Here is a 115,343-nt window from a genome sequence, read left to right on the forward strand (position 1 = left end):
CCTGATTAAATATCAACATTTACCTATTTTATGTTTATATCCTAGCATTTTTTTCTTTAATGATTTATTACCATTGTTTAGCGAATACATAGATTTAAAGAAACGATAAGCCTTTCTATCAAACCAGTTTTTCACAAATGCACCGCAGTAGAGACAAAGATTATTAAAGTTTAGTTTACGCGTATATGCAGGGGGCGAAACAATCTCATAGGGGCCTGTTTTAATTAGACTTAAATGTGAGAAATCACAAGTAAACTTTATTTTTTTTATATTTCGCCCTTGAAAAGAAATAAAAGGATATTGTAAAGGGATCATGTGTTTTCTTTTTCTAATCCAATTAGAAATTATAACACTTAATATAGCTTGTTCTGATGTAGAGTGGCTAAATTGCTCGTCTAATTCTCCATATTGCTCCCCGTTAATCCACTCTTCATTTTCACACGCAGTAAGCCACTCTTGTAAAAGCGCTATTGAAATATCGGATTTCCTCACAATAATAAAGTTTGCATGCAACGTAGGAAATTCAAAAGAAAACTCGTGCCCCTCGCCAAGCTCCCTTAAAACATTTGTTTTTGTTATTTCTCTATTTTTTACTGGGTGATCATGGTTTGCAATAAAAAAATCAAATGAGCAAATTTCTAAGCACGTGTTAGCGATCTCTCTAATTTGTTCGTAATCGGCTAACTGCTCATACTTTTTGATATTAGCATCACGGTAAATAAGAACATCCCCATCATTCATTTTTTCTAGTTCAAGGAGCATAATTAAAGGATTCCAGGCACTAAAACCAATTTTAGACATTCCTGCATTTAAAGTAACTAAACCAGTACTATCATACTCTTTTACATATTTTTCATATCCTAATTCTTTTAATCTTCTGGGGTTATAAGCTGAAATTTCATCTACATGCCCCTGTGCATATTTAAGTACCAGATCTTTATTTTCTTTTAGATCTAAGGCATTATCAAACGGTGCCCCCTCTGAATAGAAAAAAACTAAATTGGTTTTTTTTGTATCGTCTTTAATATTAATCACTGATGTAATTACCTTTTTCACTCACTATTTAATTGTTTATCGGCATGTTTTTATGCCAATTATTATTTACTCTTTATTGGTACATTAATTAAATTAATAGTAGTCACATTTCCTTAGAGTCAAAATACCACTGGGTATGCTTTTTAAGAATTCGAAGCTTGGCTTCAATAAAAAGAGGAAAAATATACCTTAACCGATACAGATTTAATTCCACTTTATCTTTTAAAGAACATTCTACTTTAAACTTAGGATCACAATATTTTTTATATAGCGCTTGCCATTCATAAAAATAGATATGCGAACACTTGCCTTTGGGTTTAGAAACTCTCGACTTTTGAAGAAATCGAGTACATAGACCTAAACCAATCTCTTCAGGAGAAGCTATAACGACATTATTAGCATAACAAATATTAGACTGTATCAGTTTATCTTTTGAGTTATCTAAAAGGTGTTTGAGTTTTATATTCGCATCAAACTTATTAAGCGCCATTAACCAGAACAGTTGCGCACAGTCAATCGCATAATTTGGATGCGAATCATGGTAGGGTTTATTATCACTTGGTATATAATCCTTAACTAAAGGTAGATCCCAAAGTGTTAATAAATCTTGTCTGAGCCCAAAGTAAAAAAAGTCATTTAAATGAAAAGCAACCCTATGACCTTTTGAGTATTGGCGAGCAAATACATTCGACATGACTACCCTTTCTTGTAAAAAACGGTAAGTTTCACAGCGCTTCTGGAAGGTTTTTTGCAATTCAACAAAGTTATTAGACGTTAAATAATTATCACTTCTCAACTTCATTGCATATTTAGTTTCTACTTTTTTTAAACCTTCATAACTAGAGACAATTTGTCGATTATTATTGTAATATTTAGGTGTCCCATCTAGTTTATATTGGCGAATATTTGAACCAGGATCATCACATAAAACTAATTGATCATAATCCAGCCCATCTAATATTTGATCTCGCCATGTAGACAATATTATTTTCGCACCAGGAAGGTGCTGCCTGATGGATTTTAAGCATTTATAGGTGATGCCTTCTTCTTGATTTCTATCACTTAAAGCTTGTACCGGACCTTGAACCACCACGGTAATGTCATTAAAGGTATTACCCTTACTCATATTTAACCCTACTGCACTGATAAATCTAAATTTATGAATGTTTTTTATATTTACTACTTATTCTTTAGTTTAATTTTTTCTTCTTGTTCTAAATACCAAAGCCCTGCATATTTATTAAATGAAGATTGTGTAAACATCACCGCAATCATCAACCCTCTACTACCATCCAAAAATCCTAAACGAATAACATAGATAAGAAAGAAGGTCCAAATAGCTCTTAATACGGCAAAATGAATGCCTAAACTTGGCTTTTTCTTTTTGAAATATTTTAACGTTGTCTGCCATGAGTAGAGTCTATTTTTTTCTAGGAGGTGTTCGAAGCTTCTTAATGAATTATGCATTAAATACCCCTCCTTTAGCGTTGATACTTTACCTTGTGTCAATACATTAGCATGTACAAAAACTTTGGTTATTTCAGCCCCTTCTCTTTTAAATAACCTTTTGGGAGCACGAGAAGATCGGCCAAACTTCATTAATTTATTTAGGATTAAATTTCCCCAAGGTAATTTAAATGCAACTTCTTGTAAAGTTGGATCAGATAGTTGCTTGGTTATCTCCACTTTCATTGCATCATCTAGATATTCATCAGCATCTATAATTAAAACCCAATCACACGTGCATTTCTCGAATGCTCTTGCCTTTTGAAAACCATCCCCAGGCCAATCCTCAGTGATCCATATTTTATCTGTATATTGTTTTGCTATTTCGACCGTTTTGTCTGTACTACCGGAATCAAATAAAATAATTTCATCTGCAAAACCTTTTAAAGACTCAAAACACGGTATAATTCTATCTTCTTCATTTTTACTGATAATTAACGCGGATATAGTTCGCATAAAAGCACTCATTTTTTAATGGTTAATTAATTCATTGAAGTACGCTAAGTGTTGCTTTACCGTTTCTTTAGAATTAAATTTTTCTTTTAATCTTTGTTTAGCCGCAAGTCCCATTGACTTACATTTATCTTTATCATCGATTAACTTCTTCATTGCATCAGCAAAAGCATCAACATCATTGGTTGGAACAATATATCCTGTAACCCCATCGGAAACCAATTCAGGACTACCACCAGTCGTTGTTACAATCGATGTTGTTGCATTTGCCATTGCTTCAATGATCGTCCTCGGCAAGCCTTCTCCGCTTATTGAGGGCTGCACTTGAAAATCAGCCATTGCCATTAATGAAGGGACATCACTCCGGTGACCAATATAATGAATATTTTCGGATATAGGGCTTTGTTTCATTTCATCAAAATGAGGTTCATAACCGTGACCGGCCAAAATGAGATGAAAATTAATGTTTTTAATCGTAGATACAGCTTTTAATAATAGCGAAATGCCTTTACTCGGGCGCACATGTGTTGCACATACCGCAATAATATCATTATCGCTTAAACCAAACTCTTCTCTCAATGTAGGCTGAATAAGATACCAGTCTAATTCATGGCCTTTATAAATGGTAACAACATTATTCTTGTTTTTCCAAACACGTTTTACAACGTCTTGTTGAACTGCCTTTGATACACACACAACACCGTCAACTCTAGGATGTAGCTGAGTTAAATACGCACTTGGATCATGTCGGTATAAACCTCCAGTTGTACCTCGGTAAACAACAAATTTAACTTTATTACCTATGCAAGCAAACGCTGCATTAGGGATAGTTTTTGAGTTAAATGCATAGCAGATATCATATTTATGTTGTTTTAATTCAAGCTTAATCGCTCGAATAGTTTTTAAACAGATTTTCTTCGTCGGATAGCAGTCAATAACATTAATACCATGCTCCCTTAACTTAGTGACATACTCAGCTTTACCTTGCGTCAGAATAGTAATTGAGTGTCCTTGCTTAGCCATCTCGATAAATATTTCAGCCTCAGGACGAATACTATTCCAAGCATGTAGATATGAAGCACAAACTAATATTTTCATTTAAATTCCATCGCAACTACGTTATATAAAAAATTAAATTAAGAAACACACACTAAAAAATATTTGACCATTTATCGAATGCAAATCAATTCTAACAAAAATAAGGCTCTGTTAATTATATTTATCTCTTCTAAATTATTACTTAGACTCATGACAGAAGAAAATTTTCATTAAATACATTCAGTATAATAATATCTAACAACTTAATATTAATCCTTTCCATATTATGAATGCGATATTTAACTTAATGCCATCTGTTTATCCACAATAGAATAAATGACAGCCACTCAACGCTTTCTATTGTTGGATTGATAGGATTGTCGATATATTTTACAATATTTTTAGCTAAAAGTTGAGCATCTCCTTTCGGGGATATTCCTTTAGATAAATCGCCAAGCAATATTTCACTAGCAGGTCCACAATCAGTACTTACAACCCGTGTTCCACATGCTAAAGCTTCTGTAATAACATTAACAAAACCCTCTTTATCAGAACTAAGTACGAATAAGTCTGCATTTTTATACCATGGGTATGGATTACTAACAAAACCGAGGAAAATAACTCACTCCTGTAAGTTCAATTCAGTAACCAATTTCATTAATACGTCTTTTTTGATTTCCCTCGCCCAAAATGACTAATTTATAATATTGAATTTTAGATAAATGAAAAGCCTTTATTAATAAATCAAATCGTTTTTGATTACTCAACCGCCCAACACCAAGTGTGTAGTTTTAAAATTTTATGATATTTTCCAATACTTTAATTTTTTTCGTAACTTGAGCTGACGTATCAAGTTTAGTGGTTTTTTCTTTAATACAAGCAATTCATTTTTGTATAACTCCTCACATGCTTTAATGACTCGCAAGCTAGACATACCATCATTATAAGGATGAGTTTCTTGACAATATTTATTAATATTTTCAGCCCGATGAGAGGATATATTAAGTGCACTTTCAATTGACATTTTAATATCTTCAATCGCATTTATATGGATAAAACTGTCGTTTGTTGTTTTGTTTTTGTAGGCAATTACCGGCTTTTTTTGTAATAAGAACATAGTCATAATCGACGAAGTATCACATATCATCACATCAGCAGCTTGCAATAGAGGAATAACATCATCTGTTTCAACAAATTGCAAATTTTCGTTCTGTATTGCTTTGTATTTTTCTACAATATCAGCTGGCATTTTAGGATGGAACTGTACTAACCAACGATATTCAGGTGACTGGCTTAATTGTTTAATAGTAGGAAATAACTCATCAGCATAAGAAGTTTCTGCCGAAAAAGTAGAACAAAGTAAAATTGTTGGGCGGTTATCCCCTTGAATGCGATAAGGATTTACTTCAACAGCTGTAAATAAAGGATCGAGCATTGCCCAGCCGGTTTCTTTAACGGTAAAGGTTTGGTATTGCTCTGATAATTTTAAAAATCGTTGTGTCGTATTTGGCCCTTGGGTACAGTACATATCAAAACACTGACGAATTTTAAAATGAGCATCGTTACCTCGTTTGCCAGAGTTAAAGCCATGAAATAAACCCACCTTGATCCCTTTAATGAAACTAGGCACAACATTACCAGGGACTAAAACAAAATCAGCTCCCCACTGATTCACTTTTTCAACCGTATTCAATTGAATTTCATCGCTTAATAAATACTTATCAGAAACTTCCTTGCCTTCTAAAAACCATTTAACACTCCCCCCTCTAGCGAGGATTACAGACTGTATAGGACGTAGCATTGCGTAGGAATAATTTTGAGAAATGTACATTAGATATTTTTGAGGAAGCATACTCAGCATATTCCGTATTAATAAAACAAATCGTTAAGTATCAATGATTATATCGTGGAATTTATATATGATATATATTTTTACTTGAACAGTTAGGGGTAACAATGATTCTTCGATGGTTTTATAGTATTGTGCTTATGATCGTTTCCCCATTTTTCCTTTATTCACTCTATAAATCAAAGCCTAACACGCCTAAGTTTGGTGTACGTTGGAAGGAGCACTTCGGGTTTACACCTAAGTTACAGGATGCGATAAATGCGCCGATCTGGATCCATGCGGTTTCTGTTGGAGAGGTATTAGCCGTTACACCTTTAATCAAAACATTCAAAAAACAAAATCCTACCGTATCAATTATCATTACTACCACCACCAGCACAGGTGCGGCAGAAGCAGAAAAACTTGGAGATTTAGTTGAACACCGTTATATGCCTGTCGACTTTTCATTTGCAGTTAATGGATTTATTAGCGCTATTCAACCGCAAGCGCTGTTTATTATGGAAACAGAACTGTGGCCTAATACCTTACACTGCTGCCAAGTACATAACATTCCCGTCACTATTATTAATGCTCGTCTTTCTGCACGATCTGAAGCTCGCTATAAAAAATTCCCCTTTGTTTTCAGTTTATTGCTTAAAAATATTAATTATATTTTAGCGCAGACAAAACAAGATGCACAGCGTTTTATGAACTTGGGATTAAAAACAGAACAAGTCAGTGTTACAGGTTCAATTAAGTTTGATATTAAAGTGAATGACGAACAGCTAACACAAGCTTCATTATTGCGTCATTCGCTAGGACAAGACAGACCTATATGGATTGCTGCCAGCACGCATAAAGGTGAGGACGAACAACTTATAAAAGCTCACCAACAGCTATTGTCGAAGAAACCTAACACATTATTAATCCTAGTCCCTCGTCATCCGGAGCGCTTTTTATCGGTGCAAATATTGGCAGAGCAAACTGGTTTATCAGTGACCACTCGCAGTAGTCAACAAGTAATTACTGATGAAACTCAAGTCTACTTAGGTGACTCGATGGGTGAAATGATGGTTTTATTAGGAGCCGCTGATATTTGTTTTATCGCCGGCAGTTTAGTTGGGGATAAAGTGGGGGGACATAATTTATTAGAACCTGCTGCGCTTAAAAAGCCAATTTTAAATGGTCCAAGTTATTTTAACTTTAAACAAATAACCGAGCAATTAGTCGAGCTTGGTGCTTGTACGATCTGCAAAGATAGTAGTGAAATAACTGATTCTTTGATGCAATTATTTGATAATAAAAAAATGTGTACTGAGCAAGGTGAAATAGCCTTTAGTTTTGTACAAAAAAATCAAGGCGCATTGCAGAAAACTATCGATGCGATGCAAACTAAAGGCGCGATGTAAACTAAAAGCGCAATGAAAACTAAAGACGCGATGCAAAAAAAATAAACTAGGCTTGTTGATAAGCGTGGAATAAGCACTGCCAATCATTCTGAGTCCATTTTATCTGGCGTTTATTAAGCTCTTTATTAAAAGATCTTAATAAGCGTTGAAGGTTTGCTTCTTTCCAAGCTTCCCCCTGCTGCTGGTAACATTTATCAAAATCAATGATCCAAGCTTTTCCATCATTATCTAAAAGAATATTATGAATGTTTAAGTCCGTATGATTTACCTGAGCTTGATGCATTTTTTTTATTTGTATCGCAATCGCGCTATATTCCGTTTCAGTTAATGGGCGTTGCTGTAGCACCGCCACTAAATCCTGTGCATTTGGTATTTTTTCTGACAGCAGATCCGCCTGATAACAAAAATTTCTTTTAATCACGCGCGCCGCAATGGGTTTAGGCACATTCACATCATGTTGCTTTAACGTTTGTAACAAATGAAATTCAGCCACTGAGCGTGTTTTTTGCCAGCCATTAAATAAATAATGGTCCGATATTATCTTGCCAAATAGCCCACCTCGTCGATAATGACGCAGCGCGGCTTGCATTTTTGCCAGTTGCACAAACCATGTTGTACCTCGCCCCGTCGCAGAGCCGACTACTTTATCTTGTTCAAGCCAAAATTGAGCATCAAAACAACGTTCAATATCATCGCTAATTAAGCTATCATCGAATATTATATAGTGTTTATTTTGCTCAAGCGTTTTCAACATGACTCTAATCCATTTATTTCAAAGATAAGATATTAACATGCCTCTATTTACAACTGCACCAAAATCTATCTGTCTACTGCGCCTCTCAGCTATTGGTGATGTATGCCATGCAGTCGCGATGGTGCAAGCAATTCAAAAACAATGGCCGACCACTAAGATAACGTGGATCATGGGTAAAATTGAAGCGCAATTGTTGCATGACTTACCCGATGTAGAGGTGATCGTTTTCGATAAAAAAACTGGCTTCTCGGGAATGAAGGCAATTTGGAAGCAACTGTCTGGCAGAAAATTTGATGCCTTATTGCATATGCAATTAGCACTGCGAGCGAGTGCACTAACACTGGGTATTAAAGCTAAATACAAAGTAGGATTTAACCGTAAACGCGCTAAAGAAGGGCAATGGTTATTTACCAATAAAAAGATCCCCGATACGGCCTCACAACATGTATTAGATAGCTTTTTTGAGTTTGCTTACTTTCTAGGTATTGATAAAACAACACCGACTTGGAATATTCCACTTAGTGATGCAGATATTGAATTTGCAAATCAAGTTAGTCATTTAAACCGACCTTTGTTTGTGATCAGCCCTGCTGCCAGTAAAGACGAACGCAACTGGTTAATTCCTCGCTATGCTATGGTCGCGGACTATGCAGCTAAAACAGGTTTTGCAGTGGTGTTATGCGGTTCACCGACCCCAAGAGAACAAAAACTCGGTGAAGCTATAGAGAGAAAAATGCACCAGCCGGTCATTAATCTAATTGGTAAAACATCGTTAAAACAATTAACCGCCGTATTAAAAGAAGCTTCACTGGTATTAGCCCCAGACTCTGGTCCTGCCCATATAGCAACAACACAAGGAACACGAGTGATAGGTTTATATGGTCATAGTAATCCTAAACGAACAGGCCCTTACCTAAGTAAAGATAGTGTTGTTAGCGTTTATGAAAAACATGTACAAGAACAACATAAAAAACCTTTGCAAGACCTACCTTGGAGTGCGCGCGCTAAGGGTGATCATATTATGCAGGATATAAGTACAGGCCAAGTGATAGAGCAGTTTAATAAATCAACCGACTCGCTAATTTAACGCAGTCAAACTACTCTTCTACACCTATATCAATTTAGCACTATATCAATTTAGCACTGATGTCAATTTAGCACTTATGCTTAAGCAATGAAAAAGGGCTAATACAATTAGCCCTAACATTTCACCATTTTAGCCAAGCTTATGGGAGGATTGTAAAGTTACTTTTGGTAAAATTCTTTATACCATTTAACAAATTCAGCAACACCTTCTTTAACAGTAACCGCTGGCGTGTAACCGATAGCCTTAAATAAGTCACTAGTATCTGCATAGGTTTGATAGACATCACCGGCTTGCATTTCTCGAAAATTTTTCTTCGCTTCAATGCCTAATTCACTTTCAATCGCTTGAACAAAGTCCATCAAACTAATCGGAGAACCGTGGCCAATATTGTAAACCGCATAAGGTGCAGAGCTCGTTGCAGGGCTTCCGGCCTCAACGGTCCAATCTGGGTTTTTAACAGGTTCAACGTCTGCAATACGAATAACACCTTCTACAATGTCATCAATATAGGTAAAATCACGCCACATATCGCCATTGTTATTGATATCGATTGTTTCACCTTCTAGAATTTTTTTAGTGAAGATGAACGGTGCCATATCAGGACGCCCCCAAGGACCATAAACAGTAAAGAAACGTAAGCCTGTCGTAGGAATATCGTAAAGATGAGAGTATGTATGCGCCATTAACTCATTAGATTTTTTAGTGGCTGCATAAAGAGAAATGGGATGGTCAACCGAATCGTTAGTGGAGAAAGGAACTTTAGCATTGAGACCATAAACAGAACTTGAAGAAGCATAAATTAAATGCCCAACTTTATTCTGACGACATCCTTCAAGAATATTTACATGGCCTATTAGATTACTATCAGCGTAAGCAAGTGGATTTTCAATAGAATAGCGAACGCCTGCTTGCGCACCTAGATGTATGACTCGGTCAAATTGCTGCTGTGCAAATAAAGCTTTAATTCCGTCACGGTCAGCGAGGTCTAATTTAATAAACTCAAACTGTTCATGCTCAATACGTTGCAATCTCGCTTCTTTTAATGCGATATCGTAATAATCATTAATATTATCAATACCAATGACTTGATGCCCCGCTGCTGTTAAACGTTCCACTACTACACTACCAATGAAGCCAGCGGCACCCGTTACAAGATATTTCATATTAACTCCTAAATGTAGGTCATTTTATTTTTCTTTTGCTATTTATTTTTTAGAATGACTAATTCAACTAGCTCAGACATTGCAGCTATAATTGCAGCTATAGTAGTGATTTATCAATGCGGAGTAAAATGCTTCTCATACAAAAACAAAAAAGCGCCTGAATGTAACCAATAACTTCGATTACATTAAGACGCCTATAGCAGCTCAAAATTGACAATAAAAATTAGCTATTCACGTTTATTTCCAAGCTTTTTTATTTCCAAGCTTTCCAGGCATTAATTAAACCGTTGGTTGAACAGTCGTGGCTATTCACACTATCGTCATTACTCAACTCAGGTAAAATTTGCCCTGCTAGTTGCTTACCTAACTCAACACCCCATTGATCAAATGTGAAGATATTCCAGATAACCCCTTGAGTGAAAATCTTTTGCTCATACATTGCAATTAATTGACCAAGTGTACTTGGTGTGATTTTTTTCACTAGAATTGAGTTAGTTGGTTTATTACCTTCAAACACTTTATAAGGGACTAAATCAGCCACTTCTTCAGCAGATTTACCCGCAGCAGTAAACTCAGACTCCACTTGCATTTTGCTTTTACCAAAAGCTAATGCTTCAGTTTGAGCAAAGAAGTTAGATAATAATTTAGCATGGTGATCACCAGCCGGATTATGGCTCACAGCAGGAGCAATAAAGTCACAAGGAATTAATTTGGTTCCTTGGTGAATCAATTGATAGAAAGCATGTTGACCATTAGTACCAGGTTCACCCCAAATAATTGGACCTGTTTGGTAATCAACCGGGTCACCATTACGATCTGTACATTTACCGTTAGACTCCATATTTCCCTGTTGGAAGTAAGCAGGGAAACGATGCATATATTGGTCATAAGGAAGAATAGCTTCTGACTCAGCGCCATAGAAGTTGTTATACCAAATCCCAATTACCGCTAATAACACAGGAATATTATTTTCAAATTCTGTAGTGGCAAAATGCTTATCCATATCGTGAGCACCAGCCAGTAACTCTTCGTAATTTTCAAAGCCAATGGTTAATGCAATCGATAAACCAATCGCTGACCAAATTGAGTAACGACCGCCAACCCAATCCCAGAACTCAAACATATTTGCAGTATCAATACCAAACTCTGTTACGGCATCCGCATTCGTTGATAACGCAGCAAAGTGCTTAGCAACAAATGCTTCATCTTGCGCAAAGTTTAAGAACCAATCACGCGCACTATGTGCATTGGTCATAGTTTCCTGTGTAGTAAATGTTTTAGACGCGATTAAAAACAACGTCGTTTCTGGATCTACTTTTGTTAGCGTTTCAACAATATGCGTACCATCAACATTAGATACAAAATGAGTTTCAATACCTTCTACTTTATAAGGACGTAATGCTTCAGTAACCATAAATGGACCTAAATCAGAGCCACCGATTCCGATATTCACCACATCTGTAATACGTTTACCGGTATAACCCAACCACTCACCAGAATGCACTTTTTCACAGAATGTTTTCATCTGAGCTAACACTTGGTTGATTTTAGGCATCACATCTTCACCATCAACCATCACCGGCGTATTACTGCGGTTACGTAATGCCGTATGTAAAACCGCACGCCCTTCTGTAATATTTATTTTTTCACCAGAAAACTGCGCTTTGATAGCCGACGCTAAATCTACTTCTTTAGCGAGATCAATCAAACTCGCTAGTATTTCTTCAGTTATTAAATTTTTAGAGAAATCGAGTAAAAAATCTTCATTAAATTGACGAGAGAATGTTTCAAAACGTTCAGGGTTTTCAGCAAATAATTGAGATATTTGCATATCAGCATGATCATCAAATAAGTTTTGTAAGGTTGACCAAGCAGCGGTTTGTGTAGGTTGGATATTTTTCAACATATGGAGTTCCCAAGTTTATGATATTAAATTGTATCTACTCATGTGTGCTCGCCAGTCAATCAAAGCGACACAGAGTCATGTAATATTTATAACTAGCATGTAAAAGCAGTAAAGATGGCATACAGCCATGGTAATTAGTTATTCTTTTAATTTGATAATATCGGCAAATTCACAGTATTTCTGTGATAAAGCGTAACATTAAAAACAAAAGAAAATAAGCTACTTAAATCAATAAAAGAGCAAACAATAAAGATCCAATTACAAAGGAAAATTGTTATCATAGTGTCATATTTATACTTGAATGACAGAAGATGTAGATTTAGCTTTTTATAAAACGGCAATATGAAAGTACAGGCATTATAATTTTGAAAGCATTGATTTTAAATACAGAAATCAAACTGCTTTAATTAAAACTGTATTAATGTGTGCCTTGCTGAACTTAATATCTTCAGGTAGTTTGAGCATAATACCCAATAATTTTATCCTTAAGGTAAAGAGATAACCATGCAAGAAAAGCCAGACAATACGACTCATTTTGGTTTTAAAACCGTTGAAGAAGATAAAAAAGTGGAACTAGTTGCAGACGTTTTCCACTCTGTTGCTGCTAAATATGACATTATGAACGATGTCTTATCAATGGGTATCCATCGAATTTGGAAGCGTTTTACTATTGATTGTTCAGGTGTACGCCAAGGTCAAAAAGTATTAGACCTTGCAGGTGGAACTGGCGATTTAACAGCAAAATTTTCTCGTATTGTAGGCCCTAAAGGTAATGTAGTTTTAGCTGACATTAATGATTCTATGTTAAAAGTTGGCCGTACAAAGTTACGCGACATGGGTATTGAAGGCAATGTGAGTTATGTGCAAGCGAATGCAGAAGAACTGCCCTTCCCTGATAATCACTTTGATTTAATTACCATTGCTTTTGGATTACGTAATGTAACGGATAAAGATAAAGCACTGGCGTCTATCTACCGAGTTTTAAAACCAGGTGGGCGTTTATTAGTGTTAGAGTTTTCAAAGCCTATTTACACGCCGGTTAAAAAATTCTATGACTTCTATTCTTTTAATATACTGCCAAAATTAGGTAAATTAATTGCTAATGATAGCGAAAGTTACCAATATCTTGCGGAAAGTATTCGTATGCACCCAGGTCAAGAGGCGCTAAAAGAGATGATGGAAAATGTTGGGTTTGAAGGAACTGAATACTTTAATTTAAGCGCTGGTATTGTGGCTTTACACCGTGGTTATAAATATTAAGCGTGTTATTCAAAAAACCTAATAACAGATAAAATCCATTACAACGAGACTCAATATGCCATTAAACAACTTGCTTTGCGGTTTATTAGAAACAGGTGTAAATCAATTACATCAATTAGATAGCAGCGCTGTCATAAAACGGAAACAACTTAATGGCACTATTATTGGGGTTAGTTTAAAAGAGCTTAATTTCCCTTTGTATTTTGTTATCTCATCGCAACAGGTTGATATACTCAATAAGTTCTCCGGCGATCCTGATTGCTTTATTCGCGTCAGTGTTAGTGCGTTACCTAAATTACAAGATAATCATCAATTAACTCACTTGATTAAAACCGGACAATTAGAAGTTGAAGGTGATATTCAATTAGTGCAACAGTTTGCACAACTATTAACGGATATGGAAATAGATTGGGAAGAGCACTTATCGCATAAGGTCGGTGATGTGATTGCTCATAAGTTTTGTTACCACGCGAAAAAAATCCAGCAAATTGTTCACCAGCAGTTAATGAATGTAGAAAAACAAACGGCGCTCTATATTACCGAAGAGGTTAAACTTGCGCCTAGTGGCTTAGAAGTTGCCTATTTTTGTGAACAAGTAAAAACGCTAGATAAGCAAACAGATAAACTGTTGGTGAAGTTAAACCAGTACACAAATAAATAAAGTAAATTAACCATATGCTAACAAGTTAGCTGGAAGATAGATGATTAAAATAAAAGAATTATCGCGTTTGTACCAAATCAATAAGACTTTTATTGAGTACGGTTTAATTGAATTAGTTCCCAAAGCGCAAATCCCTAAAAGTTACTGGTTATTACGTCTGTGTTTATTTTGGTTACGAAACCAACATCAAGATATGGATTTACCTGAACGCCTGCGTTTGAGTTTGCAATCACTCGGACCTATCTACATAAAATTAGGACAAATGCTGTCAACCCGTCGTGATTTGTTAGCGCCAATTTATGCCGATCAACTGGCGCATTTACAAGACAATGTTCCAGCTTTTTGTGGTGATTTAGCAATCAAACAAATAGAAAAATCATTTCAATGTCCAATCGATGAGATTTTTGATGATTTTGATAAAGTCGCATTAGCATCAGCTTCCATTGCCCAAGTTCATACGGCTATTTTAAAAGAAGATGGCAGAGAAGTAGTTATTAAAGTGACACGCCCTGGCATTAAAAAAACTATTGCCGCTGATATTCAATTAATGAAATGGCTAGCAGCATTAGTTCAGCGTTTTGTTAAAGATGCAAGACGCCTGCGCCCTGTTGAAGTGATCAAAGAATACGAAAAAACTATTATTGATGAATTGGATTTAATGCGTGAAGGCGCCAATGCAATCCAATTAAGACGAAACTTTCTAAACTCTAAAGTATTATACGTACCTGAAATATATTCCGACTACTGTACAAAAGACGCATTAGTAATGGAACGAATCTATGGTATTCCCGTTTCAGATATTGATGCATTAAAAGCACAAAATACTGACCTTAAATTACTCGCAGAGCGCGGGGTTGAAGCTTTCTTTACCCAGGTATTTAGAGATAGTTTTTTTCATGCGGATATGCACCCAGGTAATGTATTTGTTTCCTACGAACATCCAGAAGACCCATTATGGATAGGCATAGATTGCGGCATTGTTGGGACATTAACCAATGAAGATAAACGCTATTTAGCAGAGAATTTTTTAGCCTTCTTTAATCGTGATTACAGACAAGTTGCACAACTGCATATTGATTCTGGTTGGGTACCGGCAGACACACCGGTAGAAGAGTTTGAATTTGCTATTCGCGCCGTCTGCGAACCTATTTTTGAGAAACCACTTTCAGAAATTTCATTTGCTCAAGTATTGATAAACCTTTTCAATACAGCTCGACGCTTTAACATGCAGGTCCAACCGCAATTAGTGTTATTGCAAAAAACCTTGCTTTATATCGAAGGATTAGGCCGTCAGTTATATCCACAACTAGATTTATGGGATACAGCAAAGCCCTTCTTAGAAAACTGGATGCGTGAACAGGTAAGTCCTAAAACACTGCTCAATAAAATTAAATTAAAAGCGCCGTTCTGGTTAGAAAAATTGCCTGACATTCCAGAGTTGGTTTATCACAATTTAGCGCAAAGCAAACAGATCCAACAACAACAGCAATTATTAATGCAACGCTTTAATGATCAGCAACAAAAAAATAACAAAAACCAAGTGGTAACATCACTGGCGATCACGTTGAGTATCATCACTGCACTTTTCTATTTACAATCAGAGGGTAGGTTTAACTTGTATTTTGCCTTACCCGCAGTAATATCATGGGTAATTGCGTGGCGTTTTAGCAACAAATCTTAATATTTTTAATAGCAGATAAAAAGCTATTGATTAATTTATATTATTTTTAACGATTTTTTAATCACTTTATTTTTAACAACATCATTACATATAGGAAATAGATTATGGGCGGTATCGGAATTTGGCAGTTAATTATTATTGCTGTGATTGTTATTGTTTTATTCGGCACAAAAAAATTACGCGGTATTGGCGGTGATCTTGGTGGTGCAATCAAAGGTTTTAAAAAAGCGATTAAAGACGAAGATACAACACCGACTGAGTTAGAAAAAAAACCAGACGCAAATTTAAAATCTGAGCAGAAAAAAACTGAAACAGAAAAAAGTGACTAAAAGATTAATCGGTTGATAGGTTGATAGGTTGATAAATTAATAGGTTAATAGGTTAATAGGTTAACTTTCAATATTTTTCTGCCGCTGTTTAATGGGCTTATTATCTAATAGTTGATGATGTATGTTAAATATCGTCGCTCATACTTTTTAGTGATAGAAAAAATGTTTGACGATAGATTAGATATTTAATGATAGATGATATGTTTGGCCACAAGTAATGTGTTCGGCTATTAATCCAAATGATTCATTAAACAATGGCTATTAAACAATGGTTCAGTCATGCAAGTAAGTCTGTAGAAGTTTATTACAGCCGCTAAATTGCTCAGTAAAAGGTACTTTAATTAATGTTTGATATTGGCTTTTGGGAGATCATGTTGATCTCTATAATTGGATTAGTAGTATTAGGCCCACAACGTTTACCTATTGCCATTCGTACGGTAATGAAATGGGTAAATACGGCCAAAAGTATGGCTAATTCAGTGAAAAATGAGATTTCACAAGAGCTTGAATTACATGAAATGAATGAAAATATGATCAAAGCAAGCAAACAAGGATTGGATAAACTAGATCCTGATTTAAAAGCTTCCATTGATGAAATGAAAAATAGTGTCAGCGAATTAACCCATCCCTATAAAAATAATGTGGATGACTTAATTAATGCACAAGCCACGACTAAAAAAGACAGCACCGATGCTAAAAATCCGGCTATAGGGCAAGCGAATGCATCCGCACAAGATAAAACTACGGAAGAGAACCTACAATCACAACACACTCCATCAGATAATAATAGGTTCGATAATGGTTTCGATAAGAGCTCAGCTACTAAAGTGCCAGTAACTGAAGCAGAGCAATCAGACCACGCATCTTCAAGCCACGTTTCTCAGCAGGATAAATAACTCATGAGCGAGCAATCGTCAGATCAAACGCAACATAGCTTGCCTTTAATTACTCATCTTTTAGAGTTAAGAGATCGCATTCTTAAAGTGGTGATCGTTGTGTTGGTGATATTTTTTAGCTTAGTTTATTTTGCTAACGATATTTATCACTATATTGCCATCCCACTAACTAGCCAATTACCTATTGGCTCAAGCATGATTGCAACAGGGGTTGCTACGCCCTTTTTCACACCAATTAAACTAACTATCGTATTATCTATTTTTGTCGCAATACCGGCTATTTTGCACCAAGTATGGGCTTTTATTGCACCCGGCTTATACAAGCATGAGCGACGACTTATTGCGCCCTTGGTGATCAGTAGCGCGCTTTTATTTTATCTAGGCATGATGTTTGCGTATTATGTAGTATTTCCTTTGGCCTTCTCCTTCTTTACTAGCACCGCTCCAGAAGGTGTGACAATTGCCACCGATATAAGTAGCTACTTAGACTTTGTATTAAAACTCTTTTTTGCCTTTGGCTTAGCCTTTGAAATACCCGTTGCCACTTTAGTTTTATGTTGGACAGGCGCAACTACACCTGAAGCATTAAGAGCAAAACGCCCTTATATTGTGGTCGCCGCGTTTGTCTTTGGCATGTTATTAACTCCGCCCGATGTTATTTCACAAACACTCTTAGCTGTACCCATGTTGATTTTATTTGAACTAGGGTTATTGTTTGCTCGTTTTTATGTGAAAAAGCCAGAAGACGATGAAGAGGTAGAAAATACAATCCACAAACAATCAAAACAGAGTGATTAACCGTTATGATTGATATCGGCATTAATCTAACTAATAAGCGCTTTGACAAAGATCTAGAGTCGGTAATTAGCAACGCAAAGCAAGTAGGTGTGAAGCAACTTATTGTAACCGGCACAAATATCACAGAAAGTGAGCAAGCACTTACCTTAGCAAAGGCCTACCCTGACTTTATCTATAGTACTGCAGGAATCCATCCGCACGATGCTAGCCACTTTACTGAACAGAGCTTAACACAGCTGAAAAAGTTAGCTGCGCAACCTCAAGTGAAAGCTATTGGAGAATGTGGATTAGACTTTAACCGCAACTTTTCAACACCAGCAGAGCAAGAAAAAGCATTTGTGCAGCAACTAGAGCTAGCCGTTGAATGCCAGTTACCTGTATTCATGCATGAGCGAGACGCAAACCAGCGTTTTTTAGCGTTACTCAAGCCTTATATTAATCAATTACCTAATGCAGTATTACACTGTTTTACTGGTGATCAAAAAGAGCTAGAACGTTGTTTAGCACTTGATTTACATATTGGTATAACCGGTTGGATATGTGATGAGCGCAGAGGCCAACACTTGCTTGAGTTAGTGAAAATAATACCAGATAATCGGTTAATGATTGAAACAGATAGCCCCTATTTATTGCCTCGTTCAATGCGCCCTAAGCCAAAATCTAGCCGAAATGAGCCAAAATACTTACCCTATATTGCTAAGGTCATTGCGCATGCTCGTCAGCAAGAGTTACAATATTTTCTCGATAACACAGAAAAAACAACCCGCTCTTTTTTTAACTTAACTTAACTTTTCGCTTTTATTAAGCCTCTATTTTTACGCATTATTAAGTCCTTAAAATAGACCGCTTAAAAAGGCTACAGGAATTATTATGACCGTTTCTCAAAGCTTTCCTGCTCGTCGTTTACGCAGATTACGTAAACACGATTTTTCGCGTCGTTTAGTACAAGAAAACCGTCTTACTGTAGACGATTTAATTTACCCAATGTTTGTAGTTGAAGGCACAAATCGCCGTGAAACAATTCCTTCAATGCCGGGTATCGAACGCTTATCAATCGATTTATTAGAAATTGAAGTCAAAGAATTGGCCGCATTAGGTATTCCTGCTGTTGCACTATTTCCAGTCACTCCGAGTGAAATTAAAACAGAGATGGCTGAAGAGGCCTATAACGAGAATGGACTCGCGCAACGTGCAGTAATGCGTATTAAAGAAGCTTGCCCAGAGCTAGGAGTGATCACCGACGTTGCTTTAGATCCCTTCACCACACATGGGCAAGATGGCATTATCGATAGTGAAGGTTATGTATTAAATGACATCACCACTGAAATTTTAGTAAAACAAGCCCTTTCACATGCCCAAGCGGGTGCTGACATTGTTGCACCATCAGATATGATGGATGGCCGAATCGGCGCAATCCGTGAAGCGCTTGAAAATGCAGGCTTTATTAACACCCAAATCATGGCCTACAGCGCAAAATATGCATCTACTTATTATGGCCCTTTTCGAGATGCAGTCGGCAGTGCTGGTAACTTAAAAGGCGCGAACAAATTTACTTATCAAATGGATCCTGCGAACAGCGACGAAGCTATCCATGAAGTTGCATTAGATATTCAAGAAGGTGCAGATATGGTGATGGTTAAACCAGGTATGCCATATTTAGATATTGTACGCCGCGTTAAAACTGAGTTAAAAGTACCAACATTTGCCTATCAAGTAAGTGGAGAATATGCGATGCATAAAGCAGCCATTGATAATGGTTGGTTAAAAGAAAGAGAATGTGTTTTAGAATCTTTATTATGCTTTAAACGCGCTGGAGCAAATGGTATTTTGACCTACTTTGCGAAGCAAGTAGCGCAATGGCTAAAAGAAGAAAAAAATAATTAACCTTTAAAAGCAAAAGCCATTTAACCACGAAGGCTCGAAGTGAAAAGAAGATTAGGTCAAAACAAACTTTAAATTTTTACCTTTTACCTTCATGTTATTCGTGAGCCGCAGCGCTTCGTGGTTAATACTGTTTTTTAAAACCAAAAGCTGATTAACCACGAAGACACGAAGCAAAAAGAAGGTTAGGTCAAAACACGTTTTAAATATTGTGTTGATTTTCTCTCTATTTTTCATGAAGCGTGCTTAATGGTTATTATCATTTTTAAAACCAAAAGCTAATTAACCACAAAGACCTAAATAACAAAGAAAATAAGATAAAAACATGCTTTAAATTTTGTCCTCTTTTACCTTCGTGTTCTTCGTGAAGCGCAGCGCTTCGTGGTTAATACTGTTTTTTAAAACAAAAAGCTGATTAACCACGAAGACACGAAGCAAAAAGAAGGTTAGGTCAAATCACGTTTTAAATATTGCGTTGATTTTCTCTCTATTTTCATGAAGCGTGCTCTGTGGTTAAAACTAGTTTTTTAAAACCAAAAGCTAATTAACCACAAAGACCTAAATAACAAAGAAAATAAGATAAAAACATGCTTTAAATTTTGTCCTCTTTTACCTTCGTGTTCTTCGTGAAGCGCAGCGCTTCGTGGTTAATACTGTTTTTTAAAGCCAAAAGCTGATTAACCACGAAGAAAAAAGAAGGTTAGGTCAAAAGAAGTTTTAAATATTGTATTGATTTTCTTTCTGTTTTTCATGAAGAGCGCTCTGTGGTTAAAACTGTTTTTTTAAAACCAAAAATTGATTAAGGTAATAACAGGTCTTTTTCGATAGGATGAAATACGGTACACGCATCTATTAATGCTTTAGCTGTTAACTTTGGCACTCCGTAAGCTTCTGTCGTAACTTGATAGACATCTCTTACTTTATCCAACAAAATAGCAAAATCACCATCACCCGTTAATAAAATGATCGTATCAACGGAAGCAGCAACTTCCATCACATCAATAGTAATACCTACATCCCAATCACCTTTAGCAGAGCCGTCGCTGCGTTGTATATAAGGTTTAAGCTTAACTTGAAAACCTATATGCTTTAACACCTCTTGAAACTTTTGCTGTTGATTATCTCCGCGGTCAATGGCATAAGCTAATGCACACACAATCTCACCTTGCTGTGAAATCTGCTGCCATAATTTACGGTAATTAAATTGTTTGCCATAAGCTTGGCGAGTGGTGTAGTAAATGTTCTGAACATCAGCAAAAACAGCAATTTTTTTCATAGTAAGTAACCTTGTGCAACCTTGGTAGGTGATCTTTGGTTGCAGTGTAGCACTTTGAATAAGTGACGTATTTAGACTTTTGAGGTTGAAAATGAGAGTGCTGGAAAGCCGATGGCTGAAATCAACGATATCAATTGGCTACGCTAAAATTTTGTTAAATATGGCGACATCCATCCCCACCGTTGAGCTTTCCAAAAAGATGGTCGCCGACAGGGCGAAAACACTTCATGCAATAATCAAGATAATGCAACGAGCGCAGACGAGTTAACTCCCCTGTATAACCAGACAAATAGTAGATACAAAAAAGCCCCTATTATCATTCCAGTAATCACGTACTGAACAAATAATAAGGGCTTAAATCACGCTAAATTTTTGCGTAATTAAAAATCTAACCTTCTAACCGCCTACAAAATTATTTCTTGGACCGTTTTGTTTCTTAGCACTACCCGTTCTTGCGCCTGAACGAACACCATCTTTATGCGGAACTTTTGGCGCTTTAGGCTTCTTGATTTGCTTCTCGTGTGTACCCAATACAGAAGGCTGTAATGGTTCACCAGGTTCAAAACCTGCAAATACTTTGCGAGGAATAACCTTTTTAATAAGACGTTCAATATCTTTTAATAACTTGAACTCTTCTTGGCAAACTAGTGAAACAGCTAAACCTTCATTACCAGCACGACCAGTACGACCGATACGATGCACATAATCTTCACTTACATTAGGTAAGTCGAAGTTAACTACATTGGGTAGTTGGTCTATATCGATACCACGAGCGGCAATATCTGTCGCCACTAACACTTGAATTTGGCTATCTTTAAATTGCGCTAATGCTTTAGTACGTGCACCTTGGCTTTTATTACCATGGATAGCTGCACTACGAATGCCACGAGCATCCAAGTTTTTAACCAATCGGTTTGCTCCATGTTTAGTTTTTACAAACACTAGAACTTGTCGCCATTTATTATCAAGAATTAACTGACTTAATAAGGCCGTTTTTTTAGTCTTATCAACTTCGTATAACGTCTGTTCGATTTTCTCAACCGTTGTATTACGCGGGCTAACTGAAATTTCAACAGGATTATTAACCAGACCTTTAGCTAATGAGCGAATTTCATCGGAGAAAGTAGCAGAAAATAGTAAGTTTTGACGTTTAGGCGGTAACGCTTTTAGGATCTTTTTAATATCGTGAATAAAGCCCATATCTAACATACGGTCAGCTTCATCTAATATTAAGACTTCTAACTGTTGAAAGCGTACTGCATTTTGTTGGTAAAGGTCTAATAACCGACCAGGCGTAGCAACTAAAATATCAATGCCACCACGTAACATTTGCATTTGCGGGTTAATTTTCACACCACCGTATACAACCATGCTACGTAATGGCATGTTTTGGCCATATTTTTGTACACTTGCTTGTACTTGAGCCGCTAGCTCACGTGTTGGTGTTAATATTAATGCACGAACTTGATTCGGTTTTGCACGCTCACCTTTTTCTAGCATTGCTAATAATGGCAATGTAAACCCAGCCGTTTTCCCTGTACCAGTTTGCGCTGCGGCCATGACATCTTTACCTGCTAATACGGCAGGAATAGCCTGTTCTTGGATAGGGGAAGGCGTTTCATAGCCAGCATTTTTCACTGCTTCTACTAACGACGCGGGTAAACCTAGGGAATCAAAACTCATATAAAATCTCATTAAAATACGGCATATGCCTTAAGACGCGTAGCTTACCTTAAGGAACCTTTTCACGCTATCAGTTAGTTTCAACGGCAATGCATAAAATTCATACAATTCTAACGTGATTAACCTCGCATAATATGTATAATACCCCCCTTAAAAATGCCCATAAAAGCAAGACTCCAACAATTTAGGAATAAGCCGTGTTAAGTACAAATAACATCACCATGCAATTTGGTGCAAAACCACTTTTTGAAAACATTTCTGTAAAATTTGGTACTGGAAACCGTTACGGTTTAATCGGTGCAAATGGTTGTGGTAAATCAACTTTCATGAAAATATTAACCGGTGACCTTGAGCCTAGCGCAGGTAATGTGACCAGAGATCCTAACGAACGTATTGCTAAACTACATCAAGACCAGTTTGCTTTTGAAGAGCATACAGTACTCGATACGGTATTGATGGGCCACAAAGAGATGTGGGAAGTAATGAACGAGCGTAATCGCATTTACTCATTACCTGAAATGACTGAAGCTGAAGGAATGCATGTTGGCGATTTGGAAAATCAATTCGCAGAAATGGACGGTTACACTGCCGATTCGCGTGCAGGGGAAATATTGTTAAGCGTTGGAATTCCACTTGATCAACATTACGGCCCAATGTCAGACATTGCACCAGGTTGGAAACTACGTGTATTACTAGCACAGGTGCTTTTCTCTAATCCAGATATCATGTTACTCGATGAGCCAACCAATAACTTGGACATTGATACTATTCGTTGGCTAGAAACGGAATTAAAAGCACGTCAATGTACGATGGTAATTATCTCGCATGACCGTCATTTCTTAAACTCAGTCTGTTCGCACATGGCAGATATCGATTATGGTGAACTACGTCTTTTCCCTGGTAACTACGACGAGTACATGACGGCGGCAACGCAAACTCGTGAACGTCTACTGTCTGAAAATGCGAAGAAAAAAGCACAACTATCTGAGCTACAAGACTTTGTAAGTCGTTTCTCTGCAAACGCATCAAAAGCTAAGCAAGCGACATCACGTGCGAAGCAGATGGATAAGATTGAACTAGCAGAAGTTAAAGCTTCTAGCCGTGTAAATCCTTACATCGTATTCAAACAAGAGAAAAAACTGTTCCGTAATGCATTAGAAACAGTATCGATGACAAAAAGCTTCGATGAGAATACCTTATTCAAAGACTTAAACCTGATGATTGAAGTAGGCGAACGTGTTGCGATCATTGGTCAGAATGGTGTTGGTAAAACAACGTTATTACGCACTTTAATGGGCGAAGTTGAATTATCTTCTGGTGAATACAAATGGTCTGAAAATGCACAGTTAGGTTATTACGCACAGGATCACTCATCTGACTTTGAAAAAGACCAAAATCTAATGGACTGGATGGGTCAATGGATGCAAGAAGGTGATGACGAGCAAGCTGTTCGTGGAACTTTAGGGCGTTTATTATTTGGTGCAAATGATATCACTAAATCTGTCAAAATAATTTCAGGTGGTGAGCAAGGTCGTATGTTATTTGGTAAGTTGATGATGAACAAACCAAATATTCTATTAATGGATGAACCAACCAATCACTTGGATATGGAATCTATTGAGTCATTAAACTTAGCCTTAGAAAACTACGAAGGTACATTACTGTTTGTCAGCCATGACCGTGAATTTGTATCTTCACTAGCAACTCGTATTATTGAAATCAAACAAGATAAAGTTATTGATTTCCATGGTACTTATGATGAATATCTAAAAAGCCAAGGTGTTTAATTAAAAAGTTAGTGAACACTTACTTTCTTTAAGTGTTTAGCGATCTAGTCCCTTAAGACTAACTACTTTAGAATCCGATGCCCACAAAGCATCGGATTTTTTTATGCCTTTTATTTGCCGTCGAACAATACCCCTTTAACCACAAAGGCCAAAGAGTGCATAAGATTAGGTCAAAAGCTAATTAACCACGAAGCCTTTCGAAGAGGAAAGAAGGCTAGATAAAAACATGCTTTAAATTTTTTATCTTTTACCTTCGTGTTCTTCGTGAAGCGAAGCGCTTCGTGGTTAATATCGGTTTTTAAAAATAAAAGCCAATTAACCACAAGGCACGAAGTAAAAAGAAGTTAGGTCAAAACAAGCTTTAAATTTTTCATTTTTTACCTTCGTGTTCTTCGTGAAGCGAAGCACTTCGTGGTTAATATCGGTTTTTAAAAATAAAAGCCAATTAACCACGAAGGCCCGAAGTAAAAGAAGGTTAGGTCAAAACAAAAAGCTAAATATTGTATTGCCCCCTTCCCGTTTTTCATAACGCCTAGCAATTCTTGGTTAATTTGACTTTTTTAAAACCAAAAGCTAATTAACCACTAAGGAACAAAGTAAAGAGAAGGCTAGATTAAAATATGCTTTAGATTTTTCATCTTTTATCTTCGTGTTCTTCGTGAAGCGAAGCGCTTCGTGGTTAATATCAGTTTTTAAAATAAAACGTTGGTTATTCATGGAAGAATTAAATAAACCCTAACATTGCCCCTGCGACCGCAAATAACAACACTAAAAACATAATTGGGCACTTTAGGCACTTCAATAAATAAAGCCCTATCAATACCAACGCCATATCTAACCCATTAAAAACAGCACTTATAAATACAGGCTGATAAAGTGCACTCACCAACAACCCGACTACAGCAGCATTAACACCATTAATAGCAGCGGCTAGATTGGGTGTTTTTGATAAGCGCTGCCAATGGTTCAAACAACTTAATAGCAATAAAAACCCCGGCAAAAACACAGCAATAGTCGCAACCAAAGCACCTAAAATAGGCGAGTTAGGTAAAATAAAATAGCCAATGTAAGTAGCAAGAGTAAACATGGGACCGGGTACAGCTTGTGCAATCGCATACCCCGTTAAAAACTGATCAGGGCTAACTTGTCCCTCGACAATATTCTGCAGTAAAGGTAATACCACATGCCCTCCACCAAACACTAAACTACCCGCTTGAAAGAAGTCAGAAAATACAGAAAAGGCTTGTGGCATAGACGGGAGTAATGTAGTCACAGTAGGTAGAAAAAATAAAAACAGCAAAAATAAGATCAAAGGAATATGGTTGATTGAAGAGCTCAGTACTTTTATTACGCTTTGAGGATCCTTTTCAAGCGCTTCCGTTGTATTATCTTTTAATAAAAATATCCCCACCAGCGCGGCAATAACTAAAACTAAAATTTGACTTAATAACCCCGGTATTACTAATAAAGTGCTTGCTGTTAATAGGCATAAGAAAATGCGTGTATTATCTTTACAGAAATTTTTATACATCATTAAAACTGCATCAAAAACCACCACCACGGCTAATAACTTAAGACCATGTATTACGGACTGGAAAAGATGATGACCAGCTAATTGCCCCGCACTTATCACCAGTAATAACATGATAATAATGGAAGGTAAGGTAAAGCCTAGAAAAGCACAACAAGCTCCGGTTAATCCCGCACGATGGTAGCCGATAGCAAAACCGACTTGACTTGAACCGGGGCCGGGTAAAAACTGACTTAACGCTACAAAGTCTGCATATTGCTTTTCGCTTAACCAAGCTAAGCGTTGTACAAAGGTTTCTCTAAAGTAGCCAATATGCGCCGCTGGGCCGCCAAAACTGATACAGCCTAAGACAAAAAAGGTTTTGAATATTTCCCACATACTTCCATATCCTGATACAAAGGGGCAGCAATTACTGATAATTTAAAATAGTCGAAAATACAGAGCTAATATTACAAGAGGATGACACCAAGGTAACTAGGTAAATAGTTTTTATTACAGTCTCTACACAGGTTTCCTTTCTAATCTTTTTTTAATGACAGGTGTAAATACTGTAAGTCATTACTCCATAACTGTAAGAATTTACGTGATTTATCTTTATTAGTCAGACATTTTGCAAATAGAATAATATTGGCGCCAATCAAATCACTACTTTTCTGTATTGCATATTGTTTTAGCAACGTCTGCCGAAAAGGCTTAATTGGAATGGCAAGATCCTTAGCCTCTGCAGCATTCAGCCATAAAAGTTCTTTATCAGCGTGACTTATTGTTCCCCAGTACATTCGAGGTGCAAAATTTTCTAATACTTCAGCTTTAGTTAAGGACACAAACAAATTCTTTGCCCTCCACTTATGCTTATCACTGGTATAGACCCAAACATCAGAGGTAGCTAAAGAGCTGTTATTTAATAAGCTCTTTAATAACTTAGGTAATGTTTGTTTAATACTTTTTTTAGCGACTATATTCGACGATAAATTCAAGTCAGTCGCACCTTCTAAATCATTTTCTAACTCACATTCAGCTTCAATTATTGTGGTTGATTTTAAGCTATCGTTTTTACTTGTTTGATTGTGAAGAGGCGCTGTATTGGCGGAAATCCGAGTGCTAAACCTAGTCGAGAAATCAATTTTAAATCCATCCTCAAACTCAACACTTTGTTGTGCCTTTTGTTGCGGTTCATGTTTATTGACAGATTGAGCCTTGTCTTTATCATTTTCTGGTAAGTTTTTTTTAGGTCGGCGATTTAAAGCAGAGCAAGTTGACAAATGATAACGGGAGCCAAAACAAGCTTGTTTACCATCTTTAGAAGCGCGTCTAAAATAGGCACTCTGTAAACATTCAGGGCAAAATAATGAATGTCGGTATAATGCTATTTTTTCAGCTGGGAGTAATTTAAACTCAAAAATAGAGAAAGTAGTTTGCGTTTGAGCTTCGCCTTCTATCCGCTGAGTATCAGCTTCAGCGCTGTCTTTTTTCGGCAAAATACAGATGGCATCTAACATCAACTTCTCTCTATAAACGTTATAAAATAAAGCACTAACAAAAGCACAACTGTAAAACGACAATAATCACTATCTTAGCAAGATACCTTATCGATAAACTTTGCTAACGTGCATCAAATAAAGATTACCTTTAAGTCTTTGCTTTTTAAGTCATAGCTTTAAGCCAAACTATAACGACTAACAACAAGAGTAAATAAATACGTTTATGTATTGCATCCAAATGATTAAACACGATAATGTGACACTAATTCTAATCTAATGATAACGTTGGTTTTTTATGTCTTTTATTAATGAAAATAAATATACGTTTTATGGCGTTATTGCGATCCTACTTTGGAGCTCTGTCACCGCTTTGATTAGAGACTTATCAGAGTTGTTCAGCCCTATCGCAGGCGCAGCCATGATGTATAGTGTCAGCGCTATCTTTTTAATGTCTGTCATGGGCGTACCAAAAATAAAAGACTATCCGATACGTTATGTGTTAATTGGCGGCAGTTTATTTGTTACCTATGAAATCTGCTTAGCATTGTCTTTGGGTATGGCAAATAGTCGACACCAAGCAATGGAAATGTCTATTATCAATTACCTATGGCCTGCGTTGACCATATTATTGAGTGTGCTAATCAGCCCTAAAAAAGTAAACATATTAGTATACCCAAGTATTCTTATTGCATTTACTGGTGTCGGATGGTGTATTGCCGGTGACCAAGGCATCTCAATCAACACTTTAATGAATAATATTTCAGATAACCCAATAACCTACTTAATGGCTTTTTCAGCAGCCTTCATTTGGGCATTCTATTGTGTAATTACCAAAAAAATTAGCAACGGTAAAAATGCTATTGTGCTATTTTTTGCTGCTACGGCGATAACGTTATGGGTAAAATATTTTTTCAGTAATGAACCTAGCTTGCACTTTACACTACCATCAACGCTAACATTAATCATTTCAGGCATAGTAATAGGCACTGGTTATGCTTTATGGAATCAAGCTGTAATAGGTGGCAATATCATTTTATTAGGCACCATCTCCTACTTCACCCCCGTATTTTCTACACTTTTTGCTTCTGTTTATTTATCAATTTCTCTAACCAATTCCTTCTGGAAAGGTGTCGCTTTGGTAACGTTAGGATCATTGATCTGTTTTTTCGTGACAAGAACAAAATCTAAGCCTAACAAAGTACCGGTGAAAAGTTAAACCCGTCCATTAAGTAATAACTTAGTGATAGCTTAGTAACAGGAAACTCTCTTTTATCGATAACTCGGGACGTATAAATAGTGATGTTTTGACTATTTATACGTGTCCATATTTAAGATGCAAAAATTAGCAAGTTTTCAGATTGTAGAATTACAGGTACAGGTACAGGTGAACAGATCCTAGGCGTAAAGTGAGGCTCTAATGGGTTATAGCTGTAAAAGCCTTAAAAACACAAAATAAAAAACTAATACTTAATATTCTTCACACCTAAAAAAAGAATATTCAATACGTAATAAGAAATACTTACTCACGTTTAGCGTGTCATAAAAGCCACTTACTCAAAACGTAATAATAATTTAAAAATCTGCAGAGCAATCAAAAAAGCGAACTAATTTCAGTTCGCTTTGTGTTGCTTAGAGTTTCCAACTTAATTTGTCGGTTTCCAACTTAATTGTTCCTGTTTCCAACTTAATTGTCACTGATCAGCTATTAACCAATAACACTACCTAATTGGAATATAGGTAAATACATGGCGACTATCAGTCCCCCTACTACCACACCTAATACGACCATGATCATCGGTTCTAATAAACTGGTGAGGCCATCAACGGCATCATCAACTTGTTGCTCATAAATATCGGCCACCTTACTTAACATACCATCTAGATCACCGGACTCTTCACCAATCATCACCATTTGCGACACCATATCTGGAAAAGCGGCGGTGGTTTTCATAGCAACGTTAATTTGCATACCACCCATCACTTCAGAGCGCATGGTATTTACAGCGGTCCGGTAAACATAATTACCCGAGGCACCAGCAGCAGAGACCAATGCATCGACTAAAGGAATACCCGCAGCTGAAGTCGTGGATAACGTACGCGCAAAACGTGCTACTGCGGCTTTATTGAGAATCGTTTTAATAACAGGAATTTTAAGTACAAATTTATCAGTATTATTACGTACTTTTTCATTACTACGATGTGCCCTTTTAAACAAAAATACTGCTAACATACAAGTGCCAATGATCATGTACCAATAGCTTTGTACAAAATCAGAAATACCTAATACAAATAAAGTAAATGCAGGTAACTCGGCACCAAACCCAGCAAAAATATCTTGGAATTGTGGAATAACAAATAGTAGTAAAAGTAGTGTAACCAACCCAGCAACCACTAAAACGGCTATTGGATAGAACATGGCTTTTTTAATTTTTGATTTTAACGCTTCTGACTTTTCTTTATAGGTAGAGATTCGGTCGTAGATAGTATCTAAGGAACCAGACTGTTCACCGGCATCAACTAAGTCACAATATAAATCATCGAAATTTCTCGGGAAGGCACGCAAAGCTTGAGAAAGTGGTGTGCCCGTGGAAACATCGTTAGCGATCGAGGTCATTAATGTTCTCAAGGAAGCCTTTTCATTACTTTTTGCTATCAGCTCTAAGCTTTGAACTAGAGGTACGCCAGCACTCAGCATAGTAGCTATTTGCCGAGAAACAACCGCGATGTCCATAGGTTGGATTTTATCACCAAAAGAAAACAGCGACTTCGCTTTCTTTTGTGTTTTCGTTACACTCACACCCTGTTTGCGTAACTCAGACTTTATTTCAATCGCGCTTTCAGCTTGTAACTCACCTGATACTTTTGCCCCTTTACGGTTGATTCCCTGCCAGGTAAAGGTATGTATATCGGCCACTGTTTTTTTCTTCGCCATTAAAAATCCTTTAATAATTACTTAACTGCTGCCAACGATTTTGAGTGAAAACAACATAAAGCTATCAGCGCCATAAGCGACTGTTGTTATTGAATTAATCTAAAAAATACAGCTCTTTTAAAAATAGGTATGTGAATTAATGCTATCAATCAACTTTAATGTTAAGTGACGCGGGTGACTTCATTTAAACTGGTGACACCATTTAATGCTTGCTTAATCGCAGATTGACGTAGGGTATGCATACCTTCATCAACGGCGGCATCGGCTATTTGCATAGCATTACCGTCATTTAAAATTATACGTCCCAATTCATCTGACATCTCCATCACTTCATAAATACCTACACGGCCTTTATAACCATCGGTACATTTATTACAGCCTACGGGTTTGCACAAATATTGTTTTTCAGCCAAATGCTCAGGTTTAAAACCTAATTCAGTCAACTCGGGATCAGACATTTCTAACGGTGCTTTACAGTGTTCGCATAAACGGCGTGCTAAACGTTGAGCAATAATCAATGATACTGAAGAAGCAATATTAAAAGCGGGTACGCCCATATTTAATAAACGCGTAAGGGTTTCTGCTGCTGAATTGGTATGTAAAGTAGATAAAACTAAATGCCCAGTTTGAGCCGCTTTAATGCCTATTTCGGCAGTTTCTAAATCTCGAATCTCACCGACCATTACAATATCGGGATCTTGACGTAAAAATGAACGTAACGCAGAAGCAAAAGTCAGCCCAGCTTTATTATTAATTTGTACTTGGTTGATACCGGTTAAATTAATTTCTACCGGATCCTCCGCCGTCGAAATATTTCGTTCTACGGTGTTTAGAATATTTAACCCGGTATACAGCGAAACGGTTTTACCACTCCCTGTGGGGCCAGTTATCAATATCATGCCCTGTGGTTTAGATAAGGCATTCATATATTTAGCTTTTTGCTCATCCGTATAACCTAATTTATCAATATCTAAACTGGCGGCAGATGAATCCAAAATACGCATTACTATTTTTTCACCCCACATAGTGGGTAGCGTACTAACACGTAAATCAATATTACGTTTATTGGATATTTTTAATTTAATACGGCCATCTTGTGGCAAACGTCTTTCTGCAATATCTAATTTAGACATAACCTTTAAACGTGCTGAAAAGCGGTTGGCTAAATTAACAGGGGGAGAAGCTACTTCATGCAAAATACCGTCTACACGAAAACGAATGCGGTATTTTTTTTCATAGGGTTCAAAATGCAAATCCGATGCGCCTTTTTTTACCGCGTCACCTAATATGCCATTAATATACTTAACAATCGGCGCATCATCATCAACGGCTTGCGCTTGGTCTAAGCGAGATTCTGTTTCATCAATTTCAATATCATCAATACTACCCATATCTTCTAATGAGCTAGCGCCATCATCTAATAAGGTTTCTATGGCTTCATTAAGCTTACTTTCTTCCACCAATAATGCTTCAGTATGCATACTAAAGCTAAAGCCAAAATCCTCTAGGGCTGACACATTGGTGGGGTCTGACATGGCAATATAAAGTGTATTTTGCTGCATATACACGGGCAGGGCATGATGTTTCTCTATTAGTTTTTGGTTAATAAACTTTTCAGGAATATTATCCAGCTCTAATGCATCGCTATCTAATAAAGGAATACCATATTCAGCTTCGCAGAACTCTGCTAAGGCTAAACTCGCAATAAAATTATTTTCAACTAGGTAGGAGACAAGCGCTTTCTGTTCAGAAGCAGCCGAGGTGCAGATTTGTTGTAGGTTATCTTGGTCAAGTAAACCACGAGCGGCTAGGCTAGACGCCAAACCGCTAATATTATGGATTGCCATTAATTATTTTATATTCTCTGTAGCAGTCCAAGTAACTTTGCCACCTTTACTCCAAAGCCCAGATAATTGATATGTTGAATCTGAATCTAGACTTCCTTTATCTTTTGCATATTGAGTTGTAACAGTTATTGTACCAGCGGAAGCTACTTTTGCAGTAGTAACACTAGCAACTTCATTGCCATCTGCATTAATATCTTCAGGTACTGTCGTAATCGCAGCGGATGTCGATGCAATGCATTCCTTTTGAAATGAAGCAGCATCTGAAGCATTAATTTGTGCACATACTTCTACAGCAGATTTAGCTGCGCCAGCTGCGACAACTAGATTAGTGAATTCAGCTTTTTTTGTGTAAGTATTATAAGCAGGTAATGCTACAGCCGCTAGAATACCGATAATCGCGATTACGATTAATAGTTCGATTAATGTAAAACCTTGTTGTACTTTTTTCATTTTTTTATCCTTAACTTTGTTAAATCATTGTTTGTTTTTAGTAGGGGTAAACAATCATTTTTATGAACATACATTTTCTAACCATTCAGTTTTACATTAGCACCAGCATCTGCGTTGACAAGAATGATAGCAATATAAGTTGAGCGAGACAGGCTGTTATCAGCCGCCTTATTTAATTACCTCGTTTAGAGTAGTTCTTTTATAATAAAAGAAAAGAAATAAACGCAACTTTTTTAAAAAAACCTTTCAAAGCGCATGAAATGGCAAGGGAATTATAAAAAAATAAATAAAAATAGATTTTATATTGACCTTTAATTTCATTATTCTTTCATTTTTCAAAAACTAATTTTTAGCTTAGCTTTGCAGTTAATAGTAGACCTAAATTAATTTTGCACTTAACGATTAACAATTAATAATGGCTAAAAAGTAAGTAGCAAAGTAAGTAGTATTTCGCATTGGGCCACACTATTGAAAACTATTATAAGTTAAACAACTCATAAAAAATACACATTTATAGGTACTTAATTAAGTTCCCCTTGACCTAGGTTAAATATGGCTTAATTGAAGTAAACGGCATTAAACCAGAGGTGTGTGTAAATACTGGCGATGTAACCTAATGCAATCACAGGTGCCCACTTTAGATGCACACCAAAGGTGTAAATTCCTCGCGCTTGCCCCATTAATGCAACCCCTGCTGCACTACCAATGGATAACATGCTACCTCCCACACCTGCCGTTAATGTTACCAATAACCATTGTCCAGTATTCATATCTGGTTCCATGCTTAATACCGCAAACATCACCGGAATATTATCGACAATAGCTGACAATACACCCACGGTAATATTGGCGTAAGTTGCATCCCAGTTACTGTACATGGCTTCGGAGATCATGCCCAAGTAACCAATAAAGCCCAAACCACCGACACATAATACAACCCCGTAAAAGAATAGCAGCGTGTCCCATTCTGCTTTAGCTACTTTATGAAATATATCAAAGGGAGCACCGTCTCCTAGACCACGTAGACGTTCATGCTCTTTTTTATCCACGGTATGTTCAAGCGCAAATTCATAATGGTTCTTTTGTGTTTTACGTAAAAAGAAAGCAAAGAACTGTAGAACCCCTAACCCTGTCATCATGCCTAATACCGGTGGCATGCCTAGGAATGAATGCCCAGCTACCGCAAAGAAAATAGTCACTAAAAACAAACCAACGATACGTCTAGCACCGCGCTTCATATGCACAATTTCGCCATCACCCTGTGCCACTTCTTTGGAGATGAAGAAACTCATGATCACAGCAGGGATCAAGAAATTAACTGCGGAAGGAACAAATAACGCAAAGAAGGTGGTGAACTCAACCATGCCTTTTTGCCAAACCATTAGCGTTGTAATATCACCAAATGGGCTAAATGCGCCACCAGCGTTAGCAGCTACAACAATGTTAATACAAGCTAATGCGATAAATTTTGTGTTTTTTCCACCCACTTTCATAACAATCGCACACATTAATAATGCGGTGGTTAAGTTGTCTGCAATAGGCGAGATGAAAAAAGCGAGGATCCCCGTTAACCAAAAAATCAAACGTAACGTAAAACCTTTATTAACCATCCACGCACGTAGAGAATCAAATAACTTACGCTCTTCCATGGCGTTAATATAAGTCATCGCTACTAATAGGAAGAAAAACAACTCTGCGTATTCTAATAAATTATGACGAAATGCCGCTTCAGCCTCATGACTCATGCCATTCTGAGAATAATAAAAACCAATCATGCCCCAAATAATACCCGCGGCAACTAATACCGGTTTGGACTTACGAAGGTGGATCACATCTTCCAACATTACTAAGCAGTAAGCGATAGCAAAAAATAAAACAGCTGCATAACCAATACCATGTGAAGTGAGATCAATATGCTCGCCAGTACTCGCTAATAGGGAGGAAGAAAATAGGACAGTACAAAGCGTCAATATGACACTTAAGACCTTAGGCAGCTTTAACATTACGTTTTCCTTAAAGTAATTAATAAATTGAAGCGATAAATTTTGGCGCGATTCTAACATATGCCCCACTCAGCCAACCTATAGTTAGCAAAGCTTTAACACAAAAGTTTGAAGGCTGAAGCAAGATGACATAAAAAGTCTCTGCATTTAAGTGTTCATAAGTACCAATAAGCACTCATAATCACTAATTTTTTTTCTGGCTCAATAATATCCGAAGAAGACAAAACATTTAAAACTGACGGTTAATACCAGTGCAACGAGATAATGTAGTTTGATTGGACACGAGGTTAAGGCTAGAGACACTCATTTTATCTATTTGTAATGTTAATGAATGCTGTAAAGGAATTTGCAAAAAATCAGATAAAATAGAGCGAATAACACCAGCATGACAAATAATGATCACCTGTTGTGTTTGAGTTTGCTCTGCAAGTTGTTGCTGTAATGCATGCCATGCGTTTATGACACGTCGGTCAAAACTACGCGCACTTTCACCACCTGGAAAAGTAAAATTCAGTAAGTCATTATTCCACTCTTCTATTTTTTTTTGGCCAATGGATTGCCAGCTTTGCCCTTCCCATTGTCCAAAGTTGATCTCTTTAAAATCTTGGTTTATTTGTACAACACTTTTTGATGTTGCGTCTTTTGATGCTGAACTTTTTGAAGCTGAACCTTTTGAAGTTAGGTCTTTTGTTCCAGAATAATTGTTATCAAAATAAGTTTGCAACCCTTCAGCTAATTGAGCACAACGTTGCAATGGACTAGTTATAATTATTGGCAGGTCTAGCTTTTGTTCCTTATGATGTTGGAGTTGTTGCGGATGATCCGAAAACAAGCAATGGGTTTGAAAATAATCAATTAGCTTTTGTAGATCTTTATTGAATGAAGACGTGACAGAGCAATCTAACTGTCCGTAACAAATACCAGGAGAGACATCAACATCACCATGGCGAACAAGAAAGATACGATGATTGAGTGTTGCAGCAATTGAAGCTGGCACGGCATTAGAACTCGATGTTGAAATAGGAGTAGAAGTTGGCAATAGATTTGAGGTCATGGCTTTAGGCGTTAGTGATTGCTTACTGTCTTTTTTTGTTTCCATGCTCGCTTAACCTCTATTTTTTATTCTTTATCAGCAGTTATTTTTGTGGCCTATATTGATCATCTTACATTCAGGCGTAGCTTATTTCGATAGTGTAAAAACAGCTTACTTAGAAACAAACCACTTAAACATAAGCCACCAACATTAGTAAAATAAGTAGTTCATTTAATTGCTGCACAAAACCCAGGCAATCTCCCGTATAACCTTGTATTTTTTGTTGAAAGTAAGTGCGACATAAGATGGTGCTAATAACCACCACGGTAAAAACTAATAATAAACAAAAAAACGGCATCCATAATATTGAAACAGCCCCTATCAATAAAGTAGCAAGTAAATATTGTTGAGGTAGACGTTGTGACGATCGCGTTGATTTACTACTCGGTTCTATGCTGCGCGCATAGTCTGTACTTTGCATTAAACACAGTACGCTGCATCGACTTAATACCGCCGCACTTATAAAGCTCAAAGCAAAAAAACTAGCGTCATGATTAATAAGCTGGCTTAACACATGGATCTTCAATGCTAATAACAGGATTAACCCTATAACGCCGTAGGTACCAATTTGGCTATCTTTCATAATCGCTAGGCATTGTTGTTTGTTATAACCACCACCAAAACCATCGCAGCTATCGGCAAAACCATCTTCATGGAAACCACCTGTTAATAATACGCCCGTTAACAACATTAAAATAATGCTGATACTAGGGTCAAAAACTAATTGGCTCAGGGCATACACAAGCAGGCAAATAAGCGCATAAATCAACCCTATAATGGGTAAATACACATTGCCTAGATGAAAAGGATAAGCAGTAAAATCCAATTTTTTAGGGATAGGTAAGCGAGAAAAAAACGATAGCGCATAACAAAATAAAACCCATTGTTTTTTAAAAAATTGCGTCATACTTTTCTCATCTGCATATTCGGATGCTTCTCTTTATACCAGGTCAATTGATGCTCTGTATATTAGGTTAATTGTTGTTATTCTATTAACTGTGATTGTCCTGTTTTTAATTACTGCGATTACTCACTATCACTGACACCCGCATCGGCAAAAGAAGCCATCTCATTTAAAAAAGTTAATGCGGACACTAATAACGGGTAAGCAACGGCCACACCGGAACCTTCACCTAAACGCATTCCCAAATGCAATAAAGGTGTCGCGCCCATTTCAGTTAATAATAGTTGATGTGCTTGTTCTTCTGATTGATGACAAAATTGTGTGTATTGCAAAAAGTCATCGTGCATTTCACTAGCAACTAATGCGGCACTAGAGGCAATAAACCCATCAACAAGCACTAACATAGAAAGTTCTGCTGCTTTTAACATCGCCCCGACCATCATAGCGATTTCAAAACCACCAACGCTTTGTAATACGGTTAATGGTTCGGCTTCATTTAATTGATATTTAGCAACAGCATGGTCAATGACCTTTGCTTTTATCGCGATGGTTTCTTGATCAATACCAGTGCCCTTGCCTGCACATTGCTGCCCAGTAAGATTAAGAATAGCGGCCATAATAGCAGCCGCTGAGGTAGTATTCGCAATCCCCATTTCACCAAAGCCAATGACATTACAACCTTGCTTATGTTGTAACTCAACAAGGTCGACACCTTGATTGATTGCTTGTAAACATTGCTCTTTGGTCATAGCCGCTTGTTGTGAGAAATCTTTGGTGCCTAACGCAATCGGGGCATCAACAAAATGCGGAGATGTTATATGTGAAAAGTCCGCTTTAACTCCCGCATTTACAATCTTTAATTCAATATCATGTTGTGCAGAAAAACAGTTTATTGCCGCACCGCCCTGTAAAAAATTTAATACCATTTGTTCAGTCACTACCTGCGGAAATAAACTCACGCCTTGATCAGCAATACCATGGTCGGCGGCAAAAATAATGATACTCGGTTTGGTAAAAATGGGTGTTAAACTTTGTTGTAATAAAGCGACTTTAAATGCGATCGATTCTAATAAACCTAAACTGCCTTGAGGTTTGGTTTTAAAATCAATTTTTTCTTGCAGTGTATTAACAAATTCAGGGGTGACTTTATCTAGCGGAGCAATAATATTAAACACTGACAATCCTTACCGTAATATAAAAGAAAACAAACAATTCAAATGGCGCATATAGCTAGACTTATGCCTAAACCTATAACAGCGCTTATAAAAAGTTAAAGCTTACACTGTTTTTACGTCAGTCTCGCTAAGTTTGAGCAGAATAGTAAACTGTTGCTATTTATAATATTAGTTTTAAATCGCATCAACCATGATCAACCTGTTATGTTAATGAAACAGAGAAAGGCAACATCAGCTTAAAAAAGTGACTTATTTCTTGAGTCCAAGCTCCATTACAGTGACATTTTATTCAATTAGTGTCACTTCCCTGCTGACATAACACATGAATTCAACTAATAAGTTAATTAATAGACAATTTCCCCCCTAAACATGATCTTTGCTTTATAATGCGCTTTTTGTTTTATTGTATTGGAAGTATTCATGTCATTTGCATCACTCGAGCTTGATCAGCATTTATTAAACGCCGTTGCTAAGATGGGCCATACCCGCCCTACTAGTATCCAAAAGTTGGTTATTCCACCAGCGATGGATGAACGAGATATCATGGCGAGTGCACCTACAGGTACGGGTAAAACCTTAGCCTTTTTATTACCTGCGATACAACGCTTAATTGACTACCCACGTCGTAAAGGTGGCTCAGCACGTATTCTTGTTTTAACGCCAACTCGTGAGTTAGCAGTACAGATAAGTGAAGTTGCAGAGCAATTAATCGCTGGTACACAACTGGTTGCAGGCAACATTATTGGTGGAATTTCATACCAAGATCAAGAAGATATCATTATGGGTTCAGTGGATATTGTCATTGCCACACCGGGACGCCTAATGGAATACATTGATGCTGAAGCATTTGATTGCCGTGAAGTTGAATGTTTGATCCTTGATGAAGCAGACAGAATGTTAGACATGGGGTTCATTGCAGAAATGGATCGCATTGCTGGTGAAGCACGCTGGCGTAAAATGACCGCTTTATTTTCAGCAACACTTGAAGGTAAAGGTTTACGTGAATTCGCCCGTGATGTATTAAATAACCCAGTGCAATTAAATGCAGAAGTAACACGTAGAGAAAGCGGCAAGATTTTACAATATATCCACCTTGCTGATAATCCTGAGCACAAATTACAAATATTAGCAGCACTATTACAACAAGAGCCAGAGCACGAACAAATTCACAAGATGATTGTGTTTGTAAAAACACGTGACCGCCTTGCACAATTAGTAGCTCAACTGGCTGAATTAAATATTCCTTGTAACTATTTACGCGGTGAAATGGATCAAGAAAAGCGTAACCTTTCATTGCGTCAATTTAAAGAAGGTACAACCAATATACTGATTGCAACGGACGTTGCGGCTCGTGGTATTGATGTGCCTGATATTACTCATGTCATCAACTACGATATGCCACGTAGTGCCGACATTTACGTTCACCGTATTGGGCGTACAGCTCGAGGTGGTAAAAAAGGTACCGCGGTGTCAATTATCGAAGCACATGATATTGATATTTTGGCAAAAGTTGAGCGTTATACGGACCAAATCTTAAAACGCCGAGTGATCAAAGGTTTACGCCCACAAAATAAAGAAGCTAAAGCGAGTGTACGTAAGACTAAAAAACCAATCACTAAAAAAGGCAAAGCTCGCGAAGAAGAAGTGAAACGCCAGCAAAAAGAAAGACGCCAAAAGAAAAAACTAGAAATGGGTAAACAACGTCATCGCACTATCAAAGGTAAGGGTAAACCAAGCTGGGCCGGTAAGGGCAAAAAAGAAGACGACACCTCTACCTCTAATGAATAAATTGCTAAGTTAGTAAGCTAAGAGTTAGCAGTTTGCCTTAACAGCTATTTTAACTGTGACTCTTATCTTCACTAACTAGCTAAATTGATTTTTTAGCACTCGATAATTAACTTTTCTATAAAATGCGAAGTTAATTAAAGAGTGCTGATAACATCCTGTTATAGTATGCATTATTTATTTTTATCAGCAGATGCTGCCAGAGGTCAATTATGCGTTTTTTCCAGTCTTTATTTTTTACCGCTCCTTTTGCGCTCATTTTATCTGCATGTACTATTACTCAGCCGCAATCGCAAAATAAACCTCAAAAAAGCACACCACAACTTACAGAGGAAGTCGTTCATAAAGCATTTTCAAGCATATTAGAGAATAGTTTTAGGGGACAACTGACTACAGAGAATAATCAAATTTATTTTCAAGCCTGCGCAGATGATCAGCAATATACTATTGTCACAGATACTGAATTAGCGGCTATCTATAAAAAAATAAGTAACAATACACAACAACCTGTTTATATTGAATTTGCAGGTGAAATTAACTTTACGACCAATAAACGTGCTAAAACTCCAGTTGAATTGCGTGTTGATAGAATACACCATATGGCTTTGGCACAATCATCATTACAATGCGCCAAACCACTTAATACCTTTCGTTTTAAAGCAAAAGGAGAAGATCCTTACTGGCGTATTAATATGCATGACAACCAGTTATTTTTTGCGACAAAAGCCAGTAATCAATCTTACCTATTAGGCAACGCTAACTTTGAAGCAACACAAATTAACCATTTAAAAAGCAGCAATGCTGATGGCCAACAGTTGGCTTTAAATATTCAACCAGGGCATTGTTATATGTCTGACAATAAAGAATATTGGGGGTATATCACTGAAGCAGAAACCGTTTATGGACACTTTAGCGGCTGTGGCCAACCAGGTTGGTTAGAAACGGCTCCTTCCTTTGCTGGTTACTACTTAAAAGCGGCAACTAATCAATTCCCAGCAATTAATTTGACCTTAAATGAAAATCATAGTGCTGAATACGTACAAGGTAATGAACCTAACCAAATTATAAAAACAGGTTATTGGAAAAGTAATACACCAGATAACGTTGTAGTCATGCTCACACAGCAAGGTGAACAATCGATACAAGAAGAAATCATATTCAAACAAAGTGGTTTAAGTATTTCAAGCAATGCGATTAATATAAGTAATATACAAACTTCATTTGCTACTCCTTTAACCTTTAAAAAAATGAATTTACAGGCTGGTTTATCAGAGGATGAAACTGTACAAGTTACGCGTCAGTTTACCCCTCAAAACATTGCGCCGAAAATGCAAATAGATACGGAAGTACAAGCAGCATTACGTCAATATTTTAAAATTCATAGAACCGACCCTAAACAGACTAAATTTAGTTCAGTTAGGTTCGATTTAAATGGAGATGGGCAAGATGAAGCTATCGCCTTTTTAGATTGGTGCTCTAGCACTGGCTGTGAAATGATAGTGTTTGAATCAAAGGACGATAACCTTGTTTTTTCAAGTCGTATATCAAGAGTGTACGCACCGATCACAGTTGCTAAAAGCCAGCATTTTTCATGGCAAAGCTTAGCCTCGAAAAAAGGTCAACAGTGGTCACAGTTAGAATTTGACGGTTTAAGCTATCCATTGAAAATACATAAAATAGCGAGTACAGAACAATTACCAGAACCCACTGGGGTGGTTTTATTCAGCCAAGGTAAACCCAATAAGTGGTTCCCAATTAAATAGCTTGAATGGATTACTCAATGCAGATGATTGAGTAATCCACAATATAAAAACTTTACACATTAATCTAAAATGCGCTCAAAAAAGGCTTTTTCAAATAAATACACAGACGCTTTTTGATGGCGAGGAATATTAGCGTCCACGGAGCTATTTTCTGGATTATATCCGTTAAGCATTAGCACAAATAATCTGTCCCCTGCTTCACCTTTCACAAGTCCGACTAAATTAGCAACGCCCTTTAAGGAGCCTGTTTTAGCAATCACCTTACCTTTAAGTGCAGCTGTATTAACACCACGGTGATACTTTAAAGTGCCATCGATACCGGCAATGGCAAAACTATTGATTAACCCTAATTGCTTATCCTGCGTATAAACAAACTTCATCACAGACATAAATAATTCGGCGCTCATTAAGTTGTGTCTAGATAAACCAGAGCCATCTGCTATATAAGCATTTTCAAGGTCAATACCATGTTCTTTAAGGATCGCTTTCATCGCCTGAGAGCCATTACGAAAGTTACCAGGTTGGTGAAAATAATGAGCACCAATAGTTTTAAATAAGCTATCAGCAATTAAGTTATCGGACTCTTTCATCATTTGTTGCAATAACACATCTAATAAAGGCGATTGATAAAGCGCTAACGTCGATGCAGGATCTAGTTTTAGCTCGGGTGTTATCGGCTGTGAATCAATTTTTACTGTGCCCGCTAACGAGATCCCTACTTGCTGTAGTTCACTTGTAATGATTCGCTGTGCATAAGTATTAGGATCAGTAACTGCAAAGGCTAAAGGAAAAGCACGTTTTCTCGGCACCATACAGCCCCAAAGGTGATAATTATTATTGCTGTTGCGAGTCACTTCTAGCGCACAAAATTGCTCTGCACGTTGTGCTTTAGACACAACAGACACATCACTACTAATCTCCACTGGCTCATAACTTGGAATAAACAGGGTTGCTTTGGTGGCATCAGCACTGGCTAAACTTAAATTACCTAACACACAGTTTCTATTAACAATGATGGCATTAGCTGGTGCTGTATAACATACACCTAAGTCGTTCCATGCTTGACCATCACTCCACTGATAACCATTAAATTGACTGTTATTGAGTAAGAAGTTTCCCTTAATACGATTGATCCCTTGTGCTTTAAGAGCGCGTAATAATTTACGGATATGCTGCCGCGTTAAAGTTGGGTCTCCACTAAAATATAAACTAATGTCACCTTGATACTGGCCTTTCTTAATCGCTTTTTTATCGCCTTTAATAACCGTTTGATAACGATATTTTTCACCCAAATACAACTTAGCGGTAGTCGCCGTCAAGAGCTTTTGAACGCTAGCTGGTGTTCTTAATGACTCTTCTTGAAAAGAAGCGACTTTAATTTTTGTTTTAGCATCGATAACTAAATATGAAACCTGAGTACCCTTTGGCAATAATGCCTGTAAATCCTGCCATTCTCGCGCGATGACACCTGTACAAAAAATACTACTTATTATTAATAAACAAACTTTTAACATCTCAAACCACTCAACCAGAAAATCAATTTTGAGGATAACCTTTATCAGCAACCCATGCGATCAAAATTTAGTAGGATTAATAACAACAAAAGCAATTGATAGTGATATAATTTTTGCCATTATCTGCTTCACTTATCCGAATAACATGGCCGACAACATGAGTGTGAAAAAATGAATAATCCGTTATACCAAAAAAATATTATCTCCATTGCTGATTTATCACGTTCAGACCTAGAACTAATCCTTCAAACTGCCCACTCCTTAAAACAAACTCCACAACCTGAACTGTTAAAAAACAAAGTGATCGCAAGTTGCTTTTTTGAAGCCTCAACAAGAACCCGTTTATCCTTTGAAACAGCAGTACAACGTTTAGGTGGCAGCGTCATTGGATTTGATAGTGGTGGTAATACATCATTGGCACAAAAAGGTGAAACACTGGCCGATTCGGTAAAAATTATTGCGTCCTATGCGGATGCTTTTTTTATGCGTCATCCACAGGAAGGAGCAGCGCGTTTAGCTTCTGAGTTTACTGAAATCCCAGTAATTAATGGCGGTGATGGCTCTAACCAACATCCCACGCAGACCCTTTTGGATTTATTCACCATTTATGAAACACAGGCAACCTTAGATAATCTAAATATTGCCTTTGTTGGCGACCTTAAATATGGGCGGACAGTACACTCTTTAGCACAAGCTTTATCCTTATTTAATTGTAACTTCTACTTTATTTCGCCCGAAGCGTTAGCTATGCCTGATTATATTATCGAAGAGCTGAATGAACGTAATATCAATTTTTCTCTGCACAGCAGCATTGAAGAAGTGGTCGATGAACTGGATATTTTATATATGACCAGGGTGCAAAAAGAACGCTTTGATGAAACAGAATACCAGCATATGAAGTCAGCTTTTTTATTAAATGCCAGCATGCTAGGTAATGTTAGAGACAACCTGAAAGTCTTACACCCTTTGCCACGCGTTGATGAAATCAATATAGATGTCGACGACACGCCCTATGCGTATTATTTTCAGCAAGCGCAAAATGGGGTGTATGCACGCCAAGCATTACTTGCTTTATTATTAAGCAATCATTTTCAAGCAAACGCTTAAGGTTTTATGATGCAAAAAAAATTACAAGTAGAAGCAATTGAACACGGTTCGGTGATTGACCATATTCCAGCACAGCAGGGTGTAAAAATACTAAAATTTTTTAAATTTACACAGACCAATGAAAAAATAACCATCGGTTTAAACCTTGCAACACATAATGGTCAGGGTAAAGATTTAATTAAAATCGAAAATACATTCTTTAATGATCAACAAGCGAATCAATTAGCTTTATTTGCACCTAATGCAACCATTAATCAAATTAAAGATTTTAAAGTGGTTAATAAATTTCAGGTGCAATTACCAAGCTCATTTATTGGTGTTCTTGCCTGCCCTAATAGCAATTGTATTAGCCATAATGAACCGGTTCAAACACGCTTTTATGTTAAACAAAAAAGCACCTTAAAACTAAAGTGTCACTACTGTGAGAAGTCCTTTGAACGCAGTACTTTTGACGAATTAGACTAACTTAAAAGATTGCTCTAATTTTCGACAAATATCAGAGAATAAGATTGAAATAGAGTGTGTTACGTTTATACTGAACTTATACTTCATCATTAAAAGTGAGCATGCATATGCAATACAATACCTCTGTTTTATGTGATATCTACGCGGATACCATTGACGTCGCAGAACCACTATTAACTAATTTTGGTGGGCGTAACTCCTTTGCGGGGGAAGTGGTAACCATTAAATGCTTTGAGTCTGTTGGTTTAATATATAAAGCATTAGAAGAAAATGGTGCAGGTAAAGTATTACTGATTGATGGTGGCGGCTCTTTACGTCGTGCCCTAATTAATGCACATATTGCCGATTTAGCCGTGGAAAATGGTTGGGAAGGTATTGTAGTTAACGGTTGTGTACGTGAAGTAGACACACTAGAAGAATTAGATATTGGCATTCAAGCGATTACTGCAATGCCAGTCGGTGCAGATGATAACGAAGTGGGTGAAATTAACTCACCGGTGAATTTTGCAGGGGTGACTTTTTTACCTGAAGACTTTTTATATGCCGATAGTACAGGTATCGTTATTTCTCCAGAGCCTTTAGTTTTAGAAACTGAAGATTCCGATGAAGAAGATGTGTTCTAACGTTTTTAGTTAGTAGTATTGGCAACTCATAGAATCACTCCCAACAATGAGCATAGCCTTTACATTAATTAACCTTTGCATCTATTACCCTTTGCATTAAGTAGCAAGTAGCAATGCAATAGACACAAAAAAGCCCAATTTAATTGGGCTTTTTTAATGCTTCTTTTTAACGTTTAACTTGTTATCAGTTATTTAATCAAACAATTATTCGTTTTAAAATAGAGCCCAAAAAATCGATTATCGATTATTCAACATTCTCTTCAGCTTGTTCAATCTTACCCACTAAAGCGCTTAAACGATCTTGCCATTGTTGGTGCTCAGCATTTAAACGTTCGTTGTCAGATTGTAGTTGTTCAGTTTTGTTTGCTAGATTAACTTTATCTTCTTTAAGTTCTTCAATTTCCATTTGCAGTAGTGCAATTGTCTCTACAGCTTGGTTGATTTTGTTTTCTAATTTTTCTAATAGCTCAAATGTCATTTGGAGTCCCTTAATACAAAGTAGTTGTTAACTGGAATGCAACGAGAATAAGCATTCCAAGACGCTTATTCAACCTTTGTTTTGATTTTTATGGAAAAAACCGCCAATTCCTCTTTAAAGTTGAAGTATGTTAGTCTAATCTGCAATTTTTTTAATTTTTTAGGTAACAAAATGTCAAAACAATTACAAATGGGTAAATACCAACATTATAAAGGCAGCTTTTATCAAGTTGAAGGAATAGCCTTTCACAGTGAAACTGAAGAAGAAATGGTCATTTACCGACCTTTATATGGACAAGGCGATTTATGGGTAAGACCCTTGGCAATGTTTGCAGAAAATGTCGAAATAGAGGGGAAAAGCCAACCACGCTTTGCGTATGTTGACTCAAAATAATTAGTATTTAAGCAATTTAGGGTTTAAGCAATTTAGAGTTTAAGCAACTCAAGATTGAATTTTCCAAGCCCGTTATAAATAACGGGCAAGCGAGCTATTCACAAACACTGTTCCATGGATAACGACGGCATATCACAAGATGGTCTACCGACAATTTTAGCTGGTACACCTGCGACGGTAGTATGAGCCGGCACAGCTTCTAAAACGACACTACCCGCACCTATTTTTGCTCCGATACCGATTTCGATATTACCCAATACTTTTGCACCCGCGCCAATCATAACTCCTTGGCGAATTTTAGGATGACGATCACCGCTCTCCTTACCTGTGCCTCCTAAGGTAACACCTTGTAAGATTGAAACGTTATCTTCAATAACCGCGGTTTCACCCACCACCACGCCAGTAGCATGGTCAAACATAATACCTTTACCAATAGTCGCTGCAGGATGTACATCTACACCAAAGATAACTGAGCTGCGATTTTGTAAATACAATGCTAATGCAATACGATTTTGTTGCCACAACCAATGTGCTACACGATGGATTTGAATTGCATGAAAGCCCTTTAGATATAATAACGGAATAGAATAGTCTTCCACGGCAGGGTCACGCTCTTGTACAGCAAGAATATCGGCCATCGCACTTTCTAAAATACTTGGATCATGCTCAAAGGCTTCATCAATCACTTCTCGTACTAATATACCCGGCATAGTACGGCTATCTAAGCGATTAGCTAATTGGTAACTTAATGCTGATGATAAGTTTTTATGGTTTAAAATGGTAGAGTGAAAAAAGCTAGCCAAAATAGGCTCACTAGACGAACTCGCCCATGCTTCTTCCCTGATTTTTTTCCATAGATCTTTAATTTTGTCTTCCATTTTTTACCCTTAAACTTTCAAATCAATGTTATACGGTTCTATATTTATCTTATATCTGTACTAGACCGGTGCGTCGATGTTTACTGCTTCATTTCGTTTCTCTATCGGTACCACAGAAATAGGGTCAAGATGAATCAATATATCTGCCCCTGGAAAAGCGGCTTGTAAGCCAAACTCAAGCTTGTCTGCTTTGTTATGCGCATCATATAAGCTTTGTCCATCATCTAACTCTAGATGTAATTGTATAAATTTAATGTAACCGGAAGAACGTGTTCTTAAATCATGCACACCACGCACGCCCTCTACTTTATAAGCCAATTTAAGGATCAGCTCATTATCTTCTTGAGGGAGTTGTTTATCCATCAAAGCATCAATTGATTGGCTGCCGATTTCCCATGCACCGTGTAAAATATAAAGGCTCACTGCAATGGCAAACACACCATCAGCCCACCCCCAACCATAGCCAGCTAAAACAATAGCCAATAACACCGCACCATTCAGCACAATATCAGTTCGGTAATGTAAAGAATCGGCTTTTATCGCCATGCTGTTGGTTTTTTTCACCACATAACTTTGAAAGAAAACTAATGCAAGCGTCACAACTAAGGATAAGATCATCACCGAGATCCCTAAATTAGTAGCAACAATTTGATGATTGTTAATCACCGCTGAAATACCATTGATCATCAGGAAAACAGAAGACCCAGAAATAAACGCGGCTTGTACTAATCCGGCTAAGCTTTCTGCTTTGCCATGACCAAAACGGTGCTCTTTATCGGCAGGCTGTAGGGCAACCTTAATTGCAAAAAGGTTAATAATAGACGTGGTTACATCCATTAATGAATCCGTCAACGCAGCAAGGATACTTGATGATCCGGTCACCATCCAAGCAACAAGCTTCACAATAATCAATAAAGAGGCGGCAATAATAGCTGCTTGACCTGCTCGTTTTACTAAGTATGCATATTCTTCAGGTTGTTGTGTTTTTTTCACAAGATTACAGCTCTAAAAAGTGTTGGTTGGCTATTATACCCGTTAAGATTTAATAAACAAAACGCAGTGATAACACCATAAAAAGGCAGCGCACATAACTCAATTTAAACGATTAACTTGAGGGCTTGCGCTTTTAACTTCAGGTATTACGTTTTTAACTTCAGATATTGCGCTTTTAACTTCAAGTCTTGCACTTAATTCGAACCGGTAAAAAATCATGGTTAAGCAGGCACATTAACAAATAGAAAATATTGTAGTTTATTAAACTCCCCCTATTTATCAGTGCAATTATGTTGACCTACTTCAATAGATTATCATTTATTCAATCATTTACGTGCAAGATATAAAATAGAGACCTACAATATACCTCTTTATAGGGTATAGTGTAGTCAATCTATTGAATTCATTGATTTACTTAAATAAGCAGAGCCAAGTTTAAGATTTATTTTTGCAAAAATCTTAATAAATAAAACGCTAAACATAGCTTACTTTTCCCTGAAATAACAATAATGCCACTTCAAGCAGACTCGCTACTTGATATTGCTATTCACACGATTTACATAGGCTATACAATGAAAAATTTATTATTAATCGATGATGATAAAGAGTTAGTTTCCTTACTCGATAAAAACTTAACTTCCGAAGGTTTCATTGTTGAAACAGCCTACGATGGCGAGGAAGGCTTAAACAAATTCTTAATAAAAGATTACGATTTGATCATATTAGATGGGGTAATGCCACGTATGTCTGGCTTTGAAATGCTAAAACTAATAAGGCAAAAAACAGATACCCCTGTATTAATGCTGACAGCAGAAAATGATCAAACCGAACAAGTGATCAGCTTAGGAATGGGAGCAGATGATTATTTAACCAAACCTTTTAGTGAGCGTGATTTATCCGGTCGAATTAAAGTGATGTTACGACGAATTCAATACAAAAAAGGCAATGCAGATAATAAAATATCACATTTAGATATTGAATTATTTCCTAGTCAACAACAAGCATTGTGCCAAGAACGTACTATTGAGCTTACTAATACTGAATTATTGTTATTAGAAAAATTCTTAACCAATCCCGGACAGTTATTGGAAAAATCAGCATTAAGTGAACAGGTTTTAGGTAAAAAATTAGAAAAGTTTGACCGCAGTATTGATATGCATTTAAGTAACTTACGTCGTAAATTACCTACTCGTTTAGATGGTCAAATTAGGGTAAAAAACTTTCGTGGCAGAGGTTATATGTGGTTAGATAATGACGCACCTTCAGTGAATGAACATTAACATAACCACCCCATGCAATACTTTAACAAAGTCGCCATTACATTATATTGTAACAACGCTAAGCCAGTGAGGGCAAAATTGCCCTTGTTGCGACATAGCAGTTATGAATCAACAAAAATCTTTTATTAATCCTATCTAATTATTCTCAGTAAAGTGGTACACTTTTTATTTGAATTCAAGTTTAGATAAATAGCGCTCTTATTGCATTTATCATTGCTCATAAAATTCCATTACGTTAAAAAGTGATCACCAATAGACGGTAAAAATAGTCAGCGTCAAGTAGAAGGTCTTTAAACATGACTCCCTATCTTTTATGGCGTTTTGTGAAGGTTTCTCAAAATCCTAGACTATTTTTTCAAATAAATTGATCAGTTATTTATTGGCGTTAATATCAATAACAGTAGAGTAAAAAAATGATTGAAGTTGCATTGTACGAACCAGAGATCCCACCTAATACTGGTAATATTATTCGCCTATGTGCCAACACAGGCTGTGTATTGCATTTAATTGAACCGCTCGGTTTTGACTTAGACGAAAAAAAAGTAAGACGTGCAGGGTTAGATTATCATGAGATGACCAATGTACATTTGCATAAAGATTTTGAGAGTTTCTTAAAAGTAATAGAAGGTAAACGTTTACTGGCTTGTACAACCAAAACAACCACCTACCACCACAATGCAAATTTTCAAGATGGTGATGTTTTGTTATTTGGCCCAGAAACACGAGGATTGCCAGCGTCGATATTAGATGCTTTACCCTTACAGCAAAAATTACGTATTCCAATGAAAGCAGATAGCCGTTCTATGAACCTATCTAATGCGGTGTCTGTTTTTGTTTATGAAGCGTGGCGCCAACTGGATTTTCCGGGCGCAGTATAATAGTAAGTTAGCACTTAATACTTGAGTCTAAATAATGTTGTAATAGTAATGTAATAATGTTGTAATAATCAAAAGGTGATGACTTACCTTTTGATTATCGCCTCTTAACCCCAGTTAAATGTCATTTAAATTAGTGCTGCTATTATTCTAGTCATTTTGGTTGTAACAGTTGTACTAATAACTGCACAGTTCTCTGCCCTCTAAATTCATTAACATCTAAGCTATAAACACAAAAGACTTCTTTTACTGACAAATCAGGCCAAGCTTCTGGGTCAATATTAAAGGCAATGGCGTCAATTAATTTATCATCCTGTTGTAACACCATTTTTAAGTGTTTTTGCCCAACAATTCGCTGTTGCTTTAATGCAAAGACTCCATCAAAAATAGGTGCAGGAAACCCTTGTCCCCACGGTCCTGCATCACGCAACTCTTGAGCAATACTCAAGTCAAACTGCTCAGAGGATAATTGCCCGTCGGATAAAATGACGTTATTTAATAAATCCTCATCGACTTGCGCTTTTAAAATGGCATTGAGCGTATCATTAAACAGATCAAAATCTTTTTCTAACAAACTCAAGCCGGCAGCCATAGCATGACCACCAAACTTTAAAATAATACCGGGCAGAGTTTTATCAACTAAGTCCAACATATCGCGAATATGTACGCCAGGAATAGAACGAGCTGAACCTTTGATCTCACCGCCATTTGCACGGGCAAAAGCAAAGGTAGGACGGTAATATTTTTCTTTGATGCGAGAAGCCACCAGACCAATAACACCTTGATGCCAATCAGCCTCAAACAAACATAATGCCAAGGGTAAGTTATTTTGATCAATGGATAATTTTTGCAAGCTCAGCATCGCTTCCTGCTGCATGCTTTGTTCTATCTCTCTGCGTGAGAGATTTAGCGCATCTAACTCAGAAGCCAACGTATTCGCACGTAAATAATCATCGCATAACAGCAATTCAACGCCATGACTCATTTCATCCAAACGTCCCGCCGCGTTAAGTCTAGGCCCTAATGAAAAACCTAAATCCGTAGCAACTAATTGTTGTTGATTGCGTTTTGCCACTTGAATAAGCGCACTAATACCCGGTCGGCAGAACCCAGCACGAATACGAGCTAATCCTTGATGCACTAAAGTTCGATTATTTGAATCTAATTTAACCACATCAGCAACGGTGCCTAACGCAACAATATCTAGAAAGTTCGCTAAATTAGGCGCAGCAAAATCGGTGAAACAGCCCTTTTCCTGCATCAAAGAGCGCAACGCCAACATGACATAAAAAGCAACTCCCACACCTGCTAAGTTTTTACTGGGGAACTGACAACCGATTTGATTAGGATTAACAATAGCATCGGCAACCGGTGTTTCTTCTCCAGGAAGATGATGGTCAGTCACTAATACTTCAATACCTAAATCTTTAGCATGAGCCACACCACTAATACTCGAAATGCCGTTATCCACTGTCATCAATAATTGAGCACCTTGCTGCGCAGCTAAGTCTACAATTTCAGGGCTTAAACCATAGCCATAATCGAAACGGTTAGGAATTAAATAATCAACATGTTGAAACCCTAAAGCACGAAGCGATAAAACGCTCAAGGCGGTGCTAGTTGCACCATCGGCATCAAAATCGCCCACAATAATTATTTTTTTACTATCTAAATAAGCTTGATATAACAACTCACAAGCAGTCGCCATACCTTTCAATTGATTAGCATGAATGAGTGTTTTGGTGCTGTTATCTAACTCGCTGTCGGCAGTAATGCCACGGTTAGCATAAAGCTTAGTTAATAATGGAGAGCAAGATAATGATAGCAGGCTAGTATCATGCTGAAGGCGTTGTTGAACTTGTGTTTTTGGTGTTTCTGAAGACATAAAAAAACTGCACGATATTGGATTATCAATGCAGTTTATTATGAAACAGACAATAGCAGAAGTATTAGTCTAAATTTTTTCTTGTATTGCTTGAAGTAAACGGTCTGCAGGTAAGTAACCTGGCATCGCAGTACCATCTTCTAAAAACAAAGTAGGTGTACCAGTAATGCCTAGTGAAACACCTAAATTGTATTGATCAATTACAGTATTGTCGCAAGATAATGATTTAATTGAGCGATTACTTTTTTCATCGTCCATTGCTGACTTAGGGTCATCAGCACACCAGATTGAAACCATTTTACGGTAAGCATTAGATCTTTCTCCTCCACGAGGAAAAGCTAAGTAACGGATAGTGATACCTAATTTATTATAATCGGCAATCTCTGCGTGCAATTTTTGGCAATATGGACAACTTGTATCGGTAAATGCCGTAACAACATATTTTTCGTTAGCCGCTTTATAGACAATCATGTCTTTTTCGAAGCTTTTAATCTTTGCAAATTGCTCAGCTGAATTTTCGCGGCGAATGTCAGATACTTTGGTAGCAGTAATATTTTTCATTCCATTATTAGTATCGTAAATACTACCGCTGATTAAAAACTGTCCGTCTTCACTTAAATAATAGATAGCCCCTTCACTCACCACCTCATACAACCCCTTAATAGGCGACTCAGTAATCGATTGCGCATCGACTTGTAATGATTCTAGCTTTTTAGTTAACACTTCATGAACTTGATTTGAAACGGCAGCAAAGCTACTGGCACTTAACAACATGCTCACTACAAATGTGATTACACTTTTTTTAGCCTTTAATATGGACATTATAAATTCCCGAAAATAAAATTATAGTACTCGATTATGCCTATCTTAAAACATAAAGTGAATGTTAATTACAGCCATTCTTATTATGTATATTAAGTTATGAGACTAAGCGCGAGGGTGATGTTCACTATGTAAACTTTTTAGTCTATCTTTTGCTATATGAGTATAAATTTGAGTAGTTGATAGATCACTATGCCCCAATAGCATCTGTACGACCCGTAAGTCAGCTCCATAGTTCAATAAATGTGTTGCGAATGCATGGCGTAAAACATGTGGCGACAACGCCTCTTTATCAATTCCCGCTAGCTGTGCATAATATTTAATGCGATGCCAAAAGGTTTGTCTAACCATTTGCGTTCCACGACGGCTAGGAAACAAGACATCGCTACTTTGGCCTGATAATAAAGTCGGTCGCATCTCTTCAATATAACGTTCTAGCCAATAAACAGACTCCTCTCCTAATGGCACTAAGCGTGTTTTATTACCTTTACCAGTGACTCTTATTACTCCCTGTTGTAAGTTAATTTCTTCCATAGTCAAGCCCACTAATTCAGTAACACGCAATCCCGTTGCATATAAAACTTCTAACATAGCTTTATCTCGAAATTGCACAGGGTCGTTCAGCTCCGGGGCGGAAAGTAATGCATCAACTTCAGATTCAGATAATGATTTAGGCAGAGGTTTGACAATTTTAGGACTTTCCAGTTTTGCACTTGGGTCATCTTCACGCATTTTTTCACGGCATAAATATTGATAATAACGTCTAATTGCACTCATTAATCGTGCCGTAGAGGTGTTCTTATAATCGATTTCACCCTGTAAACGAGCATCAAAATAATCACTCAAATCAACAGCGCTGGCCTCACTTAAGGTGATTTCTTGTTGCTGTAAATAACCCTCTACTAAACTTAAATCATGGCGGTAAGAGTCTAGCGTATTTTTTGATAGACCACGCTCTAACCAAAGTGAATCTAAAAATTGTTCGATGCTTAATACTTCCATTCCAACGGCCTTAACGGTAAATTAGCGCCTCTTATATTTTTATTCAAAGGTCACTTATGAAAATCGGTTTATTTTATGGTTCTAGTACTTGTTATACAGAAATTGCTGCAGAAAAGATTCAAGCAGAGCTAGGTGAATCATTAGTAGACATATTTAACATAAAAGATGACGGTTTAAGCAAGATAAATGATTATGACATTGTTATTTTAGGCATTTCTACTTGGGATTATGGTGAACTTCAAGAGGATTGGGGTAAGTTATGGGATCAAATCGACGGCCTTAATGTTAATGGCAAAATAGTTGCGCTATTCGGATTGGGTGACCAAAATGGTTACAGTGAGTGGTTTATTGATGCAGTTGGCATGTTGCACGACAAATTATTACCCCAACATCCTAAATTCATCGGTTATTGGCCCATTGAAGGATATGACTTTGAGGCATCAAAAGCATTAACCGAAGATAAACAATGTTTTGTCGGATTAGCGATTGATGAAGATACTCAATATGAACTAAGTGACCAACGTATCAGTGATTGGTGCTTACAAATACTAGAAGAGATGCAAGATCTACTATAGCCAATTTCTAAATATAACTCTGAAATATAATTCCGGAGCTATGCCCTAGAATATAGGCATTGGAGTATAGGCTCTGAACATCAATCTATAAGCAAGTATAGAAGTTATTAAAGCCAACACTTTTTTATAGCTTCTATTATGCATTTCGAGTTTTACACCTATATTTCTTAGGCTTTTCCCCTATCACGTAAGTTAAATACGCAATTAATTATCAAAAATACGGCTATAAGTAAGTTATTAGCGGGGTATTAATGGAAATACCTCATTTTTTTGTAATTTAATTTCAGCATGAGAACTCTTCTGATCCAGATCAAGCGATTTTTTACTCACTTTGGTTAAGCTAAGCTATATTAAATTATCGATGCATAATTAACCCATTCCATAACCGCTGACAAAATGATATCAGCGCTTATTTAGCACTAAATTAACGAATTTTAAATTTAACCAGAGTAAGGGAGTACCTCCTCAATGCCAACTGATAAACAAACTAAAAGCTATAGCGAGCTGCATAAACCCGCAAGCGAGTTTGCAACACGGTCTGATTATTTGGATCACGAATTACAGATAATGAAACCTCGCCGTTACGGGTTAAATCTACCCGGCCGAGATTTCCGCTTCGAATGGGAAGATTTAGTACCCGCTGTAGCAGGTACCATCGGCATCATCGCAATGTACTCTGCGGTAATGATGTCTTGGGCTGATGGTTTAACAGAGCAATGGGCGCACATCACTTTAGGTAAAGATTTTGCTATCGAAGTGGCGCGAGTTGAAATGCTTATCCCCGCCTTTTTATTTTGTATTGTTGCTTCGGGCTTTGTTAACCCTAAAGCCAACCTAGCGGGTAACCATGGTCCAATGATCCCGTTAATCGGTGCAATTGCATTAGCGGGTGCTCACCCACTTGCTTTAGCTATCTTACTCGGTGTATTTGGTTTATTGCTCAGCTACTTTAAAGGTGGATCTAAACTGGTTAATTTAACCGGAGAAGGCGTAGCAGGTGGGTTACTGGTGTTCCTTGGGTTTACTGGTGCATTCAGTCAAATAGGTCAAGTTCAAGACTGGGCTAAAGGGTTACAATCTGCAGATGTTGCAGCAGGTAGTATGGGATATGTTGGCTTAGTTGTATTAGCAACAAATATCATTCTTTATGCTTTCCTTGCAAAAATTAACAAACGTTGGTTAGCTATTCCAGCTTGTGCAATTACAGGGTTATTGATCGCGCTAGCACTCGGGGCAGGCTTTAACCTAACCTTCGAAACAGAAATGGGACTACCTAATTTAAACCCTGTTTACTGGTGGGGAAGCACTACTGAAGGTTGGATGTTAGGTTTACCAAACCTTGAACACTTCATTGCCTCATTACCTTTTGCAATTTTAGCCGTAGCGATGTGGTCACCGGACTTCTTAGGACACCGTATTTTTCAAGAATTAAACTACCCAAAAAAGACTGAAAATGTATTAATGGATGTGGACGATACGATGACCATGTGTTCAGTCCGTCAAATGGTTGGTACTGCAGTGGGTGGTGGTAACATCACCTCTTCATGGGGAACTTATATGATCCCTGCGGCGATTGCTAAACGCCCTATTCCAGCGGGTTCAATTATATTAGGCAGCTTAGTAATGTTAATTGCATTTCTAGGCTTCCCAATGGACATCGCAGTATGGCCACCAGTAATGCGTATTGCTTTATTAGTTGGTGTATTCTTGCCTTTACTAGAAGCAGGTATGCAAATGATTAAAAATACGAAGGATTCACAAGCTGCTGGTATTTGTATTTTTACTGCTGCAGTGTTTAATCCTGTACTTGCTTGGGCATTAACCATGTTATTAGATAACAACGGTTTAATTGGAGATAAGGAACGCGCTAAACGTCTATCATTTTTAGATAAGATTATTATACCGGGTTCAGTATTAGTGGTTTGTTTTATTGCTATGTTAGCAGTAGGTATGTTCGAGAAACAATACGGCCTACCATCTTTATTATAAGTAATATTAGACGCTGATAGGATTAGTATTTATTAAACATAATAACTTTATTTAACCTACTAGCTTTGTTAAAAGATGAAACAAAAAGGGCGCTATTGATAGCGCCCTTTTTTATGCCTAAAATTTATATAACCACTTAGATTTGCATGACCAACCTATATTTATATAACCAATCTAGACTCGCATAAAAATACAACTTCAGCTTTAAGGTTATTTATAAGCCTTTAATATCGATAATGAGATCGTTAGATATCTCTTGTAATGAGGCAATCAACAGGTTCTGGTCAAAGGCATCGGACACAGCTATTTCAAAGTGGCTCGTAAACACTGTACCACCAATGTCAGGCACACCAATTCTGTTGCACTCCATATTTTCAACCTTAACGCTATTTTCACTTAACACTTGTGAAATATCATTCACTAAACCTGCACGATCTCTCGCATCAATTGATAAATTTAAATGATTAGGCTTTTCTTTCGGTAAGCGCTTCAGTTCAACCCAATCGATATGAAGAGGTAAGGTTTTAAAACCATTTAAAAGTGTTTCAACTTTTTCTGGCTCTAATTCAATCTTAATTAATCCAGCCATATATCCTTCTATATGGTTAATTTTGCTGGTTAACCATTTACCGTTTAATGCATGTGTTTTTTCTGCAAGACATTTAACTAAATCAGGTTGGTAAATACCAGTGATCGTAATTAATATTTGTACGTTCATAAACTAACTCCTTCTAAAGAGATATAAATTAGTGAAATTCTATTAAAAATAATTATACCTTAACTGACTTATCCTTTGGCTAAAAACCATACAAAAATATGGGTTATATACTATTTTTTGTATTTATTAGAGGCATCTAAAAAAGATAACAAAAATATATTTAAGATTCATTTGACTAAGTTATAATCGAACGTTAATAAAAATAAATAGTTGAGTTAAGTTTCAATAAATATTCAGCAGTTTATTTATGTAATATTTGTTTAGTAAGCTATTAATTTTATTAAGATAACATTTTCTTATGGCAAGAGTGTTCGAGAGGGAATTGAAATTAAATTACCTTTTTAAGGTTAAATTTAAACAATTTAGTGAATTATAGTGATATTTATATCACTTTAATCGGTACATTATTCAAGCAAAAAAGGCTTTTTAAAATAAACGTGTAATTTTATTACGAGATCGCTGTGCAACTTGATATGAATCAATTTTTGTACAAAAGCATTTGTTAAACTAAGCACTAATCCATCACGGGGTAACTTCTAAGATGCAAATAGACAATAGCGTTAACGAGTATTTAGCTTACCAAATACCAAGCCAAAGCAATCGTATTGCTAACAGTAAAATAAGCAAAACTATTTTGCCTGTGTCTCTTCTTTCAAACAATACAAGCATACTTATTGCACTCCGTATTATTTTCTATTTTGTTATTGCCCCACCTGCGCTTATCGCATTTTCAACACTACTAAGTGCGCATGCATTAAGTGCGGTACATAGGATGTACCAAACATATTCACAAACAACTAATTTATACACATTTTTTAATCACTAACGGTAAAGGTAAATCTTTATGACTAAATTAAACGAAGCATTTGCATCAGCATGGGAAGGTTTTGCTGGCGACACTTGGAAAACAGAAGTTAATGTTCGTGACTTCATCCAAAAAAACTACACCCCTTTTGATGGAGATGAAAGTTTCCTAGCTGACGCAACTAAAGCGACTGACGAGCTATGGGAAAATGTAATGGTGGGTATCAAGCAGGAAAACGCAACACATGCACCTGTTGATTTTGATACCGATGTGGTTTCGACTATTACTGCACATGATGCAGGTTACATCAACAAAGACTTAGAAACGATTGTTGGTCTACAAACAGAAAAACCATTAAAACGTGCGCTTATCCCTAACGGTGGTATTCGTATGATCGATGGTTCTTGTAAAGTTTACGGTAAAGAATTAGATCCAACTATCCGTAAAACTTACTCTGAATACCGTAAAACACATAACCAAGGTGTATTCGACGTTTACACTGGCGACATTCTTAAATGTCGTAAATCAGGTGTATTAACAGGTTTACCAGATGCTTACGGTCGTGGTCGTATTATTGGTGATTACCGCCGTGTTGCTTTATACGGTATCGATTACCTAATGACTGAAAAAGCAGCTCAGCATAAAAGTTTAGAAGCTGAATTAATCGCAGGTACTTCATTAGAAGATACAATGAAATTGCGTGAAGAGATTTTTGAGCAATATCGTGCGCTTGACCAAATGAAAGTGATGGCAGCGAAATACGGTTATGATATTTCTGGACCAGCATCAAACGCTAAAGAAGCAATCCAATGGACTTACTTTGGTTACTTAGCTGCAATTAAATCACAAAATGGCGCTGCAATGTCATTTGGCCGTACCGCTTCTTTCTTAGATATCTACATTGAAAAAGATCTAAAAGCAGGTCTAATCACTGAAACTGAAGCACAGGAACTAATCGACCACTTAGTAATGAAACTACGTATGGTTCGTTTCCTACGTACACCTGAATATGATGACCTATTCTCTGGTGACCCTATCTGGGCTACAGAGTCTATCGGTGGTATGGGTGTTGATGGACGTACGCTAGTAACCAAAAACAGCTTCCGTTTCTTACACACACAATACACTATGGGCCCTTCTCCAGAGCCAAACATTACTGTTTTATGGTCTGAAGCTTTACCAATTAACTTCAAAAAATACTGTGCAAAAGTATCTATCGATACTTCATCTATCCAGTACGAAAATGATGACTTAATGCGTACTGATTTCGATAACGATGATTATGCTATCGCTTGTTGTGTATCGCCAATGATTGTTGGTAAGCAGATGCAATTCTTTGGTGCACGCGCCAACTTAGCAAAAACATTATTGTACTCCATCAATGGTGGTGTTGATGAAAAATCAAAAATGCAAGTAGGCCCTAAAACTTTACCAGCAATTACTAGTGAAGTATTAGATTACGAAGAAGTTTACGCAAACCTTGATCACTTCATGGATTGGTTAGCAGAACAATACGTCACAGCACTTAATTGTATTCATTACATGCATGACAAATACAGCTATGAAGCTTCATTAATGGCACTTCATGACCGTGATGTTGAACGTACAATGGCCTGTGGTATTGCTGGTCTTTCAATTGCAGCGGATTCATTAGCAGCAATTAAATACGCAAAAGTTCGTCCTATTCGTGATGAAGATGGTATTGCGACTGACTTTGAAATTGAAGGTGATTACCCTAAATTTGGTAATAATGATCCACGTGTTGATGATATTGCTTGTGAACTAGTTGAAACGTTCATGAAAAAAATAAAATCACGCCCTATGTACCGTAATGCACGTGCTACACAGTCAATTCTTACTATTACATCTAACGTTGTATACGGTAAGAAAACAGGTAACACACCAGACGGTCGTCGTGCAGGTATGCCATTTGCACCAGGTGCAAACCCAATGCATGGACGTGATGAAAAAGGTGCAGTAGCATCATTAACATCAGTATCTAAACTACCGTTTGCTTACGCACAGGATGGTATTTCTTACACATTCTCAATCGTACCAAATGCACTAGGCAAAACAGATGATTCTCAAAAATCTAACTTGGCTGGTCTAATGGATGGTTACTTCAAGCACACGCCAGATATTGAAGGTGGTCAACACTTAAACGTTAATGTAATGAACCGTGAGACATTATTAGATGCAATGGACCACCCTGAGAAATACCCTCAGTTAACAATCCGAGTCTCTGGTTATGCAGTACGTTTTAACTCATTAACTAAAGAACAACAAAGTGATGTTATTACACGTACTTTTACAGCAACACTATAAAAAATAGACGATAACAGGTTCACTTTTATATTAGCCTGCTATAATAAAAAAGGTTTCATTCTTCGGGATGAAACCTTTATTTTTATCACAACAAAAGTAATTATTTTTATCAGTTGTTATGGCACTGTATCCATTGTTATAACGCAGTCATGTTCAATTAATAGTTGATACAAATAATTAGTTTTTATGAGGTTATAAGATGTCAGTTACTGGACGAGTACACTCAGTAGAAACCTGTGGCACCGTTGATGGGCCAGGGATCCGCTTTATTATCTTCTTACAAGGCTGTTTAATGCGCTGTCAGTATTGCCATAACCGCGATACTTGGGATACTGAAGGCGGTAAAGAGATGACCGTTGATGAATTAATGAAAGAGATGCTGCAATACCGCCATTATATGGACGCGTCCGGCGGTGGTATTACTATTTCTGGTGGCGAAGCAATGCTACAACCTGAATTTGTGCTGGCGATGTTTGAAGCCTGCCGTGCAGAAGGCATTCATACTTGTTTAGATACCAATGGTTTTGTACGAAAAATTGACCAAACAACTCAAAATATTCTTAAACATACTGACCTAGTCTTATTAGATATTAAGCAGATGGACAATAAAAAGCATATCGACTTAACCCATGTTAGTAATAAATATACTCTAGAGTTTGCAAAGTATTTAGCTGAACATGATCAAGCGATCTATCTACGCTATGTTGTTGTTCCTGGGATCACCGATAGCCTTAAAGACGCCCATTCGTTAGGTCAATTTATTCAACCAATGAAAAATATAGAAAAGATTGAAATGCTACCCTATCACGAGCTTGGAAAGCATAAGTGGACAGCAATGGGAGAAATATATCCTCTTGATGGCGTTCACCCACCATCAAGAGATACTATGCTTGCTGTGCAAAAGGTCCTTCTTGAATACCATGACAATGTTATTTTTTAATACCTTTGTTCAGTGAAACCTTCTCAATAAGCACTTAGCTAAGTATACTTTACTTAGTTTAATGTCCTCAATTCTTAATAAAGACAGTTTTTACTGTCTTTATTTTTACTTCTTACTAAATAGCAGCCTCTATGACTCCTTTTATTTGCCCGCTTTGCCAAGCTTCATTTAACCAAATCAATAACACCCAAGTGTGTGAAAATAATCATCATTTTGATATTGCTAAGGAAGGATATTTAAATTTATTACCGGTGCAATCAAAAAGCTCTAAAAATCCCGGTGATAATCAAGAGATGATGGCTGCTAGGCGTGCATTTTTAAATACCAGCGGTTACTTACCACTCGCAGAAAAAGTAGCACAAATAAGTAAACAATATTTAGCTGATACCGAACAAGCACAGATCCTAGACTTAGGCTGTGGAGAGGGTTATTACACCGATATTATCAATCAACAATTGCCACAACATCGTATCTGCGGCATTGATATTTCTAAAGTGGCCGTTCGTTATGCCGCTAAACGCTATAAAAAAATTGATTTTTGTGTCGCCAGCGCCTATCAAGTTCCATTAAATGCACAAAGTATTGACCTAATGATACGTATCTATGCACCATCAAAAGCGGAGGAGTTGTTACGTCTAATTAAGCAAAACTGTTATTTAATTACAGTAACACCTGCGCCACGTCACTTATTTCAATTAAGAGAGTGCATTTACGAACAAGTAAATGACCATGCGCAGGAGAATGAAGCAGTCGATGGTTTCAGTAAAGTGGAGCAAGTAAATCTCAGTTATGAACTAGATATTGATTCACCTCAGCAGTTAAAAGACCTCATTAACATGACCCCTTTTGCTTGGAAGTTTACACCAGAAAAGCTAGCTAAATTACTTAGCCAGCCACACTGGAAAATTGAATGTGATTTTAATATTGAAGTATTTCAAAAAAACTAACTTATATTAGTTCATTGTTATATAAAAAGTTATCCCCTCCTTTTTTGAAACCTTTATTCAACAATTTAGCAAGGTCTATAAAGCGCAACTGATCGACCATGGTTCGTTGCCCATTATCTTTTCCATGTAAGGCCTCACTTACCTCAAGATACCAATTAAATAGCGCAGGTGAGAGCGTTTGTTGCGAACGTTTTCCTAACCATAATAAACAATGCGCAGGTAATCCGATTAAAAATAAAATAAATGTAGCGGTACTTGGCCAAGAAAAATAAGTTGGAAAAAACATGTACAAGGAAGCAACAAGCACAATAAAAATCGGGAATACTTTAATTAATAATTGTGTATAACAGACCATTTTACTTTCAATAAATAAAGAATACAGACAGTTTTGTTTTGGCCATATTTTTAAATAATGGTCGCCTTTTTTTAATAGCTCAAAAAAATTAAACAAATAAATTCTCCTTTAAAATTGATAACTCAATCACAACAATACAAATCATGCCTAATTTATGGAAATGTTCCAACTAAAATTGATTTCGAATAATTTTTATCAATTTGATATTTGTAATTTTATTACATAAAGGTAAAATTGATAATATAGCTTAATATGGACAATGTTGCCAAACGCTACGTTCTTATTCAGTTATATCTCACTATTATACCCTAGCTTAATATCAAAAATTAGAATTGATATTTATATACTTATTATTTACTGACTGGAATTTTTTCATGAGCAATAAATTAGTCCTTGTACTTAACTGTGGTAGTTCTTCGCTTAAATTCGCTGTAATCAATGCAAACAATGGAGATGAAATAATCAGTGGTTTAGCTGAATGTTTTAATCTTCCCGATGCTCGTATTAAATGGAAGTTTGACGGTAAGAAAGAGTCAACTAACTTGCCTGAAAATAGTGCTCACTCTGCAGCCATTTCATTCATTGTAGAAGATATTATTAAAAAAGTTGAGGGTCTTGAGTCTCAATTTATTGCTATAGGCCATCGAATTGTTCATGGTGGTGAAAAATTTACTAAGTCAGTTATTATTGATGAAGAAGTGCTTGAAGGTATTGAAGAATGCGCTTCACTTGCACCATTACATAATCCTGCACATATTTTAGGTATCAAAGCAGCACAAAAAGCGTTCCCATCATTAACACAAGTTGTCGTGTTTGATACTGCTTTCCACCAAACTATGCCAGCAAAAGCTTTCCTATATGCGTTGCCATATAATTTATACAAACAATCTCATATTCGTCGTTACGGCATGCACGGCACCAGCCACTTATTTGTTACCAATGAAGCAGCTAAAGCATTGGGCCAAAAAGTAGAAGAAACAAATATCATCTCTGCTCATTTAGGTAATGGAGCATCGGTTGCAGCGATTAAAAACGGCCAATCAGTTGATACAAGTATGGGTATGACTCCACTTGCCGGCTTAGTAATGGGTACTCGCTGTGGTGATATAGATCCAAGTATTATTGATCACCTTGTGGAACGTGAAGGCTACAGCCTGAAAGGTGTAATGGACATGCTACAAAAACAAAGTGGCCTATTAGGTATATCAGGTATTTCAAGTGATTTCCGAGATATCGAAGAAAACTACCAAAAAGGTCACCAAGGAGCTATCCTTGCAATTGAGATGTTTGCCTACCGTTTAGCTAAGTATATTGCATCCTACGCCGTACCACTTGGTCGTATAGATGCGATAGTATTTACCGGCGGTATTGGCGAGAACTCTGAACGTATTCGTACGAAAGTATTAGAAAACTTAACTATCTTTGGATACCAAGTAGATGCAGAGAAAAACAAAGCTGCAAGACTAGGTAATTCAGGCGTGATCACTACCGATAACTCCCCAATTGCAATGGTTATACCAACCAATGAAGAATGGGTTATCGCGCAAGATTCTGCTGCACTTGTTGGTGCGTAACTTATAATAATTTTTTTGAGGGAGTATTCACTCCCTTTTGTCATCTATTAAAAAGGAATAGTCATGGCTCGTACAATAATGCTGATCCCTATTGGCGCTGGTGTTGGTGTCACTTCGGTTAGTCTCGGAATGGTTCGTGCAATGGAACGCCAAGGTGTTGCCGTTAATTTTTTCAAACCAATTGCACAACCACGCCCAGGCGATGCAGGTACAGAACGCTCAACAACAACATTACGCAATTCAAGTAACATCCTTCCTCCTGAACCTTTTGCAATGAAATATGCTGAAACACTTATTTCTTCAGGACGTACTTCTGAGTTACTAGAAAATATCGTAGAGCGTTTCCGTGAAGGTACTAAAGACAGTGATGTGATCATTGTTGAAGGTTTAGTCCCTACCGATAAGCATCAATTTGCTAATAACATCAACTACAGTATCGCTAAAGCATTAAGTGCTGATATGGTATTTGTTACGCATCCAAGTAACGATACGTCACAACAATTAAAAGAGCGCATGGAAATTGCTATCTCTTCATTTGGTGGCAAAGAAAATAAACATATTGCTGGCTGTATTATTAATAAAGTGGGCGCTCCTGTTGATGAGAATGATAAAACAGGTAACGACTTAACTGAAATGTTTGATATTCCTGAAGGTAGTATTAATAACAACCTTGAAGTATTACAAATGTTCAGCAAAAGCCCATTACCAATTTTAGGCTGTATCCCTTGGAGTGCTGATCTAATCGCACCACGCGTTAAAGATCTAGCGATCCATTTAGAAGCTAAGATCCTTAACAAAGGTGACCTTGATAACCGCCGTTTACAATCAGTAACTTTCTGTGCTCGTTCAATCCCTAACATGGTTGAGCACTTTAAAGCTGGTTCAATGTTAGTAACATCGGGTGATAGAAGTGATGTGATCATTGCCGCTTGTTTAGCTGTAATGAACGGTATGAAAATCGGTTGTTTATTATTAACCGGCGACTACCCACCTGAAGATGAAGTGATGAAGCTTTGTAAAAGTGCAATGGACGCAGGATTACCAGTGCTACTGATCAAAAGTAACACATGGCATACAGCCCAACGTTTACAAAACTTCAACATGGAAATACCTGTTGATGATTTAGAGCGTATTGAAAAAGTACAAGAGTACATTGCCAGCCATATCGACAAGCATTGGTTAAACACGTTAACACAAGATTCTTCATTATCGCGTCGTTTATCACCACCAGCATTCCGTTACCACTTAACGGAATTAGCACGTAAAGCAAACCAACGTATCGTATTACCTGAAGGTGAAGAGCCTCGTACTATTCAAGCTGCAGTTATTTGTGCAGAACGTGGTATCGCTAAACCAGTATTATTAGGTAATCCTGAAGAGATCCACCGTGTTGCAACGCAGCAAGGTATTGTTTTGACTGATGAAGTTGAAATTGTTAATCCTGTTGATGTGATAGAGCAATACGTAGCACCAATGGTTGCTCTTCGTAAAGGTAAAGGCTTAACAGAAGTTGTTGCACGTGAGCACCTACAAGATACCGTTGTATTAGGTACAATGATGCTAGCTGAAAATGAAGTAGCCGGTCTAGTGTCTGGTGCGGTTCACACTACAGCTAATACTATTCGCCCAGCATTACAGTTAATTAAAACAGCACCGGGTGCAAGTTTAGTTTCATCAATCTTCTTTATGTTATTGCCAGACCAAGTATTAGTTTACGGTGACTGTGCAATTAACCCAGACCCAACGGCTGATCAACTAGCAGATATCGCAATTCAGTCTGCTGATTCTGCAATTGCTTTTGGTATTGACCCGAAAGTAGCAATGATCAGTTACTCTACTGGTGATTCAGGTGCGGGTTCAGATGTTGAGAAAGTACGTGAAGCGACTAAAATTGCACAACAACGTCGTCCTGACTTATTAATCGACGGTCCATTACAGTACGATGCAGCGGTAATGGAAAATGTAGCGAAGAGTAAAGCACCAGACTCGAAAGTAGCAGGTCAAGCAACTGTGTTTATCTTCCCAGATTTAAATACAGGTAACACCACTTACAAAGCGGTACAACGTAGTGCAAACTTGATCAGTATTGGTCCAATGCTACAAGGTATGCGCAAACCTGTTAATGACTTGTCACGTGGCGCACTAGTAGACGATATCGTTTACACCATCGCGCTAACAGCGATTCAAGCAACACAAGCTGCAGAGCAATTAGCATTAAAAGGTTAATCTTTTAAACTAACTAATTACTGCATTAAAAAAGCCCTACTTGACTTAATTTTAGTCATCTAGGGCTTTTTTTGTATCTTCTATTTATGATTTTATTGGCTTAAATACTGACCAATACACATTTTAAGCCTTTATCGCGGTCACTATTAGTAAACTCAATAGGCGGCTCAATAACATTTATTACTTTTGCCGTAGGACAATGCTCAGCTAATGCATCGTAGATAAATTGAAAATCAAGATCTGGGCTATTCAAACATAAAAGCGCTTGCCCGCCTGGTTTTAATAACTCCGGCAAACGACGCATTATCTTAGGATAATCACGCTGAATATTAACACTGCCTTTTTGTAATGATGGCGGATCGGCAATCACAATATCATAGGGTCCTAAACGTTTAACTTTACCCCATGATTTAAAAAGATCATGGCCCAGATACTTAACTTTATCTAAATCATGGCCATTAAGCCGATGATTATCACGCCCTACCGCTAACGCCGCTTTACTCATATCGAGATTAACGACTTGTTCAGCTCCACCAGCAATAGCAGCATTAGAAAAGGCACAGGTATATGAAAATAGATTTAATACACGTTTTTGTTGGCTATTTTCTCTTAACCAAGCACGGCCATTTTTCATATCTAAGAAAATACCGTAGTTTTGATTTTTACCTAGGTTTATTTTGTATGCGAGCCCATTTTCACAAGCGATAAAGTTATTAATCTGTTCGCCATATAACAATTCCGTAGGCGCAAGATCTCGACAACGAAACTGCACTTGAATGCTATTAACAACAAACCCTCTTTCAGTCATTTCTGCGAGTAGAAAATCACTCAAATTAGCCAGCCATTGTGCATCTTCCTCTTTGTACAGGATAATCAACACCACCGGTGCTAACCAATCTATATTGATATGCTGGTATTCTGGATAAAAGAATCCACGGCCATGAAGTAAGCGCGCCATTTCTTTATTTGACTCGTTAGCAACTGTTGAACTTTGTTCTGCTGTCGATAATGTAGAATTGTCAGGAAAATGCATTTTTTCTAATAAAGCTGTAAACATATTATTTTTCTTCTTTGCTATTCAATGAAACTGAAACCGTATCTTCAGTCTTGTTATTTGTATCTTTGCTTGCTAGTAATTCGCTTACTCATAAAGCCAACTAATAAAGCTAATTACTAAATGGTTAACTAATCGATCATCGCAGTTACTCAGTCTCGTTCGACTGAGTATTTTTCGATGAAGTTTCTTTATCAGCTTCATGCGCCTTTGATTTTTCTATATTAGTTTGTTCAAATGCAGACACTTCCTGATCAGAACTTAATAAAATAGCGAACCAACGCCCATCTTCACTATTTTCTAAAGCAATTTTTAAGATCATCGTTAGCGGAACCGATAACAGCATACCGACGACACCTAATAACCATCCCCAGAAAATTAAAGATAAAAACACGACTAGCGTTGATAGCCCTAAACTACGCCCCATGAAACGCGGCTCAACAACATTACCCATGATCATATTTACACTAACAAACAACCCAACAACCACTGCTGCATACCCAGGACCTAATTGTAAAAAAGTCAGAATCACTGCCGGTACTGCTGAAATAATGGAGCCGATATTAGGGATATAATTTAATAGGAAAGCGAGTAATGCCCATAACACGTAAAATTGTACTCCCATTGCCCACAGCACCGAGCCAATAACAACACCCGTCCCTAAGCTGACCATAGTTTTAATCGCCATATAACGATTCACCATGCTTAAAAAATGGTCTAACTTTTTCTCTGTTTGCTCAGAATCATCAAATGCAATATGCAGTTTCTTAGGGAAAACTTGCCCTTCCGCTAACATAAATACAACCGTTAATAACAACAGGAAAATATTACCCAGCACACTACTGAACCCAGATAAGGTCGTGGTCACTAAATTCATCACCTTAGCAGGGTCAAAATAACCACGTACTTCCCCCATCGACAACCTAATATCATGCTTTCCTAACCATTCAATTAACCAGGTTAGCTGTTCTGATAGTTGTTCCTCATAGGTGGGTATTGCTTTACTAAAATCATTAACAGCAGCGCCAACGACACCGCCCAACACAATAAATAAAGAGAAAATAACCACGATAACAAAAGCAATCGCAAGCCCTCTAGGTAATCGTTTACGCTCTAAATAATTAATCGCAGGGTTACAGATAATAGCCACAAATAATGACAATAAAAAAGGAACAACAATCGGTGCAGCTTCTTTTATCCCTGCTAACGAAATGACTAAAGCAGAAAAATACAATGCTGTACGGCCCGCCGTGGATACACTTACCATGTTTATTTTCCTTTGAGTAAAACAGTCGCTTTATATGCCTCAACAGAGGTTAAATAAAAACAAGAAATGACAGTATAAATGATTGCCGTAGATTAATGAAAATTAGATCTCAAGCTGTAGACTCTTGTTGTCTAATGGACATACAATGATTTCGATTTATTTTGACTCAATAAGTCTTCACAACTGATTTTAACGACTATTAAGAAAGAATGATAAATCACAAAAAAGTGATTTAAATCACACTAAATAATCGTGGCACATTCACTTTATAGTGATCTCGATCAATACGAGAAAGAGTGTTATTTCTATAATGACTGTGAAAGTTTTTTACTAAGTCCATTTTTAATAGCCAGTTTTGATAAAGAGATACGATTTAATAGAACATTTTTAAAACTTTTAAATTTATTAAACTTTTGGAGAAATATATGACGGTAAGTAATGTCACTGAACTAAATGCAATGGTTGCACGTGTAAAAGCGGCGCAAAAAGAATTTGCAACTTACTCACAGGAGCAAGTTGATAAAATATTCCGTGCCGCATCATTAGCAGCATCTACAGCACGTATCGAACTTGCAAAAATGGCAGCCAACGAGTCTGGCATGGGCATCATGGAAGACAAAGTAATCAAGAACCACTTTGCATCTGAATTCATTTACAACAAATACAAAGACGAACTAACTTGTGGTGTTATTGACCGCAATGATGAAGGCGGCACTATCACTATTGCTGAGCCTGTAGGTATTGTTTGTGCCATCGTCCCAACAACAAACCCAACTTCAACTGCAATTTTTAAAGCACTAATCTGCCTTAAAACACGTAATGGCTGTATCTTCTCTCCACATCCACGTGCTAAAAACGCAACAAACTATGCAGCAAAAGTTGTATTAGATGCAGCAATCAAAGCAGGTGCACCAAAAGATATTATTGGTTGGATTGACGTACCATCAGTTGAACTTTCAAATGCATTAATGAAACATGATGATATCAACCTTATCCTTGCAACTGGCGGTCCAGGCATGGTTAAAGCAGCTTACTCTTCAGGTAAACCAGCAATCGGTGTTGGCGCGGGTAACACACCTGTAGTTATCGACGAAACCGCTGATATCAAACGTGCAGTTTCTTCAATCTTAATGTCTAAAACTTTCGATAACGGTGTAATTTGTGCTTCTGAACAAGCAGCAATTGTTGTTGAATCAATTTACGACGAAGTAAAAGCACGTTTTGCAAAATATGGCGCAGCAGTATTAAGCCAAGCAGACGCAGACAAAGTACGTAAAGTGATGATCATCGATGGCGCATTGAACGCTAAAATCGTAGGTCAACCAGCTTACAAAATTGCCGCATTAGCCGGTGTTAAAGTACCAACGTCTACTAAAATTCTGATCGGAGAAGGTTTAGAAGCTTCTTGGGATGACGAATTTGCACATGAAAAACTATCACCTACTTTAGGTCTATTTAAAGCAAAAGACTTTGAAGATGCAGTACGCCAAGCAGGTATCGTGTTAGATATAGGTGGTGTTGGCCATACATCAGTACTTTACACAGACCAAGATGCAAACGCTGAACGTATCGCTTACTTTGGCGACAAAATGAAAACAGCGCGTATTCTTATCAATACACCAGCATCTCACGGCGGTATCGGTGACCTTTACAACTTTGAGTTAGCACCTTCTTTAACATTAGGTTGTGGTTCATGGGGTGGTAACGCTATCTCTGAAAACGTAGGTCCAAAACACCTTATCAATAAGAAAATTGTTGCGAAGAGAGCTGAAAATATGTTGTGGCATAAACTACCAAAATCTATCTACTTCCGCCGCGGCTGTTTACCAGTTGCTATGACTGACCTTGAAGGCAAAAAACGTGCACTTATCGTGACTGACCGTTTCTTATTCAACAATGGTTACATCGATGACCTACGCTCTATCCTAAAAGAAAAAGGCATGGAAGTTGAAGTGTTCCATGAAGTAGAAGCAGATCCAACATTAGCAGTCGTAAAAGCAGGTGCAGCAGCATGTTTAAGCTACCAACCTGATGTAATTCTAGCAGTTGGTGGTGGTTCACCAATGGATGCAGCGAAAATCATGTGGGTAATGTACGAGCACCCAGAAACAGATTTTGAAGACTTATCAATGCGCTTTATGGATATCCGTAAACGTATCTACAAATTCCCTAAAATGGGTTCTAAAGCAGAGTTAGTATGTATTACTACAACCTCTGGTACAGGTTCTGAAGTAACACCATTTGCTGTTGTTACAGATGAAAAAACAGGTCAAAAATACCCATTAGCAGATTACGAGCTAACACCAAACATGGCGATTGTAGATGCAAACCTTGTTATGGATATGCCTAAATCTTTATGTGCTTTCGGTGGTTACGATGCAGTAACTCACGCAATGGAAGCTTACGTTTCTGTATTAGCGAATGAATACTCAGACGGCCATGCACTACAAGCGCTTAAAATGCTTAAAGAGTACTTACCAAGCTCATACACTAACGGTAAAAAAGACCCTATAGCACGTGAAAAAGTACATAACGCAGCAACTATCGCTGGTATGTCTTTTGCTAATGCATTCTTAGGTGTTTGTCACTCAATGGCGCACAAACTAGGTGCTGAATTCCACGTTCCACATGGTTTAGCAAATGCGTTATTAATTGCGAATACTATTCGTTTCAACGCAACGAATAACCCAACTAAACAAACTGCATTCTCACAGTACGATCGCCCTAAAGCACGTGCTCGTTATGCAGAAATAGCAGCACACTTAGGTTTCACAACAGGTAACACTGAAGACAAACTTAACGCGCTATTAAACTGGTTAGAAGAGTTAAAAGTAGCATTGAATATTCCACTATCAATCCAAGCTGCAGGTGTTGATGAAGCTGCATTCATGGCAAAAGTTGATAAACTTGCTGAAGATGCGTTCGATGACCAATGTACAGGTGCAAACCCACGTTACCCATTAATCGCTGAGCTTAAAGAAGTATTAATCGCTTCTTACTACGGCACGGCTTACGCTGACGTAATGGATGTACCAGAAGTGGAAGTTAAAGCAGAACCAAAAGAAGAGAAAAAAGCTAAATAGTTTATAATTTAGTACCCCACTTTTAGCCTGCTTTATGCAGGCTTTTTTGTGTTTGGAATTTGGTAAATAAACGGCAAACCTAAAAAGAGAATTAACCACGAAGCGCTGCGCTACACAGAGGTCACGAAGGGTTAAGCGTAAAAGATAAATAACCTTGAAAAAATTAAACCTAATGAATATTCATAATTTCAATTTGGATATGATAAATAAACGACAAGCCTAATAAAAAGAGAATTAACCACGAAGCGCTGCGCTACACAGAGGTCACGAAGGGTTAATCGTAAAAGATAAATAACCTTGAAAAAATTAAACCTAATGAATATTCATAATTTCAATTTGGATATGATAAATAAACGACAAACCAAAAAAAGAATTAACTACGAAGCACTGCGCTACACAGAGGTCACGAAGGGTTATTAGTAAAACGCAAGTTACTTTTTAAAGAGGTTACTTTTTAAAGAGGTTACCTTTTAAATAAGTTACTTTTTAAATATGATTAAACGTTATTTTCAGATACCTTGCTTTCAATGGCTAAAAAGTAAAAGGTCAAAGGTCAAAGGTCAAAGCAAAAACCAAGATTCCCCGTCATCCTCCTAAAACTATTTAACTCTCATCAAGCTATGCAAACTGTTTTCCAATTCTATTTTAATCGCTTGAGAGCGTTGCATATTATTCACATCATTAATTATTTCAGGCTGATACCCCTGCTTTTCCATCCATTGCATTGGCTTATCAAAACTATCCTCACTGACCACAAAAGTATCGTTAAATAAATTACTCTTTTGTCCTGTTTTTTGCTGAATACTAACGATCCAAACTCGATCTTGAAACTGCTGTGTCTGAGAACAAAGCAGAGTAAATTTTTGCCAGTTTATCGATAACAACGCAGCCATTTTATTGAATAGATTCATTAATATTATTTACCTGTTAGGAATGCACATTAGATAACTGATGATCCGATGCAGTACCGGCGAGATCCGCTAAAAAAAACTTATTAAGGTCACGTAAAATCTCGCTATTGCATTATTACTTTAATATTAAAGATTTTAACATTAAAAATAGATCCCAAGAAGCACAGCGAGATATACAGAGGTAATAGAGTGTATCCGCAAGTAACACTTGGGATTGTCGAAATGCGTCATAACAAGCTATCTCAGAGCCTTTAAAACAGTATGGACAAAGGTAGTTTGAATGTGAATTCAGGGTAAAATTAGTGGTTGTTCTGAACCATCATTTCCGAGCTAAACGAGTATTAATTACTTCTTATTACCATAATGCTTAAGTTGACGTAATAGATGTATCAGAAGTAAAACCAAAAGAAGAGAAAAAACTATTTAAAAAATCACTTTATTTATTAAGGCTAGTATTTTGTCGATATATTTTACATGTTTTTTATTTAAGCTATTTTTGGGGATTTTATAACACTTTCAAAATCTCTTTTTTTTAACAATTGCTTGATATAAATATGCTTTATTTAGTTGGAATATTTTATGCTTATTATTTAATCGAAATAGCAATTAAGCTTTTTTATTAATAGAAATCAACATAAGGATATAAAATGAAATCTATAATTTATGCAATAAGCGGAGCAATGATTTTATCGGCAAGCTCAGCTCATGCCACATTTATTGGTGCAGCTAATGGCAATCTATATGATTATAATATTTCCACTAACAGCTCTACTTTAATTGGTAATACAGGGATTATGTTTGATATCGCACTAAGTACTTCAAACATATTATATGGTGTAACAAGTGGTAGCCAACTTTATTCTATCGACCAAACTACAGCCGCTAGGACTTTAATCGGAAATACTGGTGCAAGTGTAAATGGTTTAACATTCGCCAGTAATGGAATATTGTATGGCAGTGGTGGTAATGGTTTATATTCAATCGATACAACTACCGGTAATGCCTCTTTAATAGGCACAGGATCATATAATTCATCTGGTGATATTTCTTTTGATGATTTAGGCAACCTTTACCTATCATCTACAACTGGTGGAAACGGCGACAGTCTTTGGTCATTGAATACGGCAGATGGTAGTGGGACATTGATTGGTTCAACTGGTTACTCTTCAGTTTATGGTTTGAATTACTTTAATAATACTTTGTATGGTTTTACTTACTCCGGTGCAACGCTTTCTCTGGATACAACCACTGGGACAGGTACCTTTGTGTCTCAAAACAATATTAACACTAATGGCGCAGATGGTGGTGGTGCAGTGGTTAATGTACCTGAACCAGCATCAATACTTTTATTTGGATTAAGTTTAGTTGGTTTGAGCTTTTATCGTAAAAAACCAAAAGTTTAATATTTATTTGAATAAAACATCACATAATTAAAGTTATTTTTAACTGTGTGGTGTCCGCCTACTGCATTTCTTTATCCCCTGAAAAAAGTTTACGAATGTTCATCTCCTATCGATAAGAACTAATCACGGGGAAAACAAGAAAAACAGCAGCCAAGTGTTTAAAATCCCCAAATAATACACATTTGAACATAAACCGTGAATTATGCCCACGCTAACGATTAACTATCGCAAATTATATTTTTATTAAGGAATTTTTAAGAAAGGTTAATGAGCTTGTCGTCGTAACTGGTTTTTACTAGCTATCCAGCATTTACCTGCGTGCTCTGCAAATGAAGCTATCTCCTCTAAAGAGCCGACAGCACCTTGATAGCCTTTACCAAATCGACTGGCTAACGTTAACCAAGTGGCTTCATCAAGCCCAATCTTGCTGAGTAATTTAGAATGAAGGCCAGCGCACCTAACTTATCTTCTCGTAAGATACGTCCGCTCCAATAAACTAACTCTAGGTAATCTAATAATGAAAAAGCAATGCCTTGAGCACTATCACTTTTATCACATTCATATGCAACATCACCAGTGAAACCAAATAAAGGCTTTTTATTATAAAGTATGTTGATGGATTATCTTGTGGCTGAGCTATACCAAGTTTTTTGCAGGGGATCTTCTCGATGTGGAATACGGTAGATAAATGACAATCCTAAAAGAAAATTAACCACGAAGCGCTCCGCTACAGAGAGGGCACGAAGAATTATGTGTAGAGATGTTCTTTTAAATATACTAAAAATCATTGCTTGTCTAAAAACATGGTTTTTAGTGCAATGAAAGATTATAAAAAAGAAGGTAAAACGTTATTTTTAGAGCAATCCTACAACTTCAACGCCGCGTTAAGCGGACAAAAATCATGAGTTATAATGTGTAGCGAATAGAAACGTAACCCACTGTTTTAGTTCCGTTTAACACCCTTACCATGCATTTATTACTTTTACTTTTTTGAATAGATTTCTTTTGTCCAGTTTTGAACATGTGGGATAATATTATTTATAAATGATAATTCTTTAGATTCCGAAAATGAAGCTAATACAGTTGATAATGCATATTCATATTGATTTGAAATATCCATTATTATTTCTACTGTCCACTCACCACTTTTTGGAATTTTTTTATTTTTAAACCACTCAGTTTCGTGTTTCCACCAATTTGCGGCAGCATTAATTATCCAAATAGAAGATACCCCTGACGAATGTGTTGTACCTAGAGCATAAGCTTCTTTCTTATCTGGGCTGATTCCAATAAGCGACTCACTCAAATGTTGCTGGATAGCAACGAATCCAATTCCAATAAAATACTCTCCTCGGTCAAATAAACCATCGGATTCAGGATCAATAGATTTAGAAATACAATCGCTAATTTCGGATAATTTGAGATCTATAATTTGCAAAAACTCACATAACGGACCAAGAGCAAGATCATAAACTTTATTCTGAGAACCTATCAACAAGTGAAATACTCCGCTTTAGTGTATAACATCGTAATTAAGCAGAACTATACCGTATTTCCGGTGGATAAACAGAACGCGCTTATTTATTTAAGTTTGATATCAGAGTAACAAGCTGAACAAACTAATCAACAAGTTAAAAATAAAACTGAAATCTTGGTCATGTAGATAGACAGAATAATCCCATATTTATGGCGGAAATGCAGAACCACATGGATTATGTGAAAAATAGATTATAGTTTTGCCATGCAGAATAAAATAAGTAGTTAACATTGCCCATCATGGACGAATAACCCCACCGTTAAGTTTTCCCAAATAATTAATCGCTTTTAGTAAAGCCAAACAGAATGTTTGGGTTAGGCTCGTTTGGCACATGGATGTGCCGTAAGAGCCGGTGCGTTATAAAAGCCATTTATTATTTGGGTTTGAAAACGATTCAGCGTCAGTTCTTTTGACTTTTCTGGGTGCTGGTTTCTTTTCTGATAAAAGAAAGACGTGTCGCCGACAGGGCGAAACCACTGAAAATAAATATCAAGCTTGCTCGATGAGCACAGACGAACCTAACTCAAAGCCAACCCATCCTAAGCATTAGCTTCAATAAAAAGCATAAAAACATTGCCCAATGTGAACGGACAATCTCACCGTTGAGTTTTCCAAAATCATCAATGGCTTTTAGTAAAGCCAAACAGAATGTTTGGGTTAGGCTCGTTTGGCACATGGATGTGCCGTAAGAGCAGACGGGTTAATAAAACAAAATCGAGACATTTATTTTTAAATGCGTGTGACATAGTGACTAAAATCGTAAAGCTTTAAATTTGAGGCTATTTCCTTAATATTTACTGACACGTATCAATTAAGTATCAATAAAAACAAGGTGAAACAATTTATAACTGCTATATTCGATGATACATAATATAACCTTTGAAATTGCTAACGAACAATGACTCAATATTCAATTGCGGAAAACTTTAATCAATTTTTCAAAATACGATTTGCTGATACAAAAGAACTCAGACAAGAAGCATTCAAAATCAGATACGGTGTCTATAGTTCTGAATTAGGCTGGGAACCCGAAAATGAGCAAGAAATGGAATCGGATGAATGCGACGACTACGCATATCATTGCTTATTAGAACATAGACGCACAGGCGTCTTTGCAGGGTGTATCCGCTTAATAATCCCTCCAACCGATGTTCCTAACAAACAATTACCTTTTGAGGCGAATTGTCTACACAGCGCAAGAAAAGAAGTGTTTGATACCAGTACTTTACCCCGCGGTAGTTTTGGTGAAATATCACGCTTAGCTGTGCTTGCTTCGTTTAGACGTCGTGAAAAAGAAAAAAATGTACCTTATGTACTTAATAACATCAATCCAGAAACCATCTATTCAGAAGAAGAACGTCGCAACTTTCCTAATATCGCGATGGGGTTGTACTTAGGCGGCATTGCATTAGCAAGTTTATGTCAACACCAGGGCATGGTGGTGATGATGGAGCCAAGGCTGAATAGACGCTTGAAGCGTTTTGGACTACCTTTCCAACAAATTGGTGATGAAACCGATTATCATGGCCAACGCGCCATGTTTTATTTAGCGGCAAATGATTTTCATAAAGATCTCACTGAACAACTTGAAGCTTTATATGCCATTATTTATAAAGAAATGGCCGAGCAAATAGCACTAAAACAATATAATAACGAACCCTTTCAAATTCCAAGTACCGATGTAACTGATAGATAGAGAGCCCTATAATGAGCGATGCTTTTAGCTATGACCTTGCCTTTTCTCGAAATCTTGGCTGGTTTACTGAAGATGAACAAGCAATTCTAAAAACCAAAAGAATAGCTATAGCTGGAATGGGTGGAGTGGGTGGTTCACATTTACTCACCTTAGTTCGCGTAGGTATTTCAAAATTTAACCTGTCTGATTTTGATGAATTTGCTTGTGAAAACACCAATCGACAAGCCGGTGCAAATACTAACACTTACGATAGAAAAAAATTAGATGTTATGGTCGAAATGGCCAAATCTATTAACCCTAACGTTGAGATTAACGTATTTCCTGAAGGCATTAATCACGACAATACTGATGCATTTTTAGAAGGTGTTGATTGCTACGTTGACTCATTAGACTTTTTTGCCATCGAAGCCAGAAAACATGTTTTTAAGCTATGTGCTGAAAAAGGTATTCCCGCTACGACTGCCGCCCCGATAGGTATGGGTACCGCCTATTTAAACTTTCTTCCCGGAAAAATGACTTTTGAAGAGTATTTTCGTTTAGAAGGTTACACTGAAAATGAACAATACTTACGCTTTTTCCTCGGTTTAACACCCGCAGCATTACAACAAGCTTATTTAGTCGACCCAACGCGATTAGATCTTGGTAACAAAAAAGGCCCTTCTACCATGATGGGTTGCCAATTAGCATCAGGTGTTGCCGGCACTCAAGTTGTTAAAATATTACTTAATCGCGGCAAAGTACTTAATGTACCTTGGGGATTACATTTTGACGCCTATACCAATCGTTTCAAAAAAACGTGGCGTCCCGGTGGAAACAATAACATTATTCAACGTATCGCATTTGCTATTGGCAAAAAGAAATTACTTAGCAAGCTGCCAACAACTCCACAGCAAGAACCAGTAGAACTAACGCCTATAGAAAAAATTCTCGATTATGCACGTTGGGCGCCAAGTGGCGATAATATGCAAACATGGCAGTTTGAAATTATCGACGACACATCCTTTGTTATTCATGGCACCGATACCAGAGAACATTGTGTTTACGACCTAGACGGCCACTCAAGCCATTTAGCACATGGAATATTACTTGAAACTATTGCTATTGCAGCTACCCAATTTGGTTTCACCCTTCAAACGACTAACGACTTTAGTGATGACAAACACATTAAAATGACAGTTAATCTGACAGCAGATGACATTGTGAATGACAGTGAGAATGACAAAGTGAGTAGCAGTGACTTATTTCCATTTATAAAAATTAGAGCTGTTCAACGTAGGGCGATGGGCACAAGAGCGCTAACCAGTAGCGAAAAAACAGAATTAGAAAGTGCCTTGCCAGCAGGATATAGCCTAACGTGGTTTGAATCCTTTGATGACCGCTTGAAATTAGCAAAACTTAATTTTTGCAATGCCAAAACGCGCTTAACCATGAAAGAGGCCTTTTATACCCACAGAGACATTATTGATTGGCATAAACAGTTTAGTGAAACTAAAATCCCAGAAAAAGCACTTGGTGTAGACTGGGCAACAGCTAGACTAATGCAATGGTTATTTAAAAGCTGGGATCGCATTGAGTTTATGAATAAATATTTTGCCGGAACGCTTTTACCTCGCATCCAATTAGATTTTATTCCTAGTTTAAAAAGTTGTGCTCACTTTGCCATACAAACCGAAAACCAAACTAAATCCGTTGAAGACTATGTTGCAGCAGGACGAGCGCTACAACGTTTTTGGTTAACAACAGCAAAACTCGGTCTTGGCTTTCAACCCGAACAAACACCTGTAATTTTTTCTAAATATTTAAGACAAGATATTAAATTTACAGAAAATGAAGCGGTCGTGCTTAATGCAGAAAAAGGCCGAGCTATGTTTGAAGCTTTAGTACCTAATACTGAGAACACCTTATTTTTAGGTCGATTAGGAAGAGGTCAATTACCTACGTCTCGTTCAATAAGAAAACCTTTAAAAGATTTAATGCTAAAACCATAGGTCTTTTCTTCGGTATTACTCCCGAACGACAATACTTTTATTAGCACAACTAGTCTGACACAGGGGCCTGCATTCATGGATGTTTGAAGTAGGCTCATTTGGCACAAGGATGTGTCGTAAGATCTGCCGCGATATCAAAGCGAATAAACATCAAACGGGCAGAATGAGCCAAAAAATCAGACTAAAGCCCCCCCTAAAACATCAATGCTCAAATGCAATGATAAAATGCCGGCGTTCAATATCGATTATTTTTTGCTTTTATTTAAAAACTCTGCTTGACTCTGTACCTAGGTACAGAGTGTAGGATAGGAGCTATCGATGAATGAGAATAAACCAATTACTATTGGCGTGCTGGCTAAAGCTGCAAATGTTGGCGTAGAAACAATTCGTTTTTATCAACGTAAAGCCATTATTGAGCAACCACCAAAAATCAATGGATTTCGTCATTATTCTAATGAGGATATTCGCTCGATTCGTTTGGTGAAAAAGCTTCAAGGTGTTGGCTTCTCCTTAGATGAAATTAAGGAGTTTCTCATTTTCGATCATTGTTGTAGTAAATCACGATCAGTCGTTAAGCATAAATCGTTAACAAAAATTGAAGAAATTAAAACACAGATTTCTGAATTACAGGCAACGGTTAAAGCATTAGAAGTATTTTCAAATGCTTGTGGTTCAAGCAAGAGCGCAGAGACTGGTTGTCATTTACTAGATTGTTTTGAAAATCATTGGCAGTGCTGTAGTACTGACAACGATCCTAACCTAACTGGAGAGTAAGCATGAGTGAAGTATGTAAATGTTGTGAAGACAAAAAAAACCCGAGCTGTTGTTGTAATACAGATAGCTGTAAGTGTGCAGAAAGTTGTGCTTGTGGTGACTGCTGCACTAATTCAGATTGCTGCTAAACCCTTTAGCACCTGAATAAGAACTGCCTATCTATTATAGTTCGCTCTTTACTGAGCCTGAGATAGGCAGCTTTTTAACAAACAAGCTCAAAGCTTGATGAGTACAATTTTTCTTTTCATTGCAGCTCAGTTCATTTCAACTTTTATTTTTAGCATTCTCTTTTTAAGCTCTTTTTGAAGAATAGTGATGTTATATGGCGTCATTGATTTCCATTTTTGACACTCATTTTTCGTTCTGCCACATCCCGAACACCACCCTTTACTACCTGAAAAATCACACTGTTCAATACAAGGGCTTTTTCTTTTCTTCATTTCTGATATCTCGTTTTATAGCGCTTTTACACTCAAAAAAACGCTTTATTCAATTTTAAGCAACACTTGATTGATGCTTTCTTCTAATAGACGAAGACGATTAAACTCTTCAAATAAACGTTGTTCTAGATTTTTAAAATTAAGGGGCAATGTGCGTTGGCAAATACCATAGCTACTTTCGAGCTTTTTATACCCATTCCAACTTTTTATACGCTTCTCTTCCAGAGCCATAAATTGATCAATGAATTCAACCTGAGAAGGACAATCTTCTTCCACATGCATGCAGATAGGAAAGGACTTTTGCTTAATCTGCGGCCCTTCTATAAAGGTTTCAAAGTGAATACCACCTTGGTTTTGGTTAAACCAATTATGTTTGGAGAGTTGCATGTAATTGCCACGATTATAAATTTCCCAGCCATCATCAAACCAACTCGCTTTCTGGAGCATTTTTTCGAGATTACGGAATACACTTTTTACATCTTTCATTAAATTTATTCTCATCCATTGCGACGTAAACTTGCACAAGTTCTACTTTGCTAATAAGAGTACCAGAAATTTAGCAAGTAAATAAGCAAGCTGAAAAAGAGGTCGTGTATTGTCATTATCATCGAACACTCTTAATTAATGAGCAATATTAAATACCAAAACTGACAGGTTAAGGTACTCAAATGCGATAATAAAACCCCACCGTTGGGCTTTCTAAAATCATCAAATTGACTGGAAGAGCACAGACGAACTCACTCTAAGCAGTAACTCTAGCTTCAATAAAAAGTATAAAAACATTGCCTAATGTGGACGAACAACCCCACCGTTGAGTTTTCCCAAATCATCAATGGCTTTTAGCAAAGCCAAACAGGATGTTTGGGTTAGGCTCGTTTGGCACATGGATGTGCCGTAAGAGCCGATGCGTTATAAAAGCCATTTATTATTTGGATCAGAAAACGATCCGGTGTCAGTTTCTTTGCCTTTTCTAGGCACTGGTTTCTTTTCCGGTAAAAAAGACGTGTCGCCGACAGGGCGAAAGCACTATAAATAAGTACTAACCAGACTAGACGAGCGCAGACGAGTGTTAAAGCAATAAACTAAAGTCTATACTCAAGCTACAACAACGGGCTAAATAAGTAGATAATGCTTTCTAATAAACGTTTGAAAAAAGATCGTTGCCGCCATTTCACCAAACTCACTTGCCTAGACGCTAACGTATAATGCATCTGTGCTGTTAACAACTCACCTGCAAACTTCGCATTATCAATCAACATCGTCATCTCAAAATTCAACCAGAAACTACGGCGATCTAAATTTACCGTACCAATTAAAGCAATTTTTTCATCAATCACAATACTCTTAGTATGCAATAAACCACCATAAAACTGATGAATCTCCACACCTGCACTTAGCAAGTCTTCAAAAAAAGCACGAGAGGCGTATTTCACCATCAGCGAATCATTTTTTGCCGGCAATATAATCTTCACATCGACACCACGCATTGCGGCTACCTGCAAAGCGGTTAATAAACTTTCATCGGGCACAAAATAAGGCGTGGTTAACACTAAACTGTATTTGGCTTCATAAATCGCCGTCAGTAATACTTGATGAATCCCTACTTTGCCAAACTCAGGTCCCGAGGGGATCAATTGAGAGTTTTCATCTCCTTCAATGCAAAATAGATCATTATTCGCAGGTGGTAGGTTAAGCACATGCTCTGTTTCTAAACACCAATCCCATACAAATAAGCCCTGCATATGTTGTACGATCGGGCCTTCACAACGCACCATCACATCGACCCACTCGCCAATGCCTTTATGTACATTAAAAAAAGCAGGGTCAACTAAATTCATACTGCCGGTATAGGCAATATGGTCATCGATACACACTAATTTTCGATGTAACCTTAGATCTTGTCTTTGAAATAATAAGCGCAACGCACCCACTGGCAGACCTTCAACCACTTCTACACCGGCTTTACGTAATTGAGCAGGTATTGCAGAGTTAAAAAAATCATGACTGCCTACTGAATCTAAGAGTAATTGGCATCTCACTCCTCTAGCAGCGGCGGCTTTTAATTCATTTAACAGTTGATTAATAAGCCCGCCTTCGTTGCAGATATAAAACATTAAATAACAATGTTTTTGTGAGGCTTTTATTTCTTTGATCAGTTCCAACAATATCTGATCCGTATCGGTGAGCAATGTGTGTTTATTGCCTTTAACCATCGGCATATTGGTATAGGACTCGACAAAGGCTTGCATTGAATGCGCATTGGCACTGATCTTATCTTTACTTTGCTTATGGGTGGTGGCTTGCTGTTGTATCCAGTTTAAAAACTCTCCTGCTAATAGCTTACGCTGCTTACTGCGCTTTGCACCTAGGGTTAACTCTCCAAAAATAAAATACCCCACCATTCCCACTAAAGGCAGTGCAAAAATAAGCAATAACCACGCTAATGACACACCAATTTGATTACGCGTTAATACCACTCGAAATGAGACAATAGTTAGCAGGCCAAAATAGAGTGTTGCGGAAAGTACAATATATATTTCACTCTCTAGCCACGTCATATGCGGTATAAAACGATCCATAAATTTCCCATTAAAATGATTACAACCTATCTATAGTATTTACTGGTTAACAATATAGAAAGATCAAAAACAGTACAGCTTTATTCAATAAGCAATTGATGCCCAGTGATATACTCGTCAGCGCTTCATCTTTATACCTAGAATATTTTCACCTTGAGACAGGCTAATTTTTACATCTTGAGTGAAGAAGGATATGAATACGCTCAGAACATTAGCAATACTGCGAATAAAGCGAGCAGAGACAAGGAAAGTGAATAATAACAAATATTTTTCGACTCGATTATTTATTTTAAATAGCTTTCTTATAAATAATTTTCTTATAAGTAACTTTCTATAAGTAAACAATCGAGTCGATAAATTAAGAAGCAGAATAAAGACAATAATGGTGACCAAAACTAGTACTTAGTCGTTATTCTCTTCAATGTTGAATCTAGAATGCCTTTAATGGCGCTTATAACACCTCAAATAAAAAGTGGCTTCAGTCGCACTCATCGCTTCCTTTGGCTGATGGTTTTTCTCATTACCGAGTGTTTTATCACAAACAGCATTATCTTGAGACTGACTATCGATACAATCACCAACCACGTCAATACCTAATGAGTGAGCTAAAACAAACAGGGATTTTAACATTGCTTCACCTGCTAAATAACCAGGCACACCTTGAATGAAGTGTTTAGAAATTTTAAATTTTTCAATATTTAATTTATCGATCGAATATAAAACAGACCGCTCTGCACCAAAACCATCTACGGTTAATGAAATACCTAAACGACTTAAATTCAGTAAATTTTCTTGTAGCGTCGGTAAGGTACTACTAAATAAACTTTCATCAATTTCAAATTCAAACCATCTTGCCTCACAGCCCGTATCTAATAACACCTGTTGAATTGAGCCAATTAAAGTGACCTGTGACAGTTCTAACTTTGATATATTAATCGCAATACGACCAAAATTAATGCCTGACTGATGCCACTTTGCAGCTTGTTTTGCTGATTTAGTAAAAGTTCTCAAACCGAGCTCGATTAATAGGCCAGATTGCTCTGCTAACATTGTAAAACAGCTTGGAGATAACACCCCTTGCTTTGGGTGATTCCAGCGTAATAGAGATTCTACAGCCACTATTTGGCGTTTATTAAGGTCATACTGAGGTAAATAACAAATTTCGAATTGGTCTTCTTCAAAGCCTTTTTTCAACTCATTTTCTAATTCAAGCTGATGTGTAGAATGCACGGTTAACTCATTCGTATAGAAGTGATAAGTGCTACTTTGGTCTTTTTTACAACGTAACATGGCACTTTCTGCGTTAGAAAGGATCGAGTTTAGATCCATACCATCATCGGGAGAAATACTGATCCCAATAGATGAGGATAAATTAACCGGCATATCATCGATAATAAGATTTTCTGACAGTTGTTGATTATTTTTTTGTGCAATTAATGCCGCAACTTGCTCGTTGTCTAACTCTTCAATAACTAATACAAACTGGTCATCACTAATACGAGCAATGATATCTCGGTTAGAGACACACTGCTGTAAACGTTTAGCCACGGTTTTAAGCACCCAATCACCTTTGTTATGACCATAACGTTCATTAATCAGTCTAAAGTCTTTAATTTCAACAAACAAAACGGCAATAGAAGTTGATTTATGAGCAGAACGAGCAATCGCTGCCTCTAAGTGGTTAAACAAAGCAATTCGATTATGTAATCCGGTCAAAGAGTCATGTCGAGATAAATACTTTATTTTTTCTTCGTTATGTTTAGTTTTTGTAAGGTCAGTAAAAGAATAAACACGATTTTCTGCTTTTATCCCTTGTTGCTTAATTTGATACACTTCTAACCAAAAATAACTTAAGTCACCATTTTTGGTATGAAAAACAGCATTACCTTGCCATTTACCTTCTTTTTTCAATCCACGTTCAATATCAACAAACAAACGACGGTAATCTCTACCGTAGGCAAAACTACTGATTTTTTTATCCAATAACTCATGTTTGGAATAGCCAGATATTTTTACGCAGGCATCATTCACACTGTCAACAACACCAGTTCCATCTGTCACTAATATACAATCACGACTATTTTCAAAGACTAACATAGCGAGTTCAAGCTGTTTTTTTATTAAACTTTTTTCAGTGATATCTCGACCAATAGCAACTAAACCTTGTACCTTGCCATGTTTATCTTTAAGCGGTACTTTCTGCATATAGATGTAATGTTGCTCACCATTGTTATAGGTCAAATATTCGTTATTATTGTATGTTTCATCATTAGCAATTACTTGTGCATCTTGAGCTTGGCACATTCTTGCTTGATTTAATTCAAATAATTGGTCATCTTTTTTGCCCACAATATCAGCTTCAGAACAACCCACAAATATTTCAAATTGCTTATTACAACCAATAAAGCGGCTCTCTAAATCTTTAAAGAAAATAAGATCTGAAGATAGATCGGCTGTAGCCCGCAACATCACACGTTCTTTTTCGATTTCGTATTTAGCAGCATTCATGTCAGACACATCAAATAGCATACCTATTTGCAGCTCACTACCATCAGCGACTTCTTCGCGAATTAAAAATTCACGTTTAATACCAGTTACATCACGGATTTCACATTCAAGTAGATCGACTTGATGATCATTAAACATACTTAATTTAGATGGGCGAACCTTTTTCGCGAGACCGTTCGGTAAAACGCTTTCTAAGGTTTGATTGATCAAGTTTTCAGGCAACAAACCAAACACTTGAGAGAAGTAGGTATTGCAGGCAATAATCTTACCCTGCATATTTTTGTAATAGATTGGGATACTAATACAGTCTAATGCGGCTTCCACCTCTGCTGAGACTAATAGAGCCTTACTGGAATCGTCTTCCATATTTACTTCAGTAGACACTTCACTTTCAAGGCTAGTGTTAGCGGGACAAGTATTACCAAGGTAACTGTTATCAAGGTAACTGTTATCAAGGTAAGTACAATCTAAGTGAGTAAATTTTTCAGCAATACGGGCTTTCACTGCAGCGTTTATAGGTAGCTCAGAAATTAAATATTGGTAGTGATCTGCTGCAATGACCTGTTCCAAGTTATCAGTCGACAACAAATGAATAAGATCAAATTGCACTAAAGAAGAATTTAATGAAAGTAAGGTTTTAGCTAACTTTATATTAGCCCCTATATATAACACCTTATTTACCGTAATAGACAAGACTCACTCCTTTACTCTCATATTTATATTTTCATTTAAAATTAGCCGCAGACTAAATGTAAATGAAAATATAAAAAAGGGGATATCAGATCCCCTTTTATTTAACTATATTTATTTACTTTACTACGTTTATTAACCTAATTGCTTACGCACATTTCTAAACATACGCATCCAAGGGCTATCCTCTTTCCATTCATCAGGATGCCATGAATTAGCAACTGTTCTAAATACACGCTCAGGATGCGGCATCATGATAGTTACTCGACCATCTTTTGAGGTTAAACCTGTAATACCATTTGGCGAACCATTTGGATTAGCAGGGTAAGCTTCAGTATTGTTGCCGTAGTTATCGATAAAACGCAACGCCACAGAACCGCTTGCTTCAATCGCTGCAAGGTGAGCACTATCAGCAACTTCTACACGACCTTCGCCATGTGAAACAGCAATAGGCATATGTGAGCCAGCCATGTCATTTAAGAACAATGAATTAGACTTTTGCACTTCAACTAAACTAAAACGCGCTTCAAAACGTTCAGAGTTATTGCGAACAAAACGTGGCCATAAGTCTGAACCTGGAATTAATTCATTCAGGTTTGATAGCATTTGACAGCCATTACACACACCTAATGCAAATGAATTCTCACGCTCAAAGAAAGTTTGGAATTGGTTACGCGCTTGTTCATTAAACAAGATTGACTTAGCCCAACCTTCACCAGCGCCTAATACGTCACCGTAAGAGAAACCACCACAAGCGACTAAACCAGCAAAGTCTTTCAATTGCACATCACCTGATAAGACATCACTCATGTGAACATCAATTGCAGAGAAACCAGCACGATTAAAGGCTGCGGCCATCTCTTGTTGAGAGTTTACACCTTGTTCACGCAGAATAGCCATGCGCGGTTGAACACCTTTAGCAATATAAGGCGCAGCAACATCTTCATTAAGATCAAAAGTTAACTTAGTTGATAGGCCTGGATCTTTATCATCTAATTTAAGATCAAACTCTTGCTGTGCACATTCAGAATTATCACGTAACGATTGCATTTTAAGCGTTGTTTCAGCCCAAATACCACGGAACTCACTACGTTTTGCAGTTAATACTTCTTCACCATCACGAATAAATTCGATTTGGTCAGTTTCATTTAATGAACCAATCACTAATGAACTTGACGATAAACCGTGTCCAGCAAGTGTATTTAATACTGCTTCTTTGTCTTCACGTTTAACTTGGATAACCGCGCCTAACTCTTCAGAGTAAAGGGCAGCAAAGTCATCACTTCCCACTTGGTCAAGTTTAACAGTCACACCACAATGTCCAGCAAAGGCCATTTCAGTAATAGTAGAGAATAAACCGCCATCACTTCTATCGTGATAAGCCAGTAATTTTTGATCAGCAACTAAAGTTTGCACCGCATTAAAGAAGCCTCTTAATAATTCAGGGCTATCTAAATCAGGTGTAGTTTCACCTAATTGCTTATAAACTTGCGCAAGTGATGAACCACCTAAACGGTTTTTACCATTACCTAAGTCAATCAGAATTAAATCAGTTTCACCTTGGTCTGTACGCAACTGCGGTGTCACCGTATTACGGATATCACGCACAGCGCCAAATGCGGTAATAATTAAAGATAGCGGAGAAATAACTTCTTTATCACTGCCATCTTCTTGCTGCCAACGTGTTTTCATTGACATTGAATCTTTACCAACAGGGATAGTCAGTTCTAATTCAGGACATAACTCCTCACCTACGGCTTTAACTGCTTCATACAAACCAGCATCTTCGCCAGGATGACCCGTTGCTGACATCCAGTTAGCAGATAGTTTAATACGTTTGAAATCACCAATATCAGAACATGCGATATTAGTAATTGATTCAGCCACAGCCAAACGAGCAGAAGCACCAAAGTTAAGCAATGCAACAGGCGTACGTTCACCCAATGCCATCGACTCACCGAAGTACGTATCGTAACTTGCTGCTGTTACCGCACAATCGGCAACAGGCACTTGCCAAGGGCCAACCATTTGGTCACGTGCAACAAGACCGGTTACTGTTCTGTCACCAATCGTAATAAGGAAGGTTTTTTCAGCAATAGACGGTAAACGTAATAAACGCTCAGCTGCCCCTCTAACGGTTGCACCAGAAAGATCTAACTTCTTACCTGTTGCTGTTTGCGTTTTAACATCGCGATGCATTTTAGGTGCTTTACCTAATAATACTTCTAACGGCATATCGATCGGTTTGTTATCAAATTCAGGATCGTTAAGTGTTAAATGCATCTCTTCTGTTGCTTCACCGATCACTGCATATAGTGCACGTTCACGCTTACAGATAGCTTCAAAAGTGGCTAAGTTTTCAGGCTTAACGGCCATTACATAACGTTCTTGAGATTCATTACACCAGATTTCATGCGGTGCCATGCTTTTCTCATCATTTGGAATAGCACGCAAATCGAAAATACCACCGCGACCGCCATCATTCACAAGCTCAGGCATTGCATTTGATAAACCGCCCGCACCTACATCGTGAATAAATTGGATTGGGTTATCTTCACCCATCTGCCAACAACGGTCGATCACTTCTTGACAACGACGTTCCATTTCTGGGTTTTCACGCTGTACAGAAGCAAAGTCTAGATCTTCAGATGAAGCACCAGAGTCCATTGATGATGCAGCACCACCGCCTAGACCGATGTTCATTGCAGGGCCGCCTAATACGATTAACTTAGCGCCTACTGGAATTTCTTTTTTCTGAACATGTTCACGGCGAATATTACCTAACCCACCAGCTAACATGATTGGTTTGTGGTAACCACGGATTTCATTGCCGTTATGGCTTTCTACTTGCTCTTCATAAGTACGGAAGTAACCAAGAATATTAGGGCGACCAAATTCATTATTAAAGGCTGCGCCACCTAATGGAGCTTCTAGCATAATATCTAACGCAGAAACGATGCGGCTTGGTTTACCAAAGTCCGTTTCCCATGGTTGTTCAAAGCTTGGAATACGTAAATTAGAAACAGAGAAACCGACTAAACCAGCTTTAGGCTTAGAACCAATACCGGTTGCGCCTTCATCACGAATTTCACCACCAGAACCCGTTGCAGCACCAGGGAAAGGCGAAATAGCCGTTGGGTGGTTATGGGTTTCTACTTTCATCAAGATATCAATATCTTCATGGTGGTAACCAAATTCTCTGTCATCAACGCTTGGGAAGAAACGCCCTGCTTGATAACCTTCCATCACTGCCGCGTTATCTTTGTATGCTGATAATACATATTCAGGATGTAGTTCATGTGTATTTCGAATCATTTTAAACAATGATTTAGGCTGTTTTTGGCCATCAATTGTCCAATCCGCATTGAATATCTTATGACGACAATGCTCTGAGTTTGCCTGTGCAAACATCATTAATTCGATATCGTTAGGGTTACGACCTAACTTAATAAAGTTTTCAACTAAGTAATCTATTTCATCATCTGCTAGTGCTAAACCTAAACTCACATTGGCAGCTTCTAATGCGCTTCGGCCTTGGCCTATCACATCAACGCTTGTCATTTCACCCGCTTTACCGTGAACAAATAATGTCGCCGCATCATCCAATGACGTCAAAACTACTTCCATCATTCGATCATGTAACAATTCTGTTAATGCTTTGATTTGTTCTGGATTCAGTTCAGCACTGGTTTCAACATAATAAGCGATACCTCGCTCTAGGCGCTTCACTTTGGTTAAACCACAGTTTTTAGCAATGTCCGTTGCTTTTGAGGACCAAGGCGAAATGGTGCCAGGGCGTGGTGTCACAAAGAGTAGTATCCCTACAGGATCATGCTCTGCTATTTTCGGTCCGTAAGTTAATAGCTTTTTTAATACAGCTAACTCTTGGTCATTTAAAGAATCAGATAAATCTGCGGCATGCATAAATTCAGCATATAGGCCTGTCACAGGTAAATCTAACGCTTCACAGTTTTTCAACAACTGATTAACACGAAATGTCGATAAGGCAGGTGCCCCTCGCAAAATTTCCATAGGTTATTACTCTCGTTGGATAAATAAATGAACTTGGGTTTAGCTCTATATTATAAAAGAAAAGCATTTTTTATTAAATAGAAACACTCTATAGTCTGTGATAAATAAACCTGTTAATTGGTAAATAAATGGATATTTAAATCCTTTATTGGATAATGTGACCACTCGACTAACTGGATTGATACAACTGTCTATGAATAAACCTGTCTCTTTTACTCTTATTTCTTCTCGCTTAAAGATTTTTTTATCCATTATTTTGGTGTCTTTTATCAGCGCCTGTAATCCGTTTGTACACACTACAGACCTACAAGAAATGCAAAAACGCCGCACATTAATAATGGGCACCACCAACAGTTCATTAACCTATAACTATGATGGTGAGAATTACAGCGGTCTAGATTATGAACTTGGAAAGAAGTTTGCTAATTATTTAAAAGTAAAATTAGTAGTCAAAGAGTTCGAAAACTTAGACGATTTATTTTCTGCACTAGATAATAACGACATTGATTTTGCCGGGGCGGGATTAACGCTAACGCCTAATCGAGCAGAAAAATACCGTAGTTCCCCGCCATACTATTACCTCACTCAAAAACTTGTTTACCACAAAGGTACCTATCGCCCGCGAGAAATGGCAGACATTAATGGCCCCGTGAGTGTGTTAAAAGGCAGTAGCCACGAAGAAAACATTAGTAAATCACAACAAGAATACCCAGACCTAGTGATCGATGTATTAGAGAACGAAGATCAAGAGTCCTTATTACGAAAAATAGCAGAAAAAGAGATCAAATTTGCGATCGTAGACAGTACCACTTTGGCACAAAAACAACGCTACTATCCCGCACTAGCAGAAGCATTTACTATCAATGAAAAGCAGCCTGTAGCTTGGTTAATTCGAAAAGCTCCTGACGATACTTTGTATTCAGCAATGATTGAATTTATGGGCAATCAATACAAATTAGGCACCATTGCAAAAATAGAAGAAAAGTACTTTGGTCATGTTGGACACTTCGATTATGTGGATACGCGTACCTTCTTAAAACGCATTACAAGCAAATTGCCAAAATACGAAACCTTATTTAAAAAATACGCGACACCAGATGTAGATTGGTTATTACTTGCATCCGTAAGTTATCAAGAGTCACATTGGAACCCTAAGGCTCGATCTCCTACGGGTGTGCGAGGCATGATGATGTTGACCCTAGATACAGCCAAGTTTATCGGTGTCAAAAACCGACTCAATGCAGAACAAAGTATTGAGGGCGGAGCTAAATATCTGACTCAACTGATAAAAAGATTACCTGAAAGCATCCCAGAAGATGAAAAAATTTGGTTTGCATTAGCTTCCTATAATATAGGCTTGGGTCACTTATTAGATGTGCGCCGAATTACTAAAATGCGTAAACAAAACCCCAATTCATGGGCCGATGTAAAAGATAACTTACCTCTATTGCATCAACGGAAATGGTACACAAAAACTCGCTATGGTTATGCACGTGGGCGCGAAGCACAACATTACGTAGATAATATTCGCCAATATTTGAAAACCTTGACTTGGCATGTACAAGAACAAGAAAAAGCACAAAGAATAGAAGCAGAAAAGCAAGCTGAAATAGAACGACTAGCAGCAATTGAAGCCGCAGAGAAACAAGCTGAAATAGATCGGTTAGCGGCAATCGAAGCGGCAGAAAAGCAAGCGGAAATAGATCGATTAGCGGCTATTGAAGCAGCAAAACAAGCGGAGATAGATCGTTTAGCGGCCATCGAAGCAGAGAAACAAGCGGAAGTTACACGTTTAGCTAACATCGAAGCAGAAAAACAAGATGAAATTAAACGCTTGGCGGCGATCGCTGCGGCTAAAGAACAAGCTGAGTTAGATCGTTTAGCAGCGATTGAAGTCGCTAAGCAGCAAGCGAAAATAGATCGTTTGGCCGCGATTAAAGCAGAGAAAGAAAAAGCATTGAAAAAGGAAGCTGCGGAAAAGGCTGCTAAAAAAGCACTTGAAGCAGCATCTCGCGCGGCAATAAAAACACAAACGGATGCAACTTCAACAGACAAAAAATAAGCATAAGCTCCCCGCAGTGAGCCGGCTTTGCTCACTGCTTTAATTATGTTTTCTAAGTCTGTTTTTAATCACACATTTAAGCTGCGACCTTTTAATCAAGGCCTTTAATTAGGTCTTAATTGGGGCTACTCACTTATCGCTGCTATCATTCAAGATGCAAAAATTAGCAAGGTATGAAGGTAACTGTTTCTAAAAATAAACCTTCGTTTAATACTATGTTTTCAATTTAATACGTTACATCTAAATTATGTACATCTATGTTAACTTAACATCCTAAACAGCCACGATCTGCCATTATTACTACTATACCAACACTATTACCATTACGGCATAAAATAGCTTAAAACTATCAAACTAATAAAAACAATCGATTTTAACTATCTAAATTATTACAGTATTATCCTTACATCAAACAGAAACTAAATAAGCTAACTGATTAAGGTAATAAAATGAGCAAGCAAACGGTACAACAAATTATGCAAAAACAACCTCTTAGCGTGCAGTGTCAAACACCGTTGGCAGAGATTATTAAGGTATTGATAAGTAGTCAACAGGCACAATTACCCGTGATAAATAGTAGTCAGCAACTCATTGGTATGGTGTCGCTCATTGACTGCCAAAAAGCATTAATGATCAGCGCTTACCATTGTGATAAACCAGTTCGAGTAAACGATATAATGGCTAAAGAGTTTACTTTTTTAAAGGCCGATGAGGACCTTTCAGAAGTCGCGATTAAAACGCAAAAATACACAGAGAATATTTTCCCTGTACTTAATGAAGGGAAATTGATCGGAATAATGAAACGGGTTGATTTGTTAGTTCACCTACAACACAACTTAGCGCTTTGCTCACAGGCTCAATAAATCTAATTACTTATACTTGATTACTTACTTAACTACTTAATTACTTGAATTCAGGACTTATAAAAAGAGCGATGTTGAAATCCAAGTGTTTCAACATCGTAATATCCAAGCTTTCAAACTTCGTGGTGTAAGAGGGATTAAGTAATTAGTCCTTCTTTTCTATAGTAACTTGTATATTTTTGCTATTTCCAGCAAACCACTTTTGCACATATAAACTACCAACAATAGGCGCTTGCCCTTCTTCTGGTACTTCTTTATAACGTACGCTATTTTTAGTCTCTTTTTCAATTTCAAAATTAACCACTTTACTAGACATTGCCTTTCTCTCCTTTGTTTGCCTGTTTAAGCGCCTTTTTCTCTTTGCGGCGACGCCTGAAAAAATCACTTATTTTATTCGCACACTGTTCAGCATAAATACCCGATGTCACTTCAATCTGATGATTTAAATGTTCATTACGTACTAAATCAAAAACACTGCCCGCAGCCCCCGTTTTATAATCACCCGCGCCATACACTAACCTTTTGATACGAGCGTGTACCAAAGCCCCCGCACACATAGGACAAGGCTCTAGTGTCACATACAGCGTACAATCAATAAGACGATAATTTTTTAATACTTTACCAGCATTAGTGATCGCGATAATTTCTGCGTGCGCACAGGCGTTATGCTCAACAATAGAAAGATTCCAACCTTCTGCAATCACTTCATTATTTTTCACTAATACAGCACCAACGGGTATCTCACCGACGGCTTCTGCTTTATCTGCCAATGCGAGTGCATACTGCATCCAATCTTGGTCGTTATAGTCTGTAGTGTTTTGACTATTAAACTGGGCTTTTGGACTATTGGGCACTGTCGGGCTATTTACAATAGATGATTGTTCTCGCGATACGGAGCAAGGTGTCATAGGAATATTATTCTCAGCCATAGGTACATCACCGCTAGGCAAGGAGGAGCTGTAGCCTTCTATAGAACCACTACAGTCTGCCATAAAATCACTACAGTCAAACTGTTGAAGCGTATCTGGATTTGATTTTTTACACATATCTTGATGCTGTTAAGCTATAAAATAAGAGAATAATATAATGTTGTTAGTTCAACACCATATATGAGATAAACCCAGCCAGCGATTGCCAAATAAGGTCCAAAAGGTAATGGTCGACTTTGTTTATCTTTAGAGGCGGCAATCACAGCAATGCCGATGATTGCACCTGCAAATGAAGATAATAGAATAATCAGCGGTAATGCCTGCCAACCAAACCAAGCCCCTAGTGCAGCCAGTAATTTAAAATCACCGTAACCCATACCTTCTTTACCAGTGAGTAATTTAAACCCCCAGTAAATAGACCACAGGCTCAAATAACCAAATACCGCACCGAGCAAAGCATCTTCTAGGCCAGTAAAAGTACCGGACATATTCACTAATAGCCCTAACCAAATTAATGGCAACGTGAGTTGGTCAGGTAACAGCATGGTATCGAAATCGATAAAAGTAAGGCAGATCAATACCCAAGTAAAAATCAAGGCAAATAAAGCGGGCCAACCAAAGGGAACAAAATATGCAACAGCAACGGACATTACCCCTGTCAGCAACTCTATGCTTGGGTAACGCGCTGATATCTTGCAATTGCAATGCTTACAACGGCCTTTTTGAACTAACCAACTAATTAGCGGAATATTTTCAAGAGAGCCAATAAGGTGGCTACATTGAGGGCAACGCGAACGTGGCAACACGAGGTTAAAAGGTGTTTCATCTAGGTCAATATTGGCTTCAGGGAAAGCATCTTTGCATTCAGCTTTCCAACTGCGTTCCATCATCACCGGTAAGCGATAAATAACAACATTCAAAAATGAACCAATCAATAGTCCTAAGATTAAAACAGTCCCAAAATAATAACTTGGAACTTGCTCCATTAGCATGATCACTTCATTCATAATTGCCTTAACTTTATCTATTAATTAATTGTGGATAATACCGATTGTATTAAGTATGTGCTCTATATGATTACGATTGGCATAATATCCTAATGATACTTTGAGATACAAAGTCAGCAAGGAAAATTTATGCAATGGATACATTTCAAGGTAAGTTTCATGTCCCTTAACCAGAAAGCGTAAACTCTAGGATCAATTCAGCATTGCTATAATCACCAAGGAAGCATCACTACTTGATATGGCACATGGTCGTGATAAGAAAGCGAGCTTGTAACAAAGCATTTGAAGTAGCGTGAGGATAAAAAACTACTTGAACCTATAAGAACAAGTAGTTTTAAGAAAGCGCATTTGTAAATAAAATAAATTAATTAGCGGCAGGCAAGCAAATTTCATCATCAGTAAAAAAGTAAGCAATCTCACGAGAAGCAGACTCAGGACTATCTGAACCGTGCACAGCGTTATAACGAGTCGAATCAGCATAATCTGCACGAATAGTACCTGCTGCTGCTTGAGTAGGGTCTGTTTTACCAATTAATTCACGGTAAGTAGGGATCACGTTCTCGCCTTGTAAAACCTGAACCATAATTGGACCTGAAGTCATAAACTCAACCAGTGGTTCGTAAAATTCTCTGCCTTTGTGTTCTGCGTAAAAACCTTCTGCTTGTTCACGAGTTAATTGCATCATTTTTGCAGCAACAATCGTAAAATGAGCATTCTCAAAACGCTGTAAGATAGCGCCAATTAGGTGTTTACCGACAGCATCTGGTTTAATAATGGAAAGTGTTCTTTCTAATGGCATAATAGCTTCTTAAATCGAGTTAATAGGAAGTCCAATATAACCCGTATAGATAGTCGCTATCAATGACAACATAACTATAGGGGAATTAATATCACATTTCATTTAGGCAGATGTTTATTTATCAAGCAACTTATAGTCGTTACCATTCAAGGAAATTCAACATTAAAATTCATCTTCGCAAACGAATCTTAACCAAGAAAATTATCTTTGGCGCTTTACTATTATTGACAGCTGTCTTTGGCTGGAGTTTTTTACCAAGTAGTCCTGGGAAAATGACATTAATTGATCAGCAATATCGCCAGTACTCTACAACTTGTCCTGCGCTCATTAATGTAAAAAGTACAGCGCCCACCGATGCGCTCAATAGTACGTTTTCTTTATTAAACTGGAATATTTATAAACAGCAGCATCAACAATGGTCTAAGAAGTTAAATGAATGGGCAAATCAAGCGGATCTAATCACTTTGCAGGAAGCTAAATATGACCAAGACTTGATCCATTTTAGCCAACAACAAAAACTGTCCTATTATCAAAACATTGCCTTTAATTACCAAAAACAAAATTATGGTGTTAATACATTTAGTCGCGTTCAAGCACAACAAGCCTGCGGAACGCGTTATTCTGAACCTTGGACCCTGGTTCCTAAAACAGGTATAGCAACGACCTATGCATTTAAGGACACAACACAATCATTATTATTGGTGAACTTACACGGTGTGAACTTTACTTTTACAGCTGAGCCACTTAAAGAGCAAGTTGCACCTTATATCCAACTTATTGAACAACATCAGGGGCCAATTATTATTAGTGGGGACTTTAATACTTGGAGTGAAGCAAGGACGAAAGAGATCATCGGTACACTTGTAAAAGCAGGCTTTAATGAAACACAGTTCTCTAAAGATCAGCGGCTGACTATCCTTGGCTTACCCTTAGATCATATATTTTTTAGAGATTTAGAAATGATTAATGCTAAAAGTATTGCAACGATTGCCTCTGACCATACGCCACAATTAGTCACCTTTAGTTTATTAACGAAAAATTAATAATAGGTAATAATAGATAATTGTTCGAGAAGTCGTATTTTGAATACAGGGCTTATGTTTACAATATGGGTAGATACTTTGATGGGTAGTGTAAAACAGGAAATTTGGAGCGGTATATTGAATCTGCTAGATAAAAAATACGAGGCTAAAAAACACATGACCCCAGCACTTAATAAGCAAGGTCGTTTTATTGAGTTTGGGAGTATTAATAGATTTTTATATGGAAGTAATTTGGAGCGGTACACGAGACTCGAACTCGTGACCCCGACCTTGGCAAGGTCGTGCTCTACCAACTGAGCTAGTACCGCTTCATAATTTAGTTTTAGTTTCATTTTTAAAATGTAGTTTGGAGCGGTACACGAGACTCGAACTCGTGACCCCGACCTTGGCAAGGTCGTGCTCTACCAACTGAGCTAGTACCGCTTCATCTAAAACTAATTGGAAATTATCTTAAAGGTAAATATGATATTCAACTTTAAGATTTGGAGCGGTACACGAGACTCGAACTCGTGACCCCGACCTTGGCAAGGTCGTGCTCTACCAACTGAGCTAGTACCGCATCACATTTTCCTGTAACAAATTTTCTAATAAAACCAGAACTAAGGCATTTGGTGACGCCCCTTTGTTACGAGCCCGAATTATAGAGATGGCGTTAATGATTGCAAGCTTTTTTTAGCTAATTTAAGCTTAACAAAGCTTACATGCAGATTTTTCAACCAAATCATTACTAACTTGCTTGAAAAGCGAACTAATAACTAAAAAAATGCTTTTGATAATGCTGTAATTCAGAAATAGACTCTTTAATATCCTGTAACGCTAAATGTGTTCCGGTTTTTTTATGTGCTTCAACCATCTCAGGAGCCCAACGACGACCTAACTCTTTAATCGTACTAACATCAATATTGCGGTAATGAAAGAAAGCTTCTAAGGTCGGCATATGTTTGACCATAAAACGACGATCTTGGCCAATACTATTACCACATAATGGAGCTGCACCTGCCGGCACCCATTTTTGTAAAAACTCAAGCGTCTCTTTCTCCGCTTGTTCACAACTAATTTTGCTTGCTTTAACACGTGCAGTTAAACCAGAGTTACCGTGGTGCTCAGTACACCACTCATCCATGGCATCCAGAGCTTGATCACTCTGATGAATAACAAACTGTGGGCCTTCCGCTAAGATATTCAAATCACTGTCAGTTACAATCGTTGCAATCTCAATAATTTTATCACTATCAGGATTTAATCCTGTCATTTCTAGATCGATCCAGACCAAATTATTTTTGTTCATTTTGTTAACCACCCTTTTCTCTTGATGAATAGCTTTATTATTTAAAAAATATAGTATGATACGCCATTCAAATCACCAGTGGTAGCAAAGGAAGCCTGTGGCTAAGAAGAAAAAACTCAGTAAAAACCAAGTTCGTCGTGTTCAAAGCAATCATAACAAGCGCTTAACACCCAAAAACGATAAACAATGGGATGAATCTGAACTAGGTCCGCAGCTGGAAGGGTTGGTGGTTAGTCGGTTCGGTCAACATGCAGATATTGAAGATCAAGATGGCAAAGTAGAACGTTGTACCTTACGCCGTTCAATTCGTTCATTAGTAACTGGCGATCGCGTTGTATGGCGTGCGGGAAAAGAATCTCACCAAGGTATTAGCGGTGTTATTGAAGCTGTGCATCCTCGTAAAACCGTATTAACACGGCCAGATTATTATGATGGTATTAAACCCATCGCAGCCAATATTGACCATATTATTATTGTTAGCTCCATTGCACCTGAGTTTTCTCGTAACATTATTGACCGCTACTTAGTTGCCTGTGAAGATATTGGGATCACACCAATTATCGTTTTAAACAAGGTTGACCTATTAGACACAGAGTCAGCAAAAATCATTGACCAAGAATTACAAAGTTACCGTAATATTGGCTATCAGGTTTTGTATAGTTCAATGCATGGCGATGGTCTAGACGATTTAAAATCAGTTATGAAAGATAAAATCAATATTTTTGTAGGCCAGTCTGGCGTGGGTAAAACGTCATTACTGAACATGTTATTGCCTGAAGTTGAAGCTGTTACAGGTGAAATTTCAGAAGGTTCTGGTCTTGGTAAACACACCACTACCACAGCCCGTTTATATCACTTCAGCGATGGTGGCGATTTAATAGACAGCCCAGGAATACGTGAGTTTTCATTGTGGCACTTAGAAGCTGAACGCATTGCAAGTGGTTTCATTGAATTTAGAGAGCACCTAGGTGGTTGTCGTTTTCGAGATTGTAAACATCAAGCCGATCCAGGTTGTGCCTTAGTTGCAGCCGTTGAAGAAGGTAAAATTGATAGGGCGCGCTTTAAGAGTTTCCTACGTATTTTAGAAACCATGGATGATGCAAAAAATGCACGTCACCGCGACCCAAATATCTACTAAAATAGACGTTTATAAAAAAGCATAACTGAAAACCGTATTTAAAAAAATTTAAAACGGTAAAAAACAGAGATTAATTAATATTTAAAAGCAGAGAGTTTTACTATGAGCGATAAACTAAAAATTATTGGCCAATACCTTTTACCTAAACACCTTGTTACTTTATTAGCAGGTAAATTAGCGAATGCAAAAATGGGTAAGTTCACGACATTTTTAATTACTAAATTTATTAAGCAATTTAAAATCGACATGAGTGAAGCAAAGTATTCTGAGGCTGCTGATTTTGAGACCTTTAATGACTTTTTTACACGTGAATTAAAAGCAGGTTTACGCCCGATTATTGAAGGCGACAACAACCTAGCAACCCCCGTTGACGGATGTGTTAGCCAACAGGGAGACATTAAAGCGGGACGTATTTTTCAAGCTAAAGGCCATGACTTTAGTTTACGTGAATTATTAGGCGGACGAGATGACGTCGCAGCTCCCTTTGATGAGGGTATTTTTTCTACCGTTTATTTAGCACCTAAAGATTATCACCGTATCCATATGCCAATTACCGGCAAGTTAGAACAAATGATTTTTATCCCTGGTGACTTATTTTCAGTTAACCCATTAACTGCACAAAATGTTCCCAACTTATTTGCTCGAAATGAACGTGCCGTTGCTATTTTCTCAACAGCGATCGGACCAATGGCGATGGTATTAGTCGGCGCAACTATCGTTGGCAGTATTGAAACGGTTTGGGAAGGCACATTGACGCCACAAAAAAATAAAGAGATTCAATATTGGGATTATCAGGATCAAGAGATCATCTTGCAAAAAGGGGCTGAAATGGGTCGCTTTAAACTAGGTAGCACGATTGTTGCGTTATTCCCTAAAGACAGTATTGAATTTAGCGACGCTTTAGCACCTTCAAGCGTGACACGTTTGGGCGAGCTATTTGCAACCGTAAAATCTTAGACCTTAGACCTTAGACCTTAGACCTTAGACCTTAGACCTTAGACTCACAGCATAACAAGGCTTGTCATGACAGTAATATCAAGTGAACAATATTTAAAAAAAATCTTATTAGCCCCTATTTATGAGGCAGCGATTGAAACTAAGCTACAGCCACTAAATAAGCTATCTGTTCGTTTAAATAACCATATTTTATTAAAACGTGAAGATTTACAACCGGTTCACTCTTTTAAATTACGTGGTGCTTATAACAAGCTTTCAAGTCTCAGTGACCAACAAAAGAAAAATGGTGTAATTGCAGCCTCGGCTGGTAACCATGCTCAAGGTTTAGCTTTATCAGCTAAAAAGATGGGTGTTAAAGCCACTATCGTGATGCCTAAAACCACACCAGAGATTAAAGTTAACTCGGTACGCACTTTTGGTGCAACAGTAGTCTTATTTGGTGAGAGTTTTGATGCTGCCAACGCACATTCGTTGGCGCTTGCAAAGGAGCATGGTTACACCTTAATCCATCCTTTTGATGATCCTGATATTATTGCAGGACAAGGCACGGTAGGAAAAGAACTATTACAACAAGATGCACATATCGATAAGATATTTGTACCGGTTGGTGGCGGTGGATTAGCAGCGGGGATCGCCGTTTATATCAAGCAATTATTACCGCATATTCAAATTATTGCCGTGGAACCGGAAGATGCAGCTTGTTTAAAAGCAGCTTTAGCTGCTGGCGGCCCAGTGACATTACCTAAAGTAGGTTTGTTTGCAGACGGTGTAGCAGTAAAAACCATTGGTCGAGAAACGTTCCGTTTATGTCAGCAATATATTGATGATGTGATCACGGTTAGTAGTGATGAGATTTGCGCTGCGGTTAAAGATATTTTTGATGATACGCGTGCAATAGCAGAGCCTGCTGGAGCTTTATCATTAGCCGGATTAAAAAAATATACACAACAACATCAACTAAAAGATCAACGCCTTACCGCTATTTTAAGTGGTGCAAACGTTAACTTTCATAGTCTACGTTATGTTTCTGAACGTTGTGAATTAGGTGAGCAAAATGAAAGTATTTTAGCGGTTACCATTCCCGAAAAACAAGGTGCTTTCTTAGCTTTTTGTAATCAACTCGATGGCAGAGCCATTACTGAATTTAACTATCGTTATAGCGATAGCAAGCAGGCTAATATTTTTGTTGGCGTAAGAACACCTAATGGCTTTGAAGAATTAACTGGTTTAACTGAAAACCTCACCATTGCAGGTTATACGGTTACCGACTTAAGTCACGATGAAACCGCTAAATTACATGTTCGTTATATGGTGGGTGGTGTGCCTTCTCAGCAGTTAACGGAACGTTTATATAGCTTTGTATTTCCAGAACACCCTAATGCCCTGCTTAAGTTTTTAAATTTATTAGGTATGCATGCCAATATCACTTTATTTCATTACCGTAACCATGGTGCGGCATATGGGCAAGTACTCGCAGGGTTTGAAGTCAGCGATGCTCAGGTTGACCAATTTAGTGAACACCTAAATGCGCTAGGCTATAGTTATAAAGATGAAACTGGCAACCCCGCTTATCGTTACTTTTTATCACATACTAATAACGATTAAGGTAACGCGATGCTACCTTTTTTAACGCCACTTAAAATAACCAAAATCATACAAAAGCTAACGCGTAATATGACTTGGCCTGCAATGTTTGGCCTGATCATAATGCAAGCAGCGATTACTTATGTTTTATTTGTTTTTGCTAATGAGAGTGCTCTAACTGAGCACCCGTTGCAGTTTTTTTATTATAATATGGTGGTGGTTTCAACGGTTGGTTTTGGTGACTTTAGTCCGGAAACAAACTTTGGTAAATTGATTGTTGCCTTCTGGCAAATTCCGTCTGGATTAATTGTATTTGCTTCATTTATCGGAAAAACCACCCAATTATTCATTGATATAGCGAGAAAGAATATGAACGGCAGTAATGACTTTTCACACTTAACGGGACATATACTGCTGTTTTGCTGGGACAAACACTCAACGAAGCAAGTCATACAGTTAATTCTTGGCGATAAAAAACGCCATAATCGTCAAATATTATTATGTGTCACTGAAGATATGGAGAACCCGTTTCCAGAAATTGATGAGGTTTCCTTCGCTAAATTAGACTCGTTTTCCGACACGCAAGAACTAGATAGAGTTGGCCTAAAAACAGCCCAACGTATTATTATCGATGGCAGTACGGACGATGAAACCTTATCCATAGCCCTCAGTATTGCTACCTTCACTGATAAGAATGCGAATATAACCGCACACTTTTTTGACGAAAGTAAAGCCAAGCTATTAAAGATTCACTGCCCCTATATTGAATGCAGTATCGACAACAGTGCACAAATAATGGTAAGAAGCATGCAAGACCCTGGTTCAAGCCAAGTCACCGAGCGATTGCTTTCAACGTTAAACGGCGCCACCTTATACAGTATTTTAATCCCCGATTTGATCAGCGACACTAGCTTCGGTGAGTTATTTCAGACATTCAAACAACGCTACGATATGATCTTAATAGGCTTTAGCAAAGATAAAAGTGGCAATGATATGAGTTTAAACCCAACCAATAATGCGATAGTTAGCGCGGGTTATCACCTTTATTATATTGCCAATGAACGCCTTTATGTTGAAGATATTGATTGGCAAGATATCAATTAGTATTTGCTCAATATTCGTGAAATATTTGCAGAGTGTTCGTTGAGCGCTCTTTGAATGATCACTCCCTATTTTTTCATTTTGATGCTAGGACGCAGCGATAATGAGTATAGAAACAAGCGCGACTTCATATCAATCATTAACCTCAATACTACCTGAAAACATACCTCTTTGGTTCCAACAAGGCGGGGTAATGGGCATGATTATGTGGTTATTACTATTGTTATCTTTTGTCACAACTATTGTGACACTAGAGCGCTTGTTCTTTTGGACTGTTTATTATTTTCAACGGGAGCGCTTTACACTACAAGAGTGTTTTGCCGCTTTAAATAAACACCAAAAGACCGACGCCTTATTGGCCTGTCAAAAAACATCGACACCCGCATTAAAAATGTTGGCTCATGGTATTGAAGGGTTACCTACTTCTCCCATAGAAAAAATGCAAGCCTATGCTGCTATACAGATAAATAAGCTCTCACGAGGACAATCGTTATTGCGTACTATCGCCATCATTTCTCCGATGCTAGGGGCGATAGGTGCTTTGCTGTGCTGCATTGCGCTTCTACCGATTATTGCAGAAGAAAATAGCAGCAATAATCAAGGGCTGTTAGTGATGATTTCGCAGGCATTAGTTCCAGTAGCGGCTAGCCTCATTGTGATGATTTTGGCTTTATTACCTTATCACTTGTTTGCTGTTTTTATTAACACAGTACGCTTACATCTAGACACCATACTTGCTCAGTTTAATCACCTTTGCCAACAGCAAAGCTTAATCAATAGCACAACCAACAACTTAGCCAATGAAGCGACGCTGATTGTTAACAATACGCTGCAGACAACTCCTACGGAAAACATTCAAAATGATCCCGTATCAGAACAAACAAGCATGCCTTATCATTATGAATTTTCGAAGGAAACGGGGGAGGTAAATGTAACTATTCATCCTCAAACTGAAGACATCAAACGAGTCAGTCCATCTTCAATTGCTAAAATGTATGATCAAACACTCGATCCTACTGATGCGAATACAGATGAAAAGCCTATACTAAAGAAATAACTTATTGGCATTGTTATCCCCATTAAGTTGTTATGCTCATTAATTTTCAAGGTCCATTAATTTTCAAAGCCAAAACAGACTAACAACTTCAACGGACATTAAGGCACCTAGTATATGAAATCAGCTTATCACTACTTCCCCTTTATTATCATAAGCTTTTTATTATATGCAGTATTTTTCTATTTTCATGAAGATCTATTACCAAGCAATCAAGTTAAGCAGTTAACAACAAAAAAGGTAACGGAAATAACCCAACCGATATTAACAGAAACACCGATAACCAAAGCAGCCTCACCTTTGAAAATATCCGCTTCTACAACAATAATCAAAGAACAAGAAGCGCCCCTTACTAGTAATCAACAGCACATTAATCAACAACGAAGCGACCAAAAACTGCAGATAGCACCGCAATCTAAACAACAGGCAGCCTCAATAATTGATAGCATAACCGAACAACAATCGGCATCCATCACAACAGAAGCTTATCTGTTAGAAGTAATCCAACCCGATTATCAACAGGCTAAAACACGCCATCAACACAGTATTAAAAATCATCTGAGTACCGACGATGCGCTATTAAAAGAGTTTATATTTAACCAAAATATGATTAACTTACCTGCTCTAATTCCTAAAAAAATAACTAACAGTAAACCTAGTAAAAAAGTAAAAAATATCAGCTCCTCCTCCGGCGGCCTTAATGACGACGGCCTTAATGAAAATAGGGTTTTAACATCCATTGCTTCGACATTACCGATTAATAATCCAGCACAAATTATTCGTAATAATAAAATTAAAATCATAGCAAAAAAGCCACCAGAGCAGGCTTCAATGTCAAGAAGCGAACCGAAAAAGATCAACGCAAAAAGTACCGATAAACTAACAGCATTACAGGAAGCCGTCGCCATTTCAGGTAAAAAGCCTAAATACCCTCAGCGGGCAGCTTTAAGACAACAAAAAGGACAAGTAAAAGCAACAATGATAGTCATGAAAAATGGACAAGCGATGGGGGTGAAATTAACAACATCTAGCGGTCATGAAATGCTTGATAAAGCCGTATTAAACTTTATAGAAAATGAGCGGTTTATGCCCGCTTTAAAAGGGCAAGATAAAATAAGCAGTGAGCAGTCATACTCATTTAGCTATCAGTAGCGGGCAATTAAAAACCAGTTCGAAGCTAATTAAAAAATAATTGACAACAGTAGGTTATCTAAGGGGTAAGGATATCATTAGAAAGCAGTCATTTTACCTGGCGTATTTCCTCTGTATCAATCGTTCTAATACAGAGGAATAGGTGACAGTTTATGCTTTATTTAGGACAACTTATGCTTTAACAACGGCAACTTATTCTTTAAACATATCAATCAATTGCAGCCATGTCACCACTTGCTTCTAACCACATTTTACGGTCTCCAGCACGTTTTTTAGCGAGCAACATATCCATCATTTCCATCATTTTATCAGCATCATCAATGGTCAATTGTACTAAGCGACGTGTATTCGGATCCATGGTGGTTTCACGCAATTGTAGAGGGTTCATTTCACCCAGACCTTTGAATCGTTGAACGTTAACTTTGCCACGTTTTTTCTCTGCTTTAATACGATCTAATATGCCATCTTTTTCAGACTCATCTAAAGCATAATAAACTTCTTTACCGATATCGATTCGATATAGAGGTGGCATTGCTACATAGAAGTTACCGGCTTCAACAACAGCTCTAAAATGACGAACAAACAAAGCACAAATTAAGGTCGCAATATGTAATCCATCGGAATCCGCATCGGCAAGAATACAAATTTTTCCATAGCGTAATCCAGACAAGTCTGTAGAGGCAGGGTCAATACCAATTGCTATTGATATATTGTGAATTTCTTCTGAGCTTAAAATGACATCGGACTCATCTTCCCAGGTGTTTTTTATTTTGCCTCGTAATGGCATAATCGCTTGAAATTCACGGTCTCGAGCTTGTTTCGCACTACCGCCAGCGGAGTCCCCTTCAACTAAAAACAGCTCTCCCCGCATTGGATCTGGTGTGGAACAATCAGTTAGTTTGCCTGGTAAAGCTGGCCCTTGCGTGATTTTTTTACGTGCGACTTTTTTGCTTTTACGATTACGAGCTTGGGCATTATTAATACAGAATTCAGCTAAGGCTTCCGCCTCATTTACATTTGCGTTTAACCATAAACTAAAGGCATCTTTAACAACACCTGAAACAAAAACTGAACATTGACGAGAAGATAAACGTTCTTTTGTTTGCCCTGCAAATTGTGGCTCTTTAATTTTTACAGACAGTACATAGCTGCATTTATCCCAGATATCTTCCGGACTTAATTTAATACCACGTGGTAGAATATTACGAATATCACAAAATTCGCGCATCGCATCCAACAAGCCTTGTCGGAAACCATTAACATGCGTCCCACCTTGCGAGGTTGGGATCAAGTTAACGTAACTTTCAGTAATAGAGTCGCCGCCTTCTGGCAGCCATACCACGGCCCAGTCAGCCATTTCACTGTTGGCAGAAAACTTACCAACAAAAGGCACAGATGGTAATAATTCATTCTCTGCAACGGCTTCTAATAAATAATCATTTAGGCCATCTTGATAGCACCATTCATAATTATTTTTATTCACTTTATCTTTAAATTTAATAGTTAAACCCGGACATAGTACGGCTTTAGCTTTTAATAAATGTAATAGGCGTGAAACAGAGAATTTAAAACTATCAAAGTATTTTGGGTCAGGTCTAAAGTGCACGCTAGTACCAGTATTACGCTTTCCACAAACGCCGATCTCACTTAGCTCTTCTACTTTGTCACCATTTTCAAAGGCAATATGAAATATTTTTGCATCACGACGAATTTGTACATCAACACGCGTAGAAAGCGCATTAACTACGGAAATACCAACACCATGCAAACCACCAGATATTTCATAATTTTTACCAGAAAATTTACCGCCGGCGTGTAACTTACAAAAGATTAATTCAACACCTGAAATTTTCTCTTCTGGATGCATATCAATCGGCATACCTCGACCATCATCAATAACTTCTAAAGACTGGTCTTCGTGAAGTATCACTTGTATAGAACTTGCATGACCTGCTAATGCTTCATCTACCGAGTTATCAATTACTTCTTGAGCTAAATGATTTGGTCGATTGGTTTCAGTATACATACCAGGTCGATGACGAACGGGATCGAGTCCGTTTAATACTTCAATGGAATCTGAATTATATTGTTCGCTCATGCATGCACCTATGGTTATTCTGTTTAATAATGATGAAGTTTAATGGTTGTTAATTCTGCGCGTAAGTTACCACAGAACAAAACAGTTGATTGTATGTATTTAGTAAAGAAAATGAATTATTTCTGCAACATAACGTTCAAAGCCGATAAAGCTATGATCGCCCCCATTTTCACAGGTTATTTTACATTGTTTATATTTTTTTATTGCATCTCGGTAGTCTAAAACTTCATCTTGCTGTTGTAATAACACCCAAATATTATCTGGATAGTTAATTTGCTCTACATGTAAAGCCTTGAGCTGTTCAATATAATCAGCGTTAATAATGTATTGCTGCTGAAGATAGGGATGAGTCTGCTCACCTTGGTAGAAATCTAGCAAAATATTGGGTGTTACTGCGGGGTTAATGAGTACCACTTTTACCGCATATTGCTGAGCCACCTTGGTCGCTAGAAATCCACCTAAAGAACTACCCATAACTCCTATTTCACATCCATCATATTGTTTGAAGATAGATTCAATGACAGACCACATATCTTCAGGGTAGACGGGAAGTTGTGGGCAAACGAAATGAATTTCAGGATGTTCTAACAACAAATAATCACGCATTTGTTGTGCTTTAAGTGATGCAGGAGAGCTATGAAAACCATGAAGTGAAAGTAATACTTTGGTTATGTTAGCGGTTGTCATTTTGCCTCTTATTTAACTTCAGGCCAGTGTAATGCAAACAGAAGTTATTTTGTTTCTATAAGTTAATAATTTAATAAGCTAATAAGCTAATAAGTTAAATTTAAAAATATTATTGGTTTTGTTCGCTGCTATAGGGACTATAAAAGCAATAACGGCTTACTGCAGAATAGTTTAACGAAAAAATAGCTACGCTAGCTTGTTTTACTTATTCCGCATTGAGATTATTTAGTATCCGGTCGCATTCACATCAGTAACAAACTCTCCAATATCAATACGCTCAACTTGGGTGTTTATTTTACCTGATTTTGTAAGTGTTAAATAGCGATACCCAGGTGCTTTATCATCAACAGCAAAATCATCACTTTGTGGTTTAAATTGTACACAGGTAGATGGACTAGTTAGGTAACGTACCCCTTTTTTGGTGACATCAAAAGCTTGGTGAACATGACCAGATAAAACCGCTTTCACATTATTGAACTGACTGATCAGTTCAATAAGCTGCGCATTGTTTTTCAAAATATGTTGGTCTAACCAAGCTGAACCTACTGGCAACACATGGTGATGAATTGCAATCAAGGTATGTTTGTTTGGGTACAGCTTAAGCTTATCTTCTAGGAAAAATAATTGTGACTCACTGAGATGACCGTAAGGTACACCCGAGACTTGAGAGTCCAATAAAATAATTTGCCAATGTTCGCTGATGATTTGTTTGGTTTGCGCAAGTCCTTCGTTCAATAAAGCAGGCAACATCACTTCTTGCATATCATGATTGCCTGGCAACCAATAACAAGGCATTTTTAATGTTTTAATACGCTCACTGAAATCAACATAAGACTGAGTAGAATGATCCTGTGACAAATCACCGGTGCACAAAACTGCAGCACATTTAGCGGTGTATTGCTGGGCATGCTCTATAACAGCATCATAACTATCGACTGTTTTAATGCCTAATAAGTCTTTTTCTCTGTCAGCAAAAAGATGGGTGTCGGTAATTTGTAATAACTTTACCTCCCCCTTGTGATCCGCATTTAGCGTTGCTACCGTCTGAAGTACACCATTCATTTTTATATTATTCACTCTAAGTTTTATAGTTAACACACCACGCTAAATGGTCATTTTTATTAAAATTCAGTTATTTATTTTATCATTCTCACAATAATGAAAAGGAATTAATGATTAAAAATGTCGACAAAACCACATTTTAATAACTCTAAATGTGTAGTGAGTAAAAAAATAAGTAAAAAATTAAATATTTAAGCCATTTTTATAATTTAGTTGCAACCACTGCAATCCAATAATAGTTGCCGCATTATCAATCTTTCCAGATTGCACCCATTGGTAAGCTTGCTCTCTAGGGACCACATGAACTCGAATATCTTCACCCTCTTCAGCTAAGCCAAAAACACCTTCCACATTACGACTATCGACATTCGCTACAAATAAGTCGATAGTTTCAGTGGTACCGCCGGGGCTCACAAAATAACTGAGCATAAATTGGCATTGATCAATGACTAATCCTGCTTCTTCAAATGCTTCTCGCTTTGCCACCTCTTGTGCATCTTCACCTTCATCAATCATGCCGGCAATTAATTCTAACAACCAAGGAGACTGCTTGCTATCCATCGCGCCAAAACGAAACTGTTCAACTAAGATCACCGCATCTTGTGCTTTGTCATAGGCTAATAAAGCCGCCGCTTTACCTCTTTCAAAAAATTCACGTTGAATAGGTTTGCTCCATTCACCAGAAAATAATTTATGCTTTAAAGTAAATTTATTGCATTTAAAAAAACCTTTATAAAGTGATTCACAGCCTAATATTTCTACATCATTTTTGTCGTACATTATTTTCCCTTTCATTATTTGTTTTACATCAGCAGTAACCTGATATGAGTTGAAATCACTCGTTTAGGGCACGTTTACATATCGCTAATGACCTATGATTGAGCGTGTAAATGAAATACTTAAATGCATAAACTGCACCAATAAACGATTTACTCATTTTTTAAAAAGTTATAGGATAAACATTATAATTAATGATTAAAGTTAATGATGACACAGACACACAATTTTTTTAAAATCGCTTTAAAAATCATTTGTATATAGTGAAATCCCTATTATAAAGCAAAAAGAAATGCAATTTAATTCAAATTTTTATTGTATTATTAAGCAACAAGTAATAGTTAAAAATAGGTTTTTATAATACCCTACAATATTAAAAATTAGCCTTTCTTCATATTAGCAAAAACACATTCAACAGGATTTCCATACCATGAATTTAAAACGCCTTTATATTGCAAGCTTATTAGGCTTATCAAGTGTTGCCGTCAATGCTGATACGCTACAACAAGTTTATGAAACAGCCAAATACAAAGATCCCATTATTTTAAAAAGCAAGGCACAATATGATGTGTTTGTTGAGCAAGTATCAGAATCAAAATCGGTTTTATTACCACAAATTGGTTTTGGGTTAGATGCCAACCACGTGCAATCAAGCATTAGTACTAATACCAACACCAACTATGGCGCGAGTCTAGAGCTAACACAGTCACTTTATAATGGCACTTACTGGCAACAAACTGATATAGCAGAGAAACAAGCAACACAATACGCTGCTATTTACGGTTATGCCGCTCAAGATTTATTATTCCGCGCTGCTACTGCATATTTTGATGTATTACGTGCCGACGAATCAGTTAAATCTGTGCAAGCGAACAAGCGTGCTGTTGAGCGTCAACTAGAACAAACTAAACAACGTTTTGATGTGGGTTTAATTGCTATTACCGACGTGCATGAAGCGCAGGCAGAGTACGATAGAACAGTGGCTGATTTAATCACAGCAGAAAATACACTGGCTAATAATTATTACTTGTTACGTGAATTAACTGGTGAAGATGTTAAACAAGTTGCGTACTTAAATACTAAAACATTTGACCCGCAGCCACTTGAAGGTGATGTGAAAATTTGGCGTAACAAAGCGTTAGAATATAATTTAGATTTACATAGCAAACGTATCGCTAAAGAACTGGCTAAAATGAATATCGAATTAGCTGAAGCGGGTCATGAGCCAACGCTCGATTTCACCGCTGGTTTAGGTTACAACGATTATAATTACCATGATTCAAACTCAACATCTTATGATGCAACAGCCGCTACTTTCGGGCTTAGTTTAAATGTGCCTATTTACACGGGTGGCGGTATTACTTCTCGTGTTAAACAAGCACAATTTAACTATGTTGTAGCAAGTGAAGATCTAGTACAAAGCTTCCGTAGTACTGATGCACAAATCAACAGTGGTTATAACAACGTACAAGCTTCTTTAAGTTCTATTCGCGCTTACGAGCAAACAGTTGTTTCATCACAAAGTGCATTAGATGCTGCTGAAGCAAGCTTTGAAGTAGGAACTCGTACTATCGTTGACGTTTTGGACGCTACTCGTAACTTATACAGCTCTGAAAACTTATTAGCCAATGCTCGTTATGATTACATTATCAACATGCTGCAACTAAAACTATCAGCAGGTACGTTATCTGAGAAAGATATTTTTGATATCTCTGCAGGATTAACAGATGTATCAATGAGCCCAGATGCGAGTGTTTCTGAGATTTCAAAAGCTAAAAAGTAACAACACTAAAATAGCAATTCATCGACATTGTTATTAACATGAAATACTAAGTTCTAGCATCAAATTAAAGTGCTAAATTAACAAGTGCTAAGATCAAAAAAGGGAAGCTTCTGCTTCCCTTTTTATTATTGTCAATTTTCAGCTAATTTTAACGTTCATTGCGAATTGTTTTAATGATCTCGGTTGTTGAACAGCCATCTTTAAACTGCAATACTCGAACCTCGCCACCATTGGCAATGACTTCTGCACCGCCAGCTATCTGTTCAGGAGTATAATCTCCACCTTTAACCAGTAGATCAGGTAAAACACCTGCAATCAAACGCTGTGGAGTATCTTCACAGAACTCAACCACCCAATCCACAGCACCTAACCCCGCTAACACAGCCATACGTCGGTCGACAGTATTAATAGGGCGACCTTCCCCTTTTAAATCACGTACAGACTGGTCACTATTAACCGCAACAATTAGTCTATCGCCTTGCTCACGAGCAGTATTTAAATAGGAAACATGGCCAGCATGTAAAATATCAAAGCAGCCATTAGTCATGACGACCTTTTCTCCACGATGCTGCGCTAATTTGACTGCTAATTGTAATTGGCTTTCGGTTAGCACACCAAAGCCAATCTCTTGTTGGCTATAGACTGCATTTGCTAACTCAATGGTATTCACTGTTGAAGTACCAATTTTTCCTACCACAACACCTGCACCAGCATTAGCTAGCGCACAAGCATCTTCAAAGCTGCTACCTGCAGCAATTGAGGCCGCTAATACGGCAATCACAGTATCCCCTGCACCGGTCACATCAAAGACTTCTTGAGCTTGAGTCGGTAGGTGAAAAGGTTCTTCATGCTCACGGATCAAAGTCATACCGTGCTCACTACGAGTCACTAACAAGGCTTCTAGTTGTAAATCTTTAATTAACTGCCTAGCGCGTTCGAATAGTTCTTGATCATTTTTACAATGCCCTACAACCCCTTCAAATTCAGAGAGATTAGGCGTAAGTAGTGTAGCGCCGCGATATTTTTCAAAACTTGTCCCTTTAGGGTCAACCAAGACTTTGACGCCTCGACTTTTGGCAAGTTGAATCATTTTTTGTACGTCAGCCAATGAGCCTTTATTGTAGTCAGAAAAGACAATCACTGGATTAGACTGATCTAATGCGGTGCTCATCTTATTAATCATTGCTGTACTATCAACATCAGCAAATGACTCTTCAAAATCTAAACGAATTAATTGTTGGTGGCGGCTTAATACGCGTAATTTTGTAATTGTCGGTGCATTAGCAACGGTGACAAAATCTGTTTCTACGTGTACGGAATGCAGGCTGTCTTTAATCGATTGTGCGGCTTCATCGTCGCCCACTAAGCCCACTATTTTTGACTTTGCGCCTAATGCAGCAATATTCAGTGCAACGTTTGCCGCCCCACCAGGACGTTCTTCTATTTGTTTAACGTTAACGATAGGCACTGGCGCTTCAGGAGAGATACGTGCTGCAGGACCATGCCAATATCTATCTAGCATGACATCACCGACAACTAATACGTTTGCTTGCTCATATTCAGGTAAGGTTATTTTCATTTTATCTCTCTCTAGGGCGTTTATCGGCTTAGATTATCACAGACCTTATTAAATCACATTTTCAAAACGGACTATTTGATGTTTTTGAGCAGATAAAATCCCATAATCAAACACTCATAAAGTAAATTCGACACAAGATATTCACGCAGCTAGAACTCGTGTTGTTAGGACTCAGGTAACTTTTTGATAAAGAGAAGTAAAATAAGCATTATTACGACTAACATTAATTGTAAAAACAGCTGTCCTATCAATAAAAGGATAGAGATCAGGAAACTAATGACAATACTTAAATAAATAATCGGTTTACGTTGTTTATTGATTTTTTTGTGGGCTTGCCAATGTTTTAAATCATCGCCAACAGCAGGTAGATTTAATAACCACTGTTGAAAACGTGGTGAGCTTTTAGAGAATCCAAAGAGTGCCAATATAAAAAAAGGCGTAGCGGGGAGCAAAGGTAAAATAACACCTAGTAGTCCGAGTAATGTTGCGCAGCAGGCAACTGTGAATAAGGTATATTTAATTAAATTTTGTAACATTTAACCTTTCCCCTTATCTTAAAAATTGCCAAAAAAAAGGCCTGCATTAAGCAGACCTTTTTATTATAGCAATTTTGCAACTTACATTTCTCAGCCAATTTTAATTAACTGAGAAAATGAAATTACTTACCTAGCTTCTCTTTAATACGAGCAGCTTTACCAGTAAGTTCACGTAAGTAGTAAAGTTTAGCTTGGCGAACCAGACCGCGACGTTTAACTTCAACGCTTCCTACAAGTGGGCTGTGAGTTTGGAATACACGCTCAACACCTTCACCGTTCGAGATTTTACGAACTGTGAATGCTGAATGTAAACCACGGTTACGCTTAGCAATAACAACACCTTCAAATGCTTGAAGACGCTCTTTTTCACCTTCTTTTACGCGAACACGTACAACAACAGTATCACCTTGAGAGAACTTAGGGATATCTGTACGAAGTTGTTCGTTTTCAATTGCTTCTATAATCTTGCTCATTTTTATACCTTTTTATGCCTAGTTAACTAATAACATCGCTGTCTAGTTGGAGTTGCTTTTCAGAGCAGCAAGCAATTTTGCTTGCTCGTCAGTCAGAGCTAGGTTTTGTAATAAATCGGGTCTTCTTTGTTTCGTGCGCTGTAATGATTGAGTTAATCGCCATTGACGAATTTTCTCGTGATCACCACTTAATAAAACACTTGGCACTTGCTTTCCATCTAACACCTCAGGTCTTGTATAGTGAGGGCAATCAAGCAATCCATCCGCAAATGAATCTTGCTCAGCTGATTGACTATGACCCAAAACACCCGGTACAAAACGCACCACAGCATCCATTAAAATCATTGCCGGCAGCTCACCACCACTTAACACATAATCACCAACAGACCATTCTTCGTCTATTAAGCTTTCGATTATACGTTCGTCTATTCCTTCATAGCGCCCTGCCACTAATATCATAGCTCGAGAACTTGATAAAGACTGTGCACCTTGATGGTCTAAACGTCGACCTTGAGGAGAAAGGTAAATTACCTTTGCCTCATGCCCTGCTTCTCTTGCGCTCTGTTTTGCTGCGTTGATTGCATCCCGTAAAGGTTGCACCATCATCAGCATCCCAGGCCCGCCACCATAGGGACGATCATCGACCGTTCTATGTTTATCTAATGTGAAATCACGTGGATTCCAACACTCGATAGAGAGCAAGTTATTTTTAATCGCTCGACCTGTTACCCCATTCTCGCTAATGGCCCGAAACATGTCCGGGAAGAGGCTAATAACCCCTAACCACATAACTTTTCTCCTAGGGTAATTAGAAATCAGGTTCCCAATTAACTGTAATTAGTTGGCCTGTAATATCAACATTCAATATTACTTGCTCTTCGATGAACGGAATTAACCGCTCTTTTTGTCCAAAAGCATCATTCGAGTTGGCTTTTACAACAAGCACATCTTTAGAGCCTGTTTCCATCAAATCAGTGACAACACCAAGATGATAACCTTTGTCAGTATTAACCTGACACCCGACTAAATCGCGCCAATAGTAGTCAGCTTCCAACTCTGGAAGACTAGATGGTTCAACAAGAAGGTCAAGGCCAACTAAGGCTTGTACTTCTTCACGAACATCGTAACCGTCTATTTTTGCAACAAAACCTTTATTGTGACGTTTCCATTCAGTGATATTCACTTCACGTAAAGCCCCATTAGATTTCATTAACAATGGCTTGTATTGAAAAATGCTTTCAGGAT

General features: G+C 37.5%; 94 protein-coding genes, 3 tRNA genes and 2 pseudogenes (1 of these 99 running past the window's edge). 43 read left to right on the plus strand and 56 right to left on the minus strand.

All coding sequences use genetic code 11. The features are described from left to right. Positions 1–12 precede the first annotated feature (12 nt). From MT390_RS08145 to MT390_RS08175, 7 genes and pseudogenes are all read right to left on the minus strand, one after another. Positions 13–1,035: a hypothetical protein gene (locus MT390_RS08145; RefSeq protein ID WP_499440571.1), complete on the minus strand. Its 1,023-nt coding sequence runs from the start codon at positions 1,033–1,035 to the stop codon at positions 13–15. 103 nt (positions 1,036–1,138) lie between these two features. Then, the gene (locus tag MT390_RS08150) at positions 1,139–2,161 is read right to left on the minus strand and encodes a WavE lipopolysaccharide synthesis family protein (protein WP_499440573.1); all 1,023 of its coding nucleotides are present in this window, start codon (positions 2,159–2,161) and stop codon (positions 1,139–1,141) included. A gap of 53 nt (positions 2,162–2,214) precedes the next feature. Next, a complete protein-coding gene (locus MT390_RS08155; protein WP_499440575.1) occupies positions 2,215–2,997 on the minus strand; it encodes a glycosyltransferase family 2 protein in 783 nt (260 codons plus the stop codon). 15 nt (positions 2,998–3,012) lie between these two features. Next, entirely contained in the window at positions 3,013–4,092 is a 1,080-nt protein-coding gene (locus tag MT390_RS08160; RefSeq protein ID WP_499440577.1) for a glycosyltransferase family 4 protein, read from the minus strand. A gap of 244 nt (positions 4,093–4,336) precedes the next feature. Continuing rightward, positions 4,337–4,651, minus strand: coding sequence for a glycosyltransferase (locus MT390_RS08165; RefSeq protein WP_499440763.1), 315 nt, complete (start codon positions 4,649–4,651; stop codon positions 4,337–4,339). A gap of 22 nt (positions 4,652–4,673) precedes the next feature. Further along, positions 4,674–4,808, minus strand: a pseudogene (locus tag MT390_RS08170) (glycosyltransferase); the annotation flags it as partial. Between the two features lie 23 nt (positions 4,809–4,831). Then, on the minus strand, positions 4,832–5,884 hold the full coding sequence (locus tag MT390_RS08175) for a CDP-glycerol glycerophosphotransferase family protein (protein ID WP_499440578.1): 1,053 nt from the start codon (positions 5,882–5,884) through the stop codon (positions 4,832–4,834). A 104-nt stretch (positions 5,885–5,988) separates the two neighbouring features. Here MT390_RS08175 and waaA point away from each other — a divergent pair, with 104 nt between their 5' ends. Then, positions 5,989–7,269: a lipid IV(A) 3-deoxy-D-manno-octulosonic acid transferase gene (waaA, locus tag MT390_RS08180; protein ID WP_499440579.1), complete on the plus strand. Its 1,281-nt coding sequence runs from the start codon at positions 5,989–5,991 to the stop codon at positions 7,267–7,269. Between the two features lie 46 nt (positions 7,270–7,315). Here the strand turns inward: waaA and MT390_RS08185 are convergent, their stop codons facing one another. Beyond that, on the minus strand, positions 7,316–8,023 hold the full coding sequence (locus tag MT390_RS08185) for a 3-deoxy-D-manno-octulosonic acid kinase (RefSeq protein ID WP_499440581.1): 708 nt from the start codon (positions 8,021–8,023) through the stop codon (positions 7,316–7,318). A gap of 37 nt (positions 8,024–8,060) precedes the next feature. Here MT390_RS08185 and MT390_RS08190 point away from each other — a divergent pair, with 37 nt between their 5' ends. Further along, entirely contained in the window at positions 8,061–9,110 is a 1,050-nt protein-coding gene (locus MT390_RS08190; RefSeq protein WP_166372294.1) for a glycosyltransferase family 9 protein, read from the plus strand. Between the two features lie 158 nt (positions 9,111–9,268). Here MT390_RS08190 and MT390_RS08195 read toward each other — a convergent pair whose 3' ends face one another. Together MT390_RS08195 and pgi are read right to left on the minus strand one after the other, a co-directional pair. Then, positions 9,269–10,273, minus strand: a complete 1,005-nt coding sequence (locus MT390_RS08195) for an NAD-dependent epimerase (RefSeq protein ID WP_499440582.1) — start codon at positions 10,271–10,273, stop codon at positions 9,269–9,271. Between the two features lie 253 nt (positions 10,274–10,526). Next, entirely contained in the window at positions 10,527–12,179 is a 1,653-nt protein-coding gene (gene pgi, locus MT390_RS08200) for a glucose-6-phosphate isomerase (RefSeq protein WP_499440584.1), read from the minus strand. A gap of 504 nt (positions 12,180–12,683) precedes the next feature. Between pgi and ubiE the strand changes: the two genes are divergently transcribed. From ubiE to hemB, 8 genes are all read left to right on the plus strand, one after another. Then, positions 12,684–13,439, plus strand: a complete 756-nt coding sequence (gene ubiE, locus MT390_RS08205; RefSeq protein WP_166372291.1) for a bifunctional demethylmenaquinone methyltransferase/2-methoxy-6-polyprenyl-1,4-benzoquinol methylase UbiE — start codon at positions 12,684–12,686, stop codon at positions 13,437–13,439. A 55-nt stretch (positions 13,440–13,494) separates the two neighbouring features. After that, on the plus strand, positions 13,495–14,100 hold the full coding sequence (locus MT390_RS08210) for a ubiquinone biosynthesis accessory factor UbiJ (protein ID WP_499440585.1): 606 nt from the start codon (positions 13,495–13,497) through the stop codon (positions 14,098–14,100). Between the two features lie 43 nt (positions 14,101–14,143). Then, positions 14,144–15,781, plus strand: coding sequence for a ubiquinone biosynthesis regulatory protein kinase UbiB (gene ubiB / locus MT390_RS08215; RefSeq protein WP_299667381.1), 1,638 nt, complete (start codon positions 14,144–14,146; stop codon positions 15,779–15,781). A 104-nt stretch (positions 15,782–15,885) separates the two neighbouring features. Then, complete coding sequence (gene tatA, locus MT390_RS08220) at positions 15,886–16,110, plus strand: twin-arginine translocase TatA/TatE family subunit (RefSeq protein ID WP_166372289.1); 225 nt, start codon at positions 15,886–15,888, stop codon at positions 16,108–16,110. Between the two features lie 344 nt (positions 16,111–16,454). Next, entirely contained in the window at positions 16,455–17,006 is a 552-nt protein-coding gene (gene tatB, locus MT390_RS08225) for a Sec-independent protein translocase protein TatB (RefSeq protein ID WP_499440587.1), read from the plus strand. Between the two features lie 3 nt (positions 17,007–17,009). After that, complete coding sequence (gene tatC, locus MT390_RS08230; RefSeq protein ID WP_166372287.1) at positions 17,010–17,804, plus strand: twin-arginine translocase subunit TatC; 795 nt, start codon at positions 17,010–17,012, stop codon at positions 17,802–17,804. Between the two features lie 5 nt (positions 17,805–17,809). After that, positions 17,810–18,592, plus strand: coding sequence for a TatD family hydrolase (locus tag MT390_RS08235; RefSeq protein ID WP_499440589.1), 783 nt, complete (start codon positions 17,810–17,812; stop codon positions 18,590–18,592). Positions 18,593–18,674: 82 nt separating this feature from the next. Continuing rightward, entirely contained in the window at positions 18,675–19,688 is a 1,014-nt protein-coding gene (hemB, locus tag MT390_RS08240; RefSeq protein ID WP_205963076.1) for a porphobilinogen synthase, read from the plus strand. A 796-nt stretch (positions 19,689–20,484) separates the two neighbouring features. On the opposite strand, the gene MT390_RS08245 is transcribed toward hemB, so the two are convergent. Continuing rightward, positions 20,485–20,961 (minus strand): NYN domain-containing protein, encoded by a 477-nt coding sequence (locus tag MT390_RS08245; RefSeq protein WP_499440591.1) that lies wholly within the window; start codon positions 20,959–20,961, stop codon positions 20,485–20,487. Between the two features lie 396 nt (positions 20,962–21,357). After that, on the minus strand, positions 21,358–22,644 hold the full coding sequence (locus MT390_RS08250; protein ID WP_499440593.1) for a DEAD/DEAH box helicase: 1,287 nt from the start codon (positions 22,642–22,644) through the stop codon (positions 21,358–21,360). A 197-nt stretch (positions 22,645–22,841) separates the two neighbouring features. Here MT390_RS08250 and MT390_RS08255 point away from each other — a divergent pair, with 197 nt between their 5' ends. After that, positions 22,842–24,431, plus strand: a complete 1,590-nt coding sequence (locus MT390_RS08255) for an ABC-F family ATPase (protein WP_166372283.1) — start codon at positions 22,842–22,844, stop codon at positions 24,429–24,431. Positions 24,432–25,155: 724 nt separating this feature from the next. On the opposite strand, the gene chrA is transcribed toward MT390_RS08255, so the two are convergent. Both chrA and MT390_RS08265 read right to left on the minus strand, forming a co-directional pair. Continuing rightward, positions 25,156–26,340 carry a chromate efflux transporter gene (chrA, locus tag MT390_RS08260; protein WP_499440595.1) on the minus strand — a complete coding sequence of 395 codons (1,185 nt, stop codon included), beginning with the start codon at positions 26,338–26,340 and terminating at the stop codon, positions 25,156–25,158. 140 nt (positions 26,341–26,480) lie between these two features. After that, entirely contained in the window at positions 26,481–27,461 is a 981-nt protein-coding gene (locus MT390_RS08265; RefSeq protein WP_499440597.1) for a hypothetical protein, read from the minus strand. 286 nt (positions 27,462–27,747) lie between these two features. On the opposite strand from MT390_RS08265, the gene yddG reads away from it, so the two are divergent. Next, entirely contained in the window at positions 27,748–28,659 is a 912-nt protein-coding gene (gene yddG / locus MT390_RS08270) for an aromatic amino acid DMT transporter YddG (protein WP_499440765.1), read from the plus strand. A gap of 489 nt (positions 28,660–29,148) precedes the next feature. On the opposite strand, the gene MT390_RS08275 is transcribed toward yddG, so the two are convergent. The 7 genes from MT390_RS08275 to cobT all read right to left on the minus strand — a co-directional run bounded on the left by MT390_RS08275 (position 29,149) and on the right by cobT (position 37,847). Further along, complete coding sequence (locus tag MT390_RS08275) at positions 29,149–30,375, minus strand: type II secretion system F family protein (RefSeq protein ID WP_499440598.1); 1,227 nt, start codon at positions 30,373–30,375, stop codon at positions 29,149–29,151. 161 nt (positions 30,376–30,536) lie between these two features. Next, the gene (pilB, locus tag MT390_RS08280; RefSeq protein WP_499440600.1) at positions 30,537–32,222 is read right to left on the minus strand and encodes a type IV-A pilus assembly ATPase PilB; all 1,686 of its coding nucleotides are present in this window, start codon (positions 32,220–32,222) and stop codon (positions 30,537–30,539) included. A 3-nt stretch (positions 32,223–32,225) separates the two neighbouring features. Next, positions 32,226–32,672, minus strand: a complete 447-nt coding sequence (locus tag MT390_RS08285) for a pilin (protein ID WP_499440601.1) — start codon at positions 32,670–32,672, stop codon at positions 32,226–32,228. A 557-nt stretch (positions 32,673–33,229) separates the two neighbouring features. Then, positions 33,230–34,675 (minus strand): sodium:proton antiporter NhaD, encoded by a 1,446-nt coding sequence (nhaD, locus tag MT390_RS08290; RefSeq protein ID WP_166372276.1) that lies wholly within the window; start codon positions 34,673–34,675, stop codon positions 33,230–33,232. Positions 34,676–34,904: 229 nt separating this feature from the next. After that, on the minus strand, positions 34,905–35,774 hold the full coding sequence (locus MT390_RS08295) for a histidine phosphatase family protein (RefSeq protein WP_499440603.1): 870 nt from the start codon (positions 35,772–35,774) through the stop codon (positions 34,905–34,907). A 124-nt stretch (positions 35,775–35,898) separates the two neighbouring features. After that, a complete protein-coding gene (locus MT390_RS08300) occupies positions 35,899–36,675 on the minus strand; it encodes an adenosylcobinamide-GDP ribazoletransferase (protein WP_499440604.1) in 777 nt (258 codons plus the stop codon). A 119-nt stretch (positions 36,676–36,794) separates the two neighbouring features. Continuing rightward, positions 36,795–37,847, minus strand: coding sequence for a nicotinate-nucleotide--dimethylbenzimidazole phosphoribosyltransferase (gene cobT, locus MT390_RS08305; RefSeq protein ID WP_499440606.1), 1,053 nt, complete (start codon positions 37,845–37,847; stop codon positions 36,795–36,797). Positions 37,848–38,267: 420 nt separating this feature from the next. Here cobT and srmB point away from each other — a divergent pair, with 420 nt between their 5' ends. Together srmB and MT390_RS08315 are read left to right on the plus strand one after the other, a co-directional pair. Then, the gene (srmB, locus tag MT390_RS08310; protein WP_499440607.1) at positions 38,268–39,635 is read left to right on the plus strand and encodes an ATP-dependent RNA helicase SrmB; all 1,368 of its coding nucleotides are present in this window, start codon (positions 38,268–38,270) and stop codon (positions 39,633–39,635) included. A gap of 209 nt (positions 39,636–39,844) precedes the next feature. Further along, entirely contained in the window at positions 39,845–41,395 is a 1,551-nt protein-coding gene (locus MT390_RS08315; RefSeq protein WP_499440609.1) for a COG3650 family protein, read from the plus strand. A gap of 59 nt (positions 41,396–41,454) precedes the next feature. Here the strand turns inward: MT390_RS08315 and dacB are convergent, their stop codons facing one another. Beyond that, positions 41,455–42,909: a D-alanyl-D-alanine carboxypeptidase/D-alanyl-D-alanine endopeptidase gene (gene dacB / locus MT390_RS08320; protein WP_166372270.1), complete on the minus strand. Its 1,455-nt coding sequence runs from the start codon at positions 42,907–42,909 to the stop codon at positions 41,455–41,457. Between the two features lie 171 nt (positions 42,910–43,080). On the opposite strand from dacB, the gene pyrB reads away from it, so the two are divergent. The 3 genes from pyrB to rraA all read left to right on the plus strand — a co-directional run bounded on the left by pyrB (position 43,081) and on the right by rraA (position 45,104). Then, a complete protein-coding gene (pyrB, locus tag MT390_RS08325) occupies positions 43,081–44,016 on the plus strand; it encodes an aspartate carbamoyltransferase (RefSeq protein WP_166372269.1) in 936 nt (311 codons plus the stop codon). Positions 44,017–44,022: 6 nt separating this feature from the next. Beyond that, entirely contained in the window at positions 44,023–44,481 is a 459-nt protein-coding gene (gene pyrI, locus MT390_RS08330; RefSeq protein ID WP_166372268.1) for an aspartate carbamoyltransferase regulatory subunit, read from the plus strand. A gap of 107 nt (positions 44,482–44,588) precedes the next feature. Further along, a complete protein-coding gene (gene rraA, locus MT390_RS08335; protein ID WP_499440610.1) occupies positions 44,589–45,104 on the plus strand; it encodes a ribonuclease E activity regulator RraA in 516 nt (171 codons plus the stop codon). Between the two features lie 244 nt (positions 45,105–45,348). Here rraA and MT390_RS08340 read toward each other — a convergent pair whose 3' ends face one another. Next, the gene (locus MT390_RS08340) at positions 45,349–45,582 is read right to left on the minus strand and encodes a cell division protein ZapB (RefSeq protein ID WP_166372266.1); all 234 of its coding nucleotides are present in this window, start codon (positions 45,580–45,582) and stop codon (positions 45,349–45,351) included. A 171-nt stretch (positions 45,583–45,753) separates the two neighbouring features. Here MT390_RS08340 and MT390_RS08345 point away from each other — a divergent pair, with 171 nt between their 5' ends. Next, the gene (locus MT390_RS08345; protein ID WP_499440612.1) at positions 45,754–45,975 is read left to right on the plus strand and encodes a DUF1653 domain-containing protein; all 222 of its coding nucleotides are present in this window, start codon (positions 45,754–45,756) and stop codon (positions 45,973–45,975) included. Between the two features lie 98 nt (positions 45,976–46,073). On the opposite strand, the gene cysE is transcribed toward MT390_RS08345, so the two are convergent. Together cysE and MT390_RS08355 are read right to left on the minus strand one after the other, a co-directional pair. Further along, on the minus strand, positions 46,074–46,853 hold the full coding sequence (gene cysE, locus MT390_RS08350; protein ID WP_166372264.1) for a serine O-acetyltransferase: 780 nt from the start codon (positions 46,851–46,853) through the stop codon (positions 46,074–46,076). 60 nt (positions 46,854–46,913) lie between these two features. Beyond that, positions 46,914–47,846, minus strand: coding sequence for a cation diffusion facilitator family transporter (locus MT390_RS08355; RefSeq protein ID WP_166372263.1), 933 nt, complete (start codon positions 47,844–47,846; stop codon positions 46,914–46,916). 572 nt (positions 47,847–48,418) lie between these two features. On the opposite strand from MT390_RS08355, the gene MT390_RS08360 reads away from it, so the two are divergent. Both MT390_RS08360 and trmL read left to right on the plus strand, forming a co-directional pair. After that, on the plus strand, positions 48,419–49,126 hold the full coding sequence (locus tag MT390_RS08360) for a response regulator (protein WP_499440614.1): 708 nt from the start codon (positions 48,419–48,421) through the stop codon (positions 49,124–49,126). A 413-nt stretch (positions 49,127–49,539) separates the two neighbouring features. Then, entirely contained in the window at positions 49,540–50,004 is a 465-nt protein-coding gene (gene trmL / locus MT390_RS08365; protein ID WP_499440616.1) for a tRNA (uridine(34)/cytosine(34)/5-carboxymethylaminomethyluridine(34)-2'-O)-methyltransferase TrmL, read from the plus strand. Between the two features lie 151 nt (positions 50,005–50,155). Here the strand turns inward: trmL and recJ are convergent, their stop codons facing one another. The 3 genes from recJ to xerD form a co-directional block, all read right to left on the minus strand. Then, positions 50,156–51,886, minus strand: coding sequence for a single-stranded-DNA-specific exonuclease RecJ (gene recJ / locus MT390_RS08370; protein ID WP_499440617.1), 1,731 nt, complete (start codon positions 51,884–51,886; stop codon positions 50,156–50,158). Positions 51,887–51,955: 69 nt separating this feature from the next. Further along, a complete protein-coding gene (dsbC, locus tag MT390_RS08375; protein ID WP_499440619.1) occupies positions 51,956–52,708 on the minus strand; it encodes a bifunctional protein-disulfide isomerase/oxidoreductase DsbC in 753 nt (250 codons plus the stop codon). Between the two features lie 105 nt (positions 52,709–52,813). After that, positions 52,814–53,710, minus strand: coding sequence for a site-specific tyrosine recombinase XerD (xerD, locus tag MT390_RS08380; RefSeq protein WP_499440621.1), 897 nt, complete (start codon positions 53,708–53,710; stop codon positions 52,814–52,816). Positions 53,711–53,766: 56 nt separating this feature from the next. Between xerD and fldB the strand changes: the two genes are divergently transcribed. Together fldB and MT390_RS08390 are read left to right on the plus strand one after the other, a co-directional pair. After that, the gene (gene fldB, locus MT390_RS08385; protein ID WP_499440622.1) at positions 53,767–54,285 is read left to right on the plus strand and encodes a flavodoxin FldB; all 519 of its coding nucleotides are present in this window, start codon (positions 53,767–53,769) and stop codon (positions 54,283–54,285) included. A 468-nt stretch (positions 54,286–54,753) separates the two neighbouring features. After that, positions 54,754–56,274 carry a DUF3360 family protein gene (locus MT390_RS08390; RefSeq protein WP_166372256.1) on the plus strand — a complete coding sequence of 507 codons (1,521 nt, stop codon included), beginning with the start codon at positions 54,754–54,756 and terminating at the stop codon, positions 56,272–56,274. 214 nt (positions 56,275–56,488) lie between these two features. On the opposite strand, the gene MT390_RS08395 is transcribed toward MT390_RS08390, so the two are convergent. Continuing rightward, on the minus strand, positions 56,489–56,992 hold the full coding sequence (locus MT390_RS08395) for a glycine cleavage system transcriptional repressor (RefSeq protein WP_028869099.1): 504 nt from the start codon (positions 56,990–56,992) through the stop codon (positions 56,489–56,491). 541 nt (positions 56,993–57,533) lie between these two features. Here MT390_RS08395 and MT390_RS08400 point away from each other — a divergent pair. The 4 genes from MT390_RS08400 (at position 57,534) to rlmA (ending at position 62,009) form a co-directional block, all read left to right on the plus strand. Next, the gene (locus tag MT390_RS08400; protein ID WP_166372255.1) at positions 57,534–57,818 is read left to right on the plus strand and encodes a hypothetical protein; all 285 of its coding nucleotides are present in this window, start codon (positions 57,534–57,536) and stop codon (positions 57,816–57,818) included. An 18-nt stretch (positions 57,819–57,836) separates the two neighbouring features. Continuing rightward, positions 57,837–60,122, plus strand: coding sequence for a formate C-acetyltransferase (gene pflB, locus MT390_RS08405; protein WP_166372254.1), 2,286 nt, complete (start codon positions 57,837–57,839; stop codon positions 60,120–60,122). A gap of 199 nt (positions 60,123–60,321) precedes the next feature. After that, entirely contained in the window at positions 60,322–61,062 is a 741-nt protein-coding gene (gene pflA, locus MT390_RS08410) for a pyruvate formate lyase 1-activating protein (protein WP_166372253.1), read from the plus strand. Between the two features lie 131 nt (positions 61,063–61,193). After that, positions 61,194–62,009 (plus strand): 23S rRNA (guanine(745)-N(1))-methyltransferase, encoded by an 816-nt coding sequence (rlmA, locus tag MT390_RS08415; RefSeq protein ID WP_499440623.1) that lies wholly within the window; start codon positions 61,194–61,196, stop codon positions 62,007–62,009. 1 nt (position 62,010) lies between these two features. Here the strand turns inward: rlmA and yfbV are convergent, their stop codons facing one another. Further along, on the minus strand, positions 62,011–62,460 hold the full coding sequence (gene yfbV, locus MT390_RS08420) for a terminus macrodomain insulation protein YfbV (protein ID WP_166372251.1): 450 nt from the start codon (positions 62,458–62,460) through the stop codon (positions 62,011–62,013). A gap of 278 nt (positions 62,461–62,738) precedes the next feature. Between yfbV and MT390_RS08425 the strand changes: the two genes are divergently transcribed. Together MT390_RS08425 and pta are read left to right on the plus strand one after the other, a co-directional pair. Next, positions 62,739–63,938, plus strand: a complete 1,200-nt coding sequence (locus MT390_RS08425) for an acetate kinase (RefSeq protein WP_499440624.1) — start codon at positions 62,739–62,741, stop codon at positions 63,936–63,938. 63 nt (positions 63,939–64,001) lie between these two features. Continuing rightward, positions 64,002–66,164: a phosphate acetyltransferase gene (gene pta, locus MT390_RS08430; protein WP_499440626.1), complete on the plus strand. Its 2,163-nt coding sequence runs from the start codon at positions 64,002–64,004 to the stop codon at positions 66,162–66,164. Between the two features lie 100 nt (positions 66,165–66,264). On the opposite strand, the gene MT390_RS08435 is transcribed toward pta, so the two are convergent. After that, positions 66,265–67,221 (minus strand): class I SAM-dependent methyltransferase, encoded by a 957-nt coding sequence (locus MT390_RS08435; protein ID WP_499440627.1) that lies wholly within the window; start codon positions 67,219–67,221, stop codon positions 66,265–66,267. Between the two features lie 145 nt (positions 67,222–67,366). Continuing rightward, complete coding sequence (locus MT390_RS08440) at positions 67,367–68,485, minus strand: AI-2E family transporter (RefSeq protein WP_499440628.1); 1,119 nt, start codon at positions 68,483–68,485, stop codon at positions 67,367–67,369. A 425-nt stretch (positions 68,486–68,910) separates the two neighbouring features. Here MT390_RS08440 and adhE point away from each other — a divergent pair. Next, positions 68,911–71,494 (plus strand): annotated as a pseudogene (gene adhE / locus MT390_RS08445) (bifunctional acetaldehyde-CoA/alcohol dehydrogenase); the annotation flags it as partial. A 673-nt stretch (positions 71,495–72,167) separates the two neighbouring features. Here adhE and MT390_RS08450 read toward each other — a convergent pair. After that, positions 72,168–72,479 carry a hypothetical protein gene (locus tag MT390_RS08450; RefSeq protein WP_499440629.1) on the minus strand — a complete coding sequence of 104 codons (312 nt, stop codon included), beginning with the start codon at positions 72,477–72,479 and terminating at the stop codon, positions 72,168–72,170. Between the two features lie 647 nt (positions 72,480–73,126). Here MT390_RS08450 and MT390_RS08455 point away from each other — a divergent pair. Continuing rightward, entirely contained in the window at positions 73,127–73,882 is a 756-nt protein-coding gene (locus tag MT390_RS08455; protein WP_166372246.1) for a PEP-CTERM sorting domain-containing protein, read from the plus strand. A gap of 982 nt (positions 73,883–74,864) precedes the next feature. On the opposite strand, the gene MT390_RS08460 is transcribed toward MT390_RS08455, so the two are convergent. After that, entirely contained in the window at positions 74,865–75,380 is a 516-nt protein-coding gene (locus MT390_RS08460) for a hypothetical protein (protein ID WP_499440631.1), read from the minus strand. Positions 75,381–76,317: 937 nt separating this feature from the next. Between MT390_RS08460 and MT390_RS08465 the strand changes: the two genes are divergently transcribed. The 3 genes from MT390_RS08465 (at position 76,318) to MT390_RS08475 (ending at position 79,877) form a co-directional block, all read left to right on the plus strand. Further along, on the plus strand, positions 76,318–77,115 hold the full coding sequence (locus MT390_RS08465; protein WP_499440633.1) for a PEP-CTERM/exosortase system-associated acyltransferase: 798 nt from the start codon (positions 76,318–76,320) through the stop codon (positions 77,113–77,115). Positions 77,116–77,126: 11 nt separating this feature from the next. Continuing rightward, positions 77,127–79,103, plus strand: coding sequence for a ThiF family adenylyltransferase (locus MT390_RS08470; protein ID WP_499440634.1), 1,977 nt, complete (start codon positions 77,127–77,129; stop codon positions 79,101–79,103). 318 nt (positions 79,104–79,421) lie between these two features. Then, positions 79,422–79,877, plus strand: a complete 456-nt coding sequence (locus MT390_RS08475) for a MerR family transcriptional regulator (RefSeq protein WP_499440636.1) — start codon at positions 79,422–79,424, stop codon at positions 79,875–79,877. Positions 79,878–80,131: 254 nt separating this feature from the next. Here the strand turns inward: MT390_RS08475 and MT390_RS08480 are convergent, their stop codons facing one another. The 5 genes from MT390_RS08480 to purL all read right to left on the minus strand — a co-directional run bounded on the left by MT390_RS08480 (position 80,132) and on the right by purL (position 90,126). Next, positions 80,132–80,317: a DUF1289 domain-containing protein gene (locus MT390_RS08480; RefSeq protein WP_499440638.1), complete on the minus strand. Its 186-nt coding sequence runs from the start codon at positions 80,315–80,317 to the stop codon at positions 80,132–80,134. Between the two features lie 45 nt (positions 80,318–80,362). Continuing rightward, positions 80,363–80,803, minus strand: coding sequence for a hypothetical protein (locus MT390_RS08485; protein WP_499440639.1), 441 nt, complete (start codon positions 80,801–80,803; stop codon positions 80,363–80,365). A gap of 614 nt (positions 80,804–81,417) precedes the next feature. Beyond that, positions 81,418–82,896 carry a cardiolipin synthase gene (cls, locus tag MT390_RS08490; RefSeq protein ID WP_166372239.1) on the minus strand — a complete coding sequence of 493 codons (1,479 nt, stop codon included), beginning with the start codon at positions 82,894–82,896 and terminating at the stop codon, positions 81,418–81,420. A 441-nt stretch (positions 82,897–83,337) separates the two neighbouring features. After that, positions 83,338–86,097: a sensor domain-containing protein gene (locus tag MT390_RS08495; RefSeq protein WP_499440641.1), complete on the minus strand. Its 2,760-nt coding sequence runs from the start codon at positions 86,095–86,097 to the stop codon at positions 83,338–83,340. Between the two features lie 132 nt (positions 86,098–86,229). Next, positions 86,230–90,126: a phosphoribosylformylglycinamidine synthase gene (gene purL / locus MT390_RS08500; protein ID WP_499440643.1), complete on the minus strand. Its 3,897-nt coding sequence runs from the start codon at positions 90,124–90,126 to the stop codon at positions 86,230–86,232. Between the two features lie 157 nt (positions 90,127–90,283). Between purL and mltF the strand changes: the two genes are divergently transcribed. Together mltF and MT390_RS08510 are read left to right on the plus strand one after the other, a co-directional pair. After that, positions 90,284–92,188, plus strand: a complete 1,905-nt coding sequence (mltF, locus tag MT390_RS08505; protein WP_499440645.1) for a membrane-bound lytic murein transglycosylase MltF — start codon at positions 90,284–90,286, stop codon at positions 92,186–92,188. Between the two features lie 449 nt (positions 92,189–92,637). Then, positions 92,638–93,051, plus strand: a complete 414-nt coding sequence (locus MT390_RS08510) for a CBS domain-containing protein (protein ID WP_166372236.1) — start codon at positions 92,638–92,640, stop codon at positions 93,049–93,051. Positions 93,052–93,196: 145 nt separating this feature from the next. Here MT390_RS08510 and MT390_RS08515 read toward each other — a convergent pair whose 3' ends face one another. The 4 genes from MT390_RS08515 to ndk all read right to left on the minus strand — a co-directional run bounded on the left by MT390_RS08515 (position 93,197) and on the right by ndk (position 95,786). After that, positions 93,197–93,367 (minus strand): hypothetical protein, encoded by a 171-nt coding sequence (locus MT390_RS08515; RefSeq protein WP_299667269.1) that lies wholly within the window; start codon positions 93,365–93,367, stop codon positions 93,197–93,199. Then, entirely contained in the window at positions 93,360–93,839 is a 480-nt protein-coding gene (gene tadA / locus MT390_RS08520) for a tRNA adenosine(34) deaminase TadA (RefSeq protein WP_499440766.1), read from the minus strand. The genes MT390_RS08515 and tadA overlap by 8 nt, the downstream gene beginning before the upstream one ends. Before the next feature lie 275 nt (positions 93,840–94,114). Then, positions 94,115–94,987 (minus strand): prepilin peptidase, encoded by an 873-nt coding sequence (locus MT390_RS08525; RefSeq protein WP_499440646.1) that lies wholly within the window; start codon positions 94,985–94,987, stop codon positions 94,115–94,117. A 364-nt stretch (positions 94,988–95,351) separates the two neighbouring features. Beyond that, a complete protein-coding gene (ndk, locus tag MT390_RS08530; RefSeq protein ID WP_499440648.1) occupies positions 95,352–95,786 on the minus strand; it encodes a nucleoside-diphosphate kinase in 435 nt (144 codons plus the stop codon). 110 nt (positions 95,787–95,896) lie between these two features. Between ndk and MT390_RS08535 the strand changes: the two genes are divergently transcribed. After that, positions 95,897–96,829, plus strand: a complete 933-nt coding sequence (locus MT390_RS08535) for an endonuclease/exonuclease/phosphatase family protein (protein WP_299667278.1) — start codon at positions 95,897–95,899, stop codon at positions 96,827–96,829. 232 nt (positions 96,830–97,061) lie between these two features. Here the strand turns inward: MT390_RS08535 and MT390_RS08540 are convergent. The 4 genes from MT390_RS08540 to orn all read right to left on the minus strand — a co-directional run bounded on the left by MT390_RS08540 (position 97,062) and on the right by orn (position 98,117). Next, positions 97,062–97,137, minus strand: a tRNA-Gly gene (locus MT390_RS08540). Positions 97,138–97,176: 39 nt separating this feature from the next. Then, positions 97,177–97,252 (minus strand) — tRNA-Gly (locus MT390_RS08545). A 60-nt stretch (positions 97,253–97,312) separates the two neighbouring features. After that, positions 97,313–97,388 (minus strand) — tRNA-Gly (locus tag MT390_RS08550). A 189-nt stretch (positions 97,389–97,577) separates the two neighbouring features. Further along, positions 97,578–98,117: an oligoribonuclease gene (gene orn, locus MT390_RS08555; RefSeq protein ID WP_028869118.1), complete on the minus strand. Its 540-nt coding sequence runs from the start codon at positions 98,115–98,117 to the stop codon at positions 97,578–97,580. Positions 98,118–98,214: 97 nt separating this feature from the next. On the opposite strand from orn, the gene rsgA reads away from it, so the two are divergent. From rsgA to MT390_RS08585, 6 genes are all read left to right on the plus strand, one after another. Further along, positions 98,215–99,255, plus strand: coding sequence for a small ribosomal subunit biogenesis GTPase RsgA (gene rsgA, locus MT390_RS08560; protein WP_499440650.1), 1,041 nt, complete (start codon positions 98,215–98,217; stop codon positions 99,253–99,255). A 102-nt stretch (positions 99,256–99,357) separates the two neighbouring features. Beyond that, a complete protein-coding gene (asd, locus tag MT390_RS08565) occupies positions 99,358–100,212 on the plus strand; it encodes an archaetidylserine decarboxylase (protein WP_499440651.1) in 855 nt (284 codons plus the stop codon). 66 nt (positions 100,213–100,278) lie between these two features. After that, the gene (gene ilvA / locus MT390_RS08570) at positions 100,279–101,817 is read left to right on the plus strand and encodes a threonine ammonia-lyase, biosynthetic (RefSeq protein WP_166372575.1); all 1,539 of its coding nucleotides are present in this window, start codon (positions 100,279–100,281) and stop codon (positions 101,815–101,817) included. A gap of 9 nt (positions 101,818–101,826) precedes the next feature. Beyond that, positions 101,827–102,900, plus strand: a complete 1,074-nt coding sequence (locus MT390_RS08575) for a potassium channel family protein (RefSeq protein ID WP_499440653.1) — start codon at positions 101,827–101,829, stop codon at positions 102,898–102,900. A 100-nt stretch (positions 102,901–103,000) separates the two neighbouring features. After that, a complete protein-coding gene (locus tag MT390_RS08580; RefSeq protein ID WP_499440654.1) occupies positions 103,001–103,954 on the plus strand; it encodes a MotA/TolQ/ExbB proton channel family protein in 954 nt (317 codons plus the stop codon). A gap of 114 nt (positions 103,955–104,068) precedes the next feature. Beyond that, a complete protein-coding gene (locus MT390_RS08585; protein ID WP_499440655.1) occupies positions 104,069–105,103 on the plus strand; it encodes an energy transducer TonB in 1,035 nt (344 codons plus the stop codon). A gap of 208 nt (positions 105,104–105,311) precedes the next feature. Here the strand turns inward: MT390_RS08585 and parE are convergent, their stop codons facing one another. The 4 genes from parE to nudF all read right to left on the minus strand — a co-directional run bounded on the left by parE (position 105,312) and on the right by nudF (position 109,730). Then, a complete protein-coding gene (gene parE, locus MT390_RS08590; protein WP_166372571.1) occupies positions 105,312–107,201 on the minus strand; it encodes a DNA topoisomerase IV subunit B in 1,890 nt (629 codons plus the stop codon). Between the two features lie 99 nt (positions 107,202–107,300). Continuing rightward, entirely contained in the window at positions 107,301–107,888 is a 588-nt protein-coding gene (locus MT390_RS08595; RefSeq protein WP_499440656.1) for a YqiA/YcfP family alpha/beta fold hydrolase, read from the minus strand. A 225-nt stretch (positions 107,889–108,113) separates the two neighbouring features. Further along, a complete protein-coding gene (cpdA, locus tag MT390_RS08600; RefSeq protein WP_499440657.1) occupies positions 108,114–108,950 on the minus strand; it encodes a 3',5'-cyclic-AMP phosphodiesterase in 837 nt (278 codons plus the stop codon). 183 nt (positions 108,951–109,133) lie between these two features. Then, the gene (gene nudF, locus MT390_RS08605) at positions 109,134–109,730 is read right to left on the minus strand and encodes an ADP-ribose diphosphatase (protein WP_499440658.1); all 597 of its coding nucleotides are present in this window, start codon (positions 109,728–109,730) and stop codon (positions 109,134–109,136) included. 427 nt (positions 109,731–110,157) lie between these two features. Between nudF and MT390_RS08610 the strand changes: the two genes are divergently transcribed. Beyond that, complete coding sequence (locus tag MT390_RS08610; RefSeq protein ID WP_166372567.1) at positions 110,158–111,510, plus strand: TolC family outer membrane protein; 1,353 nt, start codon at positions 110,158–110,160, stop codon at positions 111,508–111,510. A gap of 148 nt (positions 111,511–111,658) precedes the next feature. On the opposite strand, the gene hldE is transcribed toward MT390_RS08610, so the two are convergent. The 5 genes from hldE to rimM all read right to left on the minus strand — a co-directional run. Next, positions 111,659–113,089, minus strand: a complete 1,431-nt coding sequence (gene hldE / locus MT390_RS08615; protein ID WP_499440661.1) for a bifunctional D-glycero-beta-D-manno-heptose-7-phosphate kinase/D-glycero-beta-D-manno-heptose 1-phosphate adenylyltransferase HldE — start codon at positions 113,087–113,089, stop codon at positions 111,659–111,661. A gap of 164 nt (positions 113,090–113,253) precedes the next feature. Next, positions 113,254–113,625 (minus strand): YbaN family protein, encoded by a 372-nt coding sequence (locus MT390_RS08620; protein ID WP_166372565.1) that lies wholly within the window; start codon positions 113,623–113,625, stop codon positions 113,254–113,256. 122 nt (positions 113,626–113,747) lie between these two features. Continuing rightward, positions 113,748–114,098: a 50S ribosomal protein L19 gene (gene rplS / locus MT390_RS08625; protein WP_166372564.1), complete on the minus strand. Its 351-nt coding sequence runs from the start codon at positions 114,096–114,098 to the stop codon at positions 113,748–113,750. Positions 114,099–114,140: 42 nt separating this feature from the next. Further along, positions 114,141–114,887, minus strand: coding sequence for a tRNA (guanosine(37)-N1)-methyltransferase TrmD (gene trmD, locus MT390_RS08630; RefSeq protein WP_499440663.1), 747 nt, complete (start codon positions 114,885–114,887; stop codon positions 114,141–114,143). 19 nt (positions 114,888–114,906) lie between these two features. Continuing rightward, on the minus strand, positions 114,907–115,343 hold the 3' portion of the coding sequence (gene rimM, locus MT390_RS08635) for a ribosome maturation factor RimM (protein WP_166372562.1). Its footprint extends 91 nt past the window's final position; only the last 437 of its 528 coding nucleotides appear in the window; its start codon lies off the right edge, out of view; the stop codon is at positions 114,907–114,909.

This window comes from Vibrio sp. 2-Bac 85, from assembly GCF_037546705.1.
In the GTDB taxonomy this organism is placed as follows: Bacteria; Pseudomonadota; Gammaproteobacteria; order Enterobacterales; family Psychromonadaceae; genus Psychromonas.

Excerpts from the sequence above, each read along its gene's own strand:
- MT390_RS08150 (WP_499440573.1), bottom strand. The coding sequence starts at position 2,161 with ATGAGTAAGGGTAATACCTTTAATGACATTACCGTGGTGGTTCAAGGT.
- MT390_RS08155 (WP_499440575.1), bottom strand. The coding sequence starts at position 2,997 with ATGCGAACTATATCCGCGTTAATTATCAGTAAAAATGAAGAAGATAGA.
- MT390_RS08160 (WP_499440577.1), bottom strand. The coding sequence starts at position 4,092 with ATGAAAATATTAGTTTGTGCTTCATATCTACATGCTTGGAATAGTATT.
- MT390_RS08175 (WP_499440578.1), bottom strand. The coding sequence starts at position 5,884 with ATGCTTCCTCAAAAATATCTAATGTACATTTCTCAAAATTATTCCTAC.
- waaA (WP_499440579.1), top strand. The coding sequence starts at position 5,989 with ATGATTCTTCGATGGTTTTATAGTATTGTGCTTATGATCGTTTCCCCA.
- MT390_RS08185 (WP_499440581.1), bottom strand. The coding sequence starts at position 8,023 with ATGTTGAAAACGCTTGAGCAAAATAAACACTATATAATATTCGATGAT.
- MT390_RS08190 (WP_166372294.1), top strand. The coding sequence starts at position 8,061 with ATGCCTCTATTTACAACTGCACCAAAATCTATCTGTCTACTGCGCCTC.
- MT390_RS08195 (WP_499440582.1), bottom strand. The coding sequence starts at position 10,273 with ATGAAATATCTTGTAACGGGTGCCGCTGGCTTCATTGGTAGTGTAGTA.
- pgi (WP_499440584.1), bottom strand. The coding sequence starts at position 12,179 with ATGTTGAAAAATATCCAACCTACACAAACCGCTGCTTGGTCAACCTTA.
- ubiE (WP_166372291.1), top strand. The coding sequence starts at position 12,684 with ATGCAAGAAAAGCCAGACAATACGACTCATTTTGGTTTTAAAACCGTT.
- MT390_RS08210 (WP_499440585.1), top strand. The coding sequence starts at position 13,495 with ATGCCATTAAACAACTTGCTTTGCGGTTTATTAGAAACAGGTGTAAAT.
- tatA (WP_166372289.1), top strand. The coding sequence starts at position 15,886 with ATGGGCGGTATCGGAATTTGGCAGTTAATTATTATTGCTGTGATTGTT.
- tatB (WP_499440587.1), top strand. The coding sequence starts at position 16,455 with ATGTTTGATATTGGCTTTTGGGAGATCATGTTGATCTCTATAATTGGA.
- tatC (WP_166372287.1), top strand. The coding sequence starts at position 17,010 with ATGAGCGAGCAATCGTCAGATCAAACGCAACATAGCTTGCCTTTAATT.
- MT390_RS08235 (WP_499440589.1), top strand. The coding sequence starts at position 17,810 with ATGATTGATATCGGCATTAATCTAACTAATAAGCGCTTTGACAAAGAT.
- hemB (WP_205963076.1), top strand. The coding sequence starts at position 18,675 with ATGACCGTTTCTCAAAGCTTTCCTGCTCGTCGTTTACGCAGATTACGT.
- MT390_RS08245 (WP_499440591.1), bottom strand. The coding sequence starts at position 20,961 with ATGAAAAAAATTGCTGTTTTTGCTGATGTTCAGAACATTTACTACACC.
- MT390_RS08250 (WP_499440593.1), bottom strand. The coding sequence starts at position 22,644 with ATGAGTTTTGATTCCCTAGGTTTACCCGCGTCGTTAGTAGAAGCAGTG.
- chrA (WP_499440595.1), bottom strand. The coding sequence starts at position 26,340 with ATGTGGGAAATATTCAAAACCTTTTTTGTCTTAGGCTGTATCAGTTTT.
- MT390_RS08265 (WP_499440597.1), bottom strand. The coding sequence starts at position 27,461 with ATGTTAGATGCCATCTGTATTTTGCCGAAAAAAGACAGCGCTGAAGCT.
- MT390_RS08275 (WP_499440598.1), bottom strand. The coding sequence starts at position 30,375 with ATGGCGAAGAAAAAAACAGTGGCCGATATACATACCTTTACCTGGCAG.
- pilB (WP_499440600.1), bottom strand. The coding sequence starts at position 32,222 with ATGGCAATCCATAATATTAGCGGTTTGGCGTCTAGCCTAGCCGCTCGT.
- MT390_RS08285 (WP_499440601.1), bottom strand. The coding sequence starts at position 32,672 with ATGAAAAAAGTACAACAAGGTTTTACATTAATCGAACTATTAATCGTA.
- nhaD (WP_166372276.1), bottom strand. The coding sequence starts at position 34,675 with ATGTTAAAGCTGCCTAAGGTCTTAAGTGTCATATTGACGCTTTGTACT.
- MT390_RS08295 (WP_499440603.1), bottom strand. The coding sequence starts at position 35,774 with ATGGAAACAAAAAAAGACAGTAAGCAATCACTAACGCCTAAAGCCATG.
- MT390_RS08300 (WP_499440604.1), bottom strand. The coding sequence starts at position 36,675 with ATGACGCAATTTTTTAAAAAACAATGGGTTTTATTTTGTTATGCGCTA.
- srmB (WP_499440607.1), top strand. The coding sequence starts at position 38,268 with ATGTCATTTGCATCACTCGAGCTTGATCAGCATTTATTAAACGCCGTT.
- MT390_RS08315 (WP_499440609.1), top strand. The coding sequence starts at position 39,845 with ATGCGTTTTTTCCAGTCTTTATTTTTTACCGCTCCTTTTGCGCTCATT.
- dacB (WP_166372270.1), bottom strand. The coding sequence starts at position 42,909 with ATGTTAAAAGTTTGTTTATTAATAATAAGTAGTATTTTTTGTACAGGT.
- pyrB (WP_166372269.1), top strand. The coding sequence starts at position 43,081 with ATGAATAATCCGTTATACCAAAAAAATATTATCTCCATTGCTGATTTA.
- pyrI (WP_166372268.1), top strand. The coding sequence starts at position 44,023 with ATGATGCAAAAAAAATTACAAGTAGAAGCAATTGAACACGGTTCGGTG.
- rraA (WP_499440610.1), top strand. The coding sequence starts at position 44,589 with ATGCAATACAATACCTCTGTTTTATGTGATATCTACGCGGATACCATT.
- MT390_RS08340 (WP_166372266.1), bottom strand. The coding sequence starts at position 45,582 with ATGACATTTGAGCTATTAGAAAAATTAGAAAACAAAATCAACCAAGCT.
- MT390_RS08345 (WP_499440612.1), top strand. The coding sequence starts at position 45,754 with ATGTCAAAACAATTACAAATGGGTAAATACCAACATTATAAAGGCAGC.
- cysE (WP_166372264.1), bottom strand. The coding sequence starts at position 46,853 with ATGGAAGACAAAATTAAAGATCTATGGAAAAAAATCAGGGAAGAAGCA.
- MT390_RS08360 (WP_499440614.1), top strand. The coding sequence starts at position 48,419 with ATGAAAAATTTATTATTAATCGATGATGATAAAGAGTTAGTTTCCTTA.
- trmL (WP_499440616.1), top strand. The coding sequence starts at position 49,540 with ATGATTGAAGTTGCATTGTACGAACCAGAGATCCCACCTAATACTGGT.
- recJ (WP_499440617.1), bottom strand. The coding sequence starts at position 51,886 with ATGTCTTCAGAAACACCAAAAACACAAGTTCAACAACGCCTTCAGCAT.
- dsbC (WP_499440619.1), bottom strand. The coding sequence starts at position 52,708 with ATGTCCATATTAAAGGCTAAAAAAAGTGTAATCACATTTGTAGTGAGC.
- xerD (WP_499440621.1), bottom strand. The coding sequence starts at position 53,710 with ATGGAAGTATTAAGCATCGAACAATTTTTAGATTCACTTTGGTTAGAG.
- fldB (WP_499440622.1), top strand. The coding sequence starts at position 53,767 with ATGAAAATCGGTTTATTTTATGGTTCTAGTACTTGTTATACAGAAATT.
- MT390_RS08390 (WP_166372256.1), top strand. The coding sequence starts at position 54,754 with ATGCCAACTGATAAACAAACTAAAAGCTATAGCGAGCTGCATAAACCC.
- MT390_RS08395 (WP_028869099.1), bottom strand. The coding sequence starts at position 56,992 with ATGAACGTACAAATATTAATTACGATCACTGGTATTTACCAACCTGAT.
- MT390_RS08400 (WP_166372255.1), top strand. The coding sequence starts at position 57,534 with ATGCAAATAGACAATAGCGTTAACGAGTATTTAGCTTACCAAATACCA.
- pflB (WP_166372254.1), top strand. The coding sequence starts at position 57,837 with ATGACTAAATTAAACGAAGCATTTGCATCAGCATGGGAAGGTTTTGCT.
- pflA (WP_166372253.1), top strand. The coding sequence starts at position 60,322 with ATGTCAGTTACTGGACGAGTACACTCAGTAGAAACCTGTGGCACCGTT.
- rlmA (WP_499440623.1), top strand. The coding sequence starts at position 61,194 with ATGACTCCTTTTATTTGCCCGCTTTGCCAAGCTTCATTTAACCAAATC.
- MT390_RS08425 (WP_499440624.1), top strand. The coding sequence starts at position 62,739 with ATGAGCAATAAATTAGTCCTTGTACTTAACTGTGGTAGTTCTTCGCTT.
- pta (WP_499440626.1), top strand. The coding sequence starts at position 64,002 with ATGGCTCGTACAATAATGCTGATCCCTATTGGCGCTGGTGTTGGTGTC.
- MT390_RS08435 (WP_499440627.1), bottom strand. The coding sequence starts at position 67,221 with ATGTTTACAGCTTTATTAGAAAAAATGCATTTTCCTGACAATTCTACA.
- MT390_RS08440 (WP_499440628.1), bottom strand. The coding sequence starts at position 68,485 with ATGGTAAGTGTATCCACGGCGGGCCGTACAGCATTGTATTTTTCTGCT.
- MT390_RS08450 (WP_499440629.1), bottom strand. The coding sequence starts at position 72,479 with ATGAATCTATTCAATAAAATGGCTGCGTTGTTATCGATAAACTGGCAA.
- MT390_RS08455 (WP_166372246.1), top strand. The coding sequence starts at position 73,127 with ATGAAATCTATAATTTATGCAATAAGCGGAGCAATGATTTTATCGGCA.
- MT390_RS08465 (WP_499440633.1), top strand. The coding sequence starts at position 76,318 with ATGACTCAATATTCAATTGCGGAAAACTTTAATCAATTTTTCAAAATA.
- MT390_RS08470 (WP_499440634.1), top strand. The coding sequence starts at position 77,127 with ATGAGCGATGCTTTTAGCTATGACCTTGCCTTTTCTCGAAATCTTGGC.
- MT390_RS08475 (WP_499440636.1), top strand. The coding sequence starts at position 79,422 with ATGAATGAGAATAAACCAATTACTATTGGCGTGCTGGCTAAAGCTGCA.
- MT390_RS08480 (WP_499440638.1), bottom strand. The coding sequence starts at position 80,317 with ATGAAGAAAAGAAAAAGCCCTTGTATTGAACAGTGTGATTTTTCAGGT.
- MT390_RS08485 (WP_499440639.1), bottom strand. The coding sequence starts at position 80,803 with ATGAAAGATGTAAAAAGTGTATTCCGTAATCTCGAAAAAATGCTCCAG.
- cls (WP_166372239.1), bottom strand. The coding sequence starts at position 82,896 with ATGGATCGTTTTATACCGCATATGACGTGGCTAGAGAGTGAAATATAT.
- purL (WP_499440643.1), bottom strand. The coding sequence starts at position 90,126 with ATGGAAATTTTGCGAGGGGCACCTGCCTTATCGACATTTCGTGTTAAT.
- MT390_RS08510 (WP_166372236.1), top strand. The coding sequence starts at position 92,638 with ATGAGCAAGCAAACGGTACAACAAATTATGCAAAAACAACCTCTTAGC.
- MT390_RS08515 (WP_299667269.1), bottom strand. The coding sequence starts at position 93,367 with ATGTCTAGTAAAGTGGTTAATTTTGAAATTGAAAAAGAGACTAAAAAT.
- tadA (WP_499440766.1), bottom strand. The coding sequence starts at position 93,839 with ATGCAGTATGCACTCGCATTGGCAGATAAAGCAGAAGCCGTCGGTGAG.
- MT390_RS08525 (WP_499440646.1), bottom strand. The coding sequence starts at position 94,987 with ATGAATGAAGTGATCATGCTAATGGAGCAAGTTCCAAGTTATTATTTT.
- ndk (WP_499440648.1), bottom strand. The coding sequence starts at position 95,786 with ATGCCATTAGAAAGAACACTTTCCATTATTAAACCAGATGCTGTCGGT.
- MT390_RS08535 (WP_299667278.1), top strand. The coding sequence starts at position 95,897 with ATGTTTATTTATCAAGCAACTTATAGTCGTTACCATTCAAGGAAATTC.
- orn (WP_028869118.1), bottom strand. The coding sequence starts at position 98,117 with ATGAACAAAAATAATTTGGTCTGGATCGATCTAGAAATGACAGGATTA.
- asd (WP_499440651.1), top strand. The coding sequence starts at position 99,358 with ATGAGCGATAAACTAAAAATTATTGGCCAATACCTTTTACCTAAACAC.
- ilvA (WP_166372575.1), top strand. The coding sequence starts at position 100,279 with ATGACAGTAATATCAAGTGAACAATATTTAAAAAAAATCTTATTAGCC.
- MT390_RS08575 (WP_499440653.1), top strand. The coding sequence starts at position 101,827 with ATGCTACCTTTTTTAACGCCACTTAAAATAACCAAAATCATACAAAAG.
- MT390_RS08580 (WP_499440654.1), top strand. The coding sequence starts at position 103,001 with ATGAGTATAGAAACAAGCGCGACTTCATATCAATCATTAACCTCAATA.
- MT390_RS08585 (WP_499440655.1), top strand. The coding sequence starts at position 104,069 with ATGAAATCAGCTTATCACTACTTCCCCTTTATTATCATAAGCTTTTTA.
- parE (WP_166372571.1), bottom strand. The coding sequence starts at position 107,201 with ATGAGCGAACAATATAATTCAGATTCCATTGAAGTATTAAACGGACTC.
- MT390_RS08595 (WP_499440656.1), bottom strand. The coding sequence starts at position 107,888 with ATGACAACCGCTAACATAACCAAAGTATTACTTTCACTTCATGGTTTT.
- cpdA (WP_499440657.1), bottom strand. The coding sequence starts at position 108,950 with ATGAATGGTGTACTTCAGACGGTAGCAACGCTAAATGCGGATCACAAG.
- nudF (WP_499440658.1), bottom strand. The coding sequence starts at position 109,730 with ATGTACGACAAAAATGATGTAGAAATATTAGGCTGTGAATCACTTTAT.
- MT390_RS08610 (WP_166372567.1), top strand. The coding sequence starts at position 110,158 with ATGAATTTAAAACGCCTTTATATTGCAAGCTTATTAGGCTTATCAAGT.
- hldE (WP_499440661.1), bottom strand. The coding sequence starts at position 113,089 with ATGAAAATAACCTTACCTGAATATGAGCAAGCAAACGTATTAGTTGTC.
- MT390_RS08620 (WP_166372565.1), bottom strand. The coding sequence starts at position 113,625 with ATGTTACAAAATTTAATTAAATATACCTTATTCACAGTTGCCTGCTGC.
- rplS (WP_166372564.1), bottom strand. The coding sequence starts at position 114,098 with ATGAGCAAGATTATAGAAGCAATTGAAAACGAACAACTTCGTACAGAT.
- trmD (WP_499440663.1), bottom strand. The coding sequence starts at position 114,887 with ATGTGGTTAGGGGTTATTAGCCTCTTCCCGGACATGTTTCGGGCCATT.